The sequence below is a fragment of the Paucibacter sp. PLA-PC-4 genome (genome assembly GCF_026241155.1).
In the GTDB taxonomy this organism is placed as follows: domain Bacteria; phylum Pseudomonadota; class Gammaproteobacteria; order Burkholderiales; family Burkholderiaceae_C; genus Roseateles_E.
Genome location: NZ_JAPFGP010000011.1, coordinates 56,205 through 170,720, shown reverse-complemented (window position 1 = coordinate 170,720; position 114,516 = coordinate 56,205). Strand labels below are relative to the sequence as shown.

Below are 114,516 nucleotides of genomic sequence, written 5' to 3'. Positions count from 1 at the left end.
CTCGGTGCCGGCTCACTGAAGCATGGCCGTAACCGTCCAGCCACGGGTGTCATAAGCACACCATTGCTCCACAGCGCCAGCTCCGGCCTGAACCTATCAATGAGCCGTGATGACTTGACCCGGTCGTTCCGGATGACTGCTTCTGGCCGGCGGCGGCTAGCGTTCGTCGTGGATCAACGACCGGCCACGCTACACACCGGTCGGTCTCCAATGCGTCTCGCCTCAAGGCTTATGTGCGACGTTCGAATCGGAGACCGCCGGATGGTTGCAATCTCTAAGACTCGGCATTCAGGGTTGTACCCAACCCTAGTCGGCGACCACCCCGACCCGGGCCCTTGACGACGATGCGCCCTGCCTCCAGGCAAAATCCAGACGATCGGGGCGAGCTTGGCGTCGGGCCTGCCGGGAAGTCCACTTTGAAGAATGGAGCAGCATCAATGGCACTGACGAAGAAGGGCGAGTTCTGGTACGGGACGACATCCGGCGACACCCAAGCCGAGCTGCGCAGCTACAGCATTGCGAATCGCCATGAGGCCGTCCGGTTTGCCTCGTCCAAATGCAATTGCGGGTGCCGAACCTTCGCGTTGCAGACCGATGAAGAAGCCGGCGTGGCAATCCGCACCTGCACCGACTGCGGGCAGGAACACCTGATGGGCGACAGCGCGGACTACGTTGAAGAAGCCGCGCCCGAGGCGCACGAGTGCGTGTGCGAGAACGAAGTGTTCGAGCTGATGTCCGGCGTCTCCGTGCACGAAGGCACACATGACGTGCGCTGGTACTACATTGCTTGCCACTGCGTGGAATGCAATCTGGTCGGGGTCTTCGCAGACTGGAAGTGTGAAGCTGGTGATGCTGCGGCCTTCCTCGCCAAGGTATGAGCGGTCGAACCCCGGCGGACTTCAGCATCATGCTGATCTGAGAGATTCCCGACCGGCAGGCTCAATGACCGCTGCTGCACAGACCGCTCGCTGGCGCGCGTCGTAGTCGACCGCCCCATCACGGCAGACAGCGGTCACCCGAACTTAGCTAACGGACGCCGGGTGTCGAACGACTCGTTGCGCTGAATCGGGCCAGCTGTACCGGACCAAAAGCGGGTGTTCGCGCCCCAAGACTGCAGGCGCCCGGCCTTCAGCGCGCGGACGTGCCGCGAAATCTGGCGCTCGGGATCACCTGCGATCGTTCGGATAAGGTCACGTCGACGTCATCACCCGTGAACCTCAGCCTGAGCCGATAGGTATTGATGCCTCCGACTTCGTTGTACTCGATGAAGAAGATGTTCTCGCGTTCCCAGGTCCCCATCACAGCAACAGGTAGACCCGAAGGGCCGCCGGAAGACAAACGTGGAACTCCATTCAGCCCAATGGGCCGTGGCCCGTCACGCAGATCTCCGACCTCGAGCTCAAGCTGCGGGCCTGGTGCGTCCGACAAGGTGAGTACGAAGGATTTCAGATTCAGCGGATTTGCGGCGAGGATATATCGCCTGCCCGAAACGCTCTTTGCAAGCGGCGGCACATACGACGCCGCAAGCCGAGGCATTGCGGCCTCCCTGACTGCTGCGGCTAGACGAGCCGTCCCCGATGGGTTCTCTGGCAAGGGCTGGTCCGCCTTGAGGGCGCGGCCGATGAATGCGCCGATCTCGCCAGGCTCGAACTGGCCGCCCGTGAACACGACGACGATATTCTTCTCCGGAACAACGGTGATCCGCTGGCCGCCACGACCCACCGCCTCGAACTCCGAGGGGCGCCGGCTCGTATGTAGCCAGAAGCCGTATCCATACTTCTGATCCATGTACGGCGGGCGGGCCTGAGCTTGGATGGCCGCCTGCATCCAGCCTTTCGGAATGATCTGTCGGTCTTCCCAGCGGCCATTGTTCAGCCATAGGTAACCCAACTTGGCCATGTCGCGGGGCTCAAGGCGTAGGTCGCCCCATCCATAGGAGACGCCCTGGCTATCGGCCGGCCAAGTCACGTTGCTGATGCCGAGTGGGGAGAACAGCTCTCGCCGCGCAAAATCCAAGGCACTGAAGCCAGTCGCCTTCGTGATCGCCGCAGACAGCAGATGCATGCCACCCGAACAGTACTCGAAGCGGCTGCCGGGTTCATCAATCATCGAGCGATCCAGCATGAACTGCGTCCAGTCCTTGCTTTGCCTCATCTGCCCGAGCGTGATCTCTCCGTGTGCGGCCTGACAATCCAGTCCCGAGCTCATCGACATGAGGTGTATCAGGCTCAACCGCTTCTTGCGGTCGTCCAGTTTGGCAATTGCGCGGCCGCTGAATATCGAGGTCAGTGGCTGCGAGAGTCCGGCGAAGGCCCCTTGACCGGCCGCGATCCCGGCAAGCGTCGTGGTCACGCTCTTCGTCACTGAGGCCACGTCGTGCAACTGCCCATTATGAAATGGCCAGAAATAGGCATCGAGGACGATATGGCCGTTGCGGACAATGGTGAGGCTGTGGATTCGCGTGTCGTGGTCGCGAACATAGTCGAATGCATCTGCAAGTGAATCGGAATCGAGCCCTTGAGCTTCCGCAGACGAGTGGAGCCACCCATGGGTCGGCCAGGGCGCATGCCCTGCACTGGCCGCGAACGCGCGCCCACCGAACAGCGCGGCCACCGTAACCAAGAACGTCGCGCTGAATCGCGCTGAATTCCGCATGAAGCCTCCTTGCATCCCTCTTGCTATTTTCTTCAGGGTCGAGAGCACCTGTTCGGCGAATATTCTCAACCGCTTGACGCAGCTACCAGCGTCGAGATGGCTTGAACGCCTGCTTCCCCTCTGCGGCGGTCATTGCTGCTTGTCCTGCGATGGTAGGCGAATGGCGGCTCTGTCGCAGCGACTCGGTAGTCAGCTAGGTGCCGCGATGGACGGCAGCGGCTGCACAGGCTTGAGGCTGGCAAGAGTCACTCGCTGGTGAACGACGAATGTCGGCGCATCCATCAAGCGGTCAGTGGGGCCTGCGAGAGACGAGTTACCGGCGTTGATCCTGAATCGGTCGTTCTGCAGCAGGTCGTGTGGATGCAGCCAATCCCCGCTGCCGCAGCAGCGCGTCGATGGTTGGCTGCCGGCCCCGGAACGCCTCAAAGCTCTCCGCCATGGGGCGGCTACCTCCGCGCGCAAGGATGCAGTCCAGATAGTGCTGGCCGGTCGACGGATTGACCACGCCTGACTCTTCGAATGCCTCCCAGGCGTCGCTGGCCAGCACTTCCGCCCACAGATAGCTGTAATAACCCGCCGAGTAGCCGCCCGCAAAGATATGGGAGAAGCTGTTCTGAAAGCGGTTGAAAGTGGGCGTGTTTACGACGGAGACTTCGGCGCGCACGTCGTCCATCAACGTCTGAACATTGCCTGCGCGCAGCGGTTCCGCGTGTAGCCGCATGTCGAACATCGCGAGTTCGATCTGGCGCAGAAGCGAGATCCCGTTTTGGAAGTTGCGCGCGGCGACCATCTTGTCGAAAAGATCGCGCGGAAGTCCTTGGCCCGTCACTGGGCTCTTGGTGATGCGCTCCAGGATGGGCCATTGCCAGGCGAAGTTCTCCATCAACTGGCTAGGCAGTTCGATGGCATCCCACTCCACACCGGAGATGCCCGACACGCCAAGAACCTCTTCTTCTGACAACAGGAAGTGCAGGCCATGGCCGAATTCATGGAACAGGGTCACGACTTCGCCATGCCTGAGCAGCGGCGCCTGTCCTTCGCCCGGCTCGGCGAAATTTGTGACGAGATGCGCGGTTGCAGAGCGCAGACTGCCGTCGGGGCGACGCCAGCGCGGCTCAGCACCGTTCATCCAGGCCCCGCCACGCTTGCCCGGTCGTGCGAAAGGATCCAGGAAGAAGTGTCCCAACAGACGGTCGCCGCGCTGAACGCGGAAGGCACGAACGGTCGAGTGCCAGGTGTCAACATCCGTGGCAGTGATGCTGACAGCGAACAGCTGCTGCGCAATGTCGAACAGCCCGTCTAGGACGTTATCCAGCCTGAAATGCCGCTTCACCTCTTCTTCGCTGAACGCATAGCGGTCTTCGCGCAGCCTCTCTGACACGAAGGCGATGTCCCAGGCCTGCAACTGCACAAGCCCGAGCCTCTTCGCCGCGAACGCTGCCAACTCCGCCAAGTCCTTTTCACCCTGCTCACGCGCGCTGCGGCCGAGGTCGCGAAGGAAGGCGATGACCTCATCCGGCGACGTCGCCATCTTCGAAACGAGCGAGACCTCAGCATGGCTGACGAAGCCCAGCAACGCTGCGCGCTCCTGACGCAAGTCGAGTATCTCGTTCAAAACGGGGCCATTGTCCAGCTCGACAGCTCCAAATTCGGAAGCTCGAGTGGAACCCGCACGGTACAGAGTCTCCCGCAGGTCGCGCCGCCGTGCGTGCTGCATCACCGGACCGAAGACCGGCTGATGAAGCGTGACCTTGTAGAAACCCTCACGTCCCTCGGCTTCTGCAGCCTGCGCCAGCCGCTGCAGAAGATCCTGAGGAACCCCATCAAGTTCCTCGGCGGTCGCCCAGTAGGCATACGTGTCCGTGGCGTCAAGCACGTGGTTGGAGAACTCGCGGCTCAGAATGGCCAGACGTTGCTGAATCTCGATGAAGCGAGCCCTCTGCGCAGGATTGAGTTCTGAGCCGGAAAGCCGACAGTCGCGCAAGTTATCTTCCACGGACTTGCGTTGTGCAGCGGACAAGCTGGCGCCGCCCTCACCCGCCACCCGCTTATAGAGTTCGTAGAGCTGCTGGTTGGAACCCCGCTTCGAAAAGAACTCACTGACGGCCGGCTGCGTGGCTTCGACCGCCGCGCGCAACTCTGGCGAGTCGAGCACGGCGTGCAGATGCATCACGGTGCCCCACCCTCTACCGAGCGCTTGCGTTGGCACATCCAAATGCTGGGAGATCAGCTGGAAATCCGCTGGCATGCTTGCCTTGGTCACTTCGGCAAGCGCGGCTTCGCAGCGCGTCAGCAACTCGGTGATTGCTTGCACTACCTCGTTGGGCCGGAAGGCTGTGAACCGAGGAAGACTGTCGGTCACCAGCAGCGAACTGTCGATGGCGTGGGTCACGGGTTCTGCTCCAAAAAGCGTTGCGCATCCAGCGCGGCCATGCATCCGGTTGCCGCGCTCGTGATGGCCTGACGGTAGACGTGATCCTGCACATCACCCGCAGCAAAGACGCCGGGGACGGTGGTCATGGTGGCAAGACCTTCGTTGCCCGAACGGGTCAGGATGTAGCCGTCCTTCAGTTCAAGCTGGCCGCGGAAGATCTCTGTATTGGGCCGATGGCCAATGGCGATGAAGCAGCCGCTCAGGGCAATTTCGGTGATCTGGACCGCTTCAAGCACGCTCCGGATGCGGACGGCGCGGACGCCATTCGTGTCACCGAGCACTTCGTCGAGCGTCGCAAACAGGTGCAACTCGATCTTGCCGGCCACCACCTTCTCCATGAGTTTGTCCACAAGGATGGGCTCGGCGCGGAACCTGTCGCGGCGATGGATCAGGTGCACCTTCTGGGCGATGTTGCTGAGGTACAGCGCTTCTTCGACCGCTGTGTTGCCGCCACCGACGACGCAGACGGTCTGGTCGCGATAGAAGAAGCCATCGCAGGTCGCACATGCGCTGACACCTCGGCCCATGAACTGGGTCTCCGATGGCAGACCCAGATACTGGGCCGAGGCACCCGTAGCGACGATCAGTGCTTCGCAGGTGTACGTCGTGCCCTGGCCCTTGAGCCTGAAGGGACGCGAGCTGAAATCGACCTGATCGATATGGTCGAAGACCAGCTTGGCGTCGAAACGCTCGGCATGCTGCTGAAACCGCGTCATCAGTTCGGGTCCGTTGACGCCGTGCACATCGGCCGGCCAGTTGTCGACTTCGGTGGTGGTCATCAGCTGCCCGCCTTGCGCCATCCCCGTGATCAGGACGGGCTTGAGATTTGCTCGGGCTGCATAGATCGCTGCGGTGTATCCGGCCGGGCCGGAGCCCAGGATGATGAGTTGATGGTATTGGTTCATTGCAGCTCCGTCGATCGAATGAAGATCAGGCCGAGTGCGCGGCCTGGCAGAAGAGAGCGGCAGCGATGAAGCCACTCAGCGCAGCGAAGCCACGCTGCACGCGCCTAGGGGCTGGCGGCGAACTGCGTATGGAGTCGTCCGCAGGGCGTCCATCGCTGGTGTTGTGAATGAAAGCGCACCGGCCCTTCGCGCAGGTTGACGCTGTGCCCAGAGCTGCCCCGCACGCCGTGGCCACAAAGGCGACGGGCGCTGTCTGCGTGTGGCTCAATCCCGCCCCGATCATCAGCATCGGCGTGGCCAAGTTGCCTCCGTCCTCGCCAGTGAGGCCAAGCGCGGCGCCAGTGGTAGCGCCACGAGACAAGCTGATCCGAATGTCATTCTGTAACGGCCTCCGACAAGCTGGCATGATGAGGGCAGAGGGCTCAGACCATAGGCGGCGATGTCAGGCACGACGACGCAAAGCAAGTAGTCAAGGTCTGCGCTCATCCGGTAGTACTCGACCACCTCAGGAATGGCCTCGACGGTCCCTGCGAAACGGTCGAACCACGCCTGGGTGTGTGTGCTCGCACGCACCGTAACGAACACCGTGACTCCGACGTTGAGCTGATGTAGGTCCAGCAGCGTCACGTTGCCCTTGATGACGCTGGCTTCCTTCAGGCGCTGCACCCACCGCCAACAACGCGTCTGAGACAGCCCGACCGCTTCTGCAAGATCGGATATCTGCAAGTCAGCGTTGCGCTGCAGCTGCTCCAGGATCTTGCAGTCGATCGAGTCGATCTTTGCCTTGGCCATGATTCGATCGAGCTTGTCCCGTCTGGCGCTCAACTCCGTCCGTAGGGCAGGTCACCTTGGCGGACCTGCATGGTGGTGCCCACAAAGTCTTCGACCTCGAAAGGCTCCATCTCACCACCCAGGTGGCGCGCGAGAAAAGCTTCCATCATGGCGTTGAAGACCAGCCGGTTCGGCTCGCGGGAGAAGCCGTGACCTTCGTCAGGAAACAGTACATAGGTGACCGGAATTCCGCGTGACACAAGCTTGTCAACCATCTGGTCCGATTCGGTCTGGGGCACACGGGGATCATTGGCGCCCTGGGCGATCATCAACGGGTCGGTGATGTTGCCGGCAGCGTGCAGCGGCGAGCGCGCCTTCAGCTCGGCGATGCCTTGCGGCGTAGTTGGGTTGCCAACGGCGCGATACAGCATCTGGCGCTCGTGTTCCCAGTGCGGCGGAATAGCAGCCAGGAGAGACTGGAGGTTGCTAGGGCCGACGATGTCGACGCCGCAGGCATAGCGGCCGGGTTGTTTCGTCAACGCGGACAGCACCGCGAAGCCGCCGTAGCTGCCGCCGACGATGGCAATGCGCTTGGGGTCGGCGATGCCGGCGGCAATGGCCCAGTCGACGGCATCGTCCAGATCGTCGTCCATCTTGCGGCCCCACTGGCCGTCGCCCGCGTTGATAAAGCGCTTGCCAAAGCCAGTCGAAGACCGGAAGTTCACATTCAAGACGGCATAACCCCGGTCTGCAAGCAACTGGTGCATGCTGTTGAAGCCGAACCGATCCCGGTCCCACGGGCCTCCATGGACTAGCAGGGCCATGGGTAGTGGCGACTTGGCCTTGAGCGGCTCGCCCGTGTCCGCATCCCGTGGGAGCGTGAGATAGCAGACAAGCTTCAGTCCGTCACGAGCGTGCACGATGGTGGACTGCATGCGCGCCATCGGCAGGTCTTGCAGCTCTGGCCGATGCACGAAAAGCTGCTCTAGCGTCTTAGCCGAACGCTCGTACAACCAGGTCACGCCTGTCTGCGTGTCTGAAGAGCTTCCAACGAGCCAGATCCTGTCATCCAGCGTGCGGCTCGAAATCCCCCACTGACCAATGTCTTGTGCATTCAAGAAGTCCACGTCGGCACGGACCGATTCGTCCAGCACATGGATGGTCGGGCGCTCGTGATGGGTCCAAAAGGCAACCGGACGGTACGTTTTCATGTCCGTGATCATGCTGTTCACGTCGGCCAAGGGGCTCGCACCAAGCACAGTGGTTTCGCGTGTGGCCAAGTCGATGGCAACCAAGGCCGACGTGTCACGGTCGCGGCTGTCGAAGGCGTACAGCGTGGTGCCGGCGGAGTCGACGTGCGCCCAACCGGTGTTACGGGCATCTTCGGGGCCTGCAACACTGCAGGTTCTCCAATCACCTGTGTCACTAGGCTCCAGCAACTGGCGCCCACCGTCTGCCGTGGGGCCCACGGCGAAGCGCACGTTGTAGCTGTCGTCCACGATGAAGCTCGCGACGCCCGGATTCTCGGCGACCAGCGCCATCTCGCCGCTAGCCAGTTCCAGTGTGAACAGATCGGCAAAGCGCTTGTCGCGGCGGTTCAGGTTGACGAGGATCTTGCCGGGCGTCTTGCGGCTGATGTATGCAATGGAGGCCCGCGTGCCATCAAAGGGCGTCAAGCACCGCTGCTCACCCGTGGCCAGTTCGACGGCGTGGAGCTTGAAATTCTCGTCGCCGTCGGTGTCCTGGCTGAATAGCAGGTAGGCGGAATCCTTGGACCAGAAATGGCCAGTCACGCCGCGGCCTGTGTCGAAGGTGACTTGGCGTGCGGCGCCCATGTCGACGCGCGGCGCTACCCAGAGGTTCATGATCTGGTCCGCGCTGGCCGCCCAGGCCAGCCAGTTCCCATCGGGGCTGATGCTGGGGTTGGCAATCGATGCGTTGCCGAACAGTAACGCACGGGGGATCACTGCACCCCCTGGGCAACGTGCAAGAGCTGCTGAGCAGCCTGCTCTGCAGCGCGGGCGTTCTCGCCCTTCTGGAATTTGGTGTACGCCAGCAGTCGCGCCTCGGCCTCGGGGTGGTCCTCGCGCAGGTGCATGAAAACGTCCTTGCCTGCGAACGGCTTGTCCTTGAGGTACTTCTCGTGCATCTCACCGAGCAGTCTTCGGATGCGCTTGTCATCCTCGTCCGTCCAACCGAACAGCTTGTTCACATGCTCGACGGGCACCTGACCGCGCAGACGAAGCACATCGCCCACGCTGGTCGGCGACTGGATAGGATTCCAAGCCGCGCCTTCAACACAAGCGCCGAGCGACTTTTCAAGAGGATCCGAAAGGTCGTCCGTGGCCTGGACAGCTTTCTTTCTCACCAACCGCCAGGCTGCCGGTGAGGGCGCGCCGCCGGCAAGTATCTCGCCGTGCAGCTTCTGGATATCCTCGCAAGCAGCGATCAGTGGTCGGGTCTGCTCGCCGCACTCCGCAAGTTGTTGCGCGACTGACGCGAGCACCTCGTTCACGACGCGGCAGCCGAGGCGGCCGGTATCGCTGCCGAGCGGGACGGATCCCAGCAACTCGCCAACGAGTGCGATGGTCCTCTCGCCGGAGAAGCGTGCCGTGGCGTAGTCGATGGCGAATGCCATCCACTGAGCCAGGCCTAGCTGAGCCTCCCATACCTGGCCATCACTGCTGTCGATGAGTGCGGCGGCGGGTGTCGCAAGCTTTCCGTTGAAGAACATTGCCCCGGGCGTCAACGTCCCGGCCTTGAAGCGCTCGTTGAGCCGCGCGAGCGCAGCAGTTCGGACTTCGGGCTTGCTGTTGAATGCGGCCAACATCTCAGGCCTCCAGGTACTTGTCAAGCAGTGCTGCGATTCGCGTCTTGGACGTCATGCCCAGCACACGCTCCTGCTCCACGCCGTCCTTGAACAGAATCAAAGTTGGCAGGCCTCTCACATCGAAGCGAGTGGTGATGGCCTTGTTCTCATCGGCGTTGACTTTCACTACCGCGGCTTCGCCTTCGTAGACATCGGCGATCTCGCCGAGCACAGGCAGCAGAGATTTGCATGGAGCGCACCATTCGGCCCAGAAGTCAACGAGCACGACGCCCTTGCGTTGATCGACGTCCGCGGCAAACGCTTGATCGGTGGTGACAACAAAATTGGTGGACATGTGAACCTTTAGTGAACAATAGCTAAAGCGTACGGGCGCGACGGGACGAATCTCAGTACGGTCTGGCCGCTAGCAGCCAGATCCGTACTGAGTCCAGTTTCATGACAGTTGCGCAAGGTCGCCGCTGCTGCGCCCTGCATTCGGTCTGACGTACAGGACGCGATCGTGATAGGCCGCCAGCGACTCCCGGTGCGCGATGCTGATGACACCGGCCTCGGGCAGATGGGTCAAGATGGCGTCGTAGAGCAGCCGCTCCGTCTCGGGGTCAAGCGCGCTCGTAGCTTCGTCGAGGAAGACGAATGCCGGCCGATGCAACAAGACCCGCGCGAACGCCAATCGCTGTTGCTCTCCGCCTGAGAGCTTTTGCTGCCAGTGGTCCGCCCGGCTGAGTGATCCTTGAAGGCGGCCCAGGCCACACGTGTGGAGAACCTCCGTCAACCTGCCCTCAGAGAACTGCGTGGGTTCCCCGGGATAGCTCAATGCTGCCGCCAAGCTGCCGCTGGGGATATAGCTGCGCTGAGGCAGGAACATGATGGAAGCATCGCGTGGCGTGCAGATCTTGCCGGAGCCATGCGGCCAGATGCCCGCGATGGCACGCAGCAGAGTGCTCTTGCCCGCTCCTGAGGCGCCGCGTACCAGCCAGCGCTCACCGCTCCCGAAGGCCACGGGCTCGACGCGCGTCAGAAGCTCGCCCGTGGGGGCGAGCAAGCAGATTTCGGTGGTGGTGATCGCGTTTTGCTCGGCCTGCGTCAGCTCGAACCCACCCATTCCCCGCGCTTCGACTTCGTCAAGCGCCGCATGCAAATCGCGCAGCCGGTTCGTGACGGCCAACCAATTCGTGAAGCCTACATAGGCCTGGGAGAAGAAGCTGAGGGCTTGCTTCAAAGCCCCAAAGGCGCCTGCGGCACGCATCATTCCACCGTACGTGACCTTTCCAGCGAAGTACAGTGGCAGCGCTGCCACCGTACTCAGAGGGTCGAAGAACAGGCCGTAGGTATTGCGAGCGGTGTCCACCTTCCAGGTGCGGGCAACGATCTGCAGGAAGTTTCGCTTCACATAGGCAAAGCGCTCGGTCAGCCGGCGGTGCTCCCGCTCGCCACCCTTGTAGAGCGCGATCTGCTCCGCGTTCTCGCGTAACTGCATTGCCAGGTAGCGGTAGTCGGCCTCTACCCCTTGTTTCTGCATGTTCAGAGCGATGAGCTTCTTGCCGAAGTAGTGCGTCACGGCGAGTCCACCGATGGCCCATGCGAAGGCGATGTAGACCATGTATCCGTACACCACCCAGGTGCTGCCGAACAGCTCGATCTCGATGGTCTGCGAAAGGCCCCAAAGCAGGATGACGAAGGTGATGATGTGCGTAACCGTGCTGACCAGGTTGCCGAAGAGATTGAGAGACGTGTCGGTGAAGATGCGCACGTCTTCGGCGATGCGCTGATCCGCGTTCAAGAGCAGCCCGTCGCGCTCGATGTCGTAGAACTTGCTGGAACTGGTCCAGCGCGCCAGGAATCGCTCGGTCAGCCATGCACGCCAGCGCAGATCCAGTATTTGCCCGATGGCGACATTGGTGATGACCACCAGACCTGACAGCACACCCACGCCGATGCCCGTCGCAAACGTGGGCAGCAGGATGTCCCACCTCTTGTTCACGATGGCGTCCGTCACCTCTCCGACCAACTTGTTTGCCCAAACCATCAAGTAGGTCACAAGGAACGTGATGCCAATGGTGATGGCCAGTAGCGCCAACGCCTTCCATTTGTCTTCGGATTTCCAGTACTGCAGAACGAAGCCGACCAGCGGGGGACGTCTCGAAGAGTCCAGCGCGGCGTGGTCGCCTGGTGCGTCTGGCGGAGTGACGTCGGCGGGCCCTTGGTGCACCGGATCCATCAGAAGGGAAGTGGTAGCGCTCATCAAAATGCCCTTGAAAATGTAGGAGGGCTGAACCGGAATCCGGTCCAACCCCTCAAGCGCGGCTGTGCTGTGGTCAGTTGAAGCTGTGCTTCGCGGTCACCATGAAATTCCGTCCTTGTATGACCGGCACGAAGCTGGCGGACGTCGTGCCGGTGTACAGCTGCCGGTCGGCGATGTTCTTCACGCCGAAGGTGAAAGACCACGCGGGCATTTCATAGAAGACGCTGGCATCGACCTGGACCTGCTTCGGGATGTAGAAAGGGTAGATCGTATTGAAGGTGCCCAGCTGTCCGCTTTCCGCCGAGACACCAAGACCGATACCAAGTCCTTTGACTTGCGGCAGGTTGTAGGTCGTCCAGAAGCTGCCCTTGTGTCGAGGCTTGCCAGGGAACACGGCGGCCGGGTTTACGACGTCCTTGGAAGTCGAATAGGTGTAGTTCATGATCGCCTGCCAGCCGGGAGCCAGTTCGCCCTGAAGATCGAACTCGTAGCCCGTGGCCCGCTGGGCCGCGCGAACGTTGTAGCAGCGATTGACCGAGTCAAAAACCAGCGTGCCTGACTGGTCGATCTGGAACGCATCGGTCGTGATCGAGAGCTTATTGCCGAAGAGCGAGAACTTCGCACCGATCTCCTTGTTCTTGCTGGAGATGGGCGGCACAAGACCACCGCCGCATTGGGCGGATGTCTGCGCGACGAAGCCATTTGCCACGTTCGCATACAACGAGACCCACGGCATGAGGCGGTAGATGACACCCACGCCGGGCGCATTGCGGCCCACGGTCACTGCCGGCGTGTTGGACACTGAGTTGAACTCCGGACTGTCGAACTTGCTCGACAGGGTGACCAGCGTGCGTCTCCAATTCAGTTGAAAAACCCAGTCCTCCCAGGAGATCTGATCCTGCAGGTACACGGCTTTTTGCGACTGCTTCGAAGTGGAGATGAACGAAAGGGTCGGATTGGCGGATTCTGCGCCGGGCAGGTCCACTGCAGCGGCCGTCGGGTACAAGGTCAAGGTCTTGGACGGGGCGCCCGAATACTGCGTCTGCGCGTAGTCGAAATTGTCGTGGTTCACGCCGACGACAAACTTGTGGTCGATATCGCCAGTGCTGAAGTGCATGCGAGCGTAGTGATCGCCGGACGTCTGAGACTGGAGCGTGCGGGAATACCCAGCACGAAGGCCAATCGTGCCGTTCGGATTGTCACGCGCAGCGCCAGCGGCGTAGTTCAGCCCCCCAGAGGAGGAGTACTGCTTCAACGACAACGTATCGTCCGCGCGCTGTAGTCGGCTGATGAACGTGATCGATGGCGTGAGCTTCTGCTCAAGTTGGTAGAAGGACCGCTTCTGTCGAACGTTAAACCCGTCGCTGGGGTTGCTAAGGGGGATGGTCGGGGTCGGCATGATGTACCCGTCTCGTCGAGCGAACGTGTACTGCGGTAGCGGCAAATGCTGCTCCTGATAGGTAACCCCGGCAATCAGATCGGTGGCACTGTCCTTCCAACGGAGTTGCGGCATGAGCGAAGCGTCTTCTCGGCCCTTGTAGCCGGCATCCGTTGTGCCTGCATGGGCTGAGGAGGCGATCAGTCGGTAGGTGAAGCGCTTGTCGTCCACAACGGCGCCAGAAAAGTCCCCGGCAATTGTGCGGTCGCTGTTCGTGCCGTACTGGACCATCACATCCCGGACGACCTCTGCCGATGGCTTCTTGAGCACGACGTTGACGCCACCGCCCAGTGAGCCGTTGCCGGCCAGAATCGCCTGCGGGCCCTTCAGAACTTCGACGCGTTCAATGCCAAAGACGTTGGCCTGGGAAGCGTTGCGGTCGGGAATGCCGTTGGTCGTCGTCGCAGGATTGTTGAAGCCCCGAACGGAGAAAGTAGGAAGGCCTTGAGGCGAATCCGAAAAGCCGATGCCGCTGACGTTGCGTAGCGTGTCCCGCAGATTCGTGGCCTGCTGTGTTTCCAGGACCTTGCTCGTGATGATGGTGACGGCACCCGCCAGATCCATCAGGTCCGTGCCGCTTCGAGTGGCAGTGTCCGAGCGGTCTGCCTTGAACCCCTTTTCGGCTTGATCGCGCTTGGCAAAGACCGTCACCTTCTCGAGTTCGCCGATGACATAAACATGCAGCACGCCCGACGGCTTCTCCGACAGCTGAAGTTTCTTGCCCGCGAGGGCCGCCTCGATGGCTTGTGCAGCGGTGAAGTTGCCTTTGATCGCCGGCGAGTTCTGCTCAGCCAGATAGCTGCGGTCGAAAATGACTGCGCGACCGCTCTGCTTTGCGATGGCGTCGAGGGTCGCAGGCAAAGGCCCCGCAGGAATGTCGAAGTGCGCCTGCTGGGTGGCCGCCAGCACCGCATCCGCAGCGACGGCCTGTGTCGCCAGCCCTCCCTGAAGAGCGAATCCTGTCAGGATGGCTGCACAGAGATCTCTATGGCGTAGAGCACGGGAACGGAGCAATGCGTGCATGGCGGGTACCAAAGTGTGGTGAATGGGTGCCGTCAGAATACTTTTCACACATCCGTCATTTCAGTACAGTTCAGCATGCCCTCAGCAATCTGTATTGAACGTCTTTTGCACACACTTTTCGGCGTTTTCCCTTAGGCGATGCCTGTGAAATCAAGCAATTTTGCGGTGGCGCCTGCTCGTTTCGACAAGTCGATGCTCGCGGAGATTGCGCTAAACAACCCAGCCGCGTCACTCGTAGAACATGTCTTCCTCTTGGTTGCGCGACGAATCCACGCGTCAAGCTTAGGCGTCGGAGCGAGGCTGCCGTCCGTAAGGTCGCTCGCAAGCTCCTGTGAAGTCAGCTCGGACACCGTCGCCCGAGCCTACGACCGCTTGGTTGCGCATGGGTTGGTCGAGGCACGGCGCGGGTCTGGCTACTTCGTTCGCGCAAGTGGTCGCTCTTCGGTACCGCGCCCGAGAGGGACGTCGCCTCTATCGGACGCCCTGGCGTCCGGCATCATGCGCTGGCGGTTGATGCTCCTAAAGACTGACCCCTCATGGAAGAGTCGTACCGGGTCAGGGGCGTTCCCTGCGTCCTGGTACGACGAAGAGATCATGGCTGGCGCGCTGCGCGGCGTTGTTCGGCAGGGGGTGAAGAGCGTCGCCGACTATTCGGATCGGCTGGGCTATCTGCCGCTACGTCAACAACTCCAAGTCAAGCTGAATGAGCTTGGTATCCTCGCTGAAACGGAGAACATACTGGTCACCAACGGGGCCACGGAAGCCATACACCTGGTTTGCCAGGCATTGTTGGCGGGAGCAGGCATCTCCGTAATGGTGGAATCGCCGACACCGCCCCTTCTCACGGATCGGCTGCTCTCGACGGGCATGTACATCCATCGCATAAATCGTCTGGCGGATGGGCCGGACCTCGATGAGATGCGTGCTGTGTGCGAAAAGCACAAGCCGCGTGCCTTCTTCTGCAGTTCAGTGCTGCATAACCCCACCTGCAGCAACATTGCTCCGCACAAGGCATTTCAGATCCTGCGCCTGGCCGAAGAGTTCGACATGTTCGTCGTCGAAGACGATACATACGGCGATCTGGTGCCTCGGGCTACGGCGTCTCCCATCTCCAGGCTGGCCACGCTGGATCAACTCAAGCGGGTCATTTTCGTCAGCGGTTTCTCCAAGACTCTTGGCCCGGGCTTACGCTTGGGGTTCGTGACCGCCAATGCTCAGCGAATGGAGTGGCTTACAACACATCGTGTCGTGCAGAACATCAGCGGCTCTGCGCTGTCAGAACGAATCCTCTACAAGGTGCTGTCCGGCGGCGAGTACCGCAGGCATTGCGAGCAACTGCGCAACCGACTGGGCGAAGCGCGCCCCGTCGTCAGTGAAGAGTTGAAGCGATGGGGCCTGACCGTCGATACCGCCCCAGAAGCCGGCATGTTCTTATGGGCATCGCTGGGCGACGGGTTGGACTCGGTCCAAGTAGCAGAACGCATGCTGGAGTTGGGGCACCTGCTGGCACCAGCGCAAGCGTTCTTGGTCGGCGATGCACCGCCAAGCTCTTACATTCGGGTCAACATCGCCGAAGCCTTGGAAAGCTCGATGCTTTCAACGCTCGGCAAGGTGCTGGGTCGAACGCCGAAAGCGAAATAGTCTTGGAGAGCGCGGCATTGGCATTGCACCTGCACACTCCCGGTGACCGCTAAAGTGACCAACCGCGATAGATCGCGCCAGCTCCGCCGCAGACAAGCAGGAGCAGCAGCGCTTGGCGCATGCGATCAGGCGCAACGCGATGCCGCAGCTTTGACCCAGCGAACAAGCCCAGCAAGCAAAACGGAAGGGCCCCGGCCGCACTCAAAAACAGATCAGGCTGGCCGTACAGCCCTGCCGCGCCGAAGGATAGCGCTCGCGTGATGCCGCTGGCCAAGATGATGACAGAGATGGTTGCGCGAAAGCGGTTTGGGTCGAAGACGCGTCGTGCAAGATAAATCGTGTAAATGGGCCCGCCGGTGCCAAAAAGAGCGCTGAAGATGCCACCGGCAACGCCAAGCGGTGCCGACCACCAAGCGCTGATCGGCTTCACTTGACCTGCTTTGGGAAGCGCGTTGTAGACGGCCACCGCGATAACGAACACGCCGAGAAAGACCAGCGGCCACTTGGGACCGAGGCCCGCCAACGACGTCGCTCCGATAGCCACGCCCAGAAACAGTGCTGGCAGCAGACGCCTGAGCTCGTCAGTGGCGACAGACCGCCAGTTGCGGGCGCCGACGAATGAGGTGCAGACCAGGTCAAGCAATACAACCATCGGCACCACAAACGACAACGGCAAGTTCTGTACGAGCAAAGGCACGGCGATCATGGCTGCGCCGAATCCGGTCATGCCAAACACGCCATACGCGACTGTGAACGTGATGGCCATGAAGGCCAAGACCTCTGCGCTCATGTCACCAGCAACGCGGTCAATACAAAGCCAGCGATGAAAAGCGTCTCTACAAGCAGCATCAACACCGGCTGCCATCCAAGCTGGAGCAGGTCTTCGAACGAGGTCTTCACACCCGCCGCAGCGATCGCGATCACCAGCAGCCAGCGAGAGGCGTCACTGGCCGCAGACACAGCCACGGCGGGGATCACGCCGGTGCTCGAGACGATCACCAGCGCCACGAAGGCGATCAGAAAGGTCGGCACCATAGGTACCTTCGCGGCACGGGCCGAACCAAGAGACGCATCCGTGCCTCTGCTTCTCACGCGCTGCAGCGCGATCGAGATCACGAGCACCACCGGCACGAGTAGCAGCACTCGGAACAGCTTGACGACGGTGGCCGTATCGGCGGCCTGTGGACCGAGCAGCATGCCCGCCGCAACGACCTGCGCGACATCATGGATAGTGCCGCCGAGGAAGATGCCGCTCAACAAAGGGCTCAGCGCCAGCAGGTGTGAAAGTAATGGGTAGAGCACCATGGCGATCGTCGAGAACACGGTGACGCCGACCACGGTGAAAAGAGTAATTCGCTCATTCTCTCGGGACTGTGGCAATACCGCCGAGATTGCCATGGCCGCGGAGGCGCCGCAAATAGCCACGGCCCCACCTGTCAACAAGCCCTCCTCGCGGCGCCGACCGAGCATTCGAGCAAGCAGCAGCCCGCAGGCGATCGTCAGCGCCAATCCCAGCGTAACGATGGTGGCGGTGCGGGCGCCAAGTTCCGCGACTTGGTCGGTCGTGATTCGAGCGCCGAGCAAGGCCACACCGACGCGCAGGACAGTGCGCCCGCAGAAGTCGACGCCGGCCCCGATCTGAGGGTTGCCATGCAGAAAATGAAAGGCCACCCCCATCAACAGTGCATACAGAAGCTGCGGGCCGCCATAGTGCTGAGAGACGAAAGTGGCGGCAAGGGCGATCGTGACGCAGACCACGGTTCCTTGCCACTTCCGAGTCACGGAGTTGAAGACGAGTGTGAGTTGACTCATGGGTTGGAAGTCGAAGAGTGCAGTGGGCGGGGACGATCAGTTCGCCGAGATCTTTCGCTTGGTCACCAGCGCCTTCCAGCGCACTGACTCACGCTGGATATCGCTGTTCAACGCGTCTCCTGCCGTGGTCGTGGCCATCATTCCTTGCTCATCGAGATAGCGCTTCATGCCGGGCTGGGCCACCGCACGTTTGACCCCCTCCACCATCTGCGCAGTGATCGGCTTGGGCGTACCCGCCGGTGCCATCAGCGCGAACCAGCCGACGAACTCAAATCCGGGCAGGCCATCCTCGGAGGTGGTCGGGACACCAGGCAAGAGGGGGGACCGATCTTTTCCGGTGACCGACAGCGCGCGAACGCGTCCACCCTTCAGCAGGGGCGAGATAGCATTGATGTTGGCAACCGCCACCTGCACGACGCCGGCCATCAGGTCCGAGTAGGCCGGACCCTCCCCTTTGTACGGGACATGCAGGATGTCAAGGCCTCCTGCGTCAGCGAATGCTTCGCCGGCGATATGGGTTTGGCTGCCAATACCGGCGGAGGCGAACTGCAGCTTGCCGGGGTTGGCCTTGACGTAGGCGAGCAGCTCCCTCGTGTTTCTCACTGGCAGGTCTGCATTGACGGACACCACCATTGGGCCACTCGCCACTTTGCTGATTAGCTCGAAGTTCTCGAGCCCATAAGGCAGCTTGCTGTAGATGTGCTGGTTGACCGTGAACATGCTGCTCGAGGCCAGCAGCAGGGTATAGCCATCGGCCGGAGATTTGGCCACCGCCTGCGCGCCGACTGCGCCACCCGCACCCGCTCGGTTGTCGACGATGACTGTCTGTTTCCACTCCCTGCCGATCTCCACCGCCAGCGAGCGGCCGAGCAGATCCGTGGCTCCACCTGGCGCGAACGGGATGACGATCTTGACGACCTTGTCAGGCCACTCGGAGGCAAGTGCTGCCGGCCCGAGCGCGAAGGAGCCGCAACATAGCGCTGCGAAGGTCGCCATTGCGCGGCGTGTCTGTGAGAAGGTTGGGTTTGCTGGCCTCATGTTTGTCTCCTGTTGTTTGTGCTTGCGCGGGTAGTGCTTCAAAAGCGTGGTCAAAGCTGTGCCCTCGGACTCTGTTGGCCCGATTCGAAAGTCCGAGAGGTAGTGGGTGGGTCGCCTAGCCGCTGCCGACCCGAATGCGCGGCTCGTCAGTACCGCAGGACACGGCCTGCAGGGCCTGCAGCAGCAACTGAGACAAGTGCGAGCGCGGGTTGTCCTTGGGCACCAGGATGCCCAGCGTGCGCGTCAGTGGTGGGTTGCCGAATGGGATGGTCCGGATTGACGACGGGAATTCGTTGCGAACGCCGCGCGACGGCACAACTGAGGCGCCGAGCCCGCTGGCCACCATGGCGACGACGCCTTCAAGGTTGTCGATTTCCATCGTCGACTTGACAGCAATCTGTCGGCGCACGATCTCCTCTTGGACAAGGTAGCCGACGCGCGCCGCACGGTTGAAGCGCACATAAGGCGTGGACTCCAGCACCTCCTCGTCGGTCGTGCCTGGAGTCGAGCGGTGTGCGATGACGACGAAGGGCTCCTCGACAAAGGGCTGAAACTCGAGCTCCGAGCGAGAAACCTCGGGCTGGGTGATGATGGCCACATCCAGCTGGCGGTGATAGACGGCCTTCTCAAGCTCATGACTCAGACCCGTCGTCACATGCACTTCGATGCCATGGCCCTGGCGCTGCAGCCGCTTGAGGGCCAGCGGCAGCAGGCCTGAAACCGATGTGTGAACGGTACCGAGCTTGAGCAACCCGACCGTTGAACCGCGCTTGAGCGCCGCACTCATGCTCTCCCAATGCGCAATCAAATCACGGGCTCGGTGCGTGAGGGCCAAACCGCTGTCAGTGAGCACCGGCGGGCGGCGGCTGCGATCAAAGATCGTGATGCCCAGATCCTCTTCGAGCGCACGCATCTGCATGCTGACGGCCGACAACGACAGTCCGATCACGTTGCCTGCTTCGTTGAAGCTGCCGCGATCGGCGATCGCGATCAAGGTGTAGAGCGTTCTGATGTCCATCGTGTCCTCGTTGGCCGCTGCGCGCTGGCCTAAAGGCCGAGCAGCCTGCGGGCATTGCCACCCATGATCTTCTCAAGATTGTCAGGCTTGATGGGCAACTGTTCGAACCACTGCTTGTAGCCCTTGACTGGACAGAACGGAAACGAGCTCGCGTACAGCATCCGTTCCGACATGAAGCCGTCCGCAGCCTTCACATACTCCTCCCAACCTGGCATGCGCGAGAAGTACATGTCGGGAGACAGGTACATGTTCGGTCGGCGAAAGCCGATGTGCAGGATCTCCGTGACCCAGGGCCAGCCGCCGTGCGCGACGATGACCTTGAGGTTCGGGAAATCAGCCAGGACCCGGTCGGTGCGGATCGGATCCGAGTAGCTGAGGTCGGGCCCGGCGGTTCCGCCCACCATCATGATCACCGCAACGCCGAGATCCTCGCAGTGGCCATAGATCGGATACAGACGCCGGTCGTCGGCATACAGGGGCACCGGGTAGGAGCCGGGCTCGATATTGATCAGCTTGAAGCCGGCCGCTACCGCCTCGTTGATCGTCCGGCAGGCTCCGACGCGCGAAGTCGGATCGATGGAAGCTGCGCCGACGAAGCGCTGCGGATGGTCGGCCACGATCTGCTTCACCTCGTCGTTGGTCACACTGCCCAGCACCCCCGCCAGCCGACCGACAACGACGCCCCGATCCACACCCGCCTCGTCCATTTCCTCCAGCAGCAGCGCCATGGACTGCTGCTGCGCGGCGGGCGACGGCTCAAAACCGACAGTGCGCGTGAAACCGTCCCGGCGCTCCCCGGCCGAGTACATCAGTGTGTTCAGGAAGCCGCCCAGTGGCGGCCGCAGTCGAAAGTCAATGATCATGGGTGTACCTTGCTGTGAGGGAGGAAGTAGGGCCTCAGCCCTACATCACCTCGTCCTTGCGGTTGTCCGTCTCGCCGTAACGATGCAGGGCCGGAGGCTTCAGGCCTGCATACAGCGCCTCGATGCCGGCGTTGATCTGCTCGCCATGCTGCGCGAACAGCGAATTGCCTTCGAGATCGCTCTCGACGATGAAGGGCCCGAAGTTCTGCACTTCGAACAGCCACATCGCCTGCGCGATGCCCAGCTCGTCAAGCCAGTGCACCTCGCGAACCTTCTTGATGCCGCGCCCCAACAACGCACCGGTGCCGTAGCCCACCGTCGTCAGGTAGATCGCCCCGCCGGGCGCGAGCACCCGCTTGTAGTCATCGGCGGGCATGCCGCCCTTGCCGATGATGATGCTGCAGCCCGTCTTCTCGATCCAGCTGGGGATCCATTTGGAGAAACGGAAACTCGCGGTGGCGGTCACCGCGCCAACCCGGAAGCCGCCCTCACCATCGGGCGCCGCGGCCGGGGAGCAATGAAAGTTGACGTTGCTCAGCGAACGCAGGTCGACCGGCAGAGGAACACCTTCGTCCAGCACCTTCTTGTACACGCCCTCGCGGGCCGTGTAGACCAGCCCGTTGAGGTAGACGGCCGCACCGAGCTCCAGCTTGGCGACGTCTTCGCGTCGAGCCGGCAAATCAAGATGAAAGATCTTCATCTCGTCCGACTGATCGGTTGTGTTCTCTACCATTCGACCGTCTCCCTGCGCATATAGGGCGTGAACCACTGTGGATCCGTTCGGTATTCGATCGTGCCGTCTGGATGGATGCGCGCGGTAGCGCGCCTTGAGGACAAGCAGAAGGTGTGGATGCTGACCGGCATGCCGCCGGTGTGCGTATGGCCGACCTCGATGTGGCAGTCGACCACCATCGATGATCCGACGAAGCCCATCGCGCCCATGCCGATCGAGTTGCCGAGCTTCATCAGCTCCAGCTCGAGCTTGGCGATACCCGGGTCGGGATTACGGTCTCCCACAGTGCGCAGGCAGGCGGCTTGCTTGCCGAGCTGCATGCAGGTGTCTTTGGAGCCGCCGATGCCGATGCCGACGATGGCGGGCTGGCAGGCCAATCCGCGTTTGCCGAAGGCGATCAGGGTGTCAAGTACGAAGCGCTTGATGCCGTCGACACCATCACCCGGAAACAGCATGCGGTAGTCGGTGCCGAACAACCCGCCCTTGTGCACGGTGGTGATGTCGATCCAGTCTTGCTCAGGCTCGAACGACCACTCGATCTCGGGCGCGTTGATACCGACATTGTTGTTGTTGTCAGTGCGCCAGAGCGGATGCACGCGATTGGGCCGAAGCGGCACAAGCTGGGTAGCGTCTGCCGTCGCCTTGCGCAGTGCACGCTCGACGGCGACGAAGCCCGATTCGATACTGGCCTCGTTGCCGACCTTGACGTAATAGCGGGGCAGCCCGGTGTCGGCGCACATCGGGCGGCGGTCCTCGTCGGCAGCTTCCCAGTTGTCAATCATCGCGTGAATGACGAAGCGGGGCAGCTTGCCGGTCTCGGTCTTTTGCAGCGCATTGATGCCGTTCTTGTAGTCGGCAGGAATTTCGATCGCAGCGCGCTTCATGATCTCGAGAGCCGCCTCCTCGACCTTCTGTATGGGGATCTTCATGGCACCCTTTCTTTAGCTTTGCGGGATGCCGGCCTCGCCGCTGATCAGCGACTGGCCGGGGCGAACAATGTCGAACGAGACGGGGACCATCTCCAGATGAACCTCATCGACCACCGCGGCGACGCGGGTGTAGCAGCTGGTCGCCAGATCGCCGGGTTCAGGGAAGTCCTCGCGGAAATGGGCGCCGCGGCTGTTTTCGCGGGCCAGCGCTGAGACGGCGATGACCTTGGAGATATCGACCAGGCTCTCCAGGTTCAACCAGTCGTGCCAAGTCATGTTGTAGCGGCGATCGCCGTCGGACACGCCCATTGCCGACAGCGCAGCCCGGTGCGAGGCGACCTGCTGCAGGCCATGCTCCATCGCGGCCTTGTTGCGCAATACCCCTACGTCGTCCCACATCGTCTGTGCCAATGCGTCGCGCAAATCGTGGATGGCCCCCGTGGGGCGCGAGAACGGATACTCCGCCCGCGCTACGCCCTGCTCGATCACACGGCGGTCCGGATCGCGCCAGCGGCCCTCGCGCTTGACGAATGCAGCCATCGAGTCGCCGGCAATACCGCCAAACACGGTCGAATTGGCCACGCCGTTGCCGCCAAGCCGGTTCGCGCCATGCACGCCGCCGCAATCCTCGCCCGCAGCGAACAGGCCCGGCGATGCAGTTGAGCAGTCGACCTCGAACTCGACCCCGCCCATGAGGTAGTGGGCTGTTGGCACCACCTCGACCCTGCCACCGGCGAGGTCGAAGCCGCAGTCCCTGCAGCGGTTGACCATGCCGGGGAATGTCTTGGCCACCTTCTCGGGACCAAGATGGCTCATCTGCAGGTAGATCCCTCCCATCGGACCGGTGCGTCCTGCCCGCATCTCGGCGTAGATCCCCCGGCTGACCACGTCGCGCGTGGCCCGCTCGCCGCGCGGGTCGTAGTTGTTCATGAAGCGATCGCCGGCCCGGTTGAGCAAATAGCCGCCCGCGCCTCTGAGGCCCTCCTCGAGCACAGTGCCGGTCATGCGCGTGTCCTCGCCGCCGAGCAGGCCGGTGGGATGGAACTGCACCATCTCCATGTCGCGCAGCTTCAAGCCATAGCGCAGTGCCATGGCCAAGCCGTCGCAGGTCTTGTCACCCGAGGGCGTGTGGTAGCGGTACATGGTTGGTCCGCCCCCGGTCGCCAGCAGCACGGCCTTGGCCTGGACAAGGCGGTATCCGCCGGTGCGCATATCGATGAACAGCACGCCGGCGATTCCCGAGCCGTCGGCAGCCGGAATCAACTCGATGGCGCGGTGCTCCTCGAGCTCGTCGACATCGAGCGCCCGCACCTGCTCCATCAGGCGGTTGATGATCTCGATGCCGGTCAGGTCCGCCTTGTGCACCGTACGATCGAAACTCTGGCCGGCAAACGCCTTGGAATGCAGGCTGCCGTCCGGATTGCGGTCGAAGAAGCAGCCGATCTCGTTCTCAAGTTCGCGCACGCGCTCGATCGCACCCTCGACCAGGCGCCAAGCCAAGTCCTGCCGCGGCAGCCACTTTCCGCCCTCGATCGTGTCCATGAAATGGCGCTCGACGGAGTCGCCGGCCGACAGCGCGACGTTGTAGCCCCCCTGGACCATGCGCGTGCAACCGCATTTGCCAAGCAGGCCCTTGACCGTCACCGTCACCTGCAGATCCGGGTTGGCCTTCTTCGCATGCAACGCGGCGAACAGTCCGGCGCCGCCGGTTCCCAGGACCAGGATGTCGGTCTTGTAAGTTTCAATATTCATTCAGATCACTCCGGCCACGAAAACCAGCCCGACCAACAGCGAGGCGGCAAAACCCCAGCCAATCCACGACAGCCGCGCATTGCGGGTCGAGCTCCACGGCAGCAGCTCCATCGCCAGCAGGCGAAGGCCGAAACTCATGTGTATCGACAGCAGCACGACGAGACTCCACTCGCCGAACTTCATCAGCGGCATCTCCGACAGCTTCAAGAAACTGTCGAAGCGCCCGCTGCGCTCGAGCGCCATGCCGAGCACATAGAAATGAAACGGCAGGAAGATGCCCAGGGCCAAACCCGACAGGCGGTGGCCCACGAAAGCCCAATAGGCGCGGTGATTGCGTGGCGACTTCATGCGGCCAGCCCTCCGACCGCAACCACAGCACGTAGTCCCATCGCCAACAGCAGCAGGCCAAAGCCCAAGCACAGCCATGACGCCGTGCGCCGTCCGAGGCCGGTCCACTCGATCAAGACGTTGCGCAGGCCGATCGGCACGTGGATGCCTACACTCAGCACGAACAGGGTGTAGAACGCGATCCAGCCCCAACTGCCCTGCGTTCGAGCGAGCACCTCTGCGGCGCTGAGGCCGCCACGCACAGCGTACAGGACCAGGCCGACATGGATGAGGACGAAGGGAGCCATGATCATCGCGCTCAGGCGCTGAAGGGCGAACAGGCGAGGTTCCATCTCACCCCCCCTTCAAGAACAACTTGAGCGCATTCTTCTTGAGGCCGGCGATGCTGCCGGTCGGGCTCAGGCTGACCGGACAGTGAGTCATGCAGCTGCCTTGGCTGTGGCAGGAATTGCAGCCACTCCCCGAGGTCGCCTTGCGCAGCACATCCTTGGTGTCGGCATGGCGCTCGTCGTTGAACAGGGTCCAGGCGCGGTTCAATGCCGCGGGTCCCAAGTAGTCCTTGTCCCAGGAGACGACGTCGCAGGCCGCGTAACAGACTGCGCAGTTGATGCATTCAATTGCCGCATCAGCCATCTTGCGCTGGCGACTCTGCGGGGAGATCTTCGCGGGCGGGTCCTCGCGTGTAGCCGTGCCGATAAAGGTGTTGCCGGCCTTCTTCCATTTGGCAAAGAACTCGCTCATGTCGACGACGAGGTCCTTGATCCGAGGCACGTTGCGCAGCGGCTCTATCACGATCTCTCCGCCCTCCTGAACACGGCTCACATGGGTGCGGCAGGTCCAGCGGGGCTTGCCGTTGACCGTCATTGCGCAGGACCCACAGACGCCGACGCGGCAGGCGAACCGGTAGGACAGGGTCGGCTCGTGGTGGCGTTGGATTTCGGTGACCACATCGAGAACGGTCTGGTTCTCGCGCCAGGGGATCTGGTAAGTCGTCATCTCGCCGTCGCCGGAGCCGCGGGAAATGCGGACGGTCAGCAAGCGCGGGTCATTGCTTGTCGTGGTCATCATGAGCTTTCAGCAACAGGGGCTGGCGGTGCCTCCAAACATTGAGAAAAGTCTATTTGTTGACCGAAGCTAAAACAACGTTATTTAAGTTGATATTTATTGAATCAAAAAGAAGGGTTGCTCTCGAGCGATTGGTGCGCCGAAAACGGACGGAAGAGTTAGCCAGGCTTCGCCCGGGTTCCCGCTTGCAGCCGAGCGCTTGCGGCAGATCACACGCACTCGACAGCACCAAGCCTGCGCCGCCAAGTTCAGAAAATATCGATTTAGGGATTGGTCCTTAAGTAGATCTGCAGATCTAGACTTGCTCGCGACACAGCCCATCACTGAAGCGAGCGCCTCGTCGTTGGGACGGGCGGCTACGCATCGAAGGAGACTCAATGCTTGGAGCAGCACTTGTCGCGAAGGCCCTCAAACGCCAGGGCGTTAGCACGATCTTCAGCCTATCGGGCAACCAGATCATGCCAATCTACGATGCCTGCATCGACGCCCGGATCCGCATCGTGCACGTTCGGCACGAGGCTGCGGCAGTGTTCATGGCCGACGCCTGGGCGCAAGTGACCGGAGAGATCGGGGTGGCCCTGCTCACAGCCGGGCCCGGTGTGTCCAATGGCATAGCTCCGCTCTTCTCGGCGCGCCTGTCGGAAAGCCCGGTGCTGCTGCTGTCCGGCGATTCGCCGCTGAACGAAGACGGCATGGGTTCATTCCAGGAGATGGACCAGGTCACCATGTCGCGTCCGCTGACCAAGCTGTCAGAGCGCGTGCGCGTCATCGAAGCGCTGGCGCCGGCGGTCGACCGCGCGATCGCCACCGCGCTGGCGCCGCGCCAGGGTCCAGTTCATCTGGCCCTGCCCTTCGATCTGCTGACCGCCGAATCGGGGCTTGATGAACTCCCAGCCATGATTGAACCCGCCGCGCATTCGCCCCTGCCCAGCGCCGCCCTTGCCGAGATCGCCGCACTGCTGGGCAGCGCCAGCAAGCCGCTGATACTGGTCGGACCGGCGGACTGCCGCGCACACCGACAGACGGCGTTGAAGCAGTGCAGCGATGCGCTGCAGGTCCCTATCATTCCCATGGAAAGCCCCCGCGGCCTGCGCGATCCGTCGCTGGGCGCCGTGGCGGCCTGCATTGCAGAAGCCGACGTGGTCGTGCTGCTCGGCAAGCAGATCGACTTCACCCTGGGTTTCGCACGCAGCGCCTTCGCAGCCGGGGCGCGAGTTGCCGTGATCGACCCGGAAGCCCAGGCGCTCGACCGCGCGACACGGCTGCTTGGCCCCAAGCTGAGCGTGCGCTGCCAAGCGGACACCGCGGAAGCCCTTGCCTCGCTGTGCGCCACTGATCGGGGCCACAAGCCTGATCGCGCCGGCTGGAGCACACAGGTTGCTGCCGCGCGAGCGGAACGAGGCCTGGCGACGCCGGAACCATCCAGCGCGATCAGCTCGCCGGCACTGTGCCAAGCGGTGCAGACGCAGATCGATGCCAGTGAGAACACCATCCTTGTCTGCGACGGCGGCGAGTTCGGCCAATGGGCACAAGCCTTCTGCAGTGCGCCGATACGGCTGATCAATGGCATGTCAGGCGCCATCGGTGGCGGCATCTGCTACGCGATCGCGGCCAAGATCGCACGGCCAGACGCGCAGGTCGTGCTGCTGATGGGCGATGGCACCGCTGGCTTTCACTTCACCGAGTTCGACACCGCGGTTCGCGAGGGCGCGGCGTTCACGGCCATCATCGGCAACGACCTTCGCTGGAATGCCGAGCATGTGATCCAGATGCGCACTTATGGGGCCGACCGTCTGATCGGCTGCAGCCTCAGCGAGACCGCGCGCTATGACCGCGCCGCCGCAGCATTGGGCGGCTACGGTGCGAGCGTTGATCGTGCAGATCAGTTGGTACCCGCGCTCCGCGCGGCCATGGCCAGCGGTCGGCCAGCCTGCCTCAATGTACAGATTGACGGTCAGCCTGCCCCCGTTTTCACAGGTAAAGCCGTGGCTGCCACCCACTAGCCCATCACGATTGTCGGCCCAGGCCGGCAGCAATGCAGGCCGGCACCGAAGGGTACGACGCATGTCGCTGCCCTGCGAGGCCGGGCTGGCCTCCCCGCAAAAATCTGGACGGGCTGGGGGCACCGTCGCCCATAAAAAACAGGAGACAAGATGCAGACCACGCCCACCCTGAAGGTGCTCGGACCCAGTTTGGCCGGCGCGCTGGCACTGACAGCCGCAACGGCCCACGCCCAGACCCAGAACTATCCCGTCAAGCCAGTCTCCATCATCGTGCCGTTCAGTGCAGGCGGCGACGCGGACCAGTCCGCACGCAACCTGATGGTCACGGCCCAGGAACTGCTCAAGCAGCCGATCGTCATCGTTAATCGTCCCGGTGCCAATGGCGCGATCGGCTCGCAGGCGGTGCTCGCGGCACCACCGGACGGCTACACCCTGCTGCTGGCTCGCGTCGGCTCCCAGGCCATACTTCCAGCGTTGAAGCCGCCGGCGACGCTGAAATACGCCTGGAATGACTTCACGTTCATCGGACTGCTCGAGGTCAACCCGGTCGTTTGCGTGGTCCACCCGGACTCGCCCTACAAGACCCTGTCTGACCTGAGCAAGGCACTGAAGGCGCAGCCAGGCAAGCTGAACTATGCGTCTTCAGGGCCGGCCACGGTCCAGAATTTCGCGCCCCAGGTGCTGCTGCAAAGCCTAAAGCTCAAGCCCGATGCGGCTGTTGGCGTGCAGTACAAAGGCGGCTCCGAGGTGGCCATGGCGGTGCTGACGCGGGACGTGGATTTCGCGTGCAACAACCTGAGCTCCATGGCGGGCAACATTTCGGGTGGCAAGCTGCGTGCGCTGGTGACGACGACCACCGAACGGCTCAAGCAGTTTCCAAGCGTCCCCACGGCCAGCGAGGAAGGCCACCCGGACATGGAAGCCGTGGTCGGCTGGAGCGCGCTCTATGGACCCGCCAGAATGGAGCCCGAGGCAGTCAAGCGCTGGGTCGACGTGCTCAACAAAGCCGCTGCCGATCCCCGCTGGATCACCGCCAACGGCACGTACGGCGGCATCCCCCGCGTGATATCACCCGCCGAGACAGAGAAATTTGTGAATGTGAGCTTCAATCTATACCAGAAGCTGGGGCAGAAGCTGGGCATCGACTTGAACTGACGGAACAGGCGCCGAGGGCCTGCGCCCCCGGCGCCACTACCGCATCAAACTTAAGCCGTGTTCACTCAAGACCGCCTTGGCACACATACTTCAGGTGCATGTAGTCATCGAGGCCGTGTACCGAGCCCTCGCGCCCATAGCCTGAAGCCTTGACGCCGCCGAACGGCGCAGCCTCCGAGGTCAACACGCCCTCGTTGATGCCGACCAAGCCCACCTCAAGAGCGCGTGTCACACGCCAGATCCTGCGAACGTCCTGTGAATAGAAGTAGGCCGCCAGTCCATACGGCGTGTCGTTCGCCAGCGCAATCACTTCAGCCTCGTGGGCAAAGCGCTGGATAGCGACCAGCGGACCGAAAGTTTCCTCGACGCAGCAAGCCATGGAAGGGTCCGCGTTGACGAGCACGGTGGGTGCCATATACCGGGGGCCCAATGTATCTAGCCGCCGTCCGCCGGTCAGTACTCGCGCACCGCGCGCCAAGGCGTCGTGCAGATGAGACTCGACTTTTTCGACGGCGCGTTGATTGATCATCGGCCCGATCTGCGAGTCGGCGAGTCGCGCTGGCCCGACGATCAGCGCGCCGACCCGGCGCGCCAACTGCGCGGCGAAGGCATCGTGGACGTCTTCGTGCACATACACTCGGTTCGGGCTGACACAGGTCTGGCCTGCGTTGCGGAACTTGGCAGCCATGAGACCCTCGACCGCAGCGTCGATGTCGGCGTCCTCGAACACGATGAAGGGCGCATTGCCGCCCAGCTCCAGCGACAGCTTCTTCAAGGTGTCGGCCGAGCGCCGCGCAAGATGCTGGCCCACCGGCGTCGAACCCGTGAAGCTGATCTTGCGCACACGAGCGTCGTCGAGCCAGACGTCGACAACGGCAGGGGTGCGCTCGCGCGAGGCTGTCACCACGTTCAACACACCGGCAGGGATGCCGGCCAACAAGGCCAGTCCCGCCAATGCCAGGGCGCTGAGTGGCGCGTCTTCAGCCGGCTTGCAGACGACAGTGCAGCCGGCTGCCAGCGCCGGCGCGATCTTGCGCGCGATCATGGCGGCCGGGAAGTTCCACGGTGTGATCGCCGCAATAATCCCGGCCGGCTCCTTGATCACCAGCATCTGACGGCTTGACACCGGCGACGGGATCACGTCGCCGTTCGCGCGTGTCGCCTCCTCAGCAAACCATTCGATATAGCTGGCTGCATAGGCGATTTCGCCGCGGGCCTCCGTCCAGGGTTTGCCTTGCTCGCGCGACAGTAGTCGGCCGAGATCGTCCTGGTGCTCGATCACCAGGTCGTGCCAGCGCTTGAGCAGCCGAGCGCGCTCTTTTGCGGGCATGTCGCGCCAGGCGGGGAACGCCGTATGCGCGGCCTGGACGGCCGCCTCTGCATCGCAGGCCGCACTGTCGGGCACACGCGCCACAACCGAGCCATCGGCCGGGTCGAGCACTTCAAACTCTTGCGCTGCCTGCGCGGCCTGCCAGCGACCGCCGATCAGGTTCAGCGTCTGCAGAAGGTTTGCCTGGGTCAGGTCAAGCGAAATGGCATTGATCATGGATTGCGTTCAGTGGGATGAGGCAGCAATTTGCCGCGGTTCATCAAGTCCTGGGGGTCGAGGGCTCGTTTGAGCGCCTGCATGACTCTGAGCTCGGTCCTGCTTTTGAGTGCGAACACCTGCTGCGCTTTCAACTGTCCCAGGCCATGCTCGGCAGAGATCGAGCCGCCAAGCTCGGAGACCATCTCGTAGACGCGGCGGCTGACCGCCTTCATCGCAAGCTCGAAGTCCTTGGCAGCCGCGCCGCGTGGCTGCAGCACGTTGTAATGCAGGTTGCCGTCACCAACATGGCCGAAGACGATCACGCGCGCGCCCGCAAGGGTTGCGGCAATGAAGGCACCAGCGTCATCGAGAAAGCGGGCCACTTTGGACAATGGCAGCGCGATGTCGTGCTTGACGATAGCGCCTTCGGCGCGTTGCGCCTCCGTCACACGCTCGCGGAGCGACCAGAACTGGCCCACTTGCGCCAGACTTTCAGCGATTGTCGCGTCGCGCACAAGGCCGGCCTCCAGTGCCTCGCCGAGCACATGCTCCATCTGCGCTCGCAGATCCAGCGAGGCCATCGAATCGCTCCATTCGGTCAGCACGTACCATGGGTGCGGCTCAGTCAGGGGGTCCCGCCCCTGTTGGTGATGGGCCAACACCAACTCAAGCATCGGGCGGCTGATCAATTCGAACGAGCTGATCCTCTCGCCCACCCGCGCGCGCAGATGTCGAAGCAGCTCCACAGCCGCGCTCGGGCTGTCGACGGCAATCCACGCCGTCGAACTCGCAGGCGTCATGGGATAGAGCTGAAGCACAGCGCGCGTGATCACACCGAGCGTTCCTTCTGCACCGATGAACATCTGCTTGAGGTCGTAACCGGTGTTGTCCTTGCGCAGGCCCCGCATCAGATTCAGCACTTCACCGTCAGCAAGAACGACCTCGAGCCCCAAGACAGCGCTGCGTGCGTTGCCGTAGCGCAGTACGTTGACACCCCCGGCATTCGTCGAAAGATTGCCGCCGATCTGGCAACTGCCCTGCGCACCGAGCGCAAGCGGAAAGTACGCACCGGCCGCAGCCGCCGCGTCCTTGACCTGCTGCAGCACGCATCCAGCCTCAACCGTCATCGTCTGATTGAGCAAGTCGACATCGACGACCCGATTCATGCGCGACAGATTCAGCAACAGTTCTCCACCGAGTGACATTGCGCCGCCCGCCATGCCGGTCATCCCTCCTTGGGGGACGACAGGTACACCGTGTTCCGCGCAGAGTCTCACCACCGCTGACACCTCGGCAGTGCTGGCGGGCCGCGCCACCGCCAATGGCAAGCCCGGCGAAACGCCGCTCCAGTCGGCCGCATAGCCACTCATTTGGTCAGGCTGATCGATCAGCCCATAAGAGCCCAGCAGATCGCGCAGCGACCGCATCATCGTCTCGTTGCGGGCGAATAGCGCGGGGTTATGAAATGGCATCGTGTGAGGGGGGAGCATCGCAGGCGCGGAGAAGGGCCACCGCAGTCTAGAGGCCCGAGCGCCGCGGGACACCCGCCATCAAATCGATATTTTCTGAACCAAATGTCCAGTCGAATCTATTGATAGACGGTATCAAAAGCGCTGCTTCAGCGCGCAATTGACGTCCCAGCATCTATCCGGCGTTGCAGGCGCAATCCATGGTCAATTCAGCTCGCTTCATGGCCGAATGTTGAAAGGCCACTGCAGAGATCCCGAGCCTATCCACCAGTTTCGAGCGGGTATGAAAGTGAACGAGCAAATCTTCAGGGATTTCGTCACTTCGGTGCCGACGAACGGCTTTAGGTCAGTGAAACTGCGGCTCCAGGCGTCTGCAACGGGTCAGCGCCGTCGGTGGAGATGCTCGACCGCGAAGGCGCTGGACCTGTCGGGCTGGATGCTGCGAACGGCCGCTTCCAGGTGGAGCGGTCCATCGAAGGGGTCGCGGCACAAGCCAAAGTGGCTCCTGGTTGCGGCTCAGCGAATCAAAAACAATCGTCCCCTGACCGCCATCACCGACGATGCGATCAGCAACGTGGAAGTCAGCAGTAGGTGGCGGAGCTGCCGCCGATTCGATGACGACAGTCAGGAATGTGCCGAGGCCGTGTGAGAACTCAATCTGACAGGAATTGGGCGAATGAGGCTGCCGCGCGCGGTGCCCAGAGGTCCGTTTCGGGCCGTATGGACGGCGATATACCTTTGCCAATCAGAACTGCGTCACCTGGCTTGGCGCATCTGATGTGGCTACTGAGCGCGCAAAAGGACTGCATCAAGCCCTGATCAACCGCATGGCGGTTATCAACTGTTCGATCCCCAGGATGCCCATCACTCGTTTGATGTTGTAGGCCAGCACGTGCAAGCTCATCTCCGTGCCAACGTTGGCCAGCCTCCTCGTTAAGAAGTGCGTCGAGCCCATCCAGTGCTTGGGCGTGCCGAAGACGTGTTCGACTGTGCGCTTGCGTACCTTCATGGCATCGGGGTTGCGATCCAGGCGCTGCTGTACGGCTTCCAGCACCGACTCATGCTCCCAGCGTGAGATGCGCCGATGTTGGCTGGGCGTGCATTGGGCTTTCATCGGGCATTGCCCGCACGCACTGCTCCAGTAGCGGTGCATCAGCAGACCCCCCTCCAGGCGGCTGAACCGGTAGATCGCACGCTGCCCCGCCGGGCAGCGGTACTCGTTATCGCTGGCGATGTAGACGAAGTCCGCCTTGTCGAAGCGGCCTTCAGCCCTGGCGCCTGAGGTCATGGGCTTGGGCAACATGACCGTGATGCCCGCATCGTCGCAGTCTTTGATCTGCTGCCCGCTGTAGTAACCCCGATCAGCAACGGCCTGCAGCGTGACCTGGCCCATGGCCTTCTTGGCCGCCTGCGCGACCGGACTCAGTTGCGCACGCTCGTTGCCGATGTTCGTGACTTCGTGCGTCACGATCAGGTGGTGCTTGGCATCCACTGCCGCCTGCACGTTGTAGCCCACCACCCCGGTGGCCTTGCCTCTCGAGCTCATCGAGCGTGCGTCCGGGTCCGTCAATGACAGTTGCCCATCGGGCTTGTGCCGAGTTGCTGTTTGATCTCGTCGAGTTGGCGCATCTGCTGGCGCAGCCACTCGATCTTGCCCTTCAGCCGCGGTGTCCTGGCTTCCACCTCTGGGGGCTGCGTGCGATCCGCTGTCTCCAAGGCATCCAGATAGCGTTGAACGTTCTGCTCGACCTGCTCTTGGCGCTTGTCGATCTTGCCCATCGAGAAGTTGCGATCACGGCTGTTGACCGCCTTGAACTTGCTCCCATCGATCGCCACCAGCGCTTGCGAGAACAGCTTGAGCTCGCGACACAGTTCAACGAAGCGCCGGCACACACCTTGCGAATGCCCTGGCCCTTGTCACGCCTGAAGTCTGCAATCGTCTTAAGGTCCGCCGCCAAGCGACCCGTCAACCACATCAGCTCCACGTTGCGCTGGCATTCGCGCTCTAGGCGCCGGCTCGACTGCACGCGGTTGAGATAGCCATAGATGTAGATCTTCAGCAGCACCGCCGGGTCATACGATGGCCGTCCCGTCAACGCTGGCGTCGCTCCCGCGAATTCCAGCTTCACCAGGTCAAGCTCAGCGACAAACGCTTCAACAACCCGCACCGGATTGTCCTGCGCAATGAAGTCGTCCAAGCACTCCGGCACCAGCGTCACCTGCGTTCGTTCCTGCCCTTCGATGAACCTCGACATATCGACTCCCGAACTCGATATGTCTAAGAACTCTACAGATTCAGCACCGCAGGTGTGAGGGGGGTTTCACACAGCCTCTGCCCATTGCAGTCACCCGACACTTCGCCCCGACGCGGCGGACCTTGTCATCTGGCGACCCACCGAATTGGCGCGGGCCTCAGGCGCCGAATGTGGTCTTCTTGTCGTCGGAGAACTCGTCGTAGCTGGGGATGTAGTGCTGAATGAAGACCAGTCGTTGGGTGCCGGCGAGTTTCCGTGGAGACTGGATGTCTTGCCCTCATGGCATCAACGTTCGCCGCCTAGCCTCCAGAATTGCATCCTCTCGCGTGCGCACGTTCAACTTGGAGAAGATCGCCTTCAAGTGATGCTTAACGGTTTCTGGGGACAGCAGCAGGTTCTTGGCAATCAGCTTAGTTGTGTGGTCCTTGGCGAGTTCGCACAGCACGTCAACCTCGCGTGGCGTCAGCGGGCTGGCGGCATCACCCAGAGCACGGCTGCGAAAGCGCTGCTCCCAGGTGTGCACCAGTGCCTGGGCCCATGGCAGCTCGAGCATTTGGGCGGTCACGGGGGCCCCTGAAAGCCAGACGCGGACCTGCGCGATCAGCTCGGCACCGAAGTCCAGAAAGGGCTGAATGGCGCCGCTGTGCGCGCCCAGGGCCAAGGCCTGCAGCAAAGCGCGCTGGGCGCCTGCGGCATCGCCCAGCGCCTCGCGCGCGCGGGCCGCCATCAGCTGCGCGCACAGCTCGCCGAGGCGATGGCCGGAGCGCCTGGCCAGGCCCAGCAGGGCCGTGGCCGTCGTCTCAGCCGCCGCCGCATCGCCCTGCCCCATCCTCACAAAGAAGCTGGCCCGCGCCAGCGCCTCGACCGAGATCCAGGGGAGCGCAAAGGGCTCCTGGGCCAGGGCCCACAGCTCGTCGAGCTTGACGCGCTCGGCCAGCGCCTGCGCACCGGCCAAGTCGCCCAGGCGTGCCAGCAATTGCACTTGCGCCGCCCCGGCCAGCATCTCCAGATGCGGCAGGTTTTCCTCGAAAGCCAGGTGGCGGGCGCCCTCCAGCAGTTCCATTGCGCGATCCGCATGGCCCAGCGCGAACTCGCACAGCGCGGTCTCGACATGGCCGGCGTGCAGCACCTCCAGAAGCCGCGTCGGTGCCCACGGTGCCATGGCCGAGAAATGTTCCAGTGCGGCCTCGGTCTCGCCGCGCAGCCGGGCGATATGACCCAGCAGGCTGCTGACCAGGCGGCTCAGCGAGCCCTGGCGGAAGTTGAGGAAATTGGCGTCTTGCTGCAGCGACTGGCGTATGTCGCGCTCGGCCTGCGCCAAGTCGCCGCGGGCCAGGGCGCTGCGTGCGTGGTAGGTCCAGATCCAAGGGCTGTTGTAGGTGTAGGCACCGCTGGCGAACACCGCCTCGACCTCGCGGATACGGCGCTCGCAGCGATCGACCGGGCCGTAGCGGTGCAGAAAAAAGATCTCGATCGGCACGGTGCAGCCCAGTGGCCGCTGGTCCTGCGCGGCATGGGCGCGTGCCAGCTGCCGCGCCTGGTCCAGCACCGACCAGGGCGAGAAGCGCAGGTGGTGCTCGGCCGGGTTCATCTGCATCATGCAGCGCGACACCTCCAGATCAAACCGTGCGGGGTCGTCGGCCGCCGTGTCGGCGTCGCGGATCTGCTGCTCCAGCCGCTCGAACTCCAGCGCCGCGCTGGCCGGGTCGGCCTCCAGCACCTGCTGCACCAGTTGCAGCAGGCGCAGCCGCGGCCGCTTGCGTATCGTTGCCTCGGGCAGTTGCTGCAGGAGCAGCCGTGAGCGCACCGCACCCTCGTTCGCAACGAGCAGAAAACCGCCTGCTTCCTCGATCAGGTCGGCCCCCATGTCCAGCCGGCCACCGGCCACCGCATGGGCTACCGCCTCGTGGAGATGGCCGCGCTCGGCCAGGTGGCGGGCCGCACGCAGGTGCAGGCCGGCCATGCGCCCCGGTGAATCCAGCTCGGCGGCATCGATCAGATAGTCGCGCAGCAACGGGTGTAGCCGCGCCGACCAGGGCGCTTCCTCGACCACGGCAATCGGCTTGATGCGCGCCAGTTGCTGGATCAGGGCCAGGCTGTCGTCGCGGCCACGCAAGGCATTGGCGCTGGCCACATCGACGGTGTCGAGCACCGCCACATCGCCCAGAAACTCGAGCATCGCCACCGGCAAGGTGGCCAGCACCTCTTCGGCCAGGTAATCGAAGATCTGGCGGCGCGGAATCTTCGCCCGCGCATCGACCGTCCAGTCGGTCGTCGCCGCGCCGCCGCTGGCGCGCAGCCGGGCCAGTTGCAGCGCGAACGGCCAGCCATCGGCATAGGCGGCGACCTGCTGCGCGGCGGTCTCGGGCAGGGCGTCGCACAGCAACAGCACAGACTCGTCGCGGGTGAAGCGCAGCAGCTCGGCATCGACCAGGCGCACCTTGCCGGCCAGCTGCAGCCGGGTCAGATGTTGGTGAGGAGCTTCACGGCTGGCCAGCACGATACTGATATGGGGCGGCGCGGCCAGCACCAAGTCCTCTACGATGCCGTCCACGGCGACGCTGGACGCGCATTCGTAGTCGTCGATGCAGATCAGCAGCGGCTCGCGCAGCTCGGCCAGGCGCAATGCACAGGACTGGCTGGCAGCCTGGTCCAGCTTGCAGCGGCCCAGCGCGGCCTGCAGGTTCTCGGCGAACAGCACCGGGTCCTTGTCGCGCTCGTCGCAGTTCAGCCAGGCGACCTGGCTGCCCTCGCCGCGCCTGTAGTCGGCCAGTTGTGCCAGCACCGTGGTCTTGCCGAAGCCGGCCGGGGCGCTGAGCAGAGTCAGCCGGGCGGAGCTGGGGGCGGCGTTGAGCAGCCGATCGATCACGCGCTGACGCCACAAGGCCTCATCGACATGCACGATCGGTTCAAAGCGCAGGGCGGGGTCGGCGGGCGATGTCATGCCGATTGATTGTGCATGGCACCCTCGGTAGTAGCCCGGCCTCATGCGGCCGGGTTTGCCCCATCCCCCGTTTTTGCCAGGCGTGCCCCCCGCCGGATCCGTTGCCCAAGCGGTCTGCCTCGCCCAGACTTCATTCACCCCAATGCCAACTTCGAAGGACTCTTGCATGAAGTGCTCACCGCAAGCCCGCCACCGGCTAAAGCCTGTCAGCTTAGCTGCGCTGGCCCTGCTCACCACCACCTCGGCCTGGAGCCAAGGCAGCGAGCCGCCTGCCGCCGCCGATGCAGCGCCCAAGCTGGAGACGGTGGTGGTCACGGCGCAGCGTCGGCTTGAGCGCCTGCAAGACGTTCCGGCTTCGGTGAAAGCCTTCTCGTCCAAGCAGATCGAGAGCATGGGCATCGGTAGCACACAGGACTTCGTAAACCTGACGCCGAACATGTCATTTGACAACTCTTTCACCTACGGCAATTCCTTCATCGTGCTGCGCGGCGTGACCCAGATCAACAACGCCGACTCGCCGGTGGCGGTGGTGGTCGATGGCGTGCCACAGAACAACCAGAAGCAGCTGAAGATGAACCTGTTCGACATCGAACGGATTGAGGTGCTGAAGGGCCCGCAGGGCGCGCTGTACGGCCGCAACGCCATCGGCGGGGCGATCAATATCGAGACCAAGGCACCGGGCAACAAGCTGGAAGGCTTTGTCGGCGCGGAGCTGGGCAATGGAGGCGCGCGCGAATTGTCGGGCGGTGTCAGCGGCGCGCTGGTGCCGGACACGGCGCTGTTTCGCGTCGTAGCGCAAACCAAAAGCAGCGACGGTCTGATCACCAACACCTACAGCGGGGCCAAGGTCGATGCCGTCGGCCACGACAACTCGCTGCGGGCCAAGCTGCTGCTCAAACCCAATGCCGACCTGCAGATCGACCTGCGCGCCAATCTGATCGACTATGCCGCCGGGGCGACCTGGGATAGCATCGTCGCCGACCGCAATCCAGCCACTATCGTGGCACCGCGCGCCAACATCCTGGGCAGCACCGAGGGCCATACCGATGAGCTCAGCGCCAAGGTCCAGTACGAGCTGAGTGTCGGCACCCTGACGTCCATCACCAGCTACACCAAGCTGACCGAGCGCTACCGCGGCGACGTCGATTTCTCCAACCCGACCGACTCGCCCGGGGGCTTTCTGGGCCTGGGCTTCCAGGCCGGTCAGGGCCAGAACCTGGGCGTTCGCATGGCCAGCCAGGAGCTGCGCCTGACCTCGCCGGACGACCAGGCCGTGCGCTGGATTGGCGGCCTTTATTATCTGGACACCAAGCGCGATCTGGAAACACGCGCCTTCATCGATGTCGATAGCTCGACCGGCCAGTGGGATGACGCCGGCAAGACCATCGTCCATCAGCAGGAGTCCAACCACAACCGCGCCTCGGCCCTGTTCGGCCAGGTCGATGTGGACTTCAGCAAGCAGCTGACCCTGTCCAGCGCGTTGCGCTATGACCGTGACCAGCGCGAGCAGACCAATGTGCTCAACGGCGCGGTGCGCTCGGCCACTTATTCCAAATGGCAGCCCAAGTTCACGCTGACGCAAAAGTTCAGCCGCGACACGCTGGCCTACGCCACCCTGAGCACAGGCTTTCGCTCCGGCGGTTTCAACGCGCCGGGCATCCCCGACTTCAAGGCCGAGACCTTGAGCAATGCCGAGGTTGGCGCGAAAACGATCCTGCTGGACGGCCGATTCCTGTTCAACGCCGCGCTGTTTGTCTCGCGCTCGAAGGACTTCCAGTTCTTCAAGGTGGACATCGCCACCAGCTCCCAAGTCATCACCAATATCGACTCGGTTGCGCTGAAGGGACTGGATCTGGACTTCCGCTTCCTGCCGATGAAGGGGCTGGAGTTCGACGGCGGTCTGGGCGTCACCCACAGCAGCATCCGCCGCAGCACGGCCGAGCCGGCCACGGTGGGCAATCACACGCCGAAGACCGTGCCCTTCAAGATCAACTTCGGCGCGCAGTACACCCAGCCGCTGGGCAATGGCCTGGAAGGCCTGCTACGCGCCGACTACGAGCATCGCGACAAGAAGTACTGGCACCCGGACAACATGGCCGTGTCACCGGCGCTCGATCTGTTGGGCCTGCGCATCGGCGTGCGCGACGCCAAGGACCGCTGGTCGGTCACCCTGGTCGGCCGCAATCTGGGCAACAAGCGCTACTACGCCGACTACAACGCCAGCCGCTACAGCGGCCTGCCCTACGACATCGGCTCGCTGGCCACCGGCCGCACGGTCGGCCTTGAAGCCAAGTTCCGCTTGTGAGGGGCGCGCCATGATTCGAGTGGGAATTGACGTCGGTGGCACCAACACCGACGCCGTGGTGATGCGCGGCAGCGAGGTGCTCTTCGGGCTGAAGACGGCCACCACCGCCGATGTGATGAGCGGCGTGGTCAATGCGCTGAACGAGGTGGTGGCCGGTGCCGCCATCGAACGCGCCAGCATCGGCGCAGTGATGATAGGCACGACGCATTTCACCAATGCGCTGGTCGAGCGCCGGCGCCTAGCGCCAGTGGGCATGATCCGCCTGGGCCTGCCGGCCACCAGCGGCCTGCCGCCCACCTCGGCCTGGCCCGAAGACATGTTGGCCGCCGTACCTATGCATTGGCGCCTGGCCCAGGGCGGCTATGAATTCGACGGCCGCGAGCTGGGCACTTTGCAGCCCGAGCAGATCCGTGGCTTCGCGCAAGAGTTCGCGGCCCTCGGCCTGCGCGACGTGGCCATCTCCGGCGCGTTCTCCTTTATCAACGATGCGCAGGAACATGTGGCCGCGGCGCTGGTGCGCGAGGTGATGCCCGACGCGCGCATCACCCTGTCCTCGCAAATCGGCCGCATCGGCCTGCTCGAGCGCGAGAACGCGGCGATCCTGAATGCCTGCCTCGGCCCGCTGGGCCTGGACGTGGTGGCCGCCTTCGAGCAGGCGCTGCAAGACAGCGGCATCAGCGCGCCGTTCTACCTGACGCAGAACGACGGCACCTTGATGAGTGCCGAGCAGGCTGCGCGCTTCCCCATCTTGACCGTAGCCTCCGGGCCGACCAACTCGATGCGCGGCGCGGCCTTTCTGTCGGGGCTGAGCGACGCCATCGTGGTGGACATCGGCGGAACGACCTCGGATGTCGGCGTGCTGCAGGCGGGCTTTCCGCGCCAGGCCGGCATTGCGGTCGAGGTTGGCGGCGTGCGCACCAACTTCCGCATGCCTGATGCCTACAGCATCGGCCTGGGTGGCGGCTCGCTGGTCAATGCCGACATGACGACCTTGGGTCCGCGCAGCGTCGGCTACAACATTCACACCGAGGCCCTGGTGTTCGGCGGCCGCACCTTGACGGCCACCGACATCGCCGTCGCGGCGGGCGTCGCCACCGTGGGCGATGCGGCCAAGGTGGCGCATCTGGCTGCTGATGCTGTGCAGCGTTGCCATATCCGGCTGCAGCAGATGGTCTTCAATGCGGTCGAACGCATGCGCACCTCGGCGGCGGTGCTGCCGGTGGTCGTCGTTGGCGGCGGCAGCATCTTGCTGCGCGAGCGCGTCGGCGACGCGGTCGTGACGATTCCGCCCCACTTCGGCGTGGCCAATGCGGTCGGCGCGGCGATGGCCCAGGTCAGCGGTGAGATCGACCGTGTGGTGCGCCTGGAAGACGGCCTGACGCGTGAACAGGCGATTGCCCAGGTGCGCGCTGATGCCGAACAGAAGGCGGTGCAGGCCGGTGCCAACCCGCAAACCCTGACCCTACTCGACGTCGAGGAAGTGCCGCTGGCCTACATCGGCGGCAACGCCACCCGCATCCGCGTGCGCGTGATCGGCGACCTGAACGAAACTGCGACTGGAACTGCGGCATGACCCTGATCGAAGCAACAGACATGGAGGCCATCGCCATCGGTGGCGCGGTCTACGGCACCGGTGGCGGCGGTGACCCCTATCTCGGCAAGTTGCTGGCGCAGCGCGCGATCCGCGAGCACGGGCCCGTGCGGCTGATCGACATCGACGAGCTTGACGACGACGACCTGATCGTGCCGGTGGCCATGGCCGGCGCACCGGCCGTGATGCTGGAAAAACTGCCCGAGATCGGCCCGATGATCGCCGCGCTGCGCAGTCTCGAAGCGCTGCTGGGCAAGAAGGCCAAGGCCGTGATGTCGATCGAGGTCGGCGGGCTGAACTCGACGATCCCGTTCAGCATCGCAAGCGCCACCGGCCTGCCCCTGGTCGATGGCGACACGATGGGCCGCGCCTTCCCCGAGATCCAGATGACGCTGTGCACGCTTCAGGGCATTGCGGCCAGTCCGCTGGCCCTGGCCGACGAGAAGGGCAATGCGTTGACGATGAACACGATCAGCAACGCCTTCACCGAACGCTTTGTGCGCAGCATCACGATGGACATGGGCGGCTCCTGCTGCATGGCCATCTACCCGATGACGGCGGCGCAGGCGCGCAAGGCCCTGGTGCACGGCTCGATCACGATGACGCAGCGGGCCGGCCAGGCATTGTTCGATGCGCGCGCCCGGCACCTCGACCCGGTGGCTGAGCTGGTGCGCGTGACCGAGGGCTTCTGCCTGTTCAAAGGCAAGCTCTCCGATGTGCAGCGCACGACGGACGGCCGCTTCGGCCGCGGCGTGGCCCAGCTGCAGGGTCTCGACGACTACGCCGGCCAGCGCCTGCAGCTGCTGTTCCAGAACGAGTTTTTGATGGCGCGCACTGACGACGCCGTGCTGTGCACCACACCGGACCTGATCGTGCTGGTCGACCTAGAAACCGGGGAGCCAATCACTGCGGAGCAGGCCCGCTTCGGCCTGCGCGCTGCAGTGTTGGGCCTGCCCTGCGTACCGGCCTGGCGCACACCGCAGGCCATCGCCCTGGTCGGCCCCCGCTACTTCGGCTACGACCACGACTACAAGCCGGTCGAGCAAACGGTGATGGACCGCTGACCCATGCAGCAAACCTTGATAAACGCCCCCCGCGTCAGCGCCTGGCGCATCGTGCTGATCCTGCTGGCGGTGATGATCGCCCTGCCGGCCTTCGTGATGGGCGCCGAGCTGAGCCACGCGCTCGGTGCCGTCCGCGCGATCCAGTCCAGCCTGGTTGGCGGTGCCATCCTGGCGCTGATCGCGGCCCTGGCCGGTGCCGCTGGCGCGCACACGCGCAAGACCACCTACGAGCTGATCACCGATGCCTTTGGCGGCCATGGGGCACGGCTAGCCAATGGTGTGCTGGGCCTGAGCATCCTCGGCTGGTACGGCGTGGTGGCGATGATGTTCGGTCATGCGCTGGCCTCTGTCAGCCCGGCCCTGGCGAGCGCGCCGATCTGGGCCTTGGCCCTGGGAGGTTGCGTGCTGACCACGTTGACGGCGATGGTCGGCTTTCGGGCGCTCGATCTGCTGTCGGCCGTGACCACACCGCTGAAATTGCTGCTGCTGGTCTGGACCTTCATCGCCGCGCTGCGCGGTGGCCTCTCCCCGGTCTGGTCTTTCGTGCCGGCCACCGTCATGCCTATGGGCCTGGGCGTATCGATGGTGGCCGGTGGGCTGATGGTCGGGGCAGTGCTGTCACCCGACATCTGCCGCTTCGCCAAGTCGCCCCGCCGTGCGGCCTTGGCCTGTGCGCTGGCCTATGGCCTGGGCTTTCCTCTGGTGCTGACCTTGGCCGGCCTGCCCAGCCTGGCCAGTGGGGACAAGGACCTGGTGCGCATCATGTTGACCCTCGGCCTGGGCGTGCCGGCGCTATTGATCGTCGCGTTGACCGCTTGGTCCACCAACAGTTTCAACCTCTACGCGGCCTCCCTGATCGGCAGCACCCTAAGACCAGGCCAGCCACCCTGGCAGTTGACCCTGGTTGCCGGTCTCGTCGGCACGGTGTTGGGCCTGGCCGGCATCGGCGAGCTGCTGGTGCCCTATCTGCTGTGGCTGGGAGTATGCATTCCGCCGGTTGCCGGCATCTACCTCGTCCATGCGGTGCTGGCCCCAAGTGGGGCGGCCACCGCAGCGCGCTGGCGGGCCGACGCACTGATCGCCTGGGCGGTCGGCAGCACCTGGGCAGCGCTGGCACCGCGCTGGGGACTGGCATTGACAGCGGTGCCGGCACTGGACTCGATTGCGGTCAGCGCGCTGGTCTACGGGGTTATTCATCGATTGCTGCAACACCCTGGCGCAGGCATTCCAGTGGTAGTGAAGCTAGGGCGACGAACGACGGCTTCCACAGTGGACCGTTCGGCCGAGAAGTTCTAGCTTATTCTGCGGTGCAGGCTGGTTACAAAACCTCGGAGGAGGACTACCGCCAATGAAACCGGACACCAGGCCAGCCGACCGACGCGACGAGGAGACGCCTCGAGTCGGCCAGGCTACTCAACTTTCCAGAGTGACCAGGCAGCTTCGGGCACTTCGCTACCGTCCAGTTTGCACTGCTGAGCGACTGCCTGGCGTCGTGACCTCCAGTTCGCGGACTGCGCCGAGAGCTGCCGTTCGGCCTGGCCGGGCTCGAACTACCGGGTCCTAAGGCTGCGAGCTCACCTTACCCATCCGGAGCAGAACTTGGCGGCGCTCGAGCAGACCGCCAGAGAGCAGGCGCTAAAGGTTTGACATAAAAGGCGACGCTCGCCCTGCCGGGTGAGTGCCACACGGGATGCGCCACGTGAGCTATCTGTCCGAACGCGCACCGAAGCCAGGTGGTTCTCACGCCGCACTATGTCGGTGAACCGGCCGCAGCGTTCGCACCAGCTTGCCCGGTCAGCAGCGCCTGGACCCATCGTGCGCTCAGCTCGCCGGTTGCTGGCCACTTTTGAGCCTCTTGCCTTTGCTTGATCAAGTCTCGCAGCGCCTGGTCGATGATCGGAGTCAGCGCGTTTGGGCCCGTGACCCCCAGCGTCTTCTTGACCTGCAGTAGTTCACCATCGCTAATGCCCGTGGCTTCAAAGGTATTCAGGGCCCCGCGGAACGGCACGGCGGAACCAGGCGGGGACGTAGGCGATGCCGGGTTGGGCATGGCGCTGGCGCCCTGTGGGCTGGCGGAGGCCTTGCTGGCGGCGAGGTCAGCAGCCGCGTCGGGCTGCTGCGGCGCCGCGGCCTTCGCGCCGGAGGCGCGCAGCGGAGATAGCCGGCCGATCAGGTCGAACCAGAACGGCGCGCCGAACGATGCCGCAAGCGCGGTGAGCATCCAGCCCACAACCATCGAAAAGCCATCGAAAACGCCCGTGACCGGACGGCCACCAGACCAGCCGATGGGCAGGTTCAGGTCCTGCAGGTCCTTGGTGGCGGCTTGGAGATCCGCACGCCGGCGCTGCAGCTCGGCCTCCGGTGCCATGGCGGCTGAAGCCGAGAACGAAGTGGCGGCCGCCTTCTCCGCTCTAGCGACTTCCTCAGCTTTGGCGGCTTCGACCGCACGATCGGCCAAGGAGGAACGAAGTGCGGGTTGCGTCGCCAGGCTGGTGGCGATGTGGATGGCATCGATGTTCATGCCCCCTGCGACGAGCAAGCCGAGTGCGATCAACAGGACCTGGACACGGCGCTTGTACCAGCCACTGACGCGCTTCATGGTGTTGTCGTACCACGCCTCGATGGCGGCACGCACCTTGGCTGGATCACCCTGCGCCTCCAGCACCATCTTCTGAAGCAGCACCTTCAGTTCGCCGTCCGGCATCATCGCGACGGCCGTGCCCAAGTCATCGAAACGCCGGGAGCCTCCCTTCCATTGCTGGCCAATCGAATCGGCCAGCGCGTTCGCGAAGGTGCCGGCTTCCATGTAGCTGGGCTTTTGGTTGCCCGCGTCCGCAGTCGGTTGGCGAAACCCAGCAAGCCAGCGGAACAGCTCGATCGGGCCGAACTTGTCGGCAACCGTGCCTTGAATGAGCGGGTGCAAGCGGATGGCCAGGCCCAGTTGACAACCCGCATCGTCCGCTTTCGCGTTGGCCAGCAGCATGCTCTGCACGCCTTCCCATAGAGTCTTGCCCCGCAGGTTCAGGGCCGACGCCAACCATTCCTGCAGGCCGGTGCAGATCAACGCAACCAGCGCAAAGACCAATGACAGTCCGATCGTGATGTCGATGACCGTGCTCATGGAGATCTCGCTATTCGATATTGTTGTAGAACAGGTGGTTGCCGATGTCGGCACACGGCACCTTGCCGGTCGCCCATCGGGGCAGGATGGACTTGGTGTGATAGTGCGTCGCACCCAGCTTGCAATCCGTTGCCAGCAGCCCGTCTAGCGCTTCTTCAGCGACATCGCCGCAGATCTTGAAGCGCGTGTCGCTGGAGGTCACCGCCAGCAGTTTGGGCAGGTTGGGGTCATTGCCGTTCCAACACGAGAACTGCATTGGTGCCCGGCAGACGCCAACGATGGAGTTCCCCCACCAGTGCACCCGGCGATGCGTCGCCCGGTTGAGGATGACCGCCGCCACGGCCCGCAGTCCCGCGAGCTTCTCCCCGCGAGCCTCTCCCCAGAGCGTGCGTGCAAGCACATCGGCGGCCCGGGTTCGGTCGCCCACGATCTCGGCAGGAACGCCTACCGTTGCGATCGGCGGCGCCACGGTCGAGGGTGCGCCCAGGCCGTTCACCCAGTCAAGCTTGAAGGTGCGCATCAGCGGCTCGAGAGCCAGCAAGCGGCTGAAAACGCCTTCAGCGCCAATAAGCATACCGACGGCGGACGTGCCGTTGGTGAGCATGGCGCCACTGTCGCCCGGTTGTGCGTGCAGGGAAGCGCGCAGGCTGTCCTTGAAGGTGACTGCGGAAAACGTGCCGCCAAGCACGCCATACAGCAGAGGATCGCTGGCGCGCAGGCCGTCAAATCGACCGTTTACCCGGCCGCTGCTGATGCCGTCGAAGGAGAGGTCAGTGCTGTCGGGCAGAGACGCACAGTTGGCAGGTTGTTTCAGCGCCCCGGCGATCGCCCGCGCATCAGCGCTAGACAGCTCAATGAGTGCCGCGTCGTACTCGTTGCTGAATCCGTCGGCCTGCCGTTGCAGGTCGCACCAGAACCAAAGCTTTCCGGCATACCGGGTCGCGCCGTCCTCCAGCACAATGACGTCACCCGAACTCGGCGAGGCAGCGCCGGGCGCCACGAGCGGCGCGACGACGTGGGCCGCCGTGATAGCGATCCAGCGCTGCGCGCTGCCCATGTGCGTCACGCAGGTCAACGTGCCCGCCAGGGACTGAGCGGGGTCGATGCTTTGGTTCCAGACGCGGATCGCCATGAAATCACTTCAGAATCTCTTTTCCGATCGCCTCGGACAGCGTGCCGTCGGCAGGCAGGTCCCTTGCCTTCTTCCATTTGCTGATCTCTTCTCGGGTAGCGGCATCAAACACGCCGGTTGTCGGGACCTTCAACTTGAGCTGGTAGGTTTTCAGGCGCTCCCCTTGCAGCAGCGACTTCTCGAAGGAATTGCGCGGCGCTAAGATGCCGGGCGCTGTGACGGTGGCTGCTGGCGTCGAGGCGGCCGGGTTAGGCTGCACGGCGACGACTGCGGGTATGGTGGGGGGATCCTTGAGCGCTAGCGTCACCGTTGGCGCCGTGGTCTGGGGGGCGCCAGCCTGCGCCTTCTTCTTCACCTCGGCCTTCACAGCAGCTGCGCTATCCGCCTGGGCCGCCGCAGCATCGCCTGCGGTGGATGCAGCAGAGGCTGGTGCTGACGGTGCAGTGAGTTCGATCGGGATCTGCTTCTTGCTGGTTCGCGTCGCCGCTTCGATGGTCATCTCGGTAATGCCTGTCACGGCCTTCTTGTAGTTCACCTGCGCCAGCATGGTCTCGCCGGCCACGGTCTTGGTCAGGACAATGTCTGGATGGACCGCACCGGCCCACTCAACACTGGGAATGCCTGCTGAACTTCTGATGACGATCTGCTGGGTCTCACCCGGCGCGATGCGCACCGTGCCGCTCGGTGACACGCTGAGTTCGTCCTGCCTGGCCGCGACCTGGCAGGAGGGCAACGGTGGCACCGACTTGATCCCCTGTGCGACCTGGTCGAGCGCGAACCGCAATGAGGCTGTGCGGACATCGATCTCTTGGATGCGTCGACTGAGCGTCTGGATGGCCACCGAATTTTCGTCCCCCGCGACGCCGATTGCTGGTGCCTTCACCTCGCCCGGCGCTGCAGTCCGCGAGAACTTGCCACCAGGCACCAGCCGTTGAGCGTTGGTTGGCAAACTGTCAACGAGCGTCAGGATTGCGGAGAGGTCCGGCTCGAGCGTGCTGAGTTGCAAGTTCACCTCTGCAATGACGCTCTCGGTCGCTGCCCGTAAGTTGGCCGCAGCACTAGTGAGACTGCTCTGCGTCGAGGCCGCCTGCTGGTAGGCCAGTCGGGCGGCGGCAAGCGACGCGTCGCTGCGTGTCAGGAATGTTTGGAGCTGCGCATGGACGGTCGATTCCTGGGCGGGCGTCTTGTCCTTGATCGCGCGGACATCAGCTGTAGCCGCCTCGAGTGCGCCGGCCGCCTCGAAGTCCCGCTGAAGCGCGGTAATGCTCAGCCGATCCTCGACCTCGCCCGGCAGGCTGTATGGCGTCATTGCATAGATACTGCAAGACAGGGATTTCGCACCGGCCAGATAGATCTGTTCGCGCGCCGTGGATGTGTAGTAGCCGCCCAGGCCATACGCCGTGCCACCGATGAGTCCTTCCTTGAGCAATAGCCTTCTCGTGGATTCGCCCCCATCGCTGGCCACACCCTTGTAGAGCGCCATCGCACCAAGAGGCACGAGCAGCAGTGGCAGACCATTGCGCAGCTTCGCGCGGTCGCTGACAGCGTCGTAGTAGGCCTTGCGTTGAGCCGCTGTTGCCGTGATCGCCTTGGCCAGCGCAGAGTTCCTGGCGAGCCTCTCCTCAGGCAGGCCGGACGCGGCGGCACCATCAAGCGCATCGACCTCCTTGGCCCGCACGTAGGGATCGAGCAGGGAGCAGCCGCTCGTCGAGAGCATGACACAGGCCCATATTGCGCAGAGGGCTCGCTGCCTTGAGATGGACGTCACGGGAAGCCTGAAGTGAGCGACGAGGACTCATTCTTGGCATCGCCTCGCGTCACTGCATCCGCAGCTTTGAGGACGGCAAAGGTCAGGCCCTGCGGGGGAGTGAGGAGGCGAGCCGTGGCTGAAGGTACCAAGCCGTCAGCATCGAGCATCGCGCCGATCGGCAACCGGCGTATTTGCGCAAGGCAGCACGACCCGACCGGCCGCTTTGGGGCGGCCTATCTTGGGCCGCGGACGTCGCTTCAGCGTCGAGTCGAGCCCTTCGCGCCGGCAGGGACCGGTCGTAGATCAGGCGGTACCGTCCAGCGGGTGTGCGAACGGCTGCTGTCCGTCGCTTTCCTGCCGATCAACGCGGCACCGACCGCCGTTCCGAAGGTCGGCTTGGTGACGATCTCCGTGCGTACGTGCGCCGACGGCGACTGGCTCCTTACGCTGGAGGCCGTGTGATAACGCACCGGAAGACTGTGACGCTGTGACGCCGGCCCGAGCTTTCGGACTTCGACACGTAATTCGGATCGATTGGCGCGGACAGGGCGATTTGGCGATTCCGAGGGCCGCTGTGAAGCGCGCCTTGGCACCTCATTGACCGTAAACGGTGCCTAAGCACCCAGCAGTCGCATCGCCTTTTTGGTCCGCTCGAAGCAAAGGATGCTGAGGACACGTTTGAAGTTGTAGGCCAACACGCTCAGGCTCATCTCCGCCGCCACGTTCCGGATCCCGCGCATCAGGAAGTGCGTCCAGCCCATCCAATGTTTGAGAGTGCCGAAAACATGCTCAATGGTGCTCTTGCGTACCGTCATTGCCCTTGGCATTCGATCCAACCGTTGCTGCACCCTGTCCCTGACGGCCTCGTGTTCCCATCTCCTGATGCGCCGGTTCTCTCCCATGGTGCATTGCGCCTTCATCGGGCAAGCAGGGCAAGCACTCGCCCAGTAGGTGCGTATCTGTAGCCCCCTGTCGTCGCTGATATAGCGGTCGATGGCTCGCTGACCCGCTGGGCACTGATATTCGTCGGCGCGTGCGATATAGAGGAAGTCCGTCTTGTCGAATCTTCTGTCGGCCCTGGCATTGGATGTCATGGGCTTGGAAACAAGCGCGGCGTTCCCGGCATATCGCCCTCGAAACCAACGCGATCGCCAATGCGGTGCTCTACGCGATCGACCAGCCGAAGGACGTGGACGTCAACGAGATGATCATCCGCACGGTGCGAAGCGCCGGCCATGCGTTCTGAATCACACCAGCGCCGCCCCCGGAAGGGGCCGCGCTTGGCGCCATCGCTGGGCCGAATCTGATTGGCACGGCTGCTCAAACCACCGAGCTTGCACATGGTGCGCGATTTGAAGAGGCTGGCCTCGGGTAGCACTCTGCCGACCTGATTGCAGCGACGCTAGCGGACCTTGGCCAATGACCGGAAGTGACCGGATCCGTGAGTTGGCAGAAGTTTCTGGAACCTGACTTTGGGACCCAGCTCAAGCCCATCACAAGCCTGCTGACATGTGGATGTAGTGCCTCGAGAGCGCATCCTGTCGACCCTCAACTAGATGGGAGACCATGACCGAAATCGCCAATAGCCCAGTGAGCAGGTTGCCGTCCCGCACTATGAATGGTGCCCAGTTAGGCCGTTGCTCAAAAAGTGCGCCCGGTTTCCATCCAGCAGATTGTTTGCGCTTCTCCGGCCTACGTTACCGCAAACGGGTTCCGTCGGCGCCTCTTCAGGTGCTGAAGCACCGATAGCACAAGCTGTCGACAGCGAGCGCCCAGCCGCCCGGTACTGTGGGAGTTCGACATGAACGGAGAAGTCGTCTTCCAAGCCATGACTGCGGAGCTGTGCCACGGAGGCCCGGACGCAGAGATGCAGGCAGCTGCCTCCGGGTTGGAAATTGGCGAGGGTCGACGGCATCAACGCTGCGAAGCCCTTGCGCGCAGGAGTACTGGCGCTGTCCATCTCCATCAATGAAGGTTGAAGGTTGGCGTCAGATCGCCTTGCCTAGAGCGCAGGCAGACGCAAGCCCGATGCCAGAGTCCGAAAGCCGTCGACCGCTTTCTGGGAGGCTACGTGCGGATCCTCTGCGTTGGCAATCCACAGCGACGCCCCGAGCAACGCGCCCATGATCAGGCGAGCAGTGGCCGGGGCATCTACGGGCCGGATTGTCTTCTCCTCAATGAGTTTCTCGATGCTGCGCTGCGTGCTCATGATGCAAGAGTTCTGGCTGGGCCAGCGAGAAGGGTCCCCGAGCACCGCTGGCCCGTCAAGGAACACGATGCGCTGGATCTCTGGCTCGAGCGCCATCTGGATGTAGCCAATGCTTTCGTCGATGAAGCCATCCCAGTTCGTCTCTGCTTTTTCGACGATAGCGGTTAGCCGGGCTGTCATCTCTGCATCGATCTGCGCGATCACCGCCTGAAGCAAGCCCTTCTTGTCGCCAAAGTGGTGGTACAGGGCGCCGCGCGTGAGCCCCGCCTGGGCGGTCAACACGTCCATTGAACTGTCTGCGAATCCCTGTGTGGCGAAGGCTTCCCTTGCTGCTTTGATCAGCTTCGCGCGGGTCTCCAAGATCTTGTCCGAACGTTTCTGTGCCATGAAGTCCTCTAATTTACCTACGCCACGTATGTTAATTGACATGCGCAGCGTATGTGAACTAACATTCTCACATACGTTGCGTATGTCAAATGTCGACGGCACCCTGTAAAGGTGCTGCTCCCCCTTGGCCAATTTGGTCTTGTTTGCAACCGAGGATTCGCGATGAACATCTATGAGCAGGGACTCGACCGGAATGGCGCCAACTTCGCGCCACTGTCGCCGACGAGTTTCGTCGAGCGAAGCGCCGAGGTCTTCGGCGAAATGCCTGCCGTGATTCATGGCGATCGTCGTTTTACTTGGTCCCAATGCAGGGACCGTTCCGCCCGGCTCGCTGCTGCGCTGTGCGAGTTCGGCGTCCGAAGGGGCGATACGGTCAGCGTCATGCTCGCCAACACACCCGAGATGATCGAGGCGCACTACGCGGTGCCAGGCATCAATGCGGTACTCAACACGCTGAACACCCGGCTCGACGCAGAGCTGCTTGCTTGGCAGATGAATCACTGCGAGACGAAGGTGCTGATCACCGACAGCGAGTTTGCCCCGGTGATTCGGCAAGCGCTGGCCACACTCAGGCAGGTTCATGCGCGCACGCCGATCGTGATCGACGTAAGCGATCCCGAGTATGCAGGCCCGCATGAGTGCGTCGGCCAGTATGCATACGAGCCGCTTCTGGCAGCTCACGCGCCGATTACCAGGCTGCAAGGACCTGTCGACGAGTGGGACGCGATCGCCGTCAGCTATACCTCGGGCACGACCGGCGATCCGAAGGGCGTTGTGACACATCATCGCGGGGCGTACCTGAACGCGGTGTGCAACGTCACGGTCTGGACGATGCCCCACTTCGCGCGCTACCTCTGGACGTTGCCGATGTTTCACTGCAACGGTTGGTGCTTCCCCTGGACGATGGCGCTTCTGGGTGGGGTGCAGGTGTGTCTACGCAAAGCGGAGGCCAAGGCGATCTTCGCGGCCATACAAGATCACAGCGTCGGTCACTACAGCGCGGCGCCGATCGTGCACAACCTCTTGATCGCAACGCCGGCTGAAGACCGGCCCAAGATCGAGCACAAGGTCCGAGCGATGGTGGCGGGCTCCGCGCCGCCTGCCGCCATGTTCGAGGGAATGGGTCGACTTGGTATCGAGTTAATCCACGTCTACGGACTTACGGAGGTTTACGGACCCGCAGCCGTATCTTCCAAGAAGCCCTCCTGGGAGCGGGCCAGCCTGAGCGAGCAGGTTCGCTTGAATGGACGGCAGGGCGTTCGCTCCCCCCTGCAAGAAAGCATGACAGTGCGCGACCCGCTCACGCTACAGGAGGTGCCTGCCGACGGCGAAACCATTGGCGAGATCATGTTTCGAGGAAACATCGTCATGAAGGGCTACCTGAAAAATGAGGCTGGCACCCGAAGCGCCTTTGACGGCGGCTGGTTTCATACAGGTGACCTTGCGGTGCTCGAACCCGATGGCTACGTCAAGATTCGTGATCGCAGCAAGGACGTGATCATTTCAGGTGGGGAGAACATCAGCTCCATCGAAGTCGAGGACGTTCTTTATCGCCATCCGGCAGTCCTGTCGTGTGCTGTCGTCGCAAAACCCGACGCCCGATGGGGCGAGACGCCATTGGCATTCGTCGAATTGCGGCCCGGTGCCGCGGCCACGGCCGAAGAACTGATAGCTCACTGCAAAACGATGCTCGCGAAATACAAGATTCCGCGCGAGGTTCGATTCGAAGCGCTACCCAAAACGGCGACAGGAAAGATCCAGAAGTTCCAGCTCCGCCGCAAGGCCAGTTCAGTGGATGCGCTCGAATGAACGCGCCCAGAGCTCCCTAGCTTTTCCTGTCTTCCACATTACAGCGGCACCGATTCTGCCGCTCACTCTCCCCTACCGGTGGCGAGCGCATGCACACGTCCATTCGAGCGTCCACCCAGCCGAACAAGCGGCACAACTAGTCCCACCTTGCACAGGATTACTCATGATCGAAAGCCTCACCAGCTACGAGTCGCCGTCGATGATTTCTGACGCGGCGACGCAGGCGCCCCTCAATGCCTTCCTCGCCCGGACACTGCACGCGCTGTCCACACCTGAATCAGGCACCGCCACGCACTTCGCAGATCCGAACGTCGTGACCACCGGCTCCGATCTTGACGAGTGCTTGATCGGCCCTGAGATGGCACGGGCAGACACGCATTGGATGACCAGGCTGGGGCTTCGGTGGGCGCTGGCGGACGCCACGCAGGACCCATCCGATGAATGACCGCAATTTGCAAACTGCCGCGAGCTGTGAAATGCCGCCACCTCACGCGGCGTCTCGCAAGAGGCTCGGCCTGATCGTCAATCCGATCGCCGGCATGGGCGGGCGGGTCGGCCTCAAGGGGACCGATGGCACTGCCGTGCTGGATGAGGCAAGACGCCTTGGTGCGCAGCCTGTGTCAAGCGCAAGAGCGCTGCAGGCGTTGCACAAGCTGGCTGCCTCGGGTGCCGGTTTCTCGTTGGTCACCGGGCAAGGGGACCTTGGCGAGGACGTCGCGCAGCTGGCCGGCTTGCACCCCAACGTGGTTTACGGCGAGCTGCACGCCAGCAGCACACCAGCGGACACTCAAGGAGCCGTGGCCGCAATGATGGCAGCAGGCGTCGATCTGCTGCTATTCGCAGGGGGCGACGGCACTGCGCGCGATGTGTTGGGCGTGGTGGGGGATCGCCTACCGGTGCTCGGCATTCCCACGGGCGTAAAGATGTATTCCGCCGTATTCGGCACAAACGCGCAGAACACGGGCGACCTGGCAGCACGCTTCATAAAAGGCGATCCGTCGGTACGGCTTCGCGAGGCCGAGGTTATGGACATTGACGAGGTGGCCATGCGAGAGGACCGGATGGCAGCCCGACTCTACGGCTATGCGCAAAGCCCGCATCACCATCAGCTCACGCAAAACGCAAAGGCCGGATCGGGATTTTCTGAGAACGTGGCGCTTGAAGCTGTTTCCCGGCAACTGGCCAGGGAAATGCGCCCAGGGTGCCTCTACATCTTAGGGCCAGGCACGACGACCCGCAGGGTGATGTCGGCGCTCGGCCTGCATAAGACGCTGCTTGGTGTGGACGCCGTGCTCGACGGTGCCCTGGTTGGTGCCGACCTCAACGAACACGCGCTGCTGCAACTCATGCAGGGGCGCGAAACATACATCGTCGTGAGCGTGCTCGGCGGCCACGGCAGCTTGTTTGGAAGAGGCAATCAGCAGATCAGCGCAGAGGTGATTCGACGGGTTGGGCGTGACCACATCCAGATCATCACGACCCTGGAGAAGCTGATTGCACTGGACGCCGGAGCGCTGCACGTCGATACAGGCGACGAAAAAACGGACGCCATGTTGAGCGGCTACATGCCGCTTCACACGGCGCCTGGTCGCAAGGTGTATTTCAAAGTCAGATCGTGACCCTATCAATGCCAAATCCATACAAAGGAACTCAAGATGAATAACGGTACAGCCCATCCCTATATGGCGAACTCGGTACCCTCGATCAAGCGGGAGATGCTCGACGCTATCGGCGTTGAGCGCATCGAAGAACTATTCGAGCAGATTCCAACCGGGCATCGCCTCCAGCGTCCGATCGACCTGCCTCCTGCGCTCACTGAGAGCGAGCTGCGTCGGCACATGGTGACGACGCTCGCCAAGAACAAGACCGCCGAGCAGAACCTCAACTTTCTCGGAGCCGGTTGCTGGCAGCATCACGTGCCTGCGGCCTGCGATGAGGTCGTGCGCCGCAACGAATGGCTGACCTCGGTCTTTGGCGAGCCCAGCTCCGACCATGGCCGCAACCAGGCATGGTTCGAGTTCTGCAGCCAGCTTGGGGAGCTGCTCGACATGGACCTGGTCGGGCTGCCAGTGCGAAGCTGGGGTGTTGCTGCTGGGCATGCCATTCGTATGGCGTCGAGAATCACCAGCCGTAGCGAGGTGGTCGTCGTTCGTGCGATCGATCCCGAGCGACTCGCGGTCATTCAGAACCTATGTGAACCGGTCGACATGGCCAGTCATATCGCGATACGCATGGTCGACTACGACTCCGCGACCGGCTTGATGGATCTCGACCATCTGCGGGCGACGATCAGCTCCAATACCGCTGCCGTCTACTTCGAAACGCCGTCGTACTTTGGCGTGATCGAGAAGCATGGCGCTGCGATTGCCGAGATTGCGCACGCCGCGGGGGCCGAGGTAATCGTGGGCGTGGACGCCATCTCCCTCGGTGTCCTGTCGGCGCCTGCCAACTATGGCGCGGATATCGTCGTCGGCACGACCCAACCGCTGGGTGTCCACATGAATGGCGGTGGAGGCTCTGCCGGATTCATCGCTTCGCGCGACCACGAGCGCTATGCCCACCAGTACCCGACGCTGTTCATCAGCATCTCCGAGACGACCAAGGAGGGCGAGTACGGGTTCGGGCTAAGTCTCTTCGAGCAATCTTCGTACGGCCTGCGCGACAAGGGCAATGACTGGACTGGGCATTCCGTCTATATGTGGGCGATCGCGAATGCGGTGTATATGGCCATGATGGGTCCACAGGGCTTCGCAGAAGTCGGCGAGCTCATCCTTCAGCGGGCGAACTATGCCGCACGCGTTCTGGGCCAAGTTCCCGGGGTGCGTATCACCTTCCCCAGAGGATTTTTCAAGGAGTTCGTCATCAACTTCGACGACACCGGTGTCCCTGTGGCGCAAATCAACAAGAGGCTTCTTGCGCATGGAATCTTCGGTGGAAAAGACTTGAGCAAGGACTTCCCGGAGCTCGGCGCGAGCGCCCTTTACTGCGTGACCGAGATCCACACGCTGGCCGACATCGAGCGCCTGGCCGACGCCCTCAAGAAAGTGACCCAAGCATGAAAACCAAGCTGCGCGAATATCACGCTCCTGTATGGAATGAGCCCGTCATTCTGGAGATGGGCTATCCAGGACGCCGAGGCGTCCTCTTCTCTCCGGTCGAGGACAAGGTACGGGCCACAGTCGGAGACGCTGCGGACCTGGTTCCGTCGTCGATGCGCCGAGTGCAAAAGCCGGCCCTACCCGAGTTGTCGGAGCCAGAAGTTCTATACCACTATCTGCGGCTATCCCAGCAAACCCTGGGCATGATGAATATCAGCCTGTTCGGAACCTGCACGATGAAATACAACGCGCAGATCAACGAAGCGATGGCTTGGCGCCCAGAGGTGACACACCTTCATCCGTACCAGGACGAGGACACGTTGCAGGGTGCACTTGAGATCGTCTATGGAATGGACAAGATCCTTCGCGAGCTCTCGGGCATGGACCAGTTTGTGTTCCAGGCGGGCGGTGGCGCGGACGCCGCATACACAAGCTGCGCGGTGACACGGGCCTACCATGCGGCGCGAGGCGAGCTCGCCCAGCGCGATGAGATCATCACCACCATTCAAACGCATCCCAGCAGTGCCGCCACGGCCGCCGCAGCCGGCTTCAAGGTGATCACGCTGATGATCGAGGAGAACGGTTACCCGTCGCTAGAGTCGCTCAAGGCTGCAGTCTCGAACCGAACGGCCGCGCTAATGCTCAACAACCCCGATGACATGGGTGTCTACAACCCGGAGATCCGCGAGTGGACCCGCATCGTGCGCGAAGCGGGAGGCATCAGCTTCTACGACCACGCGAACTTCAATGGCGCGATGACCAAGATCCGTGCCCGTGAGTTGGGGTTCGATGCCTGCATGTTCATGCTGCACAAGACATTCGGTGCGCCCAAGAGCGGGGTCGGCGGCCCCGCTGTCGGTGCATATGGATGCTCCGCAGAGCTGGCTCCCTTCATGCCCAAACCCTTGGTGGCGTTCGATGGCGAGCGCTACCGACTTGACTATGACCGCCCGCAAAGCTGCGGGAAGATTCGTGAGTTCTGGGGCAATCTTCCGGTCATCGTCAAGGCGTATGCCTGGTCGCGCTCGATGGGGGCAGACGGCATGGCGGAGGCCTCGGACCTATCGGTGCTCGCGAACAACTACATGGAGCGTGGCCTTCTCGCGATTCGTGGTGTCACGCGATCCCATCCCGATGCCAAGAGCCCACGGCTCGAAATGACGCGCTACAGCCTTCAACAGCTCAAGGAAGACACTGGAGTCGATGTGCATGATGTGCAGAATCGCATGGCCGATTTCGGCATCGACCCGATGTGGACGAGCCACCATCCGTGGCTGATTCCCGAGCCCTTCACACCTGAGGCGGGCGAGATGTATGGCAAGGAATCACTGGACACCTGGATCGCAGTCCTTGCCCGGATCTCCGAAGAAGCCTATTCGAACCCCGAAATCGTGAAGACGGCGCCGCACAATCAAGCAGTGCATCGCCTGAAGAACGCGCTGATCGACAGCCCCGAGCACTGGGCCATGACCTGGCGCGCCTATCAGCGCAAGAGGAAGCAGGAAAAGTCGACCCTTCCCGCCACACCACGGCACGGACACTGAGATCGGCGAAAGCATGACGAAATTCGAAAGCCACCGCGGCTACTCGTCCATGTTCAAGGAGGGGCACCTGACGCTGGGCCTGTTCTTCGCGATCGAGTCCTATCAAGGTGCCGTCCCGGAGATGGACGTCGTCAGCCAAGTCCGACTCGCGAAGATGGCGGAGTCGGCTGGGTTTGCCGCCCTTTTTTTCAGGGACGTTCCCCTGCATGTACCGTCCTTCGGTGATGTGGGCCACATCTACGATCCCTGGGTGTTGCTGGGGCATGTGGGGGCGCACACCTCACGCATCGCGCTGGCGACCGGAAGCATCATCACTACGCTGAGGCATCCCTTGCACGTCGCCAAGGCCGCTGCGTCCGTGGATCGGCTTTCGAATCAGCGCCTGGTGCTGGGTTTGGCCACCGGCGATAGACCCACGGAATTCGCTGCCGTTCGTCAACCGATCGAAAACCGAGGCGAGTTGTTTCGTGAAGCACTTGCCGTCATGCGCACCGCCTGGCGGGAAGATTTCCCTCGTGTATCAACACCTAGGGTCGACTTGTCGGGCGGCGATACGCTGCCGAAGCCGGCGCTGCGCGACATTCCAGTGCTTGTCACCGGAAACTCGCGCCAGTCCGTCCCGTGGATCGCCGAACACTCCGATGGATGGCTCTACTACCCACAGAACGTGGATAGCCAAGCCGAGACGATTCGTCACTGGCGTTCGATGCCGCAGGGCTTCAAGCCGTTTTCCCAGTCCCTGTACATCGATCTGGCCGAGGATCCGGATGCGCCGCCTACGCCCATCTTTCTGGGCTTCAAGTCCGGCCATCGTTTCCTAGTCGAGTACCTTCGTTCCCTGAGGGACAGCGGCGTGAACCATGTCGGCTTCAATCTCAAGTACGGATCGCGACCCGCTGCGGACGTCGTGCGGGAACTCGGAGAGTACGTCGTGCCGCATTTTCCTGCGCACGACCTGCAGAGGTTGCCGAATCCGTTTTGTGCGCCAGTCGAGGCTTGAGCACTGCTAAGAAGCCAATTGGCGCAAACATTCCACTGCTAGTGCTCATACCGGCGATTTGATTGCGACTTGAACGCGGCCTTGGCGGGGTTACCGTGGCCTAGCGCTGCTGTGCCTGATCCGCGATCAGCTTCTTCAAAGCATCCTGCGCATCCCGCGTCTCAAAGTGCGGAAGATCAGGAAATCGTGAATCGCCGCCCCAGACCAACCCTAGGTCCTTGCCCAAAGCGGCAGCGATCCTGAAGGCCTTCTCATCCTCCCAGCTTACCGTGTCGCCCTTTCTGAACGCTACATCAAAGGCCAAGCCAGTGTTGTGCACGGAGACCCGGGCGTTTGTTACCAAGTTTCCTGGTTCACTACGTCCCTTGGCATATAGGGCGAGTTGCTGCTCAGGGCTGCGATAACCCGCAACGAGGGTCAGCGGTAGGTCGCGAGCCTTTGCAGCGTCGAGAAAGCGGCTGGCCAGTTCACGCGCGCTCGGCTGAAGACCATCAAGCACCCCCTTCTCCAGAGTCGATCGAGCCTGCGTTGCCTCCGTGCTGGCCGCTGCCAACTTGAACTTGGTCTGTCCCAGCTCTGCCTGCAGCGCGGTGATGTCGTTTGCTAGGCGCTTGCGCTCAGCCTTCGCCGCAACCACCGCAGCCTGAGCAGTCAGGACATCCCGCCTCGATTCGGCAGCTCTGATGCTCGCCGCCGCAGCCAGTTTTTCGACCACATCACGTTGCTCCGCCGCCGATGCGGCAAGGGCTGCCGCCTTGATCGCACTTTCCTCCGCATCCCGCCTTCGCTCCATCGCGGCCTTAGAAACGGAAAGGGCCTCGTCTCGCACCTTCTCGGCCTGGCTGGTCTCCAGCTTTGCGGCCTTGGCCTTCAACTCGGCCACCTCGTACTGGGTATAAGCCGCAACGGCGCCGCCGACGCCGAGGATTGCAACGCCAAATAGCTTCAAAGGTTCAGTCAAGCGCTCACCCCGCTTGTTCGCGCTGAGCGCTCGCGCTTCACATCTCAGCTTGACCGCTTCGGCCCGACTCTTCTCCGCCATGCGGTTCACGGCGGCCGTTTCTCCGCGCAACTTTTCGATCTCAGCCAGCACCTTGTCCAAGGAGCACTGCTTGAGTCTGTCGTCAATGGATTGCGGCTCAGTCATGGATACCGTGGGCGGACGTTTCCAGATGGATGGTCGCAGATCGCCCACATCGGTTCTTCAGTAAGTGAACGGATGGAGATGGCAACTGCATCGCTGTAGGAAGGGGCGCGAGTCGCATGCTGGCTCAGCTCGTTGCAAAAAAAGACGACTTATGTGTTGCCTATAAGTTCATTGGCCGCCTGTAGCCAGTCACTCACAACTGAATGGAGACTTTGCACACCTGCGGGTCTGCAATGCGTCTCGGCTACAGGCTGATGTGAGCCGTTCGAATCGGAGACCACCGGATGGTTGCAATCTCCAAGACTCGGCATTCAGGGTTGTACCCAACCCTAGTCGGCGACCACCCCAACCCGGCCCCTTGAAGACGAATCGCCGGGCCGCCAAGCAAAATCCAGACGATCCGGGCGAGCTTGGCGTCGGGCCCGCCGCGAAGTCCACCTTGAAGAATGGAGCGGCATCAATGGCACTGACGAACAAGGGCGAGTTCTGGTACAGGACGACATCCGGCGACACCCGAGCCGAGCTGCGCAGCTACAGCATTGCGAATCGCCATGAGGCCGTACGGTTTGCCGCGTCCAAATGCAATTGCGGATGCCGGACCTTCGCGCTGCAGACCGATGAGGAAGCCGGCGTGGCAATCCGCACCTGCACAGACTGCGGGCAGGAACACCTGATGGGCGACAGCGCGGACCACGTTGAAAAATCCTCGCCCGAGGCGCACGAGTGCGTGTGCGAGAACGAAGTGTTCGAGCTGATGTCCGGCGTCTACGTGTACGAAGGCACACATGACTTGCGCTGGTACTACATCGCTTGCCACTGCGTGGAATGCAATCTGGGCGGGGTCTTCGCAGACTGGAAGTGTGAAGCTGGTGATGCGGCGGGCTTCCTCGCCAAGGTATGAGCGGCCGAACCCCGGCGGACTTCGATGCGGATCTCGAGGACCGGTTCGGACTTGGCCGACCTGGCGCTGTCGACCCATCAGCGACGTTCGAATCCTTATTACGAGGCCGGAGGGCAGCCATCCACGAGATCATGGATTCGGCGTGTCGGTAGCGATCCTGACAAATCCTTGGCGGCAGAGCGACCCTTCGTCGACGGCCTGGTGCCGATAGTCAAAAGCGGCGCTGCCGAGGTGCCACAAGCATCGAAGTCGGTTGACGCTGGTCGGCATGGAAGGCGGCCCGCGGGCCCTGGCCCACTTCCACGTGTTCGACGACGGGGCGCTGGTCGAAGACGCTGGTCCCGTCTGCGCGCCGAGGTGACGATCCATGGAAATGGGGTGGCGCCGTCGGGCACGGCGTGACTTGCGCCGCAGTCCTCTCGACTTTGTCTTGCAGCCCACGTGTGTCAAGGCGGGCCGCCCCACTACCATGTCCCTCACGCAAGTACTGCCATGTCGACCTCCTCCATCAGTCTCTCAAGCATGAATGCCGCCCGGACCAGTCTCGGCGCGGCGGCTCACGACATCGCGATCCTCAACACGCCCGGTTCTCGGCGCCAGAAGGCGCAGCAAGCGCCGCAGCCGGGCGCAGCCGGCGTGACCACCACGGCATCGCGGGCGGCCGAGTCAGGCGATGCAACTGAGACGGATCTCGCGGGAGAGTTGCAAGCGAAGAGTTCGTTTCTTGCTAACTTGATGCTCCTCAGGAAGCAAGACAAGATGATGGGCGCGCTGCTGAACATCTCCGGTTGACGCGCCATGCTGCTACGGTCGGCGCTGCTCGTATTGATTGGCTTTTGCGGACTTGCGCACGCTGCGGATCCGAAGGTATCGCCGTCGGATCCGCCGCTTCGGCCTTGCGATGTCCCGGTGCGCTTCTCGGCGGAGTACTTTGCGGACCCGGAAGTCGACACCTCGAGATCGACGGCCGAGATCACAAAGCTAGGCAATGCCCTGGAGGCCTCAGAAAGAAGCGTCCAGCTGGGTCACGTGATGGTTCAGACGGAGATTTCCGTCGTACCCCAGGCGACTTGCTCAGGCTTTCAGGTGATCTTGAAGTTTGTCAAGCCGGTCCTGCGTATTGCGAGCAACTTGCCTCCCGGCTCGTGTGCCGAAGCGCTGGTCCGCAGACACGAATGGACCCACGTCAAGATCTACCGCGAGATTGCGCACGAGTTCCGACATCTTCAATATCACGGTTTTGGGCCGCTGAGATCGGCGAATGTGATGCGGTTCGCGAAGCAGGAATGGAAGCGGCTCGAGTACCGCCAGGTGCTCTTCGACAGCCCGGAGGAATACGCCAAGAGCCAAACGATGTGTGGCGGCGAGATTCCAAAGCTGCTGCATGCCGCAGCACCGGCGGTGTCCAAGGACTAGGCTATTGGGGACCTAAGTTGCCAATGCAGCGCAATGGCCGACCCGCGACTGTCGCAGCGACCCAATGCTGAACTTCGAGTTGCACATCTCACCGCTGACAAGCAGTCGCTGGTAGGTGATTTTTCTCTGAAGGCGAAGCTCCAGCCAACTATCGCCTGACAGCGCTATCGTCAGTGCCGTATGCCCCCGGCTACGCCCTCGTTAATGCCAGCCGTGAGACGGCAAGGTTCGTGCGCACCTGAATTTCGGTGGACGCAAGGGCAAGCGAAAACAAGGATACGCGCCGCAGTGCATCGTGGCAGGTCGTCCCGTCGAGGGCTGGTATGGTGCCCTGTTCGATCCAATGGGTACCGAAACCCTTATCCTGCCTTCCGCTTTGATGCGTCAACCATGGAACTCCGCCAACTTCGTTATTTCGTGAAGGTCTGTGAGCTGCGCAGCATGGGGCGCGCGGCCATCGAGCTCGGCGTGGTGACCTCGGCACTGAGCCAGCAGATCAGTCGACTGGAAAGCGAACTCAGTACGCGGCTGCTGCTGCGCGGCAGCACCGGCGTCAGCCCCACCGACGCCGGCGTGGCCTTCTTGCAGCAGGCACAGCTCACACTGCGCCATGCGGACGAGGCGGTACGCGCGGCGCAGCAGGCGCGCTTGTCGGGCCATGTCAGCGTGGGTCTGGCACCGACCACGGCATCGGTGCTCGGCTTGCCGCTGATGCAGGCCATGCGGGCACGTTACCCGGACGTACGGCTGCACCTGGTGGAGTCGCTGTCGGGCAATCTGGCTGGCATGCTGCAAGCGCGCCTGCTTGATCTGGCCGTGCTGTTCGAGACCACCACGCCGCGCCGCTGGAGCATCGAGCCGCTGCTCGACGAGAAGCTGTTCCTCCTCGCGTCGACCAGTTTGGCGCAGCGCCCCTCGGGCCCGAAGGTGCGGCTAGCCCAACTCGCCGGTGTGCCACTGATCATGCCTAGCGCCGGCCACGGCCTGCGCGCCACCCTCACGGCCGCCTTTGCCAGGGCACGTATCGTGCCCGATGTTGTCGCTGAGATCGATGGGCTGGCGATACTGATGGATGCAGTCCGCGCCGGCCTGGGCGCTACCATCCAGCCTGGGGCTGCTATCGCGCGGCAGCCGGCAGACGATGTACTCAGCAGCCAGATCACTGATACCCATGTAGGCAGACGTAGCCTGCTGGTCAGTCTGTCGGACGATGAGCTGTCGCCGGCCGCGCTGGCCACCCGCGTGGTGATGTCCGATACCGCGCGCATGCTGGTGCGCGAGGGCCGCTGGGTCGGCGCCAGTCTTCTCGATAACTGAACACCTATTGCCCGATCCGGCCTGTCGCCCGAGGGCATGCCTGCCTACAGTCTCCTGACCCAAAGGAGACAAGTAGTGAGCGATAAACAGGTCGATGTCCTGGTCGTAGGGGGCGGCAACGCCGCACTCTGCGCCGCGCTGATGGCGCGCGAGGCCGGCGCCAGCGTGCTGATGCTCGAGTCCGCGCCCAAGGCTTGGCGGGGTGGCAATTCGCAGCACACGCGCAACCTGCGCTGCATGCATGACGCGCCGCAGGACGTGCTGGTTGATGCCTACCCTGAGGAGGAATACTGGCAGGACCTGCTCAAGGTCACCGGCGGCCAGACCAACGAGCACCTGGCACGTCTGGTGATCCGTGCATCGTCGAATTGCCGCGACTGGATGCGCAGTCATGGCGTTCACTTTCAGCCGCCCCTGTCCGGCGCCCTGCATGTAGCGCGCACCAACGCCTTTTTTATGGGGGGCGGCAAGGCTCTGGTGAACGCCTACTACCGCAGTGCCGAGCGCCTCGGCGTGCGGATTCGCTACGACACGCCCGTGGCTTCAGTGGAACTCGAAGGCCAGCGCTTCACAGCGGTCCGAACCGAGGGCGGTGAACGCATCAGCGCGAGAAGCTGTGTGCTCGCGGCCGGCGGCTTCGAGTCGAACCGCGACTGGCTGCGCGAGGCGTGGGGCCAGAACGAACGTGGGGAATGGCCGGCCGACAACTTCCTGATTCGTGGCACCCGTTTCAACCAGGGCGTGCTGCTCAAGCAATTGATACAGGCTGGAGCCGACACTGTTGGCGATCCCTCCCAGGGCCACATGGTGGCGATCGATGCCCGTGCCCCGCTCTATGACGGCGGCATCTGCACGCGCATCGACTGCGTGTCCCTGGGCGTGGTGGTCAACCGCGAGGCTCGCCGCTTCTACGACGAAGGCGAGGACTTCTGGCCTAAGCGATATGCCATCTGGGGGCGGCTGGTGGCGCAGCAGCCTGGGCAGGTGGGCTACTCCATCATCGACCAGAAGGCTGTCGGCCGCTTCATGCCACCTGTGTTTCCCGGCACGGTCGCCAACACGCTGCCCGAGCTGGCACGCCAGCTCGGGCTGGACGAGGCGACCTTTCTGCGCACCATCGCCGACTACAACGCCGCCTGCCGTGTAGGCCGTTTCGACCACACGGCCCTTGACGACTGCCATACCGTAGGGCTGGTGCCCGCCAAGACTCACTGGGCGCGACCCATCGATACCGCGCCCTTTTACGCCTACCCGCTGCGCCCCGGCATCACCTTCACCTACCTGGGCCTGAAGGTGGACGACACCACCGCCGTGCGCTTCGGCAACCGCCCCAGCCCCAATCTCTTCGTTGCCGGCGAAATGATGGCCGGCAACGTGCTCGGCAAAGGCTACACCGCCGGCGTGGGTATGAGCATCGGCACCGCCTTCGGCCGCATTGCCGGCACGCAGGCCGCAGCCGCGGTCCTTAAGCAAAAAGAGGTCTCCCATGCAAACGCTTGATACCCTGGCACGCGAGGCGGTCTCGCTCGCGCAGGGTCCGCGCCGCGTCATCCCCATCCTCTCAAGCGCCGAGACCGAGGTGGGGCGGCAGATGCAGATCTGCAATGCCTGCCGCTATTGCGAGGGCTTCTGTGCCGTCTTCCCAGCGATGACCCGCCGGCTTGAATTCGGCAAGGCCGACATCCACTTCCTGGCCAACCTCTGCCACAACTGCGGCGCCTGTTTGCATGCCTGCCAGTACGCGCCGCCGCACGAATTTGCCGTCAATGTGCCACAAGCCATGGCCGAGGTTCGCGGTCAGACCTATGTGGACTACGCGTGGCCGCAAGCTCTCGGCGTTCTTTACCAGCGCAACGGGTTGACGCTGTCGCTGGCTCTGGCCTGTGCGTTGGCGCTGTTTCTGACATTGGCCGTGGCGATGAAGGGCAGCCTGTGGGGTGCAGCGCCCGGCGACACGTTCTACACCATCTTCCCGCATAACCTGCTGGTCAGCATGTTCGCCCCCGTGTTCCTTTTCGCCATGCTGGCGCTGGCCATGGGCGTGCGGCGCTTCTGGCGCGACCTGACACCCGCCACCAGCGGGGCGTCGGTGAATGGGCCCGCTGCGGCTGAAGCCGCCGACGCGGTGCTGCGCCTCAAGTATCTCGACGGAGGTCATGGCGAAGGTTGTCACAACGAAGACGACGCTTACACACTGGCACGCCGACGCTTTCACCATCTCACCTTCTACGGCTTCATGCTGTGCTTTGCCGCCACTAGCGTGGCGACGCTGTACCACTACGCCTTAGGCTGGGTCGCGCCCTACGCCCTGCCCAGCCTACCCAAGCTGCTCGGTGTGATCGGTGGCATCAGCCTGATGGTCGGAACCGCAGGCCTGTGGCGGCTGAACCGCAAACGCCATCCATTGCACGGCGATGTGAAGCAAAAGCCGATGGACCTGGGCTTCATAGCCCTGCTGTTCCTGACCAGCGCCAGTGGCCTGGCGCTTTGGCTCGGCCGCGGCACGCCGGCCCTCGCGCTGCTGCTGTGCCTGCACCTCGGTGCAGTCATGGCGCTGTTCGCCACTTTGCCCTACGGCAAGTTCGGCCACGGCATCTTCCGCAGCGCCGCGCTGCTGCGCCATGCCGTCGAGAAACGCCTGCCAAATCCGATCGGCCTTGGCGCCGACTGAGCCCCGAATCGACGAAAGCCCAACGGAGACATCTGATGAACAAACGACAACTTCTGCGCGCCACGATCCTGTCTGCCGCAGCCCTGTGCCTCGCCAGCCGCGCGCCGGCCCAAGACTTCCCGCCAAGGAAGACCGTCACCTTGGTGGTTGGCTTCGCCGCCGGGGGCGCGGCCGACGCGGCAGCTCGCCTGATCGCCAAGAAACTCGGTGAGAACATCGGGCAGACCGTCGTGGTCGACAACAAAGCAGGCGCCGGCGGCAACATCGCCCACCAGCAGGTGGCCAACGGCCCGGCCGACGGCTCGATGCTACTGTTCGGCTCCATCGGCCCACTGACCATCGCCCCCCATGTGATGAAGGTGCCGTACGACCCCTTCAAGGACCTGGCCGCTGTCTCCGGTGGGGTGAATTTCCCCAATGTGCTGGTCGTGCGCAAGGGGTTGGGCGTGAAGACGCTGGCCGAGTTCGTGTCTTTGGCGAAGAAGAAGCCTGGCAGTGTCGACTACGCCTCAACCGGAGCCGGCTCGGCCTCGCACCTGGCCGGGGAACTGTTTGAGCAGCGCGCGGGCATCCAGATGGTGCACGTGCCCTACAAAGGAGGTGCCCCGGCGCTGCAGGATCTGTTGGGTGATCGAATCGCCTCGTACTTCTCGGCGCCGCCGACGGCGCTGCCGCACATCGACGCCGGCACGCTGATCCCGCTGGTCACCACAGGACTCACCCGCCCGGCCTACATGCCGAACATCCCGACAGTTGCCGAGTCCGGATTCCCGGGATTCGAGGCCCTGAACTGGTATGCCTTTGTCGCTCCCGGCAAGACGCCGGTAGCCATGCTGGAGCGCTGGAACCAAGCCATCGTCAAGGTGCTGTCCGACCCCGGTGTGAAGGACGTGCTGAACAAGCACGGCCTGACGCCACAGCCCACCAGCCGCGCCGAGCTCACTGACTTTATGAAAAAGGAGGACGCCAAGTGGGGCGCGATTGTGCGCGAGCGCAAGATCACCGCGAACTGATTCGCGAGGTCAGTGGGCTCGCAAAAGACCACGCGCGGTGCGCGCGCTGGAAGCGACCGGCCGCCGTGCGAGCGGATTGGGCAGCCTGGAAGCCGCCTTTGGCGAACGCACCCAAATGGCCGGGACTTGCAGCCCACATCTGCTCACGGCAACTGACCTTGGCCGCCCAAGCGCCGGTGTTTTGAAAGCGGGCTTCCTGGCTCGGCCTCGAGTTCACACTGTCGGCCATCCTAAAGGAGTCGGGGCGCTTAGATTCTGGTCAATTCGGCGCGAACTTGCTTGCGACTCAATGAACCCGCAGCACCTCAAACTGCTGTCGGATGGGAGCGACCTGTATCGACACCTCGTCACCGACGCATTTACCCAGCATGGCCTTGCCCAACGGGGCTTCACTGCTGATGACCTGAACGAGTTGAGCACCGCTGACCAACTTCATACTGCCGCCATCCGGGCCGAGAAACAGCTGCTGCTGCTTGTCGTCGGCATCGACCAGGCAGATCAGCGCGCCGAGCTGTATACCTTTGCTGGGGTCGTAGGGGCGCGGGCGGAATTGGCGCCAATTGGCCAGCGCCTGGCGGATGGCTTGCGCGCGACGAGCTTGGCCGGTGGCCAAGTAGGCAGCTTCTAGTCCCAAAGTGTCGTACTTGTTTTCGGCGATGTTCTCTTCGTGGGTCGCCGTTTCATGGGCCGCCCGCGCTGCCTGTTCGGCTTGCAGCAGATCTTCGGCAAGACGTTCCAGCACCTGCTGCTGCAGCAAGAATTTATCCATGATGAAAGGTAAGCATCGCGAACAAGCGAGAGGCAAATCTTGATTATGAAAGGCTCCAGCCGCTTTCGACTGGTCGGCGTCAACTATCTTGGCCGCCGCATTGACTCATCAGAACTGTTACCCGTGCTGACCCGTTGCCTCATGCAGCTGGTTAGGGGATATGGCTGTGGCTGCCTTGACGCCGTCGCGCGTCGTGTCGTGCTGGCACATCCTCTTGGGACACCCGTCCGAGGTCCTTGTTCGAGCGTTTCCACGTCGTGCCTGCGATGAGAGTGCCCACGATCGTCGGGTGATGAAGCATGTTTGCCAAGGCCAGCATCTCCGGGCGAGCGATTCTGATGCCCACTTTCGTCATCTGCGGATTCCACTCGGCCAGCGCCAGGAAGTCGAAGCTGCAAAGGGCAAATGTGCCATGGGCGGTATCGATCGCCTGGAGCTTCTTGGCATCGGATCCTGGCTGATAGGGCGGCGGTGCAGCCATGAGCTCCAGGAACCAGTTGCTGCCCTCTGGCCGCTGGCGGATGGAGGCGCACCATGGGCAGTCCGTCCGGTGCATCGCCGGGCTTGCCGGGCGGGAAACGGGGGTCGTCGCGCGGCTTCCAATTGGCGTGCAGCAACTGGTCGGTGATGGCCGTGGCTGCAGCGACGGCCTTGGCATGAGGGCTACACAGGCCGTCAACATCCTTCGTGCGGATGGCCCGGGTTGCGTCGCCGGCGAAGAACCAGTGCGCGGCGGCCAGTGAGCCGCAGACGATCAAGTTCTTGCGTGCGTCGCCCGGCAACGCGGCTGCGACTTGTTCGAGAACCTGGCTTGGGGAGACCTCCTCGGGTTCGATCATTGAAACGTTCCCCCTTGAGTAGTGGCTCGGCTCAGATGCTCTGCGAACTCACGGGCCTCGGCCGTGAGACCGATGTCCAGCAAGTCAGCCAGGCATTCCAACGGCGAGGCCTGACCCACCCCTGGTGTCCGCGGGGCCGATGGAGTCCGAAGTCGCCTTCCAAGGTGTAGCACCAGCGGTGCGTGCGCCTTCAAGTTCTTGACTTCGACAAGGCCTGCATCGAGCTTGCGAACGAATTCAGTATTGCCGTCGTAGACGCTCAAATCCAGGCGTGGAGCCGCCGTGATGTTCAGATGCTCGTAGAAGTGATAAGCCGCCATGACCCCGCCTACAGCGACGTCAGGCGGTTTGCTGGCTCGGTCCATGACCTTGATGAGCCGGCTGAGAAGTGCTGACGGGCCCCGCGCCAAGCCGCTCGGGTCCGCAAAGTAGACGGCCTTGCGTTCCAACTTCAGATCCAGCGCGAGGCTTTGCCATGCGTCCCAGCTGGGTGGCTGGAGCACGAAGTCCCCGAACTGGCCTGCTATGACGTCGAGCTTCCTCAGATGCTCAAGCGCGGAGATGACCGTGGGCTTGCTGGCCTTGGATTCACTCAGGACTTCCAAGGAGGATGTCATGGACCGGCCCTGCAGCCATCGATCTACAACCAGAGACTGGACGAATACGCGACTGACCCGTCCTCCGTGGGTGGCCGTGTCATGGAGCACGAGATCGCGGATGAACAGGGCGAGCTCTTCGTCGAATTGCTGCAGGACTCCCTTCGTTCGGTCGATGTCTTCACCAAAAGCTACCAGCTGGATCTTCTGTCCCACGCCGTCTCTCACGATGTTGCGGAACTGGGTCAACTCATCGCGCAACCTGGAACTGCTTAGCTTGGACTCTTTGAGCACCAGCATGGCCTGTGCGCTGGACGGTTCTTTCTCCAACGCATAGGCCAGCGCAAGTAGCGCGCCGCGCAGGTCGCGGGCGTTGTTGGTGCGCTTGACCTCGATGAGAAAGTCTCCGGCGGGACCGACCCAGCGGCCGTCGTATTCCCTGTTGGCGTCCGCGAAGTAGCTTTGGTGCATAGCTTGCTACCTTACACCAGGTAGCAACCTTCTGAAAGGTTGCTACCTTGAGGCATGTTGCTACCTTAAAGGCTCCCGTCTCATACTGGGTGCGAGCATCAATCATGATCGGCCGACGGCTGCCACTGATCAAGTTGCGTGATGGACCGGTGGCGCCGGGCCCGCCGATCTTGAACAGCCATTGAGTAGCGGCTCCGGCAGTCCCCCTCGCCGAAGGCGCCCCCGGTTGACTTATCTCGCCGCCGGGCGGGCCGGTCGGCGTCGTTGACCGAGCGCCCTCCGAGCGGCAGACATTGGCCGCATCTTGACGCGGTGATCTGCGGCCAGCAACGGCAATTGCCCTGGATGCAGCAGGTCGGCCGCCCGGTCGCCAACCCAAAGGAATCGTCACCGGCTTGAACAGCCCCTGCGCCGGCACGTCCTCTGTCGTGTGAAAATGGACTCCTTCCCGCAGGGCCTGCACCGGCGAGCGTCGCGGGACTCCAGATCACGAAACCCATGCCCTGGCCTCCAGAGTACCAACGCACATCCATCGACTTCGAGAAGTTCATGGTGACTGCGCGCGATCATGCTGGCCTTGCCACGACGAACATGGCCTGGAATATGGTCGTGGGCGTGCTCCATGCTTTGCGTCGCAGGCTTACTCCCCACCAAGCGCTTCGCTTTGCAGATCAGTTGCCGCCGGCGATTCGTGGTCTCTTCATCGAAGGCTGGGATCCTGGCGCGGAAGTGGCGAGCATGGGGAGTCGGTGCGACATTCTGGAAGAAGTCCGTTCGATCCGCCGAGAACACAATTTTTCGCCGGACAACGCGATTGAGGCCGTCGGATTCGCCTTGCGCGCCGTAGTCCCATCGGACGCTTTCGCTCGCGCATCAGCAGCGCTCCCCCCCGAAATTCGCAAGCTGTGGCTCGGCGTTGGCGCGCCCACCTGAACCCTGCCAGTCGCCTCGAGCCGGACACGGTGGCTCGATCGAAACCGCGCCACCAGCCGGCTGCGAACCACCGAGAAAATCTCAGTAGCGCTGATCGCGGTCAACGACCGTTCTGCCGAGGCAGCCTGGTGGCTGCAATGGGCACGACGCTGCCAGGTGACACACAGCATAGGAAATCCAGCCTGGCCGACGGGCTCTGCTCATCGCACCGCAAGCCAGATCGCTGAATGCACGAATTCAGTGGCGGTAGTCTTCTTCGCGCTGGTGTCGAACAGCCCCCACGACCACCTGGTTGCCGACAATCTCGAACAGCACAACACAGCCAGCGCTGCCAAACGGCACGACCAATTCACGCGAACGGCCATTCCCCAGTTCTGCCTTCCGGCAAGAAAAAGGTGACCAAGACAGTAGACGCATCCCCTCGCTGATCGCGTCCAGCGCGCGTTGAGGCGTCGTCCAATCCGGTGTCTCGCTTGCGAGCTCACGCTCAATGGCGAAGTCCTCCAGGCACTGCAGGTCGGCAACTGCCTCTTCGAGCAGCGTGGCGCTGTAGACGGAAGTCACCGAGCGCGGCGCTGAGCAGCTCGACGTTTGGCTTCGTCAAGGCGCCCCTGCAGACCCGCCATGACCTCGTCGACCGTACTGCCGCCGCCTTCACGCTTCCAACGCCCGATCGCCGCCTCGCCGCGGTTGACGAACTCGGCCTGAACTCGGCGCCAGGCTGCAGTCGCGACAACCGCCTCTTCGATGAACTGAGTCAGCGACTCGCCTTCGCGCAAGACGGCTTCGACTTCGGCCCGAACTTCGGGCTCGACGCGGATGGGAGGAAAGGTGGCAGACCGCATCACTCGACTGTATAGCAAACGTGATACATCACCCATCCGGCATTGACGTATGCCGCGCGAACAACAGCATGGAGGATCGCGGCAAGTGCGGGTGCCGACGCGCAACCCCTATCGATACGTCCGGCACGGGCACATGCCGGATGGCCCTCAGCTCCTGGAAGGCTGGGTGGCGGATCTCGACCTTGACTCTGCCGACGACGTAACGCATTCGATGAGAAGGGCCAAGGCGACACTGGACTACCGGTGAATGAAGAGCCTGCGCGCCGCTGAACTGCTGCTTGGGCACACAACGCCGAAGTCGACGCAGGCTTCGGGCACCTTGCCGTCTTCCAGGACGATTGGGGCTACGGCTGCAATGGATCAAGTGACCACAACAAAGAGCATCAGTTCGGCCCTCCGAGCAGCAGACATTGGCCGCATCTTGAAGCGGTGATCTGCGGCCAGCAACGGCAATTGCCCTGGATGCAGGAGGTCGGCAGCCCGGTCGCTAACCTAAAGGAATCGTCACCAGCTTGAACAGCCCCTGCGCCGGCACGTCCTCTGTCGTGTGAAAGTGGGTGCCGTCCCGCAGGGTCTGCACCAGCGAGCGTCGAGGGACCTCAGTTCGCTTCTCTTCCGAGCCGTGCTTGTGCGGCATGGTCGACAGCACCGATGTCATGCGAGCCTTCTTGCTCGGCCCACCCTTCTTCTTGAAAGCCTTCCAAAGCGACTTCGGTGTGGCATTCAGACTTCCGTGGTGGCCGACCTTGTAGAGATCCACATCAGCCAGCATCGCCTGAACATTCGGCTGGCTTAGCGCATAAGACCAGTTCTCAATCTGCGCATCGCCGGGGAACAACAGACGCTTGCCACCCACCTCAAGCAGCAAGATGAGGCTGGTGTTGTTCATCGCCTTGTCCAACATCGTCACGATGCTCAGAACCTGATCACCACGGGCAGCCATCACGCGCTTGGCCGCCCACCGAGATTCAAGGGGGAGCTTGCCTTTCTTGGCACGTACGAAGTCTGCGGCGAATGGCCCGTCCGTCCCCGTCGCCAAGGTGTTTGCTGTGGCCACCCCACGCGCATGAAAGTGCCAGAACTCCTCGTCGTCCGTCGAGCGCTGCTTCTGGATGGACGGCGCCTGCTCAACCGTCGGAGGCCCCAGCACGTGGGTCTTTACACCAGGCAGCACTGACCTCAGAGGATCCGCCATGCCGAAATGGGCGTAGACAGCCTTGCCGCTGCGACCCATGTGCGCGAGGTTCTCCACCGCAGACAAGTTCTTGGTGTTGTCGCGTCCGAGGAACTCCAGGCGTTTGGCCATCCCATCGGGCAGGTTTTTCGGCTGATTGATGGCCAGCTGCGTAACCTGCTCAGACAGGTCGTTCATGGCGCTGAGCGCAGCGACGGCACGCCGACTGCCCGTCCCGAGCGCCACCTTTGCCTTCGGTGCACGGGCCTTGGGGTCAAGACTCAAATCCTCGGTCCAGGGCTGCAGAACAACCGTCGGCTTGAGCGAGCGAATGATGTCGCCCGTTCCCTTGCCACCCGCCTTGGTTGCGAATCCGCTGATGTGGTCGGCGTGGCGATGGGTGGCCACCACGGCATCCAGGCGCCCGCCACACCGTTGCTTGATGTCTTGCGCGACCTGCATCATCACGTCCTCGCCGTCTTCCTCTCGCAGACCCATCGAGCCGAAGTCGATCAGCACATGGCGATTGCGGTCGGGATAGACGAACTGCAAGAGAAAACAGTCACCAAACCCGACCTGGTAGGCGTAAAGGTTGAGCTGCGTGGGTGTCTTGGTACTCATGAGCGGCCTCCGTTGGCAGCGGTTGCAGCGGTTGCATCGGCCGCAGCGGTCCTCGCCGCAGGAGTCTTCTTGGTGGGCCCTGCCCGCCCTTGGGCCTTGGGCTTGTGAGTGCCCAGCACAGGTGGGCAGGACCCGCAGGCGGCACGCAGCCGGTGCAGGTGAGCGAACGCGTTGCCTGACTCGGGTTCGTCAAGCGGCGATCCGTACAGCTGACTCAGCCGCCGGTGCTGCCAGGCGCCGTCATCAAGCGGGCGGGCGATGTGAAACTTGAGCTGCCCGTACTGGTCGAACACCAAGGTTGCGGCTCCGTACACCGTCAGCGAGGTGTTGGAGTCGATGCCCTGCGGTCGCTCCTTCACACCGCACACCGTCTGCAGCTCGGCCCCGTAGATGTTGGCGCGGCTCACGTACTCGCAGATCGTCTCGCGCAGCAGGAAGCCCTCCGGTCCGATGCGGATGCTGGGACGAACCGAGGTCACGCGGGTGTAGGCCCGGTCGCTGACCTTCAAGGCCTTGCGGTTCTCCCAGACAAAGCGGAACACCTCCTCGGGGTCTCGAAGCATCGATTCGAAGTTGGTGCGACGGTACTGGATCGGTGCCTCGGGCGAGAAGGGCAACCAGCATCCTTGTGCGTCGGTTTTCTGCGCAGGCGGATCTATCCCATAGGAGCGGAAAACCTCAAGAACGGTTTCTCGGTATCGGTACCGCTTGTCGTCCGGCGCGATTTCCGCGTCGATCGTCAGCAGCGCAGCCAGGAAGTCGCTGAACTCCAGGTCCAGGGGCGGACAGTAGTCCAGCGCCCGGATCACCATGGTGAGCAGGTGATCTGCCACCTTGGCGCCTTCTGCGGCGACCTCGTTGAGGTTGTAGTAATCGTCACCAAAGGTCCCCAGCTCCTTGATGCGGCCAACCCAGATCGCAACCAGGGTGCGCATGACCGCCGCCACCAAGATCTCTCCCCGAGTGTGCGCCTGCTGGTAGTACTCGTGCTTGAGGAGCTCACGCGACGGTTCAATCTCAACCGAGCGACGCAGCGCATTGGCGCGCATCCCTCCAATGGCCTGGCCAAATTCCTCGGCCAAACCCAGCAGCGCACTTCGGGAGAGCTCCGTGGCGGTCAGTGCCTTGCGGTGAATGAGCTTGCGCTGCCCACGGGTGACCACCGCCCTGGCGCCCTTGGACTTCGTCAACGCCAGCTCGACCACCTTGCGCAGCGAGAAGACCGAGAGCAGTGCGACGACATCAGAGAACCCCTCGTGAAACGCCGCCTGGTCTGGCCCGGACAGGCTCATGAACCCCTCACGCAGGCCGTCCAGGACAGCATGGGTCGTCTCGTGCACCACGATGTCGTGGGACAGGCAGGTGAACACGTAGCCAGGCTGTTTCTCGGTCTTGGCCGCGCGCGAACCGACCTTGGCGGCCTTGGCGGTCTTGGACTCGGACTTGAAGTACCCAAACATCAGCCCCCGATCGTCCCGAGAGTAAAAGGCGTTGGCGTCGATGAACGCATGCGGAGCAATATGCAACTGGTGCCCTTCAAAGCCCCAGCGAACACGCCGGCCCAGCGCGTGCTCGAAGCGCGCCAGCGTCCGCATCACCAGGGCGTACACGTTTTGGCTGTGGAAGGCCGGATTGGCCAGCAGCGCCTCTTCCACCTCAGCTCGCTGCGGGCTCTCAGGGGGCGGCAAAGACGCTTGGAATGGATCCACCAGATGACCGGCTGCGTCTTCGCTGTAGCTGTGCGCCTTGTAAAGCACACCCGCCTCACCGTCGTAGTCCACCACCTTGACGCGGTAGCCCGTCGGCCCCAGTGACAAACGCTCGGCAGGCACCTCCACCGAGTCAAACACCCGCTCACCGTGATCCCCTCGGACACCGGGATCCTGGGCCAACACCAAGAAAGACTGCTTACCCACTGGGATCATCAACATGCTCCGCGGCCCGTCATGCCATTCCCGCCACTGCGGGAGCCCAACGAGCCAATTGGATTGAAAGAACCACCTATTGCCTTGGCAGTGACCGGCGCTGCGCCCTAGGCGATCCGCAGGAGTTCCGGTGCGTACTGGGTGAGCCTGGACTCGACGAGGGCGCCGCCATGGCGCTGCAGCAGCTCCATTTCGTCCTTGCTGAGCCGCTTCAGATTGGTACCGATGGCGGACGCAAACGTGGCATCACTGGCTGAAGCTGCACCGACCCTGCTGTCGATGGAAAACCAAAGCGGCTTGGGCCCCCTGCCTGCCATGTGTCGGTGCTGCATCCGGTCGAACTGCAGGCCGCGGATCTGCTCCATCATGATGTCCAGCGCCGCTTTGAGCACGACGGCGCCTGACTCTGTGGGCTCGGCCGTGTTGGCAAAGGGCTTGCCACCATCGCTCGTGATCAAGTAGCTCAGATTGTTGTGATCGACGCGGAGTCCGGGATTGACGCCCAGGTTGTCGTAAACGCCACCATCGGTCAGCGTCACATAGCCTACCGCCTGTGCCGGCGGGTAGACGTCAGGGTCCAGGCGAAGCGGCCCAAAGACCGGCGGAAATGCCGACGAGGCCGCCACGGCGCGGCTGATGGGGAAATTGGACGCCTGCACGACGCCCAGTTCGTGCTCGCCCATTTCAGCCTTGGCATGTGCGCCGCCGCCGGCGACGAAGAAGAACATATTCCCCGTCGCCAAGTTGGTGGCGTTCAGATAGATCCGCGGGCCGGACTCCAGGGCTTCGAGCTTCTGACCACCAAAAAGGTCGCGGTCATAAGTCTCAGCGAGCTTGTCCAGACGGCTCTCAAAGGGGTCTAGGATGCCGCCCAGCACCGAACCCACAGCGATCGACTTGGTGCTGAGGTAGGTCTCCAACATGGAGAGCGCCCTGTCGAGACCTTGGCTCCAGTTGATGGCCAAGGTGGCGCCGGCGATGCTGCCGCCACTCACGCAGCTCAGCAGGTCGACAGCTTGAAGCAACTTGAGCTGGTGCAGCTTGCGAAACATGCCCAGGTGAAAGGCAGCTGCTCTGAAGCCCCCACCTGACAAGGCCAGTCCGATCCGACGCGACTGCCCCTCAATGATCACTGCCATGAGCCCTCCCCGGTGCCGTCTTCAATAACCAGCGTCTTGTGCGCTCTTGGGCATTACAGCAATGGCGGCTGGAGTTGGCAAGTTGATCGAAGCTTGAAGACCACTCCTTGAGGAGAGGACCTCGGTGCAACGACGGCACCCGAAGCTGAGCACGCTGCGCCCGTTGCCCTGGCTCTGCGAGCACTCCCGTAGAAGTGCGGATGCCAATTTACTGCCGGGGCAGGAAGATGCAGCGCAAGAAGTCAATCAAAAGGGGAGTGTCATGAAGCATTGGATTTCCTTGCTCGCAGCGCTGCTGCTGTGCGGCTGCGCAAACTTCGAAGTCGTTTCTGAGTTCGGCACCGGAACCGTCAAGCTCACCAAGACCGTTCGCACCGAGCTCCAGCAGGTGAGCAAGATGTGCTTGGAGCAGGCTGAGATCCGTATCGTGGTCACCAGCTCGCCGACGGACCAACCGATCGAGGACTGCAAGCGCAAAGAAGCTGCGCTGGTCGAGTTCCAGAAAGTCACGCTGGATACCTTGGAGCTTTATGGCACGACATTGGGCGCCATGGCCGAAGACAAGGCCTTTGACCTGAGCGACTCGATCAGCGCCACCGGAGACAAGCTCGCCAAGCTCAAGGACAAGGATGGCGAGAAGCTCTTGAACGAGGCCAAGGTCGGGGCAGTTGCCAAGGTGATTTCCGTGCTTGCCGACGTCGTCGCCCAGCGCAAACGTGAGGAAGGCATTCGACGCCTGGTGGCCGTTGGGCCGGATCTGCAGGCCTCTGGAGAGGTGCTGCGCGAGTTCTTCGACGGCAAGTCGCTGGGTTACGACGCACTCCTCAAAGAGATCAGCACCATGTCCGCACAGAGCCTGAACCGCGTGACAAGCCCCTTGGCGCGCAGCACGGAGCCTTTCCGAGCCAAGGAGCTGGAGCGCCAGATCACGCGCAGCCAGGAGGCGATCAAGAAGCGGCAAGGCCTTGCGGCGTCATCGGTAGCTGGCCAGCTCCTCGCGTCCTTGAACGCCTGGATCGAAGCCATTCCGGAGTTCCAGCGCGATGCGCTCAAACCAAAGCCCCAAGACCTCTGGAAGCGGCTCAAGAACCTGCGCAAACGCATCGGCGAAGCCAGTGATGCGGTCGAGAACGCCTTTTGAGCAGGAGCAGCGTCATGGCGACAGCACAAACCAACACACTCCCGACCGCCAAGGCCGGAGATTTGATCGATAAGCAAGGCCTGGCAGCGACGCACGCCTGGCTCTTGGAGTTGTCCAACTCGCTCAACGAACCCATTGCCAAAGCGACAGATCTCGCGACAGCCAATGAGTTGGGGCAACTGCAAAACAGCCTGAACTCCCTGGCGTCCGATCTGACGGTTCAATCCATCACGCTGTTGACGGGCGAGGCCAAGATCTCGGCGGAGCACATCAATGCGGCGTCCAAAGCTGCCAAGTCCGTCATCGATGAGATCGTGGATATCAAGGCCAGGATCGCCAAGATTGGCGCGGTGATCAGCTTTGTTGGAATTGTCCTGACCGGCAGCGGCACAGCCATCCTCAAGGCGGCACACACGCTCAAAGACGCTCTCGAGAAGCCCGCCAACACCTGAGAATCGGCTGGTTCAGGCCTCAGCGCCCCCGCTGCGGGCCTACCGCGTCGGCTGGGGCTAGGACTGGATCGACATCGAACGAAATTCTGCCGATCAGGTCTCGGAGTCTGCCCTTGAAGCGCTACCCGAATGTCTGCTGGATTGGTGGCGATGCGCCCTGCGTGCAGAAAGACCCAAGGCGCTGACCAAGCGCGGTCGGTACGACTTGCTCATCCTTGACGACATATCACTCGGCCTCGAGGAGCAAGCCGAAACCAGCGTGCTGTTCAAACTGATCGCCAAACGGAACGGCATGCGGCAATGCATTCATCAATTTGGGCATGCCTTGATAGGCAGTGTTTCGGACTTTAAGTTATGGGACCAAAAAAATGTAGACAATGCACGATATTTCGGAATTTAATTAATTAGGCCGTGTGAATTTGCAGTTGTGGCATGATTTCGGAGTTCAAGAAATCTTGCCTTCAGAATCCACTGGAGGTTGTCGTCCAGGGAATTCCGAAATGACTTCCAGCCTCAACGTCTCGCCTGGGCTTGTGCGCATCAACGACGCCAGCACCCTAGGCCCGGCTATCCGCGCCCGTCGCCGGGCGCAGTTGCTGCGCATCGACGATGCAGCCTCATTGAGCGGCGTCTCCGTCGACCTGCTCTCTCGCCTGGAGAACGGCAAAGGCTCCGTGCGACTGGACAAGCTGCTGACGGTGTTGGACAGCCTTGGGCTCGCACTCGTGCTCGGACCCAAGGATCATCCGACGATGCAGTCTGTCTCGCGTGCCGGCACCGGACGTCCGGAGCAGACATGAACTCGGCCAAAGAGCCTGCGCCGCATGCACTCAACCTCTGGGCGGATGACCAGAAGGTGGCGACGCTCGGCTACGAGCCCTTGAACGACCGCTGGTCCCTGGTCTACGACACGGACTGGGTCGCAACCCCCGGGGCGTTTCCACTATCTCCCGCCCTGCCCTTGCAGCCACCGGCCACCGGCTATGCCGTCGGCGCGGTGAAGCGCTTCGTGGAAAACTTGCTGCCCGAAGGCCGCGCGCTCGACATCGCGGCAACGACCTACCGCGTATCGAAGTCCAATATCTACGCGCTCATCAGCGCACTGGGGACCGAGACCACGGGGGCGTTCCGGTTCTGGCGTTCGGATGAAGTGCCGCCCGCCGTCGCCGCGAAGCCGCCGCGCGAGGTGGCCCGCGAGGAACTGGACCACCGAATCGCCGAGCGCGACGAGATGCCCCTGGCCGTCTGGGATGGCAAGGTCCGCATGTCCATCGCGGGCGTGCAGGACAAGTTGATGGTCTACCTGGACCGCCCTTTGGGCGACGGTGGGCGGCTGTTCCTGGTCGAGCCGCCGTTGGCATCGACGCACATCCTCAAGCCCGACCCTGCGCGTCATCTGACGCCACATTTGGTCGTCAACGAACACTTTTGCATGTCCTTGGCTCGGCGCATGAAGCTGCCCGTCGCGCAGGTCAGCATCTATCGCACACCGAGGCCGGTCCTCGTCGTCCGCCGCTTCGACCGAGTCGTCGTGCAGGGGGGCGGCCAAGGCGCCAACGCGCCCACCGTGCAGCGCCTGCACATCATCGACGCGGCCCAAGCATCGGACCTGCCCGAGAGCTACAAGTACGAGCGCAATCTTGGGAGCGGCGAGCATGTCCGCAATATCCGGGACGGCGTGAGTTTCGAGATGCTGTTTGCGCGCGTCGAGCAGACCGTCAACAAGGCCGTGGCGCGCATGACCCTGTTGCGATGGGCCTTGTTCCAGTTTCTGATCGGCAACAGCGACGCTCACGGAAAGAACTTCTCATTCTTCGTGCGGCGCGAGGGGCTCGATCCGGCGCCTTGGTACGACCTCGTCAGTGTGGTGCAGTACCCAGGCATAAACCATGAGTTGGCCATGGCCTGGGGCGATGCGTTTTCGCTCAACGATGTGCGGGCATTTCAGCTGGCCGACTTTGCACAGCGATGCGGAGTCGACAAAAACCTGCTCAAACGCGAGGCTACGCGGCTGGCCAAGCTGGCGGTGGAACACGCACCGGCGCAGGCCCTGGCAGACGACTACATCGAAGACGCAGAGCGCGCCTTCGCAGGCCAACTCCGTGACTTCGTCGTCGCACAGGCGTCCCGACTGACCCAACTCACTGGCGAAGCAGCAAGGATAAAGCCCTAGTTTCTGTGACGTTTGGCAACTCGCCGCCAACTGTTGCTCCAGGAGCGATCAGTCCACCAATTCAAATGCGACGCCTCACCAACCAATAAGTGCGGTTGCAGATCAGCGTTCACAGGCATCACGGGAAGCCGGAGAACTCGTGCGACCAGGTCAGCGGCTATGGTCATGACGCGCCCCGCTGACGGCCAGAATCTCCCCTTTTGAACAGGTCGGCCACGACGCCAATAGCCTTTGGCGCATCCAAGGCCCCCAACGCGCGCGAAATAGCTGGCAGATAAAGGGGAACAACTGCAGCAGCGGCCAGGGTGTCAAGAACTTTGGCTGATGACTTTTTGGGAAGCGTGAGCATGGAGGCATGTGACTACTACAGCCGCGCCGAACCCGGACGGGGACCTCTGATGCGTCACAGTCTCATCAGCACTCTCTTGCCGTTGAGCGCCATGGGACGTCGCCCGAGATGGGTTTGAAATCCTGCCCGGCCTGCATTGAAATGATGCCAGGCACCCGCTCAAACGCTGCCCGGAATCGCCTGAGAGCCACCTCATCGGGCGCCCTGCAAGCTGTCCAGGAGCCACCCCGCCTGCGGCCCGTTAGTTCGTGCCAGACGCCCGCCCTGAGGGGCTGCCTGCCCAGGCTCGGCGTCGCCCCCCAACCGCTCAAGCCTTCACTTCAACCACCTGCTCGAAGCCGCCGAAGATCATGCGCTTGCCGTCGAAGGGCATGGGCGAATTGCCGGGTGTTGACGGATCCATGCGCGGGTCGTCCATCATCTTCTTCATGCCTGCGTCGCGCGTGGCCTTATCCGGCCATTCGACCCACGAAAAGGCAACCGTCTCCTCGGCCGTGGCCTGGACTGCGCGGCGGAAATCGGTAACTTTGCCGTCCGGGACGTCATCGCCCCAACCTTCGATCACACGGATCGCGCCCAGTTCGAGGAACAACGGGTCGAGCTGGCGCGCATGCTCGATGAACTTCTGCTTGTTGGCGGTGGGGACCGCGATCACGAAACCGTCGATGTAGGACATGTCTTCACTCCTGTTGAGTTGGCCGCTCGACGCGCCCGCCAGTGGGCACCCCGTATCCCTCGACGAACGACGACAAGCCAAATCGACAAGTCATGCCCGGCGGGATGGCTGCGACGCGAGCGTAAACGCTTTGGCCTGGCAAGTCACACAGGAGCAAGACGAGGACCGCCTGTCAACAATGCCCTGCCCGCCAGCTGAGCGCTGGTGCACCCGTTGGCGAATATCACTGACAGAAACGTCTGGGCAAGCCGGCTGTGCCGGCACGACGACCTCGCAGGCGCCTTTGCAAACTCAGGCTTTGGCAGTGGCTTGCAAGTCGACTTGGCCGGCGACCGCGGCCGCTGCGCTCATTGCCCCAGCGCGCCGTCATAGGCAATGCCTGGCCGTCACTTCAGCAGCTGCGCTGCGCCACCGGCAAGGCATTCAGCAATTGAGGGTTGCGAAGGCTTCGATGCCGAAATCAAAGGCGCGGCTGCGGTGAGGTGCCGCTGCACCGCCTCTGAAAGCTCGGCGATGGTGGCTTCGCAGGCGAGCGGGTCGGGCAAAGAGGCCTGGTGCATGGCCCGCATGAGCGCTTGCAAGTCCCTAGACATCACCGCAAGCATGGCGGTGGACTGCACAAGTGCGACCCAATTCTCCCGCTGGTCACGGGGTAACGGGACAGGAAGCTCCCCATCCATCAGCCGCGCAAGATAGAGCCCGCGAGACAGCCCGGCCGCCCGAGCTGCGCATGTCAACCCTTCGGCATGGCGGGCAGACATTCGAAAATTCAAACTCCTGAAGCTGCCCTGCGCCCGAGCCGCCCCCCCGGCGACAGCCTGCACTTGGCCGCCAATAGAGCGCCCCAGCAACCGTTCGGCGAGGACCGATCTCACCAGGGTGGATACCGGCACATGCATGGAGTGCGCGATAGCACTCAGCGCCCGGCCATGCCCGGGTACTGAAATGGCTACGGGCTCGACCCAATCCGTCGGGCACGGCGCATCGCCAGTTGCGTGGGAGATCGTCTCCATGATCGTCACTATGCACCGGCCTCGGTGCTGGGCGCGCGATGACTTTTTGCCAAAAAACCATCGCCGTAAATCAATGACGACGCCATGGGTAAGGCGAGCGCAACAGGCCCGCGAACGCGTCGCGATGTCGCACAACAGGGTTCTGGCCGCAGCGCCCCGGTGGCCATGCCGGGATATGCAGGGCGCAATTCAAGATTCTAGGAATCGAGTCAACATCCTCGAGATGCGCAAACAGCCACGCCACTGCATGCGAAGTCGTGCCGTTACCGGTTCAAAGGTCACAGAACCGGGCCGCAAAGTGTGCAGTTGAAGGCGCTGCACACTTCGCTCACCTCAAGCTGGCCCGGGGACCACAGTGCGCCCCAAGCGCTGTGCGAGCCAGCATCGCGCCAATCCGCAGCATCCGGGCAATCCAAGCCATCGGCCCGAGCACCCTCACATGAACATGCAGCAGTGCGCTGTCGATCAGCGCTCGATCGCTGGGCCAGGCCGGTCTCTGGAGATGACCGGCTCAAGAGGGCGCACGGGCGCTGGCGCCTCACGCTGGGGTCGACGGCCATGTTCCTTAGCGAAAGTGGACTCCACAATAAAGCTGCTGATGCGCTGCGCCAGCTCGCGGTCGCAGGCCTGGTCCGAGTCTCTGAGTGCGGCCACGATATGAGCCCAGGCCTGTAGCGCCCCGACTCGGTTTCGCTGGTACGCGTCGCCAGATTTCATCGGCTCGGGGGCATTGCGCAGCAGTCCGGCGTCGCTTGCCCTACGTTGCCATAGTTGCTCAGATCGGCGCGCCTCCCCTCTCGTGGACTGGCGAGTGGCCTCGGCCTCAACCCCATGGCTACGCAGCAGCTGCGCGAAGGTCTCGCGCCAGCGGTGTATGTCCGTCCTCCCAGGATGCAGGCGCAAGCCACTCTTGGACTCGGCCCGCACGGTCAGGTGCACATGCGGGTTCGCCTGATGCTCGTGCAGCACCATCACATAGAAGTGGTCCTTCAGCTCGATCCGGCCAAACTCCCGTGCGGCCTTCAGGACAAGCTGTGGGTCTGTTCCGCGTGGCATCGACAGTGTCAGATTAAAGGCTTCCCTGCGAGGGCTGATCTCATCGATCAGCGAGCCACCAAAGCGCCATTGCTGGGCGAGGTCGTGGAGCGCTTGCTCGTCCTGCTGGACCACGCCGCGGTCGTCTTCGAAGGCAAGCCGCCCGTTCTTGCTGATGTAGCGCAGGTGGGCTGTGATGGCGCCCATGCCGCGCCCGCCACCGGCGACCTTGACAATGACCTGCGGTGCTCGCCGCATCACTGTGGCCTCGATGCGCCGACGGATCACCGCGGCCTGGCGGCGGACCAGGGTATTCAAGCGCGGTTGCGGGAGCGCCTTGACCATGCGGTTGCCTGGGTAGAACAAGCGCTCGCCCCATTGAACCAGCACGCCGTCAACTGTTGCGCCGGAGCTCACGTCAGCCCTCCTTGGCGCCGCGAAACAAGATCGGCTGCAACTTGCCGCTGCGACGGTGTCAGCGATGCCATCAACTGCGCCGCAACTGCGAGATGCCGATTCAAGGAATTGGACAGCTCAGCAACTGCGGCGTCGCACGCAGCCTTCTCTGGCGAAGAGCTCTGGCGCATGGCTCGCATCAAGGCATGCAAGTCGCCGGACCTGGCAGCGAGCTCGGCTGTGGACCGTACAAGCGCAAGCCGGTTCTCGCGTTGATCAGGTGTCACAGAGGCAGCAGGCACTCCCTCAATGAGCCGGGCCACGTAGTTCCCCCTGGTCAACGCAGCCGAACGCGCTTCGCAGGCCAGCTCCGCGGCATGGCGAGTCGGCATGCGCACACTCACCCTGGTGATTGCGTCGTCCGACGGGGCCGCATCATCACCCGCAGCCTGCTCCAGGCCGGCAACACAACGTGCCTCCAGCCACTCAGTGAGGACTGCACTTGCCAGGGTGGTCAATGGCACTTGCAGGGACTGCGCGACCACACTCAACGCTGGACCGTGGCCGCGAAGCCTGACCCACACGCACTCGTGCCGAGTCGTCGAACGAGCGGCATCATCAGCAGCGTGGCGGGTCCTGCTCACTTTGGCCATGATCGCCAATATGCAACCGAATCAGCGCAGAGTGAGCGATGATTTTTGGGCCAAAAACCATCGCCATTCACTATCCGAAATGCAAGCCACCAGCGCTGCGCGAGCAGCGCCCCCGGGGGCAAGCCCCCGCGCTCCAGAAGCGATTGATCCCATGGGTTGCAGCAGCGCGAGCACCTGAGCGTGCGGCCCCCGGTGCTGAGCCACGAGCTTCGTGTGCCCGCAAACGACGAAGCTCAAGCGCCGGGACTGGCCCCGCAGGACTGGGTGGTGACGCTGCGCCGCCTACGCAATCAAGGCAACGAATTGCGCCTGCTGGTGCAGACCGCCATCTCGGCCGATCCGGTCCGCGGCCCGCGCCGCATGCGACGTCAAAACCCCTCGCTCGACGATGCGTTGTGCCGCCTGTACGGACTGCGCATCACCTGCGCCGGATCGATACGGTGCCGCCCAACGCACCGACGCATAAGCTCTTGCAGATCGACAGCAGCGAGCCCATCGCCTGCGGCGCCAACGGCCGTCTGCGCAGCCACTCTGCCGAGCCCTGCACGGCTGCCGCGGCAGTCGATCGCATGCGACGACAACGATCTGCGCCAGGCGGCGTTGCCAGGCCTGGTCGGTCGGTCGGGACTGCAAATCGGGCCTTGGATTTTGCCCAGAGCGTCGGTCACCACGCCGCCTTGCCGACAAGCTTTGCGGCCCGCACCCAGGACCTCGGGTCACGCAAAAACAGCCCCTCAGTCCCCGGTAGCAACGCAGTGGAAGAGCGTGTGCCATCAAACAAGGCACAGCAGCGGCTCAATCCCTGCAGCCGCCTGTTCGACTACTACTGGCGCCCGCCTGTCACGCGAGCCCCCTCACTGCTCCTGTTTCAACTCGCGACCGAACTCGATCGCAGCGCTGTCTGACGCCGGCGCCGCAGCGCAGGCACAAATGCACCCGCCAGTGCCACGGCCACCAAGGCATAGGACTGCGGCTCGGACACCGTGGCGCAACTGCCCTGCCCCACGGCGATACAGGCCCGGCCGTAGCTGACATCGGCCAGGCTGAGCCCTTCACGCCCCACCAGATTGATCTCGAAGTCCGGACTGTTGCCAAAGCTCAGAAACGAGACACCGTCGTTCAGACCGTTGAAGCTCAGCGTCATCAAGGTGAAGGCGTCGTCCGTCTGGTCGCCAGCCAGAACATCGTCGTCGCCCTCCAGCGAGAACGCCGTCACGCCGAAGTCCATCGGCGGCACCGAAGCTTCAGCACTGAACCACGGGCCACCGAGCCCTGCGCCCAGCGTGTAGCCGGTGAAGCCGACGATCGCCGGGTTGTATTTGATGTTCAGATCAAACGCCGAGACGATCTGCCCGCCCAGGCCGCTGATGTTGACATCCACCAGATACGGGCCGCCCACGGCCACACTCATGCTCGACGGCGAAAAGCTGACAACGGGTGCTGCCTGCGCCGCCGAGCCCGCGAACAAGGCGGCAGCGGCAAGCCCTAGGCTGAGTAGTTTGTTTTTCATGACTGACCTCTTGGTTTGGAACGGGAGACTGCCCATCAGGGCGCGCACTGCGGCTTGCTGCACTTCATCACGCACAGCCGCACGTCGTTGATGGTGATCTTGTTGTCGCCATTGGCGTCGCGCGCATCGCCCGCCGCCGGGGTCTGCCCGATGCTGCTGCGAATCGCGTTGACATCACTGATGTCGATGGCGCCGTTTTGGTCGATATCGCAGCTCAAATTGTTGCTGTTGACGGTCAGGTCATAAAGCACCGGAGAGTCACCGTCGGTGTTGGCATTGAGTCGCGCCTGAATCTGGATGTAGCGCCCACTGGCGGCGAACTGGACGTTCTTGCCGACCGGCTGATATGCCAGCAAAGACAAGCCAGCCACGGAGTCCGCGCTGCGGATCTGCACGCCGATGGACGCACCGGTAGGCACCAGATCGGCCCAGTTGACCTTGCCCCAAGCTGTCCCGGCCGCACCGCCATCGAATACCGCAGTCCAAGTGCCGGTGTTGTTGGTGATGTTGCGGGCTGCAAAGCCGGCCGCGTCGCTGTAGGTGTAGGGCTCATTGCCGATCGGGAAGACGCCCAAAGGCGTGCCGTCGCTGCCACGGTACTTGGAGATATTGGCCGTGGTGCGGTGGATCAACCAGACATCGTTATTCGCATCGACCGCCACGCCGCGAACTTCGCCGGTCCCACCCTGCGCGGGCCGCTGCCACAGCACGGCGCCGTCGGGGGCGAACTTGGTCACGCCGCCCGAGGAGTAGTTGCCGGCGATGACGTTGCCGCTGCCGTCGACGGCCACGCCCAGTGCCCCGTGGCTGGCACCAGCGGGCGTATCGAAGCTGTTGGTGGCAGGGTTGAACCGGGCAAATGGCCGGCCGTTGGCGCCGCTGTAAGTCGCCAGGTAGACGCGGTCATTGCCCAGCGCAATGCCGTAATTCGACATGCTGAATGAGAAGGTCGCCACGCTGGATGGGTTGCTTGTATCCAGCCTGCCCAGTCTGGAGCCCAGATCTGCGCTCCACAGAATGCCGTTGCGATCGACCAGGCAGCCATAAGGCGTCAGCCCGATGCTGTGCGGACCGCTGACGGTGCTGCCGTCGGACGAGGCCACCTTGTAGTAGGTGCCGTCATTGAACAAGCCCACCCATAGATTGCCGTCCGGCGCGATGCAAAGCGAGCGCCCGAGCGCACCGTTGCGCAAGGGGGCTGCAATGCCATCGGGTACGCGACGTGCCCAAGCAATGCGCTCGTCTTGCAGTTCGGCGGCGTCGATGTAGCCGTTGCCATTGGTGTCGGCCATCGGCAGGATTTCGGCGCCGGCGATGATGCCGTTGTTGTTCAGATCGTTCGAGGTGTCGATGGAGCCATTGCCATTGCGATCAATCCCACCCTCGGCCAGTATCTTGATCAGCACGGCCGACTTGCCGTCGAAATGCCGATTCAGCACATAGGCATTGCCCTGGATGTCGACCGCCGTGCGCGACGGAGCAGGCCCGGCATAGGCATTGCCCAGATGCGAGACGAAGCCGGCCTGGCCCGACGGACCGAAGCCGGTCCGGTAGCGCGCGACCTCCTTGTTGTTGTTGGTGTCGATCTTCGACACCGTGTCCTCGCCGGCGTTGGCAATCCACAGCACCGGGAAGGTGGTGCCCACGCGGTTGAGCTGAAGCTGATTGTTGTTGGGCGCATCGTGGTTCACGCCGTCCAAGGCACCAAGATCAAAGTCGGTGTCGGTGGTGTAGGTTTTGGTCGCAGCCGATAGCGCCAAGGGAAGCAGCAGCATGGCGGCCGCAAGCAGGCTTTGCATGGCCTGCGGGAAACGGACTTGTTGTGTCATCACGGTCTCCTGATGGTTGTTCTGGCGCAATGAATGAGTGGACTTTCGCCGGCATCAACTCAGCGAGCCTGGGCTACGCGGGACGCTGCAGCCCGCGGGCGCACCTGGGGCAGCATGTCCTGCCCGATGCCGTGCGTCAGGCGATCGACGCTACCCCCTTGCAACGAGACGCTGTAGATGGAGGTACGCACCTCGCGGGTGCTGGCAAAGTAGATGCGTTGCCCATCGACGGACCATTCCGGCGACATATCGTCCAGCTTCGAGTCGCTCAGCAGGCGCGGCTTCGTGCCATCGGCGTTCATGACCCACAGCCGGGTCACCCCCTCGCCGCCGGCATTGCTGAGAAACGCCAAGTGACGGCCATCGGGGGAGAAACGCGGGGCCGAGTTGAAGGACTTGTTGTCGGTCAGCGCACGCCTGTCGCTGCCATCCAGCGCGATCGAGAAGATCTCGGCGACGCTGTTTTGCCGGGTGGTGAACAGCACACGCAGTCCATCGGGTGTGAACTGAGGCTGGCTGTCATCGCGGCCTGGCGAGCGCGTCAAGTTGCGTGCCTCACTGCCGTCAGCGTTCATGACCCACAGATCGCGCCGGTTCTCATTGCGCATGAAGGCGATGCGCTTGCCGTCCGGCGACCAGACCGGTTCCACGTCGTCTTCGGCATACTCGGTCAGGCGCTGCTGGTTCTTTCCGTCAGCATCCATGCGGTAGATGTTCTGGTTGCCGTCCCGGTGACTGACGAACACCAGTTGACGACCATCCGGCGACCAGCGCGGACTGTCGTTCAAATGATTGCCTTGGGTCAGTTGTCGATGGCTGCCACTGAGCATGTCGTGAACAAACACGTGCGCATAAGGCCCGGCCGCTGCGACATAAGCGACCTGTCGGCCATCGGGAGACCAGCGCGCATCAAACACCGCTGACGGCTGCGCGCCTCGCATCTTCTCGACATCCTGCCCTTGCTCGCGCAGGTGATAGAGCTCGGCAGCCCCGTTGCGGCTGCTGATCACCAGCAATTCGTCCGACACCGTAGCGGCCGAGGCCGCACCCGCCCCCGCACCCAACACCGCGAGTAGCGACATGAACCGTTGCAGCTTCATGGCTGGACCTCACTGGGCAAAGTTGACCGTGGCCTGAGCCAGGGCGCGACCACCGGTGTCGGCGACCGTGACCCGGTAGCTGCCGGGCTGAGAAGCGACCAGGCGGTAGCTCAACTGCCCATTGCCGTCGACCACAGCGCTGTAGCCGGCCGTCTGTCCGCCAGGCGCGGCAACGAAGACCGTCACCGCCGCGCCAGCCGGCAAGCCGTGGCCTTTGAGCACCGCAGGCTCCGCGGTCTTCAGCACTGAGGGGCCGGAGAGACTGGCCGTGGTCGAGGCCGTGGAGGGGGCCTGGGCATAGGCGCCCAGGCTCAAACACAGGAGGCCCGAGGCCAGGCCGAGAATCCATTGGGACATGTTTGGCTCCTTCGCTTGTCTGGGCGATATGCGCCCGCCGCGTGGAGCCAATACTTTCACCAGAAGCCTTCGCCGGCAACTGCCGAAATGGCAAAACCCGACATCGAATCCCCCGCGTTCGGGGGGATATTCACGCCGCTCCCCCTAGGAGCGCAGCATGAATGCAATGCGTTATCAATTCCCCCGGCACTGGGGTCGGAAACGACGGGGCAACGCGTCCTAAAGACGGTGAGATCTGAGCCTGTTGCAGCGCCGGATGACGTGAGACTTCTAGACCAACCGGATTGATACGTGCATCCGAGGTCTGGCTACAGCCGAGTCACTGCACGGTCCAACAAACGCAAGCCACCGCCTGCCGTTTCCCGGCGGGCGGTGGGCACTATGGGTCTGTGTCAGTCCTACGCCATTTCAAATGGAGGCGGCGCCTGTCTGGCGCCGGCGCCGCAGCGCAGGCACAAAAGCACCCGCCAGGGCCACGGCCACCAAGGCATAGGACTGCGGCTCGGACACCGTGGCGCAACTGCCCTGCCCCACGGCGATACAGGCCCGGCCATAGCTGACATCGGCCAGGCTGAGCCCTTCACGCCCCACCAGATTGATCTCGAAGTCCGGACTGTTGCCAAAGCTCAGAAACGAGACACCGTCGTTCAGACCGTTGAAGCTCAGCGTCATCAAGGTGAAGGCGTCGTCCGTCTGGTCGCCGGCCAGAATGTCATCGTCGCCCTCCAGCGAGAACGCCGTCACGCCGAAGTCCATCGGCGGCACCGAAGCTTCAGCACTGAACCACGGGCCACCGAGCCCTGCACCCAGCGTGTAGCCGGTGAAGCCGATGATCCCCGGGTTGTATTTGATGTTCAGATCAAACGCCGAGACGATCTGCCCGCCCAGGCCGCTGATGTTGACATCCACCAGATACGGGCCGCCCACGGCCACACTCAGGCTCGACGGCGAGAAGCTGACAACCGGTGCTGCCTGCGCCGCCGAGCCCGCGAACAAGGCGGCAGCGGCAAGCCCCAGGCTGAGTAGTTTGTTTTTCATGACTGACCTCTTGGTTTGGAACGGGAGAATCCCCATCAGGGCGCGCACTGCGGCTTGCTGCACTTCATCACGCACATACGCACGTCGTTGATGGTGATCTTGTTGTCGCCATTGGCGTCTCGCGCATCGCCCGCCGCCGGGGTCTGCCCGATGCTGCTGCGAATCGCGTTGACATCGCTGATGTCGATGGCGCCGTTTTGGTCGATATCGCAGCTCTGGTTGGCACTGTTGATCGTCAAGTCATAGAGGATCGGCGACTGATTGCTGTCGTTGGCAATCAGCCGAGTGCGAACCTGAAGATACCGACCACTGCCTGTAAAGCTCGCGTTCTTGCTGATCGGCACATAGGGCTGCAGATCAAGAGACGCGGCCACATCGGCGCTGCGCGTGGAAACTTCGACCGCAGCGCCGCTGGGCACCGTGTCCGTCCAGTTCACCTTGCCCCAGGGCGTCGCACTGGCGCCACTGTCATAGACGACGGTCCATGTGCCTTGCTTGTTGTTGGTGGTGTTCTTAGTGGTCAGGCCCGAGCCGTCGGTGTAGACGTAGGGAAACGCACCGGTGGGAAACACACCCAGTGAAGCCCCGTCCGTGCCGCGGTACTTGGAGACGTTGTTGCTGCTGATATTCATGACCCAGACGTCGTTATTGCCGTCGACCATGACCCCGTACGAATAGGACGCGCCGGGCTGAGGCCCTTTCTGCCAGAGCAGCGTGCCATCGGGTGAAAATTTGGCCACGCCACTGGTGTCGGTTGACAGGATGTTGCCCGCGCCATCCACCGCGATGCCGGAACCGGAATACGACACTGTCGGCGGCCTGCTGAAGGTATTGGTCGCCGGGTCGAAGGCAGTCCATGCATTGCCACTCAGATTGGCCTGGTAGATCTTGCCGTTGCCTTGCGCAATGCCGTAGTCATAGCCGAAGGGGTTGGGGAAATTGCTGGCCGCACCGGTGTTGGTATCCACCCGCCCCAAGCCGCCCGATCCCAGCGTGGCACTCCACAGCACACCGTTCTTGTCCACGGTGCAGCCATAGGGGTTCCAGCCACTGAGCTGCACATACTGGCCACCCACACCGCCGACGACAGCGGCTTGGCTGCCATCCGTCGGGTTGACCCGGAAGTAGCGCGCCTGATCCCACATGCCGACCCAGAGCTTGCCGTCGGGAGCAATGCACAAGGCCCGGCCAAAGGTATTGCCCGCCGATCCGATGCGCTGGGCCCAGGCCACGCGCTCATCGCCAAGACCCGCGTTCGTGTTGGCCGACATCGGCTTCATCTCGGCCGCCGTGATGACCCCGTTGTTGTTCAGGTCCGATGAGCTGTCGATCACGCCATTGCTGTTGCGGTCCACCGCCGTGTCGACAAGGACCTTGACCAGCAGCGGCGGCTGGCCCGAGCCGGGTTCGCGATTGAGCACATAGGCATTGCCATCGACATCGATCGCGATGCGCGATGGATTGCCGCCTACCCCGCTGCCCAGGGGCCCCGCATAGGTCTTGTAGCGCGCAACTTCCTTGTTGAGTTCGGTGTCGTACTTGGACACCGAATCCTCATCATGGTTGGCAATGAAGATGTACTTGGATCCAACCCCCACCAAGTTGAGCTGAAGCTGGTTGCTATTGGGCGCGGTGAAATTGACATTCTCAAGAATCCCGAGTGAGAAGTCGGCGTCCAGCGTGTAGGTCTTGCTCGCAGCGTTCGCGCCCAGGGCGAGCATGGCAAGGCTGAGGAGACTAAGCTTGCCGATGCAAGCGGAGCCGGTGAGGATGCGATTGTGGGTTGTCATAAGACCTCCATCTGGCATGTCTTGCCGGTAGGGCTGGTTGTCGCCGGGTTGATGTTCTTACTTCGTGCTTGCCAGTTGCACGCGTGGTCGGCTGCAGCACATGGCAATGCCGGTGTCGTAGCTCTGATCGGTCGACAACTGCCGGACCTGCCGGCCCTCGCTGTCTGAAGAAAAAATCTTGCCGCCGCCGGCCAAGAATTTCACAAAGAAGATGCGCTGGCCGTCCGCAGACCAACGCGCCAGCAGATGCTCGGCACCGTCGTCGGTGAGCCGCTGAGGCTCATTCGCGCCACTGACCTTGATCGTGTAGATGTCCTGCCGAGAGGCCCCGTCACGCAGGGCCAAAGTCAGCAGCCGCGAGCCATCGGGCGACCACTGCGGATCGTTGTAGCGGCCCTTGCCGCTGGTCAACGCTTGCTTGTCGGTGCCGTCCGGCGACATCAGATGGATGTGGTTGCTGCGATTTTTGCTGACGGTATAGGCAAGGCGTTTGCCATCAGGCGACCAGACCGGGCCCTGCTCGGCCGCAGTGGGAGGCTCTGCACTGAGCAGCCGAGACGCCCCGGAGCTCAGATCCAGCACCTTGATCTGTGGCATGCGGGGATGCTTCAACACGACATAGGCCAGGTGTTTTCCGTCCGGAGAAAACGCCGGCCCGGCCTCCTCCTCGTCGGACGCGGTCAAGCGCTTGAGATCGCTGCCATCCGCCTTCATGAGGTAGAGCTTGGCGCTCTTGTCCATGAAAGAGCGAAAGGCGATGAAGCGACCGTCGGGGCTCCACACCGGTGAGCTGTTCAACACCTCACCCTGGGTCAGCCGGCGAACATCCCCGCTGACCAGGTCCGCGACGTGGATCTCGACACCGCGGCCGCGGCTCGCCGTGAACAGCACCTTGCTGCCGTCCGGCGACCAGCTCACCTCGCCCGCTTCCATAGGCTCCTGCGTCAGCCGCTGCGTCTGGGAGCCGTCCGGCCGCATGCGGTACAGCTGAAACAAACCTCCTGCGCGATTGGAGGTAAAAACGATGTCGTCCGGCCCCGCCTGGGCAGCCGCCGCCGCCAGGGGCAGGCAAGCCAACAAGACAAGGCTGCATGCAGCGGCCAGTCGAGGCAAAGTCCTCAGCTTCATCACTGTCTCCTTGCAAATCTTGAGGTACGGCCCGCCCACAGGGTCGGGCCGGCGCGGGACGCGTCAGGGGCGCGCGGTCACCACCGCCGTGGCCAGCGAGCGGCCGGCGCTGTCCGTCACAGTCAGCGCGTGCACGCCGGTTGCGGCCGGCACGAAGCTGTAGCTGAGCGCGCCCTCAGGCGTGGCCACTGCGCTGAAGCCAGCCTCTGCGCCGCCGGGGCGTTTGACCAGGACGGTCAAAGCGGCGTTGGGGACAAAACCTTTGCCCATAAAGACGGTGGCCTGTGAGACCTTGCCGACGGACGGTCCGCTGAAACTCGGAGCCGCCAGCGCTGCGCTCGAAACTGACAGCGCCGCACACACAAGCAAAGCGTTCAGGGGTCTGCAAAATCGGCTCAATCCGGAAGAAACAGAATCCGACAGTTGGGGCATGGCGCGTCTCCGTGATGCTTGTCTCGGACCGGGTTGTATCCCCCGGGGTTGCCACCATTCTTGGTAACAAAGCGATTCATCGCAATGCAAGCCGCCCCGCCACGGGCGCCCAAATACCCCTCAATCAGGGGACAAAAAACGCATGACCCCTAGGTTGAATAGCAATTCTCGGAGGTAAAGCTAATGCAAGTCAGTCTCACCCTGATTCCCCAGGACAAGCGGCACAGAAAAGCGGCAGAGAAAGCTCGCCGGATCAGGACCTGCGCATCGCCCGTGACAGCATGATCACGGGGATCAGCCCGACCAACACGATAGCCAGCGAGGGCAGCGCAGCCTCGCCCAAGCGTTCATCGCGCGCCAGCTGGTAGGCAACAACGGCCAAGGTGTCGCTGTTGAAGGGCCGCAGCACCAGGGTGGCCGGCAACTCTTTCATCACATCGACAAACACCAGCAGCGCGGCAGCCCAGGCCGAGCGCGCCAGCAAGGGTGCATGCAGTTCGAGGAACATCCGGGTGCGCGAGGCGCCCAGCATGCGAGCCGTCTCGTCCACGGTCGGCGAGATGCGGGCATAGCCGGCCTCCAGCGACTGCAGGGCCACGCCGGAGAAGCGCACCAAATAGGCATACATCAAGCCGGCAATGGTGCCGGTCATCAGGCTGGTCAAACCCAGCTGCGGCCAGCGCTCCTGCAACCAGCCCAGCGGCAGCAAGATGCCGATCGCGATCACCGCGCCCGGCACCGCATAGCCCAGCGACACGATGCGCGTGCTGACGCCCAGCAGGGCCGAGCCCGAACCGCGCACCCGTGCGAGATAGGCCAGCACCAGCGCCAGCAAGACCGCCAGCAAGGCGGCCAGACCGGACAGCTTCAGACTGCTCAGGCTCCATTGCACAAAGCGCGCCAGCGGCAAGCCCAGTTCGGCGTGCAAGGCCTCCTGCCACAGCAGTTGCAAGAGCACCAGCACCGGTACGACAAAGCCCAGCAGGATGGGCAACGCGCACAGCAGCACGGCCGCCAGCGCTGCACCCCCATGCAGCGGCAAAGGACGGGCCTCGGCCGCATGCAGCGCGCCGCTGCGGCTGCTGGCAAAACGCAGCTTGGCCTGCGCACGCCGCTCCAGCCACAGCAAGGCGCCAACCGCCAGCAGCAACACCGAGGCCAGCTGCGCCGCGGCTGTCTTGTCATTCATCACCAGCCAGGCCTTGTAGACACCGGTGGTCAAGGTGGTGAGTCCGAAGTAGGCACCGACACCGTAGTCGGCCAGCGTCTCCATCAGCGCCAGCGCGATGCCGGCGGCCAGCGCGGGACGGGCCAGCGGCAGCGCGACCTCGCGCACCCGGCGCGCGGTGCCAGCGCCCAACATGCGTGCCGCCTCCATCAAGGCCACGCCCCGCTCGCTCAGCGCCGTGCGGGTCAGCAGGTAGACGTAAGGGTACAGACACAGCACGAACAGGCCCACCGCACCGGGCAGGCTGCGCACATCGGGCCAGAGCGCGCCCTGCGCGCCGGTCAGCGCGCGCAGCCAGGTCTGCAAAGCCCCGCTGTACTGCAAGGCATCGGTATAAGCATAGGCGGCCACATAGGCCGGCATCGCCATGGGCAGCAGCAAACCCCACTCAAAGAAGCGCCGGCCCGGAAAGTCGAACAGGCTGACTGCGGCCGCCGTCGCACCGCCGATCAGCGCCACACCGATGGCCACGCAGACCGACAGCACCAAGGAGGCCCAGGCGTACTCGGGCAGTACGGTCTGTAACTGATGCTGCAAGATGGCCAGCGCCTGCGCATCCAGCGCCAGCCAAGAACCCAGAATGCCCAGCACGGGCACGGCCAACAAAAGGCAGACAACAGTGATCAGGCGCAGCATGCGGGTGGTTGGCGCGGACGCCAACGCGTGGCAGGCCAGCTCTTGATATCGATCAAACGAGAACGATGCGCATTCGAATGCGCATTCCAGCCCGGTATCATAGGTCCATGTTTCTCGCACTTGATCAGGTCGGCCTGCGCTATCCCGGCGCCGCCGGCGGGCCCGCCGGCAAGGCGGCGGTGGACGGCGTCTCGTTCGGTCTGGCACGCGGCCAGATCGGCGTGCTGATCGGCCCCTCAGGCTGCGGCAAGACCTCGCTGCTGCGCAGCATTGCCGGGCTGGAGCGGCTGCACAGCGGCCGCATCCTGATCGATGGTGAAGCACTGGCCGATGCGTCCACGGGACTGCACCTCGCCCCCGAAGCGCGCCGCATCGGCATGGTGTTCCAGGACTACGCCCTGTTCCCGCACCTCTCGGTGGCCGACAACATCGGCTTCGGCCTGCGCCACCTGGCCCGTGAGCCGCGCCAGCAGCGCATCGCCGAGGTGCTGGATCTGGTTGGCCTGGCCCACGCAGCCAAGCGCGCCCCGCACCAGCTCTCCGGCGGCCAGCAGCAGCGTGTCGCGCTGGCACGGGCGCTGGCCCCGTCGCCGCGCCTGCTGCTGCTCGACGAGCCTTTCTCCAGCCTCGACGTGGATCTGCGCGAGCATTTGTCCCAGGAGCTGCGAGGCATCCTGCGCGCCAGCGGCACCACGGCGCTGTTCGTCACCCACGACCAGGGCGAGGCCTTCGCCATCGGCGATGTCGTCGGCGTGATGCAGCATGGCCGGCTGGAGCAATGGGACGAGTCCTACAGCGTCTACCACCGCCCGGCCACCCGCTTCGTTGCCGATTTCATCGGCCACGGCGTGTTTGTTTCCGGTCGCATCGTCCAGGGCAGCACCGACCCGGTGGTGCAGACCGCGCTGGGCGAGCTCAGCGATGCCGGCGAGTGCGCACTGCCCTCGGCCTACCCGGGCGGCGAGTGCGAGGTGCTGTTGCGCGCCGATGACATCGTGCATGACGACGACGCGCCGGTGAAGGCCCGGATCGAGCGCAAGATCTTTCGGGGCGCCGAGTTCCTCTACACGCTGCGCTTGTCCAGCGGCGAGCAGTTGGTGGCCCATGTGCCCTCGCATCACAACCACCAGGTCGGCGAGTGGATAGGCATACGCGCCCATGTCGACCATGTCGTGACTTTCGGCAGACCCAGCCCAGTTGCCGCAGAGTAGCCCTGAGCAAACTTGTGTAAAGCGGCGGTATTTAGACGCAAAGAACCCTTGAATGCGCCGAAATAGCCCAGCAAATGGGGGCCTCTACCAAGGCTTGCTGTCGAGCAGCACCCTATACTCGCTGCAAGGTCTTCGCTTCTGGCTTAGTCTGTGGCGCAAGCTCTGAATGGCTGTACTTCACCGATAGGACACACCGCATCATGGGTGCCAAACTTAAAGTAGCAGGCTGGGTCGCGTTGGGCGCCCTGGCTGGCGGAATGACCACGATGCAGTTGCAGGCCAACGCCCGCAGCAGCCTGTCACCACTCCCGCTGGAAGAGCTGCAGCAGCTCGCAGCGGTGTTCGGCATGGTCAAAAGCGACTATGTCGAGCCGGTCGATGAGAAGAAGCTCATCAACGACGCGATTGCCGGCATGGTCTCCGGACTCGACCCGCACTCGCAGTTCTTCGACAAGAAGAGCTTCAAGGAATTCCGCGAAGGCACCAGCGGCCGCTTCGTCGGTGTCGGCATCGAGATCGGCATGGAAGATGGCCTGGTCAAGATCGTCTCGCCGATCGAAGGCTCCCCCGCCTTCCGCGCAGGTCTGAAGAGCGGCGACCTGATCAGCCGCATCGACGACACGCCGGTCAAGGGCCTCGGGCTCGACCAAGCCGTCAAGCGCATGCGCGGCGAACCCAACACCAAGGTGCAGCTGATGATCTTCCGCAAGGCGGAGAGTCGCAGCTTCCCCGTCACCATCACCCGCGAGGAAATCCGCGTGCAAAGCGTGCGCGGCAAGGTCGTCGAGCCCGGCTATGCCTGGCTGCGCGTCAGCCAGTTCCAGGATCGAACGGTCGACGACTTCGTCAAGAAGCTCGACGAGATCCTCAAGCAAGAACCCAATCTCAAGGGCCTGGTGCTTGATCTGCGCAACGATCCCGGCGGCCTGCTCGAAGCCTCGGTGGCGATCTCGGCTGCCTTCCTGCCCAGGGGTGTGGATGTCGTGTCCACCAACGGTCAGATCGCTGACTCCAAGGCGAACTTCAAGGCTGATCCCGACTACTACCAGCGTCGTGGCGGCACTGACCCGCTGAAGAAGCTGCCGGCGTCGCTGAAGACCGTACCCTTGGTGGTGCTGGTCAACGAAGGTTCGGCCTCCGCCAGCGAGATCGTCGCCGGCGCGCTGCAGGACCACAAGCGTGCCGTCGTGATGGGTGCGCAGACCTTCGGCAAGGGCTCGGTGCAGACCGTGCGCCAGCTGAGCCCCGAGACCGCGCTGAAGATCACCACCGCGCGCTACTACACGCCCAGCGGCCGCTCGATCCAGGCCAAGGGCATCGTGCCTGACGTCCTGCTCGACGAAACCGCCGAAGGCAATGTATTCGCCGCACTGCGCATGCGCGAGGCCGATCTTGAGAAGCACCTGAACAACGGCCCGGAAGAGAAGGACGAGGCGCGCGAGAAGGCCCGCGAGGAAGCCCGCCAAAAGCTCGAGGCTGAATACGCCAAGAAGAACGAGCCGCCCAAGCCGCTGCCCGAGTTCGGCTCGGCCGAGGACTTCCCGCTGGCCCAGGCGCTGAACCAGCTCAAGGGCAAGCCGGTGGCCGTCTCGAAGACCGCGACCGAACGCAAGGCCGAAGCCAAGATCGACTGAGCACGACCTGCACCTGATGAAACGGCCCGCTTCGAGCGGGCCGTTTGCATGGTCGGCGCTATGCTTGGCGCATGAACGATGAACAGCTGTTGCGCTACTCGCGCCATATCCTGCTGGAAGAGATCGGCATCGAAGGCCAGCAAGCCCTGCTGCAAAGCCATGCGCTGATCATCGGTGCCGGCGGCCTGGGCTCGCCGGCGGCGCTGTACCTGGGCACGGCCGGCATCGGCCGGATCACCCTGGTCGACCACGACACGGTGGATTTGACCAATCTGCAACGCCAAATCGCGCACAGCTTGGCGCGAGTCGGTAAACCCAAGGCCGAGTCGGCCGCCGCCGCGATCGCGGCACTGAATCCCGAGGTACAGGTTCGCACCGTGGCCCAGCGCGCCGATGGCGCCCTGCTGGATGAACTGGTGGCCGGCGCCGACGTGGTGCTGGACTGCAGCGACAACTTCGCCACCCGCCAGGCCGTCAACCGCGCCTGCGTCGCGCACCGCCGGCCGCTGGTCTCGGGCGCGGCGCTGGGCTTCGATGCCCAGATCAGCGTCTACGACAGCCGCAGCGCCGACGCCCCCTGCTACGCCTGCCTATTTCCGCCCGACGCCAGCTTCGAGGAGCAGCGCTGCGCCACGATGGGCGTGTTCGCGCCGCTGGTGGGCATCATCGGCAGCCTGCAGGCCGCCGAAGCCTTGAAGCTGCTGCTGAAACTGCCCGGCTTGACCGGGCGCCTGCAGATGCTGGAGGCGCGGAGCATGGACTGGAGCGAAATACTTGTGCACAAAGACCCGGCATGCCCGGTATGCAGCACAAAAACTCGATACATCTCCGAATAAACATCAGTCATTTCAGAAAAGTACGCAAGAAAATTCTCCGCAGCCTGACCTATGCTGCGCCCCGGGCGGCCAGACCGCCCTTCTCCAGACTGCCCGAGGGGCAGCTTTCCAGATGAACAAGCGCAATCAGCTCACCGCCCGCAATTTCCCCAGCGCCAAGGAAGAGGCCAAAGCCCTGGCCCAGTCGCCCCCGTCGGGCGACTATGACAGCCCGCAAAGCGCCTACCGCCTGGCCTTCACCGACACCGACTTCCTGCTGCGCGAGGACATGCGGCCGATCCGCATGCAGCTTGAGCTGCTCAAGCCCGAGCTGGTGCAAAACGAGCTGGGCATCAAGGCCACCATCGTGATGTTTGGCAGCGCCCGAATCCCCTCGGACGAGACTGCCCGTGCGGCACTGGCCCAGGCCAAGCTCGGTGGTGACGAGGCCCTGATCAAGCGTGCCGAAGTGCAGCTCAGCATGAGCCGCTACTACGAGGAGGCGCGCCGGTTTGCCCACATCGTCACCAAGGCCTCGATGGAGCGCACCAACCCGATCTATGTGGTCACCGGCGGCGGCCCGGGCATCATGGAGGCAGGCAACCGCGGCGCCTACGAGGCCGGCGGCAAGAGCATCGGGCTGAACATTGTGCTGCCGCACGAGCAACGCCCCAACCCTTACATCACGCCTGAACTGTGCTTCCAGTTCCACTACTTTGCGCTGCGCAAGATGCACTTCTTGATGCGCTCGGTGGCTCTGGTCTGCTTTCCCGGCGGCTTCGGCACGCTCGATGAGCTGTTTGAGACCATGACGTTGATCCAGACCGGCAAATGCCGGCGCCGTCCCATCCTGATGTTCGGCCGCGAGTTCTGGACCCGGCTGATCAACTTCGAGCTGCTGATCGAGACCGGCATGATCAGCCCCGGCGATGAGGAGCTGTTCCATTTTGTCGAGAGCGCCGAAGAAGCCTGGGAATTGCTGGCGCGCGAGTACGAACTGAGCCAAGCCGGCAGCACCTGACACAGCGAATCACTGAAAGAAAGACACCATGACCACACTCAGAGCCGTCTCCCTGATTGGCGCTCCCACCGATATCGGCGCTGGCGCGCGCGGCGCCAGCATGGGGCCCGAGGCCTTGCGCGTGGCCGGCCTGGGCGCGACCTTGGAGAGTCATGGCGTTGAGGTCCTGGACCGCGGCAATCTGCTAGGCCCGGCCAATCCCTGGCTGCCGCCGGTGGACGGCTACCGCCATCTGAGCGAGGTCGTGGCCTGGAACCAATCGGTCCACGAGGCAGTGCATGCCGAGCTCAAGCTGGGCCGCATGCCCATCTTGCTGGGCGGTGATCATTGCCTGGGCCTGGGCTCGATCAGCGCGGTGGCCCGCCATTGCCGCGAGACCGGCAAAAAGTTGCGCGTGCTGTGGTTGGATGCCCATGCTGACTTCAACACCAGCGCGCTGACGCCCAGTGGCAATATCCACGGCATGCCGGTGGCCTGCCTGTGCGGCTTCGGCCCGCAGGCCCTGATCGAGATCGGAGGTCAGGTCCCGGCCATCAACCCGAAATGGGTGCGCCAGATCGGCATCCGCAGCGTCGACGCCGGCGAGAAGCGCTTTGTCCACGAGCAAGAACTCGAGGTATTCGATATGCGCTACATCGACGAGATGGGCATGCGCCACACGATGGAGCTGGCCCTGGCGACGCTGGATGCCAACACCCATCTGCATGTGAGCTTCGATGTGGACTTTCTGGACCCCGAGATCGCACCGGGCGTCGGCACCACGGTGCCTGGCGGCCCGACCTATCGGGAAGCCCAGCTGTGCATGGAGATGATTGCCGACACCGGCCGCATGGGCTCGCTCGATGTGATGGAGCTGAACCCGGCCCTGGATGTCCGCAACAAGACCGCCGAGCTGGCGGTGGACTTGATCGAGTCGCTTTTTGGCAAGAGTACCTTGATGAGGAAATAAGCTTGCCCTGCCCCTGCGGGACAGATGGCAAGAGTACCTTGATGAGGAAATAAGCTTGCCCTGCCCCTGCGGGACAGATGGCAAGAGTACCTTGATGAGGAAATAAGCTTGCCCTGCCCCTGCGGGACAGATGGCAAGAGCACCTTGATGAGGAAATGAGCTTGCCCTGCACCTGCGGGACAGATGGCAAGAGCACCTTGATGAGGAAATGAGCTTGCCCTGCACCCCCCAGCGGGGTAGACGGCAAGAACACCTCCAGCCGGAAATGAAACCGCGCTAGGGCTCCAGCACAGCCAGCAGCGCCACCAGCCCGGCATCCAGTGCGCGCAGCTCGGCGGTCTTCAGTGGTGCCAAGATGGCATGCTCGTTGTCCACATGGGCAGCCACCGCGCGGTCGATCAGTGCCAGGCCTTCGGGCGTCAGCTGTACCAGCAGGCTGCGCGCGTCGGCCGGATTGGGCAGGCGCTGCACCAGGCCCGCGGCCTCGAGCCGCTGCATGCGATGGGTCATCGTGCCGGAGCTGACCATCAGCTGCTGGAACAGCGCCGTTGGTGCCAGACAAAATGGCGCGCCGGCCCGCCTGAGGGTAGCCAGCACATCAAACTCCCACGCGCTCATGCCGAAGCTGGCGAACACCTGATCCAGACGCTGTTGCAGCAAGGCAGAGCAGCGCTTGACCCGTCCAATCGTGCCCATCGGCGCCACGTCCAGATCGGGCCGCTCACGCCGCCACTGCTGCAGGATGCGATCCACCGCATCCGCTGGTTTCGCGAGGGTCACTGCCGGCTCCAACTGTCTTTATCTCGAGATTATCCCCGAGGACCTGCAGCGCTCAGGGCACGCGCAGCATGTCGCGCTCATTGACTTTGACCTGTCGCACATCGCCGCCCTGCTGCGCGTAGGTGAGCGTCAACGTCTTGCGTCGACCGGGCGCAGGATCGCTGCCGGCCAGGCTGTTGTCCACCCGGAGTTCCAGGCGATTGCGGCGCACCAGCTCGCGCAGGCGGTCGCTGACATCCACGGTATTGCTGCCGTAGCCATAGCGGGCACTGATGATGCGCAGCCGCATGCCGCCGGCCTGTGGCTCATCACCATCATCACGGCCTCCGCCCCAGCCACCGCCCCAACCGCCCTGGCCCCAGTCCCCACGGCCCCAGCCGGTGAACTGCGCGCCGTCGACGAGTGAGCCTTCCTTGTACTCGAAGGTGCGGTTGCGGCCATCCTTGCCCCGGGTGTAGATGCGCAGCATCTTGGTACGGCCGGGGTCGGGGTCGGCACCGAAGGTGTCGTTGCCCATGCGGAAGCTGCGGTCGCGGCGCGCCAGTTCCTTCAAGCGCTGCGTCACATCGATGTGCTTGCGCGAAGTGCCGTAGTTGGCCTGCAAGATCTGATAGTCGCCGTCGTCGTCGCGCCCATGCGGACGCCCGCCGCCGGACGGGCTATCACCCCAGCCGCCCGACCAACCGCCGTGGCCCCAGTCCCCGCGCCCCCAGCCGGTGAACTGCGAGCCGTCCACCTGGCTGTACTCCTCGTACTCGAAGGTGCGCTGCTGGCCGTCACGCCCGCGCGCAAAGATGCGCAAGGTCTTGCGGCGCCCCGGGTCGGGATCGACGCCAAACACATCGTTGACCAGCTTGAAGCGCCGGTCCTGGCGGGCCAGTTGCTTGAGCTGCTGGGTGACGTCGACATGGTGCTGCGCCGTGCCGTAGCGGGCCTGCAGGATCTGGTACTGACCATCGTCGTCGCGATCCCGCTGCGCGCTCGCAGTGGCGGCCAGCACCAGCATCAGCACCAGTGCGGTCCAGCCCTGGCGCAAAAATGTTGCAAGACTCAAGTTCTGCTCCCTTTATGAGTTGACTCATCAACGCCGCAACCGCAGGCGCGGTTGTCCGCCACAACGCGTCGGCCTTGTTTGAATTTGTTTCAGGCGCTGGTGATCCAGCCTTCGAGCGGATCGATCGCCGGCGGCAGGCCGTAGCCCTCGCGGTCCTGCGCCCAGGCCGCCTGCATCAGGCACAGCACCGCATCGAGCCGGTCGCCGCTTGCGTCGGCCACCAGCGCATCGCGCTGCGCATGGCTGAGCTTCAGGCGCAGACCCAGCCGGCTGCGTCCCTGCTCCAGCGCTTCGAGCAGGTCCTTTCGGGCGATCAGGCGCTCGTCGCTTTGCTTGGCCTTGTCGTCGCTCTTGTACGAGCGCCGCGCGATCAGCTCGCGCGCCAGCAGGCCCGGATAGGCCTCCAGCGCGACACGCTTGGCATCACCCGGATGAAGGCCAGGCAGATGCACACCGGCGCCCAGCAATAGCGGCACACCGGCATGCAGCATATAAGCCACCGGCGGGTTGACCCATTTCATCGATGGCGAAGCGCCGGCCGGTCCGTCGGTGGCGCGGTGGGCAAACTTAGCGCCGACCGGGCGCGCATCGCAGAAGGCCGCAAACTGAGCCCGGATCTCGGCGCGCGTCAGCGCCGCGTAGTGCGCGATCAGCGCCGGCCATTGCTGCGGCCAGTTCAAGGCATGCACCAGCTCACGCGGCAGACCGAAAGGAAAGTCAAAGCCGCCCAGCCAGGGGCCGGGGCGCTGCAGGAATTCACCGAAAGCCGGCAAGCTGTCCAGCGCCTGCAGCCGCTCCAGCAGCAAGACCTGGCCCCGGCGCCGGCCCAGCGCAACGGTGATGGGTTTGCGCCGGGTCGGCGCGCTGCTGAAATCGACGCCCAGCAACAAGGGATCGGCAAGAGGGGCGCTAGAGTGCATGGTCAGCACTGTAACCAGCCGCGGAGAGCGACACCATGACGAACGAGGACAAGGCCGGTATCAAAGCCGATACCAAGGTCGAAGACAAAGGCGCACCCCTGGTCGAGCGCCTGGTGACGACCGAGCACAAGCTCAGCATCGGCAAGAAGACGCTGGAATACAGCGCCACCTGCGGCACCCTGTTGCTGCGAGAGGTCGAGGTCACGGAGGGCGAACACAAGGGCGAGAAGACGCGCGCCAGCGTCTTCTTTATCGCCTACACCCTGAAGAACCCCAAGAAGCCCGATAAGCCCGAGCATCGTCCGCTGAGCTTCAGCTTCAATGGCGGGCCGGGCTCCAGCAGCGTATGGCTGCATCTGGGCATCCTCGGCCCGCAGCGCGTACCAGCCGATGAGATGGGCCACTGCGGCGCGCCGCCCTACGGCCTGGTCGACAACGAGTTCAGCCTCTTGCTGGAGTCCGATCTGGTCTTCATCGACCCGGTCGGCACCGGTCTCTCGCGCATGGCCGAGGGCCAGAAGGCCGCCGAGTTCCACGACTACCAGCGCGACCTCGATGCGGTCGGCGAATTCATCCGCCTGTACCTGACGCGCTGGGGCCGCTGGGCCAGCCCCAAGTACCTGATCGGCGAGAGCTACGGCACAACCCGCGCCGCCGGACTCGCGCGCCATCTGCAGGAAAAGCATGACGTCCATCTGAACGGACTGATGCTGGTCTCGCTGGCGCTGGATTTCCAGACCCTGAGTTTCGACGCCGGCAACGAGCTGCCTTATCCGCTGTATCTGCCCACCTACGCTGCCACCGCCTGGTATCACAAGGCGCTGCGGCCGGCGCAGCAAAAAAAGCCGCTCAAGCAGATCGTGGCCGAGGCCGAGACCTTTGCCAACGGCGACTACTGGCTGGCGCTGATGCAGGGCAGCCGTTTGACGCCGGCTGAGCGCTCGCATGTGGCCGATCAGGTGGCGCTGCACACCGGCCTGAGCGCCGACTATGTGCTGCGCTGCGATCTGCGCCCCACCGAGTTCCGTTTCTTCAAGGAACTGCTGCGCGCGCGCGGGCAGACCGTGGGTCGGCTCGACAGCCGCTTCTTAGGCCTGGACCGCGACGACGCCGGCGAGCACCCCGAGGACGATGCCGGCATGAACAATCTGGTCGGCGCCTATGCCACGGGCATCAACCGCTTGCTGCGCGAGCGTCTGGGCTGGACCGGCGACCAGCCGTATTTGCTGCATGCGCCGCTGTGGAAGACCTGGGCCTGGAAGGGCTACGAGAACAAGTACCTCAGCGTGGGCGACAGTCTGCGCCGCGCCTTGCATGCCAACCCGGCGATGCGGGTCTATGTGGCCAGCGGCTACTACGACCTGGCCACGCCGCATGCAGCGGGCGACTACACCTTGTCCCATCTGGGCCTGCGCGAGCCGCTGCAGGGACAGATCCGGGTCAGCTATTTCGAGGCCGGCCACATGATGTATATCCACCAGCCTTCGCTTGCGCGCATGGCCGCCGAGTTGCGCGACTTTGTGCGCGGCGGCTGATCCCTGGCTTGGTCTATGCTCAGGGCATGGGTGTCAAGTCATTTGAGGCGTCTGTGGCCGCCGCGCTGGCCGAATCGGCCCGCGGCGACTACCTGGCTGCTACCGAGCGACTCGCCGCAGCACTGCTGCAGTGCCCGATCAGTCATCAGCGCGGCAGGGCACGCGCGCTGGCCCTGCTGGCCCATGACTACCCGCGCCTGGGCAATCTACAGGCCAGCGTGCGCTGTGCTAGCGAGGCGGTAGCGCTGGCCGAGCACCTGGGCGACGCGGCCGTGCAGGCCGATGCCCTGACCTCGCTGTGCTTCGTCTATGCCCAGCTGCTGATGGGGCGCGACGCGCTGGAGTGCGGGCTGCGTGCGCTCAGCTGCGCGCGCAGCAGTGCCGACGCCGTGCGAGAGGCCTGGGCCCTGAACCGCATCGGTGTGGCCTACTCCAGCCTGGACAACCCGATTCAGGCCTGCGACACGACGGCACAGGCGCTGGAGATCGCGTTGACGCAGGGCAATAGCGAGCTGAGCTTCTCCTGCCTCAACAACCTGGCCTACTACTGGCTTTCGCGACGCACTGAGGCGCACCGGCGCCAAGACACCGAGGCCCTCGCGCTCGCCCGCGCTCAAGCTCGCAGCCTCTCCGAACAGGCCACCGTGCAAGCGCGTGCCTCCGGCAGCCACTTCCAGGTGGCGGTCGCGGTGTCCAACCTCGTCGAAGCCCTGCTGGGCTGCGACGAGTACACGGCGGCGCGGGTGCTGCTGGACGAATTCGAAGCCCTGTCGCGCCAGCACGGGTATTTGGCGCTGCAGCTGCAGGCCGCCGTGCAAAGGGCCTTGATACTGAAGGCCGACGGACAGTTCGACGCCGCGTTGCGGCAGTTGCAAGCCCTGATGGAGAGTCAGCACGACGGTCTGCCGCCCAAGCTGCTGCGGCTACTGATCTACTCGCTGTACGAAACCTACAAGGCCAGCGGCGACTACCGTGCAGCACTCGACCATCTGGAACGCCATACCGAGCTGGAGCGGCAGACCGCCCGCGACACCATGGCCTTGCAGACCGAGGTGATGCTGATACGCCAGGAGGTCGAGCAGGCCCATGCCCGCGCCGAGCACGCCATGCAAGATGTGCAGCGCGAGCGCAAACGCGCCCGCCAGCTCGAGCGTGACCAGTTGCGCCTGCGTGACCAGGCCGCGGCACTGGACCGTGCGGCGCACGAAGACGTGCTGACCGGCCTGCACAACCGGCGCCATGCCGAGTTCGCCCTGCCGCTGCTCATCGAAGGAGCCCGTCAGGCCGGCAAAACCATCAGTCTGGCGATGCTGGATGTCGATCACTTCAAACAGGTCAATGACGACTTCGGCCACGGCGTGGGTGATCGCGTGCTGCAGCAACTGGCCCAGTTGCTGCGGCAGAAGGTGCGCAGCGCCGACCTGCTCGCCCGCGTCGGGGGCGAGGAATTCGTGATCGCCCTGGTCGGCACGCAGCCCGACCGTGCGCTGGAGATCTGCGAGCGGCTGCGCCAGGCCGTTGCCGACTACCCTTGGGAGCAGATCGCCCCGGGGCTGCGGGTGCGCGTGAGTATCGGCCTGGCTGCCGGCGAACCGCCGGCCGAGGCCCGGCTGCTGCAAGAGCGTTCCGACCGCGCCCTTTATGCCGCCAAGCGCGGCGGCCGCGACCGGGTCTGCAGCGGCTGAGCGAGAGGGGCTCGCTCAGGCCAGCTTGAACACCGACACCGAGCGCGCCAGCTCATCGGCTTGCATCTGCAGGCTTTGCGCGGCGGCTGCCGACTCCTCGACCAGGGCGGCGTTTTGCTGCGTCATCTGGTCGAGATTGGCGATTGCCTGACCGATCTGGTTGATGCCGGTGCTTTGCTCGCTGGTGGCATTGCTGATCTCGGAGACGATGCCGCTGACCCGCTCGATCGCCCCCATGATCTCCTGCATCGTGTGCCCCGCCCGCTCGACCAGTTGGGCGCCGTTCTCCACATTTTGGCCGCTGGCGGTGATCAGGGCCTTGATCTCCTTGGCGGCCTCGGCGCTGCGCTGGGCCAGCGTGCGCACCTCGCCGGCCACCACTGCAAAGCCGCGCCCCTGCTCACCCGCCCGCGCAGCTTCGACAGCGGCGTTCAATGCCAGGATATTGGTCTGGAAGGCAATGCCGTCGATCACCGAGATGATGTCGCTGATCTTGCTCGAAGATGCCGAGATGCGGCCCATGGTGCTGACCACCTCGCCGACCACCGCGCCGCCGCGCTTGGCTACTTCGGCCGCGCTCAGCGCCAGCTGATTGGCCTGGCGGGCCGAATCAGCGTTGTGCGTGACGCTGGCGGTCAGCTCTTCCATCGCCGACGCGGTCTCCTCCAGATTCGAGGCCGCCTGCTCGGTACGCATGCTCAGGTCCTGGCTGCCCACCGCCACCTCGCGCGAGGCCGTCGCGATGCTGTCAGTGGCGTTGCGCACACCGCTGACCACCGAGCTCAACGAGCCCTGCATCGCCGCCACACCGCGCATCACGGCGGAGGTCTCGTCGGCGCCGGCCACATTGATGCGCTCGCTCAGGTCATGGCGTGCGATCTGCTCGGCGCTGGACACGGCCGCCTTCAGCGGCTGCAGGATGGAGCGGATATTGAAAAGGGTGTACGCACCGATGATGGCAATGGCCAAGCCCATGATCAGCATCAAGGCCAGCCGGATACGCGCCTCTTGAGTGGCCAGGCGCTTGACCTCCTCGGCCGAGTGCTGCTCGATCAGGTGCGTCATCTCACCGAGCTGCTGGTCCAGCGCCCGCACCGGGCCCTTGATCGGCTCGGTGGCCTTGTTCGCTGCGGCGGTGTCCGCAAAAGCACTGGCCATGATGTCGCGGTGGATACCCTGAAAGCCGCTTCTATAGCCCTCCAGCGAGCTCAACATCTGCGGCGGCAGCGCCTTGATCTTCGTCGCGATGTCGAGCTTGGCGATGGATTTCAGGCCTTCAGTCACGCGTTCATAGGCACCGTCCCAGTCCTTCTTGTAGCGCTCCACCGCCTTCGGATCCGAGAGATTGATCAAGAGATCCTTCTCGTAGCGGCGCAGATTTCCGACCCCGGCGCGGATCTCGGCCAGCACGACCAGCGAGGCGACATCGTTGTCCTGGTAGTGCGAGAACTGCTCGCGGGCCTGGGACAGGCTCCACAGCCCGCTGCCCCCAATCCCCAACATCGCCAACATGGACAAGGCGGCCAAGGCATACAGCCGGGCGCGAATAGTGAACCGGTGCAGAGCCAGCATGAAACCCTCCGAGCACACCCAACGACAGGCGTGCGAATAGCGTACTGCGGAGCCTTTCGGAAAGGAAGGCCCGCCGCGCAACACGTCCCGGGTTCTAGGGAGTCAAAATGGGGTCAGGCCTTGCCCCAAAGCTCGGCCATGCAGGTCGCGAACTCACCCCGGATCCGGTCTTCGGCCGGATGGCGACCCTGCTGGAGTTGCGGCCGGCCCGCCACATAGACGTCTTGCCAGGCCCGCTCCTGGCTGGCAAACACCAGGCCGTCGAGCAGGCTCGCCGCCGGCAAGCCCAGCAGGCCCGAGGCCTGCGCATCCAAGACCAGAAAATCGGCCCGGGCGCCCGGCACCAGCCCCCAGCTGTCCAGCCCGGCGGGTGCTGCGCTGCCGCGCCGGCAGGCTTCGAACAGCCGCGCGGCCGTCGAGGGCTCGCGCCGCGGCTGCGCGGCCACATTGCGCTGACGCAGGCTCAGTCGCTGACCGTACTCGAGCCAGCGCAGCTCCTCGACCCAGCCGCGCGTCACATGGCTGTCCGAGCCCAGGCTGATCGGTGCTCCGCTGGACAGCCAGCCCGGCAGATCGCACAGCCCGTCGCCCAAATTGCCTTCCGTACCGGGGCAGATCACGACGGCAGCGCCGCTGGCCGCCACCGCATCGATCTCCTCGGGCAGACTGTGGGTCGCATGCACCAGTTGCCAGCGCGCATCGGGCGCGAACTCGCTGCACAGCCAGGCCATCGGACGCTGCCCGGTCGCAGCCAGGCAGTCGGCCACCTCCTGCTGCTGCTCGCTGATGTGGATGTGGATGGGCAGGGCCTCGTCACCGACGAGTTGCTGCAGGCGGCGGATGTCCTGGGCATGGGCGGCGCGCAGCGAATGCAGGGCCACGCCGGCATTGAGCAGCGGCCGGCAGGCCGCGTTCAGGCGCTGGCTCGCGGCCCAGACCCAGTCGGCGTCGCTGGCGAAGCGGCGCTGATCGGGCCGCAGCTTGTCTTCAGCAAATCCGGCATGGGCATACAGCACCGGCAGCATCGTCAGGCCCAGTCCGACCTGGGCGGCCGCATCGGCCAGCGCCCAGCTCATCGCCAGCTCGTCCGGATAGGCACTGCCGTCCTCGCGGTGCTGCAGATAGTGGAACTCGCAGACCTGGGTGTAGCCGCCCTTGAGCAGCTCCAGATAGAGCTGCGCCGCGATCGCCTGCAACTGGGTGGGCGTGATGCGCAGCGCCAGCCCATACATGCGGTCGCGCCAGCTCCAGAAATCATCGTCACCGGCCTCGCGCCGCTCGGCCAGGCCGGCGAAGGCGCGCTGGAACGCATGGCTGTGGGCATCGACCAGGCTGGGGATCACCGCTCCGTCCAGCCGCAGCGCATCGTCCGGCGCCGCATGGCCGGCTTCGAAGCCGCTCCAGTGCCCCGAGGAATTGACATGCATCAAGACCTGATACTGCCAGCGCCCGTCAAGCCAGGCCTGCGGTGCCCAGAACCGCTTGGCACCGGCCTTCATGCCTTCTTCCAGCTCAGCAGTTGCAGCAGCAAGCGGCGCAGCAGCGGCTGCACCCCGGCGGCTGCGGCCTCGTCATAGGCGTAGGGCGGCTGTTCCTGCATATAGCAGCGCCAGCACATCTCCAGCTGCACCGCGTGCTGGGACAGGTCGGGCCGGCCATAGTGGCGGGTGATGTAGCCGCCCTTGAAGCGGCCATTGACCACCTGGCTGTAGTCGCTCTGCCCGGCCAGCACCTGGCCCAAGGACGCGGTGATGGCCGGGTCGCAGGAGCGACCCTCGGCCGTGCCCAGGTTCAGATCGGGCAGCCGGCCCTCGAAAAGCCAGGGCAGCTCGGACTTGATGCTGTGGGCATCGAACAGCAGGGCGTAGCCATGGGCCGCCTTGAGTCGGTCCAGTTCGGCCTGCAAGGCCTCGTGATAAGGCTGCCAGTAGGTCTCGCGGCGGCGCTGCTTCTCGGCCGCGTCGGGGGCCTGGCCGTCCAGGTACAGCGGCTCGCCAGTAAAAAAGCGTGTCGGGCACAGCTCGGTATTCGATGCCCCCGGATACATCGGCGTGTCCTCGGGCGGGCGGTTCAGATCGATCAGAAAGCGCGAGTAGCGCGGCACGATCAGGCTGGCACCGAGCTCCTGAGCGATCCCTGCGTACAGACGCTCTAGGTGCCAGTCGGTGTCCTCGGTCTGCAGCGCACGCGGCTGGTAGCGGCCGCGCTGGTCCTCGGGGATGGCGGTGCCCACATGGGGCATGCTGATCAGCAGCGGTGTGCTGCCCGGCTGAAGTTTGAAGGAAGCATCGCTGCTCGTCGTCATCATCGGATCTTTCCGGCCCGCACCGCGCGGCGCAGCGGGTTGCGGCCAAAGTAGTAAGCCAGTTCGTTGGGATGGGAGATGTCCCAGGCACAGAAGTCGGCACGCTGGCCGGCAAGCAGTTGGCCGCGCTCGGCCAGGCCCAGCGCGCGCGCAGCATTCACGGTCACACCGCGCAGCGCCTCCTCAGGCGTGAGCCGGAACAGCGTGCAGGCCATGTTCAGCATCAGCAGCAGGGACAGGGTCGGCGAGGTGCCGGGGTTGTGATCGGTCGAGATCGCCATGGGCACGCCGGCCTCGCGCAGCGCCGCCACCGGCGGCAGCTTGGTTTCGCGCAAAAAATAGTAGGCGCCGGGCAGCAAGGTGGCCACCGTGCCGCTGGCCGCCAGCGCGGCAACACCTTCGGCGCTTAAGTACTCCAGATGGTCGCAGCTCAAGGCCCGGTACTCGCAGGCCAGCTGGGTGCCACCCTGGTCGCTGAGCTGCTCGGCATGCAGCTTGACCGGCAGGCCCAAGCGCTGGGCCGTCTCGAAGACCCGCCGCGTTTGTGCCGGCGTGAAGCCGATACCCTCGCAGAAGGCATCGACCGCATCGATCAAACCCTGCGCCTGCAGCGCTCCCATCCAGTCGCAGACGGCCTGGACATAATCGTCCTGCCGGCCCTGGAACTCCGGCGGCAGTGCGTGGGCACCCAGATAGGTGCAGCGCACATCGGCGCCGCGCAGACGGCGTGCGACGCTCAGGCTGCGGGCTTCGGACTCCAGGCTCAGGCCGTAGCCGGACTTGATCTCGATCGTCGTGACTCCCTCGGCCAGCAAGGCATCGAGGCGGCGCTGGGCCAGCGCCAGCAGCTCGTCCGCGCCGGCCTCGCGGGTGGCGGCCACCGTCGAGCGGATCCCGCCGCCGGAGCGCGCGATCTCCTCGTAGCCGGCCCCCTGCAAGCGCATTTCGAACTCGCGGGCCCGCTGACCGCCGTATACCAGATGGGTGTGGCAGTCAATCAATCCCGGCGTCACCACCGTGCCGCCGAGGTCGTGCTCGGCGTCGAAGTCCATCGTCGGGATCTGCTCGGCCTCGCCGACCCATAGCAGCCGCTCGCCCTCGGTGACCAGGGCGCCGTCTTCTATCCAGCCCCATGGCTGATCGCCGGCCAGCGTGGCAAGCCGGCCATTGCGCCACAAGATGCGCTGGCTCATAGGTCCTCGCTCCAGTTCATCCACCAGGCAGCGCCCTGCCCCGCAAAACTCAGCGGCTGCGCGGCCGGCTCCTCGCACCAGGCCAGGCTTTGCGGCGCCAACACCATCGCCCGGCCGCCATGGTTGAGCGTGCCGCCCTCGGCCGTAAACAGGCCCACCCACCGACCCTGTGCATCACCCGGCTGATCGGCCGCCAGCACCCGCAACTGGCCACGGCTGCGGCGATGCATCAGGTTGAAGTCACGCGTCGGGCCATCGACCAGCTCGCAATCCGGTGCCAGCGCGCCGTCAAAACTCAGCAGCTCGCTTCCCGCATGCAGTTCGAAGTCATACAGCCGCACGCCCTTGCCCGACAGCACGGCGAACCAGCGCTGCACACCTTCGAAGACCGAGAACGGCCCATCGGCCTCGATGTCGGCGACGCTCACGCGCAGCACCCAGTCGGCCAGATGCGGCCAGGCCAGCAGCTCGCGGGTCCAGCCGCCGTTATTCCTCCAGCGCTGGGGTGCCACATCGCTCGCAGAAATGACACTCCAGCTCATTGGAACCCCCTGGCGCTTGGCGCTGTCTCTCGGACACAAAGTTCGCCCACTCTCAGACGGCCATGCAGTGCTCTCATGCCTGAAAACTCCCCTCGAGAAGGTAGCGAGATCCCGGATGGGTCAGTCGCACCGTCGTCACGGTCAGCCCGCGGCTGAAGGTGCGACGCTTGACGACCAGGCAGGGCTCGCGCTTGCCAATGCCCAGCAGCCGGGCTTCCAGCTCGCTGGGCAGTGTCGATTCAATCGTATACCGAGCCTCGGACAGCGGGGCCACTTCCAGCAGATAGTGCGTCGGCGTCACGGTCGCGAAATCCAGCTCCAGATAGTCGGGCGCGCTGGCCGGATTCACAAGGCGGTCCTCGCACTGGATTGCGACGCCGTTCTCCAGATGAACGATGACGCTATGAAACAGCGTGGCACCGGCCTTCAGACCGAAGTCGGCCGCCTGTTCGGTCGTGGCCTTGAGTCGCTCCAGCAGGTGCACGCGCGACTCGTGCCGGTGGCCGCGCGCGGCGATCTCGTCATGCACATCGCGCACGGTCAGCGTCGACGAGATGCGGTGCAGCTGGGCGACGAAAGTGCCAACCCCCTGGACCCGCTCGATCATGCCCTCCTGGCTCAGCTCGCGCAGCGCCCGGTTGACCGTCATGCGGCTCACGCCGAACTGTGCCACCAGCTCTGCTTCTGAGGGCAGCAGATCGCCGGCCACCCAGTGGCCCGAGGCGATGTGCTCGCGCAAATGATTCTTGACCTTCAGGTACTGCGGCGCCGGTGCGCTTGTGCTGCTTGCCATGCCCGCCATCGTACTTGACTGTACTTGTATAGACAACTAGAGTTCGACACATTCAACTCGCCACATTCCATCCGGCCCGTTCCACCCCGTCCCCTGGAGAGACCCGCATGAGCTCGCAAGCCCGCACCGTCCGCGCCCCCACCGGCACCACCCTCGCCTGCAAGAGCTGGCTCACCGAAGCCGCCTATCGCATGCTGCAGAACAATCTGGACCCGGCGGTGGCCGAGAACCCAGACGCTCTGGTGGTCTACGGCGGCATCGGCAAGGCCGCCCGCAACTGGGACTGCTTCGACGCCATCCTGACATCGCTCAAGGCGCTCAACGAAGACGAGACGCTGCTGGTGCAGTCGGGCAAGCCGGTGGGCGTGTTCAAGACCCATCCGGATGCGCCGCGCGTGCTGATCGCCAACAGCAATCTGGTGCCGGCCTGGGCCAATTGGGAGCATTTCAACGAACTGGACCGCAAGGGCTTGATGATGTACGGCCAGATGACGGCCGGCAGCTGGATCTATATCGGCAGCCAGGGCATCGTGCAGGGCACCTATGAGACTTTCGCCGAAGCCGGCCGCCAACACTTCGGCGGCACCATGGTCGGGCGCTGGATACTGACCGCCGGTCTGGGCGGCATGGGCGGCGCGCAGCCCTTGGCGGCGACCTTCGCCGGCGCCTGTTCGCTGACCATCGAATGCCAACAGTCGCGCATCGACTTCCGCCTGAAGACCCGCTATGTGGACGAGCAGGCCGCGGATCTGGACGACGCGCTGGGGCGCATCGCCAAGTACACCGCCCAGGGCAAGGCTGTCTCCATTGCGCTGCTGGGCAACGCCGCCCGCATCCTGCCGGCCTTGGCCGAGCGCTGCAAGGCCGGCACCGCCATCAAGCCCGATCTGGTGACCGACCAGACCTCGGCCCACGACCTGATCAACGGCTACTTGCCGGCCGGCTGGAGCGTCGAGCAGTGGAAGGCCGCCGCTGCCGACCCGGCCCAGCATGCGCAGCTCAAGGCCGCTGCAGCCAAGAGTGCCGCAGAGCATGTCAAGGCCATGCTGCTCTTCCAAGCCATGGGCATCCCCACCGTGGACTACGGCAACAACATCCGCCAGGTCGCGTTTGATGAGGGCGTCAAAAACGCCTTCGACTTCCCCGGCTTCGTGCCTGCCTATGTGCGCCCGCAGTTCTGCGAGGGACGCGGCCCCTTCCGATGGGTGGCGCTCTCGGGCGACCCCGAGGACATCTACAAGACCGACGCCAAGATCAAGGAGCTGTTCCCGCATCACGCCGGCGTGCACCGCTGGCTGGACATGGCCAAGGAACGCATCGCCTTCCAGGGCCTGCCTGCGCGTATCTGCTGGCTGGGCCTTGGCGAGCGCCATATCGCCGGCCTGGCTTTTAACGAGATGGTCAGAAACGGCGAGCTGAAGGCGCCCATTGTGATCGGCCGCGACCACCTGGACAGCGGCTCGGTCGCCAGCCCCAACCGCGAGACCGAGAGCATGAAGGACGGCTCGGACGCCGTCTCGGACTGGCCGCTGCTCAATGCACTGCTGAACACCGCCGGCGGCGCCACCTGGGTCAGCCTGCACCATGGCGGCGGCGTCGGCATGGGCTACAGCCAGCACAGCGGCGTGGTGATCGTTTGCGACGGCAGCGAGGCGGCCGACAAGCGCATCGCGCGCGTGCTGTTCAACGACCCGGGCACCGGCGTGATGCGCCATGCCGATGCCGGCTATGAGCAGGCCCAGGCTTGCGCCAAGGAGCGCGGCCTGAACCTGCCGATGCTGAACAAGTAAACAGGAAAAGAAGATGAACTTGGAAATTATCCCGGGCGAACTGAGCCTCGAACAGCTGCGCAGCATCCGCAACGGCGACGTGACCTTGAGCCTGCACGCCAGCGCGGCCGAGATCATCCGCCGCAGCGCCGCCGTCGTGCAGG

At 63.5% G+C, this 114,516-nt stretch carries 97 protein-coding genes and 2 pseudogenes (1 of these 99 cut by a window edge); 39 read left to right on the top strand and 60 right to left on the bottom strand.

The window, feature by feature from the left end:
- Nucleotides 1-437 precede the first annotated feature (437 nt).
- Nucleotides 438-878, top strand: coding sequence for a hypothetical protein (locus OOZ63_RS17985; protein WP_266006970.1), 441 nt, complete (start codon nucleotides 438-440; stop codon nucleotides 876-878).
- A gap of 250 nt (nucleotides 879-1,128) precedes the next feature.
- Here the strand turns inward: OOZ63_RS17985 and OOZ63_RS17980 are convergent, their stop codons facing one another.
- The 9 genes from OOZ63_RS17980 to OOZ63_RS17940 all read right to left on the bottom strand — a co-directional run bounded on the left by OOZ63_RS17980 (nucleotide 1,129) and on the right by OOZ63_RS17940 (nucleotide 14,298).
- Nucleotides 1,129-2,655, bottom strand: coding sequence for a serine hydrolase domain-containing protein (locus OOZ63_RS17980; RefSeq protein ID WP_266006969.1), 1,527 nt, complete (start codon nucleotides 2,653-2,655; stop codon nucleotides 1,129-1,131).
- Between the two features lie 313 nt (nucleotides 2,656-2,968).
- The gene (locus tag OOZ63_RS17975) at nucleotides 2,969-5,047 is read right to left on the bottom strand and encodes a M3 family metallopeptidase (RefSeq protein WP_266006967.1); all 2,079 of its coding nucleotides are present in this window, start codon (nucleotides 5,045-5,047) and stop codon (nucleotides 2,969-2,971) included.
- On the bottom strand, nucleotides 5,044-5,994 hold the full coding sequence (trxB, locus tag OOZ63_RS17970) for a thioredoxin-disulfide reductase (protein WP_266006965.1): 951 nt from the start codon (nucleotides 5,992-5,994) through the stop codon (nucleotides 5,044-5,046). Before trxB ends, OOZ63_RS17975 begins: the two co-directional genes overlap by 4 nt.
- 282 nt (nucleotides 5,995-6,276) lie before the next feature.
- Nucleotides 6,277-6,786 carry an Lrp/AsnC family transcriptional regulator gene (locus tag OOZ63_RS17965; protein WP_266006964.1) on the bottom strand — a complete coding sequence of 170 codons (510 nt, stop codon included), beginning with the start codon at nucleotides 6,784-6,786 and terminating at the stop codon, nucleotides 6,277-6,279.
- A gap of 29 nt (nucleotides 6,787-6,815) precedes the next feature.
- The gene (locus OOZ63_RS17960) at nucleotides 6,816-8,732 is read right to left on the bottom strand and encodes a S9 family peptidase (protein WP_266006963.1); all 1,917 of its coding nucleotides are present in this window, start codon (nucleotides 8,730-8,732) and stop codon (nucleotides 6,816-6,818) included.
- The gene (locus OOZ63_RS17955) at nucleotides 8,729-9,595 is read right to left on the bottom strand and encodes a hypothetical protein (RefSeq protein ID WP_266006962.1); all 867 of its coding nucleotides are present in this window, start codon (nucleotides 9,593-9,595) and stop codon (nucleotides 8,729-8,731) included. The genes OOZ63_RS17960 and OOZ63_RS17955 overlap by 4 nt, the downstream gene beginning before the upstream one ends.
- 1 nt (nucleotide 9,596) lies before the next feature.
- Complete coding sequence (gene trxA, locus OOZ63_RS17950) at nucleotides 9,597-9,929, bottom strand: thioredoxin (protein ID WP_266006961.1); 333 nt, start codon at nucleotides 9,927-9,929, stop codon at nucleotides 9,597-9,599.
- 99 nt (nucleotides 9,930-10,028) lie between these two features.
- Nucleotides 10,029-11,837, bottom strand: a complete 1,809-nt coding sequence (locus tag OOZ63_RS17945) for an ABC transporter ATP-binding protein/permease (RefSeq protein ID WP_266006960.1) — start codon at nucleotides 11,835-11,837, stop codon at nucleotides 10,029-10,031.
- Nucleotides 11,838-11,910: 73 nt separating this feature from the next.
- Entirely contained in the window at nucleotides 11,911-14,298 is a 2,388-nt protein-coding gene (locus OOZ63_RS17940; protein WP_266006959.1) for a TonB-dependent siderophore receptor, read from the bottom strand.
- A 138-nt stretch (nucleotides 14,299-14,436) separates the two neighbouring features.
- Here OOZ63_RS17940 and OOZ63_RS29245 point away from each other — a divergent pair.
- Together OOZ63_RS29245 and OOZ63_RS17935 are read left to right on the top strand one after the other, a co-directional pair.
- Nucleotides 14,437-14,709 (top strand): annotated as a pseudogene (locus OOZ63_RS29245) (GntR family transcriptional regulator); the annotation flags it as partial.
- Between the two features lie 183 nt (nucleotides 14,710-14,892).
- Nucleotides 14,893-15,939 (top strand): PLP-dependent aminotransferase family protein, encoded by a 1,047-nt coding sequence (locus OOZ63_RS17935; RefSeq protein WP_266006958.1) that lies wholly within the window; start codon nucleotides 14,893-14,895, stop codon nucleotides 15,937-15,939.
- Between the two features lie 49 nt (nucleotides 15,940-15,988).
- On the opposite strand, the gene OOZ63_RS17930 is transcribed toward OOZ63_RS17935, so the two are convergent.
- The 11 genes from OOZ63_RS17930 to OOZ63_RS17880 all read right to left on the bottom strand — a co-directional run bounded on the left by OOZ63_RS17930 (nucleotide 15,989) and on the right by OOZ63_RS17880 (nucleotide 25,500).
- Nucleotides 15,989-16,729, bottom strand: coding sequence for a sulfite exporter TauE/SafE family protein (locus tag OOZ63_RS17930; RefSeq protein ID WP_266006957.1), 741 nt, complete (start codon nucleotides 16,727-16,729; stop codon nucleotides 15,989-15,991).
- The gene (locus tag OOZ63_RS17925; RefSeq protein WP_266006956.1) at nucleotides 16,726-17,751 is read right to left on the bottom strand and encodes a YeiH family protein; all 1,026 of its coding nucleotides are present in this window, start codon (nucleotides 17,749-17,751) and stop codon (nucleotides 16,726-16,728) included. Before OOZ63_RS17925 ends, OOZ63_RS17930 begins: the two co-directional genes overlap by 4 nt.
- Before the next feature lie 36 nt (nucleotides 17,752-17,787).
- Nucleotides 17,788-18,789 (bottom strand): tripartite tricarboxylate transporter substrate binding protein, encoded by a 1,002-nt coding sequence (locus OOZ63_RS17920; protein WP_323055764.1) that lies wholly within the window; start codon nucleotides 18,787-18,789, stop codon nucleotides 17,788-17,790.
- A gap of 115 nt (nucleotides 18,790-18,904) precedes the next feature.
- Nucleotides 18,905-19,807: a LysR family transcriptional regulator gene (locus OOZ63_RS17915; protein ID WP_266006955.1), complete on the bottom strand. Its 903-nt coding sequence runs from the start codon at nucleotides 19,805-19,807 to the stop codon at nucleotides 18,905-18,907.
- Nucleotides 19,808-19,836: 29 nt separating this feature from the next.
- Nucleotides 19,837-20,670 carry an amidohydrolase family protein gene (locus OOZ63_RS17910; protein WP_266006954.1) on the bottom strand — a complete coding sequence of 278 codons (834 nt, stop codon included), beginning with the start codon at nucleotides 20,668-20,670 and terminating at the stop codon, nucleotides 19,837-19,839.
- A 40-nt stretch (nucleotides 20,671-20,710) separates the two neighbouring features.
- Nucleotides 20,711-21,403 (bottom strand): fumarate hydratase C-terminal domain-containing protein, encoded by a 693-nt coding sequence (locus OOZ63_RS17905; protein ID WP_266006953.1) that lies wholly within the window; start codon nucleotides 21,401-21,403, stop codon nucleotides 20,711-20,713.
- Complete coding sequence (locus tag OOZ63_RS17900; protein ID WP_266006952.1) at nucleotides 21,397-22,332, bottom strand: fumarate hydratase; 936 nt, start codon at nucleotides 22,330-22,332, stop codon at nucleotides 21,397-21,399. The genes OOZ63_RS17905 and OOZ63_RS17900 overlap by 7 nt, the downstream gene beginning before the upstream one ends.
- A gap of 12 nt (nucleotides 22,333-22,344) precedes the next feature.
- Complete coding sequence (locus OOZ63_RS17895; protein WP_266006951.1) at nucleotides 22,345-24,084, bottom strand: L-aspartate oxidase; 1,740 nt, start codon at nucleotides 24,082-24,084, stop codon at nucleotides 22,345-22,347.
- A complete protein-coding gene (locus tag OOZ63_RS17890) occupies nucleotides 24,085-24,432 on the bottom strand; it encodes a succinate dehydrogenase (protein ID WP_266006950.1) in 348 nt (115 codons plus the stop codon).
- Nucleotides 24,429-24,764, bottom strand: a complete 336-nt coding sequence (locus OOZ63_RS17885) for a succinate dehydrogenase (RefSeq protein ID WP_266006949.1) — start codon at nucleotides 24,762-24,764, stop codon at nucleotides 24,429-24,431. The genes OOZ63_RS17890 and OOZ63_RS17885 overlap by 4 nt, the downstream gene beginning before the upstream one ends.
- Nucleotide 24,765: 1 nt before the next feature.
- On the bottom strand, nucleotides 24,766-25,500 hold the full coding sequence (locus OOZ63_RS17880; RefSeq protein ID WP_416234750.1) for a succinate dehydrogenase/fumarate reductase iron-sulfur subunit: 735 nt from the start codon (nucleotides 25,498-25,500) through the stop codon (nucleotides 24,766-24,768).
- 374 nt (nucleotides 25,501-25,874) lie between these two features.
- On the opposite strand from OOZ63_RS17880, the gene OOZ63_RS17875 reads away from it, so the two are divergent.
- Entirely contained in the window at nucleotides 25,875-27,500 is a 1,626-nt protein-coding gene (locus tag OOZ63_RS17875; RefSeq protein ID WP_266006948.1) for a thiamine pyrophosphate-binding protein, read from the top strand.
- 150 nt (nucleotides 27,501-27,650) lie between these two features.
- Nucleotides 27,651-28,655, top strand: a complete 1,005-nt coding sequence (locus tag OOZ63_RS17870; RefSeq protein WP_266006946.1) for a tripartite tricarboxylate transporter substrate binding protein — start codon at nucleotides 27,651-27,653, stop codon at nucleotides 28,653-28,655.
- 61 nt (nucleotides 28,656-28,716) lie between these two features.
- Here the strand turns inward: OOZ63_RS17870 and OOZ63_RS17865 are convergent, their stop codons facing one another.
- Both OOZ63_RS17865 and OOZ63_RS17860 read right to left on the bottom strand, forming a co-directional pair.
- A complete protein-coding gene (locus tag OOZ63_RS17865; protein WP_416234749.1) occupies nucleotides 28,717-30,201 on the bottom strand; it encodes an NAD-dependent succinate-semialdehyde dehydrogenase in 1,485 nt (494 codons plus the stop codon).
- Nucleotides 30,198-31,655 (bottom strand): FAD-binding oxidoreductase, encoded by a 1,458-nt coding sequence (locus OOZ63_RS17860; protein ID WP_266006945.1) that lies wholly within the window; start codon nucleotides 31,653-31,655, stop codon nucleotides 30,198-30,200. The genes OOZ63_RS17865 and OOZ63_RS17860 overlap by 4 nt, the downstream gene beginning before the upstream one ends.
- A gap of 280 nt (nucleotides 31,656-31,935) precedes the next feature.
- Here OOZ63_RS17860 and OOZ63_RS17855 point away from each other — a divergent pair, with 280 nt between their 5' ends.
- On the top strand, nucleotides 31,936-32,301 hold the full coding sequence (locus OOZ63_RS17855) for a hypothetical protein (protein WP_266006944.1): 366 nt from the start codon (nucleotides 31,936-31,938) through the stop codon (nucleotides 32,299-32,301).
- Between the two features lie 159 nt (nucleotides 32,302-32,460).
- Here the strand turns inward: OOZ63_RS17855 and OOZ63_RS17850 are convergent.
- Together OOZ63_RS17850 and OOZ63_RS17845 are read right to left on the bottom strand one after the other, a co-directional pair.
- Nucleotides 32,461-33,907: pseudogene (locus tag OOZ63_RS17850) on the bottom strand (IS1182 family transposase).
- Between the two features lie 277 nt (nucleotides 33,908-34,184).
- The gene (locus tag OOZ63_RS17845; protein ID WP_266006943.1) at nucleotides 34,185-36,851 is read right to left on the bottom strand and encodes a helix-turn-helix transcriptional regulator; all 2,667 of its coding nucleotides are present in this window, start codon (nucleotides 36,849-36,851) and stop codon (nucleotides 34,185-34,187) included.
- A 166-nt stretch (nucleotides 36,852-37,017) separates the two neighbouring features.
- Between OOZ63_RS17845 and OOZ63_RS17840 the strand changes: the two genes are divergently transcribed.
- From OOZ63_RS17840 to OOZ63_RS17825, 4 genes are read left to right on the top strand one after another with little or no spacing between them, the layout of a single operon-like run.
- On the top strand, nucleotides 37,018-39,156 hold the full coding sequence (locus OOZ63_RS17840) for a TonB-dependent receptor (RefSeq protein ID WP_266006942.1): 2,139 nt from the start codon (nucleotides 37,018-37,020) through the stop codon (nucleotides 39,154-39,156).
- Nucleotides 39,157-39,166: 10 nt separating this feature from the next.
- The gene (locus tag OOZ63_RS17835; RefSeq protein WP_266006941.1) at nucleotides 39,167-40,729 is read left to right on the top strand and encodes a hydantoinase/oxoprolinase family protein; all 1,563 of its coding nucleotides are present in this window, start codon (nucleotides 39,167-39,169) and stop codon (nucleotides 40,727-40,729) included.
- Nucleotides 40,726-41,811 (top strand): DUF917 domain-containing protein, encoded by a 1,086-nt coding sequence (locus OOZ63_RS17830; protein WP_266006940.1) that lies wholly within the window; start codon nucleotides 40,726-40,728, stop codon nucleotides 41,809-41,811. The genes OOZ63_RS17835 and OOZ63_RS17830 overlap by 4 nt, the downstream gene beginning before the upstream one ends.
- Nucleotides 41,812-41,826: 15 nt before the next feature.
- Nucleotides 41,827-43,107, top strand: a complete 1,281-nt coding sequence (locus tag OOZ63_RS17825) for a cytosine permease (RefSeq protein ID WP_266006939.1) — start codon at nucleotides 41,827-41,829, stop codon at nucleotides 43,105-43,107.
- A gap of 454 nt (nucleotides 43,108-43,561) precedes the next feature.
- On the opposite strand, the gene OOZ63_RS17820 is transcribed toward OOZ63_RS17825, so the two are convergent.
- Genes OOZ63_RS17820 through OOZ63_RS17810 form a run of 3 tightly spaced genes read right to left on the bottom strand, consistent with a single transcriptional unit; the run spans nucleotide 43,562 to nucleotide 47,781 of the window.
- Entirely contained in the window at nucleotides 43,562-44,932 is a 1,371-nt protein-coding gene (locus OOZ63_RS17820) for a hypothetical protein (protein WP_266006938.1), read from the bottom strand.
- Between the two features lie 10 nt (nucleotides 44,933-44,942).
- Entirely contained in the window at nucleotides 44,943-46,064 is a 1,122-nt protein-coding gene (locus tag OOZ63_RS17815) for a cell wall hydrolase (RefSeq protein WP_266006937.1), read from the bottom strand.
- A gap of 4 nt (nucleotides 46,065-46,068) precedes the next feature.
- The gene (locus tag OOZ63_RS17810; protein WP_266006936.1) at nucleotides 46,069-47,781 is read right to left on the bottom strand and encodes a hypothetical protein; all 1,713 of its coding nucleotides are present in this window, start codon (nucleotides 47,779-47,781) and stop codon (nucleotides 46,069-46,071) included.
- 165 nt (nucleotides 47,782-47,946) lie between these two features.
- On the opposite strand from OOZ63_RS17810, the gene OOZ63_RS17805 reads away from it, so the two are divergent.
- Nucleotides 47,947-48,276, top strand: coding sequence for a hypothetical protein (locus OOZ63_RS17805; RefSeq protein ID WP_266006935.1), 330 nt, complete (start codon nucleotides 47,947-47,949; stop codon nucleotides 48,274-48,276).
- Between the two features lie 152 nt (nucleotides 48,277-48,428).
- Here the strand turns inward: OOZ63_RS17805 and OOZ63_RS17800 are convergent, their stop codons facing one another.
- Nucleotides 48,429-48,908, bottom strand: coding sequence for a transposase (locus OOZ63_RS17800; RefSeq protein WP_416234748.1), 480 nt, complete (start codon nucleotides 48,906-48,908; stop codon nucleotides 48,429-48,431).
- On the opposite strand from OOZ63_RS17800, the gene OOZ63_RS17795 reads away from it, so the two are divergent.
- On the top strand, nucleotides 48,902-49,060 hold the full coding sequence (locus OOZ63_RS17795) for a hypothetical protein (protein ID WP_266006934.1): 159 nt from the start codon (nucleotides 48,902-48,904) through the stop codon (nucleotides 49,058-49,060). The genes OOZ63_RS17800 and OOZ63_RS17795 overlap by 7 nt on opposite strands.
- Nucleotides 49,061-49,816: 756 nt before the next feature.
- On the opposite strand, the gene OOZ63_RS17790 is transcribed toward OOZ63_RS17795, so the two are convergent.
- Nucleotides 49,817-50,410 carry a TetR/AcrR family transcriptional regulator gene (locus tag OOZ63_RS17790; protein ID WP_266006933.1) on the bottom strand — a complete coding sequence of 198 codons (594 nt, stop codon included), beginning with the start codon at nucleotides 50,408-50,410 and terminating at the stop codon, nucleotides 49,817-49,819.
- 162 nt (nucleotides 50,411-50,572) lie between these two features.
- Here OOZ63_RS17790 and OOZ63_RS17785 point away from each other — a divergent pair, with 162 nt between their 5' ends.
- The 6 genes from OOZ63_RS17785 (at nucleotide 50,573) to OOZ63_RS17760 (ending at nucleotide 57,861) form a co-directional block, all read left to right on the top strand.
- Nucleotides 50,573-52,219, top strand: a complete 1,647-nt coding sequence (locus OOZ63_RS17785; RefSeq protein ID WP_266006932.1) for an acyl-CoA synthetase — start codon at nucleotides 50,573-50,575, stop codon at nucleotides 52,217-52,219.
- A gap of 163 nt (nucleotides 52,220-52,382) precedes the next feature.
- A complete protein-coding gene (locus OOZ63_RS17780) occupies nucleotides 52,383-52,664 on the top strand; it encodes a hypothetical protein (RefSeq protein WP_266006931.1) in 282 nt (93 codons plus the stop codon).
- Nucleotides 52,657-53,838, top strand: coding sequence for an ATP-NAD kinase family protein (locus tag OOZ63_RS17775; protein ID WP_266006930.1), 1,182 nt, complete (start codon nucleotides 52,657-52,659; stop codon nucleotides 53,836-53,838). Before OOZ63_RS17780 ends, OOZ63_RS17775 begins: the two co-directional genes overlap by 8 nt.
- Nucleotides 53,839-53,874: 36 nt before the next feature.
- A complete protein-coding gene (gene gcvPA / locus OOZ63_RS17770) occupies nucleotides 53,875-55,278 on the top strand; it encodes an aminomethyl-transferring glycine dehydrogenase subunit GcvPA (protein ID WP_266006929.1) in 1,404 nt (467 codons plus the stop codon).
- On the top strand, nucleotides 55,275-56,861 hold the full coding sequence (gene gcvPB / locus OOZ63_RS17765; protein WP_266006928.1) for an aminomethyl-transferring glycine dehydrogenase subunit GcvPB: 1,587 nt from the start codon (nucleotides 55,275-55,277) through the stop codon (nucleotides 56,859-56,861). Before gcvPA ends, gcvPB begins: the two co-directional genes overlap by 4 nt.
- 13 nt (nucleotides 56,862-56,874) lie before the next feature.
- Nucleotides 56,875-57,861: an LLM class oxidoreductase gene (locus OOZ63_RS17760; protein ID WP_266006926.1), complete on the top strand. Its 987-nt coding sequence runs from the start codon at nucleotides 56,875-56,877 to the stop codon at nucleotides 57,859-57,861.
- Between the two features lie 100 nt (nucleotides 57,862-57,961).
- Here OOZ63_RS17760 and OOZ63_RS17755 read toward each other — a convergent pair whose 3' ends face one another.
- Nucleotides 57,962-58,954: a M15 family metallopeptidase gene (locus OOZ63_RS17755; RefSeq protein WP_266006994.1), complete on the bottom strand. Its 993-nt coding sequence runs from the start codon at nucleotides 58,952-58,954 to the stop codon at nucleotides 57,962-57,964.
- Nucleotides 58,955-59,468: 514 nt separating this feature from the next.
- Between OOZ63_RS17755 and OOZ63_RS17750 the strand changes: the two genes are divergently transcribed.
- The 7 genes from OOZ63_RS17750 (at nucleotide 59,469) to OOZ63_RS17720 (ending at nucleotide 66,326) form a co-directional block, all read left to right on the top strand.
- Nucleotides 59,469-59,909, top strand: a complete 441-nt coding sequence (locus tag OOZ63_RS17750) for a hypothetical protein (protein WP_323055765.1) — start codon at nucleotides 59,469-59,471, stop codon at nucleotides 59,907-59,909.
- 492 nt (nucleotides 59,910-60,401) lie between these two features.
- Nucleotides 60,402-60,701 carry a flagellar basal body rod protein gene (locus OOZ63_RS17745; protein ID WP_266006924.1) on the top strand — a complete coding sequence of 100 codons (300 nt, stop codon included), beginning with the start codon at nucleotides 60,402-60,404 and terminating at the stop codon, nucleotides 60,699-60,701.
- A gap of 6 nt (nucleotides 60,702-60,707) precedes the next feature.
- Complete coding sequence (locus OOZ63_RS17740; protein WP_266006923.1) at nucleotides 60,708-61,325, top strand: hypothetical protein; 618 nt, start codon at nucleotides 60,708-60,710, stop codon at nucleotides 61,323-61,325.
- 390 nt (nucleotides 61,326-61,715) lie between these two features.
- A complete protein-coding gene (locus OOZ63_RS17735) occupies nucleotides 61,716-62,642 on the top strand; it encodes a LysR substrate-binding domain-containing protein (RefSeq protein ID WP_266006922.1) in 927 nt (308 codons plus the stop codon).
- Nucleotides 62,643-62,717: 75 nt separating this feature from the next.
- Nucleotides 62,718-64,142, top strand: a complete 1,425-nt coding sequence (tcuA, locus tag OOZ63_RS17730; RefSeq protein WP_266006921.1) for an FAD-dependent tricarballylate dehydrogenase TcuA — start codon at nucleotides 62,718-62,720, stop codon at nucleotides 64,140-64,142.
- Entirely contained in the window at nucleotides 64,129-65,313 is a 1,185-nt protein-coding gene (gene tcuB / locus OOZ63_RS17725) for a tricarballylate utilization 4Fe-4S protein TcuB (protein ID WP_266006920.1), read from the top strand. Before tcuA ends, tcuB begins: the two co-directional genes overlap by 14 nt.
- A gap of 35 nt (nucleotides 65,314-65,348) precedes the next feature.
- Nucleotides 65,349-66,326 carry a Bug family tripartite tricarboxylate transporter substrate binding protein gene (locus OOZ63_RS17720; protein ID WP_266006919.1) on the top strand — a complete coding sequence of 326 codons (978 nt, stop codon included), beginning with the start codon at nucleotides 65,349-65,351 and terminating at the stop codon, nucleotides 66,324-66,326.
- Nucleotides 66,327-66,612: 286 nt separating this feature from the next.
- Here the strand turns inward: OOZ63_RS17720 and OOZ63_RS17715 are convergent, their stop codons facing one another.
- The 3 genes from OOZ63_RS17715 to OOZ63_RS17705 all read right to left on the bottom strand — a co-directional run bounded on the left by OOZ63_RS17715 (nucleotide 66,613) and on the right by OOZ63_RS17705 (nucleotide 69,001).
- Nucleotides 66,613-67,095 carry a GreA/GreB family elongation factor gene (locus OOZ63_RS17715; protein WP_266006918.1) on the bottom strand — a complete coding sequence of 161 codons (483 nt, stop codon included), beginning with the start codon at nucleotides 67,093-67,095 and terminating at the stop codon, nucleotides 66,613-66,615.
- Nucleotides 67,096-67,246: 151 nt separating this feature from the next.
- Nucleotides 67,247-67,576 (bottom strand): hypothetical protein, encoded by a 330-nt coding sequence (locus OOZ63_RS17710; RefSeq protein WP_266006916.1) that lies wholly within the window; start codon nucleotides 67,574-67,576, stop codon nucleotides 67,247-67,249.
- Between the two features lie 354 nt (nucleotides 67,577-67,930).
- On the bottom strand, nucleotides 67,931-69,001 hold the full coding sequence (locus OOZ63_RS17705; protein ID WP_266006915.1) for a hypothetical protein: 1,071 nt from the start codon (nucleotides 68,999-69,001) through the stop codon (nucleotides 67,931-67,933).
- Nucleotides 69,002-69,499: 498 nt separating this feature from the next.
- Between OOZ63_RS17705 and OOZ63_RS17700 the strand changes: the two genes are divergently transcribed.
- Nucleotides 69,500-69,934 carry a DUF2267 domain-containing protein gene (locus OOZ63_RS17700; RefSeq protein WP_266006914.1) on the top strand — a complete coding sequence of 145 codons (435 nt, stop codon included), beginning with the start codon at nucleotides 69,500-69,502 and terminating at the stop codon, nucleotides 69,932-69,934.
- Nucleotides 69,935-70,171: 237 nt separating this feature from the next.
- On the opposite strand, the gene OOZ63_RS17695 is transcribed toward OOZ63_RS17700, so the two are convergent.
- The 5 genes from OOZ63_RS17695 to OOZ63_RS17675 form a co-directional block, all read right to left on the bottom strand.
- Nucleotides 70,172-70,498 (bottom strand): type II toxin-antitoxin system RelE/ParE family toxin, encoded by a 327-nt coding sequence (locus OOZ63_RS17695; RefSeq protein ID WP_266006913.1) that lies wholly within the window; start codon nucleotides 70,496-70,498, stop codon nucleotides 70,172-70,174.
- Nucleotides 70,495-70,779, bottom strand: a complete 285-nt coding sequence (locus OOZ63_RS17690; protein ID WP_266006912.1) for a YlcI/YnfO family protein — start codon at nucleotides 70,777-70,779, stop codon at nucleotides 70,495-70,497. Before OOZ63_RS17690 ends, OOZ63_RS17695 begins: the two co-directional genes overlap by 4 nt.
- A 487-nt stretch (nucleotides 70,780-71,266) precedes the next feature.
- Nucleotides 71,267-72,574 (bottom strand): MBL fold metallo-hydrolase, encoded by a 1,308-nt coding sequence (locus OOZ63_RS17685; RefSeq protein WP_266006911.1) that lies wholly within the window; start codon nucleotides 72,572-72,574, stop codon nucleotides 71,267-71,269.
- On the bottom strand, nucleotides 72,571-74,505 hold the full coding sequence (locus OOZ63_RS17680; protein ID WP_266006910.1) for a hypothetical protein: 1,935 nt from the start codon (nucleotides 74,503-74,505) through the stop codon (nucleotides 72,571-72,573). The genes OOZ63_RS17685 and OOZ63_RS17680 overlap by 4 nt, the downstream gene beginning before the upstream one ends.
- Nucleotides 74,506-74,606: 101 nt before the next feature.
- Complete coding sequence (locus tag OOZ63_RS17675) at nucleotides 74,607-75,638, bottom strand: patatin-like phospholipase family protein (RefSeq protein WP_266006909.1); 1,032 nt, start codon at nucleotides 75,636-75,638, stop codon at nucleotides 74,607-74,609.
- Between the two features lie 163 nt (nucleotides 75,639-75,801).
- Here OOZ63_RS17675 and OOZ63_RS17670 point away from each other — a divergent pair, with 163 nt between their 5' ends.
- The 4 genes from OOZ63_RS17670 to OOZ63_RS17650 all read left to right on the top strand — a co-directional run bounded on the left by OOZ63_RS17670 (nucleotide 75,802) and on the right by OOZ63_RS17650 (nucleotide 79,404).
- Nucleotides 75,802-76,779: a hypothetical protein gene (locus OOZ63_RS17670; RefSeq protein WP_266006908.1), complete on the top strand. Its 978-nt coding sequence runs from the start codon at nucleotides 75,802-75,804 to the stop codon at nucleotides 76,777-76,779.
- Between the two features lie 14 nt (nucleotides 76,780-76,793).
- A complete protein-coding gene (locus OOZ63_RS17665; RefSeq protein WP_266006907.1) occupies nucleotides 76,794-77,231 on the top strand; it encodes a hypothetical protein in 438 nt (145 codons plus the stop codon).
- Between the two features lie 500 nt (nucleotides 77,232-77,731).
- On the top strand, nucleotides 77,732-78,031 hold the full coding sequence (locus tag OOZ63_RS17655) for a helix-turn-helix domain-containing protein (RefSeq protein WP_266006906.1): 300 nt from the start codon (nucleotides 77,732-77,734) through the stop codon (nucleotides 78,029-78,031).
- Nucleotides 78,028-79,404, top strand: coding sequence for a HipA domain-containing protein (locus tag OOZ63_RS17650; RefSeq protein ID WP_266006905.1), 1,377 nt, complete (start codon nucleotides 78,028-78,030; stop codon nucleotides 79,402-79,404). Before OOZ63_RS17655 ends, OOZ63_RS17650 begins: the two co-directional genes overlap by 4 nt.
- A 163-nt stretch (nucleotides 79,405-79,567) precedes the next feature.
- On the opposite strand, the gene OOZ63_RS17645 is transcribed toward OOZ63_RS17650, so the two are convergent.
- From OOZ63_RS17645 to OOZ63_RS17585, 13 genes are all read right to left on the bottom strand, one after another.
- On the bottom strand, nucleotides 79,568-79,753 hold the full coding sequence (locus OOZ63_RS17645; RefSeq protein WP_266006904.1) for a hypothetical protein: 186 nt from the start codon (nucleotides 79,751-79,753) through the stop codon (nucleotides 79,568-79,570).
- Between the two features lie 307 nt (nucleotides 79,754-80,060).
- Nucleotides 80,061-80,429: a DUF1428 domain-containing protein gene (locus OOZ63_RS17640; protein ID WP_266006903.1), complete on the bottom strand. Its 369-nt coding sequence runs from the start codon at nucleotides 80,427-80,429 to the stop codon at nucleotides 80,061-80,063.
- A gap of 386 nt (nucleotides 80,430-80,815) precedes the next feature.
- Nucleotides 80,816-81,451 (bottom strand): hypothetical protein, encoded by a 636-nt coding sequence (locus OOZ63_RS17635; protein WP_266006902.1) that lies wholly within the window; start codon nucleotides 81,449-81,451, stop codon nucleotides 80,816-80,818.
- A 456-nt stretch (nucleotides 81,452-81,907) separates the two neighbouring features.
- Entirely contained in the window at nucleotides 81,908-82,894 is a 987-nt protein-coding gene (locus tag OOZ63_RS17630; protein WP_266006901.1) for a relaxase/mobilization nuclease domain-containing protein, read from the bottom strand.
- Between the two features lie 1,500 nt (nucleotides 82,895-84,394).
- Complete coding sequence (locus OOZ63_RS17625; protein ID WP_266006900.1) at nucleotides 84,395-85,036, bottom strand: hypothetical protein; 642 nt, start codon at nucleotides 85,034-85,036, stop codon at nucleotides 84,395-84,397.
- A 35-nt stretch (nucleotides 85,037-85,071) separates the two neighbouring features.
- On the bottom strand, nucleotides 85,072-86,865 hold the full coding sequence (locus OOZ63_RS17620) for a hypothetical protein (protein ID WP_266006899.1): 1,794 nt from the start codon (nucleotides 86,863-86,865) through the stop codon (nucleotides 85,072-85,074).
- Between the two features lie 59 nt (nucleotides 86,866-86,924).
- Nucleotides 86,925-87,965 carry a TolB family protein gene (locus OOZ63_RS17615; protein ID WP_266006898.1) on the bottom strand — a complete coding sequence of 347 codons (1,041 nt, stop codon included), beginning with the start codon at nucleotides 87,963-87,965 and terminating at the stop codon, nucleotides 86,925-86,927.
- A gap of 9 nt (nucleotides 87,966-87,974) precedes the next feature.
- A complete protein-coding gene (locus OOZ63_RS17610) occupies nucleotides 87,975-88,322 on the bottom strand; it encodes a hypothetical protein (RefSeq protein ID WP_266006897.1) in 348 nt (115 codons plus the stop codon).
- 408 nt (nucleotides 88,323-88,730) lie between these two features.
- On the bottom strand, nucleotides 88,731-89,360 hold the full coding sequence (locus tag OOZ63_RS17605) for a hypothetical protein (protein ID WP_266006896.1): 630 nt from the start codon (nucleotides 89,358-89,360) through the stop codon (nucleotides 88,731-88,733).
- 35 nt (nucleotides 89,361-89,395) lie between these two features.
- Nucleotides 89,396-91,150 carry a hypothetical protein gene (locus OOZ63_RS17600; RefSeq protein WP_266006895.1) on the bottom strand — a complete coding sequence of 585 codons (1,755 nt, stop codon included), beginning with the start codon at nucleotides 91,148-91,150 and terminating at the stop codon, nucleotides 89,396-89,398.
- A gap of 57 nt (nucleotides 91,151-91,207) precedes the next feature.
- On the bottom strand, nucleotides 91,208-92,230 hold the full coding sequence (locus OOZ63_RS17595) for a TolB family protein (protein WP_266006894.1): 1,023 nt from the start codon (nucleotides 92,228-92,230) through the stop codon (nucleotides 91,208-91,210).
- 111 nt (nucleotides 92,231-92,341) lie between these two features.
- A complete protein-coding gene (locus tag OOZ63_RS17590) occupies nucleotides 92,342-92,518 on the bottom strand; it encodes a hypothetical protein (protein ID WP_266006893.1) in 177 nt (58 codons plus the stop codon).
- A 445-nt stretch (nucleotides 92,519-92,963) separates the two neighbouring features.
- The gene (locus OOZ63_RS17585; RefSeq protein WP_266006892.1) at nucleotides 92,964-94,574 is read right to left on the bottom strand and encodes an ABC transporter permease; all 1,611 of its coding nucleotides are present in this window, start codon (nucleotides 94,572-94,574) and stop codon (nucleotides 92,964-92,966) included.
- 107 nt (nucleotides 94,575-94,681) lie between these two features.
- On the opposite strand from OOZ63_RS17585, the gene OOZ63_RS17580 reads away from it, so the two are divergent.
- From OOZ63_RS17580 to rocF, 5 genes are all read left to right on the top strand, one after another.
- Nucleotides 94,682-95,785 carry an ABC transporter ATP-binding protein gene (locus OOZ63_RS17580; protein ID WP_266006891.1) on the top strand — a complete coding sequence of 368 codons (1,104 nt, stop codon included), beginning with the start codon at nucleotides 94,682-94,684 and terminating at the stop codon, nucleotides 95,783-95,785.
- A 200-nt stretch (nucleotides 95,786-95,985) separates the two neighbouring features.
- Nucleotides 95,986-97,419 carry a S41 family peptidase gene (locus OOZ63_RS17575; protein ID WP_266006890.1) on the top strand — a complete coding sequence of 478 codons (1,434 nt, stop codon included), beginning with the start codon at nucleotides 95,986-95,988 and terminating at the stop codon, nucleotides 97,417-97,419.
- A 71-nt stretch (nucleotides 97,420-97,490) separates the two neighbouring features.
- Complete coding sequence (locus OOZ63_RS17570; protein WP_266006889.1) at nucleotides 97,491-98,255, top strand: HesA/MoeB/ThiF family protein; 765 nt, start codon at nucleotides 97,491-97,493, stop codon at nucleotides 98,253-98,255.
- A 112-nt stretch (nucleotides 98,256-98,367) separates the two neighbouring features.
- On the top strand, nucleotides 98,368-99,255 hold the full coding sequence (locus OOZ63_RS17565) for a TIGR00730 family Rossman fold protein (protein WP_266006888.1): 888 nt from the start codon (nucleotides 98,368-98,370) through the stop codon (nucleotides 99,253-99,255).
- Between the two features lie 28 nt (nucleotides 99,256-99,283).
- A complete protein-coding gene (rocF, locus tag OOZ63_RS17560; RefSeq protein WP_266006887.1) occupies nucleotides 99,284-100,204 on the top strand; it encodes an arginase in 921 nt (306 codons plus the stop codon).
- Between the two features lie 276 nt (nucleotides 100,205-100,480).
- On the opposite strand, the gene OOZ63_RS17555 is transcribed toward rocF, so the two are convergent.
- The 3 genes from OOZ63_RS17555 to OOZ63_RS17545 form a co-directional block, all read right to left on the bottom strand.
- Complete coding sequence (locus OOZ63_RS17555; RefSeq protein ID WP_266006886.1) at nucleotides 100,481-100,984, bottom strand: MarR family winged helix-turn-helix transcriptional regulator; 504 nt, start codon at nucleotides 100,982-100,984, stop codon at nucleotides 100,481-100,483.
- 52 nt (nucleotides 100,985-101,036) lie between these two features.
- Nucleotides 101,037-102,038, bottom strand: a complete 1,002-nt coding sequence (locus OOZ63_RS17550; protein WP_266006885.1) for a hypothetical protein — start codon at nucleotides 102,036-102,038, stop codon at nucleotides 101,037-101,039.
- Nucleotides 102,039-102,127: 89 nt separating this feature from the next.
- Nucleotides 102,128-102,958 carry a DUF429 domain-containing protein gene (locus OOZ63_RS17545; RefSeq protein ID WP_266006884.1) on the bottom strand — a complete coding sequence of 277 codons (831 nt, stop codon included), beginning with the start codon at nucleotides 102,956-102,958 and terminating at the stop codon, nucleotides 102,128-102,130.
- Between the two features lie 35 nt (nucleotides 102,959-102,993).
- Between OOZ63_RS17545 and OOZ63_RS17540 the strand changes: the two genes are divergently transcribed.
- Together OOZ63_RS17540 and OOZ63_RS17535 are read left to right on the top strand one after the other, a co-directional pair.
- Nucleotides 102,994-104,493 (top strand): S10 family peptidase, encoded by a 1,500-nt coding sequence (locus OOZ63_RS17540; RefSeq protein ID WP_266006883.1) that lies wholly within the window; start codon nucleotides 102,994-102,996, stop codon nucleotides 104,491-104,493.
- Nucleotides 104,494-104,519: 26 nt separating this feature from the next.
- Nucleotides 104,520-106,178: a sensor domain-containing diguanylate cyclase gene (locus tag OOZ63_RS17535; RefSeq protein WP_266006882.1), complete on the top strand. Its 1,659-nt coding sequence runs from the start codon at nucleotides 104,520-104,522 to the stop codon at nucleotides 106,176-106,178.
- Between the two features lie 15 nt (nucleotides 106,179-106,193).
- On the opposite strand, the gene OOZ63_RS29110 is transcribed toward OOZ63_RS17535, so the two are convergent.
- From OOZ63_RS29110 to hutC, 6 genes are all read right to left on the bottom strand, one after another.
- Nucleotides 106,194-107,750 (bottom strand): methyl-accepting chemotaxis protein, encoded by a 1,557-nt coding sequence (locus OOZ63_RS29110; RefSeq protein ID WP_323055763.1) that lies wholly within the window; start codon nucleotides 107,748-107,750, stop codon nucleotides 106,194-106,196.
- Nucleotides 107,751-107,863: 113 nt separating this feature from the next.
- A complete protein-coding gene (locus OOZ63_RS17520) occupies nucleotides 107,864-109,249 on the bottom strand; it encodes a formimidoylglutamate deiminase (protein WP_266006881.1) in 1,386 nt (461 codons plus the stop codon).
- Entirely contained in the window at nucleotides 109,246-110,058 is an 813-nt protein-coding gene (gene hutG, locus OOZ63_RS17515) for an N-formylglutamate deformylase (protein ID WP_416234747.1), read from the bottom strand. Before hutG ends, OOZ63_RS17520 begins: the two co-directional genes overlap by 4 nt.
- Nucleotides 110,055-111,248, bottom strand: coding sequence for an imidazolonepropionase (gene hutI, locus OOZ63_RS17510; RefSeq protein ID WP_266006879.1), 1,194 nt, complete (start codon nucleotides 111,246-111,248; stop codon nucleotides 110,055-110,057). The genes hutG and hutI overlap by 4 nt, the downstream gene beginning before the upstream one ends.
- Entirely contained in the window at nucleotides 111,245-111,790 is a 546-nt protein-coding gene (locus tag OOZ63_RS17505) for a HutD family protein (protein ID WP_266006878.1), read from the bottom strand. The genes hutI and OOZ63_RS17505 overlap by 4 nt, the downstream gene beginning before the upstream one ends.
- 73 nt (nucleotides 111,791-111,863) lie before the next feature.
- Nucleotides 111,864-112,583 (bottom strand): histidine utilization repressor, encoded by a 720-nt coding sequence (hutC, locus tag OOZ63_RS17500; RefSeq protein ID WP_266006877.1) that lies wholly within the window; start codon nucleotides 112,581-112,583, stop codon nucleotides 111,864-111,866.
- A gap of 107 nt (nucleotides 112,584-112,690) precedes the next feature.
- On the opposite strand from hutC, the gene hutU reads away from it, so the two are divergent.
- Complete coding sequence (gene hutU, locus OOZ63_RS17495; protein WP_266006876.1) at nucleotides 112,691-114,373, top strand: urocanate hydratase; 1,683 nt, start codon at nucleotides 112,691-112,693, stop codon at nucleotides 114,371-114,373.
- A 13-nt stretch (nucleotides 114,374-114,386) separates the two neighbouring features.
- Nucleotides 114,387-114,516, top strand: partial view of a histidine ammonia-lyase gene (gene hutH, locus OOZ63_RS17490; protein WP_266006875.1) — the beginning only. It continues 1,415 nt past the right edge of the window; 130 of the gene's 1,545 nt are visible here — the first part of the coding sequence; it begins with the start codon at nucleotides 114,387-114,389; the stop codon falls past the right edge of the window.

Excerpts from the sequence above, each read along its gene's own strand:
- OOZ63_RS17890 (WP_266006950.1), bottom strand. The coding sequence starts at position 24,432 with ATGAAGTCGCCACGCAATCACCGCGCCTATTGGGCTTTCGTGGGCCAC.
- gcvPA (WP_266006929.1), top strand. The coding sequence starts at position 53,875 with ATGAATAACGGTACAGCCCATCCCTATATGGCGAACTCGGTACCCTCG.
- OOZ63_RS17690 (WP_266006912.1), bottom strand. The coding sequence starts at position 70,779 with ATGCGGTCTGCCACCTTTCCTCCCATCCGCGTCGAGCCCGAAGTTCGG.
- tcuB (WP_266006920.1), top strand. The coding sequence starts at position 64,129 with ATGCAAACGCTTGATACCCTGGCACGCGAGGCGGTCTCGCTCGCGCAG.
- OOZ63_RS17860 (WP_266006945.1), bottom strand. The coding sequence starts at position 31,655 with ATGCCATTTCATAACCCCGCGCTATTCGCCCGCAACGAGACGATGATG.
- hutI (WP_266006879.1), bottom strand. The coding sequence starts at position 111,248 with ATGAGCCAGCGCATCTTGTGGCGCAATGGCCGGCTTGCCACGCTGGCC.
- OOZ63_RS17845 (WP_266006943.1), bottom strand. The coding sequence starts at position 36,851 with ATGACATCGCCCGCCGACCCCGCCCTGCGCTTTGAACCGATCGTGCAT.
- OOZ63_RS17780 (WP_266006931.1), top strand. The coding sequence starts at position 52,383 with ATGATCGAAAGCCTCACCAGCTACGAGTCGCCGTCGATGATTTCTGAC.
- trxA (WP_266006961.1), bottom strand. The coding sequence starts at position 9,929 with ATGTCCACCAATTTTGTTGTCACCACCGATCAAGCGTTTGCCGCGGAC.
- OOZ63_RS17985 (WP_266006970.1), top strand. The coding sequence starts at position 438 with ATGGCACTGACGAAGAAGGGCGAGTTCTGGTACGGGACGACATCCGGC.
- OOZ63_RS17680 (WP_266006910.1), bottom strand. The coding sequence starts at position 74,505 with ATGTTGATGATCCCAGTGGGTAAGCAGTCTTTCTTGGTGTTGGCCCAG.
- hutG (WP_416234747.1), bottom strand. The coding sequence starts at position 110,058 with ATGATGACGACGAGCAGCGATGCTTCCTTCAAACTTCAGCCGGGCAGC.
- OOZ63_RS17865 (WP_416234749.1), bottom strand. The coding sequence starts at position 30,201 with ATGATCAATGCCATTTCGCTTGACCTGACCCAGGCAAACCTTCTGCAG.
- gcvPB (WP_266006928.1), top strand. The coding sequence starts at position 55,275 with ATGAAAACCAAGCTGCGCGAATATCACGCTCCTGTATGGAATGAGCCC.
- OOZ63_RS17720 (WP_266006919.1), top strand. The coding sequence starts at position 65,349 with ATGAACAAACGACAACTTCTGCGCGCCACGATCCTGTCTGCCGCAGCC.
- OOZ63_RS17535 (WP_266006882.1), top strand. The coding sequence starts at position 104,520 with ATGGGTGTCAAGTCATTTGAGGCGTCTGTGGCCGCCGCGCTGGCCGAA.
- OOZ63_RS17810 (WP_266006936.1), bottom strand. The coding sequence starts at position 47,781 with ATGCTCTCGACGAGCGGCTGCTCCCTGCTCGATCCCTACGTGCGGGCC.
- OOZ63_RS17735 (WP_266006922.1), top strand. The coding sequence starts at position 61,716 with ATGGAACTCCGCCAACTTCGTTATTTCGTGAAGGTCTGTGAGCTGCGC.
- OOZ63_RS17905 (WP_266006953.1), bottom strand. The coding sequence starts at position 21,403 with ATGGTAGAGAACACAACCGATCAGTCGGACGAGATGAAGATCTTTCAT.
- OOZ63_RS17650 (WP_266006905.1), top strand. The coding sequence starts at position 78,028 with ATGAACTCGGCCAAAGAGCCTGCGCCGCATGCACTCAACCTCTGGGCG.
- OOZ63_RS17965 (WP_266006964.1), bottom strand. The coding sequence starts at position 6,786 with ATGGCCAAGGCAAAGATCGACTCGATCGACTGCAAGATCCTGGAGCAG.
- OOZ63_RS17815 (WP_266006937.1), bottom strand. The coding sequence starts at position 46,064 with ATGGCGATCCGCGTCTGGAACCAAAGCATCGACCCCGCTCAGTCCCTG.
- OOZ63_RS17895 (WP_266006951.1), bottom strand. The coding sequence starts at position 24,084 with ATGAATATTGAAACTTACAAGACCGACATCCTGGTCCTGGGAACCGGC.
- OOZ63_RS17775 (WP_266006930.1), top strand. The coding sequence starts at position 52,657 with ATGAATGACCGCAATTTGCAAACTGCCGCGAGCTGTGAAATGCCGCCA.
- OOZ63_RS17565 (WP_266006888.1), top strand. The coding sequence starts at position 98,368 with ATGAACAAGCGCAATCAGCTCACCGCCCGCAATTTCCCCAGCGCCAAG.
- OOZ63_RS17545 (WP_266006884.1), bottom strand. The coding sequence starts at position 102,958 with ATGCACTCTAGCGCCCCTCTTGCCGATCCCTTGTTGCTGGGCGTCGAT.
- OOZ63_RS17520 (WP_266006881.1), bottom strand. The coding sequence starts at position 109,249 with ATGAAGGCCGGTGCCAAGCGGTTCTGGGCACCGCAGGCCTGGCTTGAC.
- OOZ63_RS17840 (WP_266006942.1), top strand. The coding sequence starts at position 37,018 with ATGAAGTGCTCACCGCAAGCCCGCCACCGGCTAAAGCCTGTCAGCTTA.
- OOZ63_RS17605 (WP_266006896.1), bottom strand. The coding sequence starts at position 89,360 with ATGAAAAACAAACTACTCAGCCTGGGGCTTGCCGCTGCCGCCTTGTTC.
- OOZ63_RS17835 (WP_266006941.1), top strand. The coding sequence starts at position 39,167 with ATGATTCGAGTGGGAATTGACGTCGGTGGCACCAACACCGACGCCGTG.
- OOZ63_RS17645 (WP_266006904.1), bottom strand. The coding sequence starts at position 79,753 with ATGCTCACGCTTCCCAAAAAGTCATCAGCCAAAGTTCTTGACACCCTG.
- OOZ63_RS17760 (WP_266006926.1), top strand. The coding sequence starts at position 56,875 with ATGACGAAATTCGAAAGCCACCGCGGCTACTCGTCCATGTTCAAGGAG.
- OOZ63_RS17795 (WP_266006934.1), top strand. The coding sequence starts at position 48,902 with ATGTCATGGGCTTGGAAACAAGCGCGGCGTTCCCGGCATATCGCCCTC.
- OOZ63_RS17790 (WP_266006933.1), bottom strand. The coding sequence starts at position 50,410 with ATGGCACAGAAACGTTCGGACAAGATCTTGGAGACCCGCGCGAAGCTG.
- OOZ63_RS17540 (WP_266006883.1), top strand. The coding sequence starts at position 102,994 with ATGACGAACGAGGACAAGGCCGGTATCAAAGCCGATACCAAGGTCGAA.
- OOZ63_RS17615 (WP_266006898.1), bottom strand. The coding sequence starts at position 87,965 with ATGAAGCTGCAACGGTTCATGTCGCTACTCGCGGTGTTGGGTGCGGGG.
- OOZ63_RS17875 (WP_266006948.1), top strand. The coding sequence starts at position 25,875 with ATGCTTGGAGCAGCACTTGTCGCGAAGGCCCTCAAACGCCAGGGCGTT.
- OOZ63_RS17740 (WP_266006923.1), top strand. The coding sequence starts at position 60,708 with ATGCTGCTACGGTCGGCGCTGCTCGTATTGATTGGCTTTTGCGGACTT.
- OOZ63_RS17920 (WP_323055764.1), bottom strand. The coding sequence starts at position 18,789 with ATGAGGCCAGCAAACCCAACCTTCTCACAGACACGCCGCGCAATGGCG.
- OOZ63_RS17955 (WP_266006962.1), bottom strand. The coding sequence starts at position 9,595 with ATGTTGGCCGCATTCAACAGCAAGCCCGAAGTCCGAACTGCTGCGCTC.
- OOZ63_RS17610 (WP_266006897.1), bottom strand. The coding sequence starts at position 88,322 with ATGTCCCAATGGATTCTCGGCCTGGCCTCGGGCCTCCTGTGTTTGAGC.
- OOZ63_RS17570 (WP_266006889.1), top strand. The coding sequence starts at position 97,491 with ATGAACGATGAACAGCTGTTGCGCTACTCGCGCCATATCCTGCTGGAA.
- OOZ63_RS17700 (WP_266006914.1), top strand. The coding sequence starts at position 69,500 with ATGCCCTGGCCTCCAGAGTACCAACGCACATCCATCGACTTCGAGAAG.
- OOZ63_RS17505 (WP_266006878.1), bottom strand. The coding sequence starts at position 111,790 with ATGAGCTGGAGTGTCATTTCTGCGAGCGATGTGGCACCCCAGCGCTGG.
- hutU (WP_266006876.1), top strand. The coding sequence starts at position 112,691 with ATGAGCTCGCAAGCCCGCACCGTCCGCGCCCCCACCGGCACCACCCTC.
- OOZ63_RS17820 (WP_266006938.1), bottom strand. The coding sequence starts at position 44,932 with ATGAGCACGGTCATCGACATCACGATCGGACTGTCATTGGTCTTTGCG.
- OOZ63_RS17745 (WP_266006924.1), top strand. The coding sequence starts at position 60,402 with ATGTCGACCTCCTCCATCAGTCTCTCAAGCATGAATGCCGCCCGGACC.
- OOZ63_RS17925 (WP_266006956.1), bottom strand. The coding sequence starts at position 17,751 with ATGAGTCAACTCACACTCGTCTTCAACTCCGTGACTCGGAAGTGGCAA.
- OOZ63_RS17870 (WP_266006946.1), top strand. The coding sequence starts at position 27,651 with ATGCAGACCACGCCCACCCTGAAGGTGCTCGGACCCAGTTTGGCCGGC.
- OOZ63_RS17705 (WP_266006915.1), bottom strand. The coding sequence starts at position 69,001 with ATGCACCAAAGCTACTTCGCGGACGCCAACAGGGAATACGACGGCCGC.
- OOZ63_RS17900 (WP_266006952.1), bottom strand. The coding sequence starts at position 22,332 with ATGAAGATCCCCATACAGAAGGTCGAGGAGGCGGCTCTCGAGATCATG.
- OOZ63_RS17945 (WP_266006960.1), bottom strand. The coding sequence starts at position 11,837 with ATGAGCGCTACCACTTCCCTTCTGATGGATCCGGTGCACCAAGGGCCC.
- OOZ63_RS17665 (WP_266006907.1), top strand. The coding sequence starts at position 76,794 with ATGGCGACAGCACAAACCAACACACTCCCGACCGCCAAGGCCGGAGAT.
- OOZ63_RS17655 (WP_266006906.1), top strand. The coding sequence starts at position 77,732 with ATGACTTCCAGCCTCAACGTCTCGCCTGGGCTTGTGCGCATCAACGAC.
- rocF (WP_266006887.1), top strand. The coding sequence starts at position 99,284 with ATGACCACACTCAGAGCCGTCTCCCTGATTGGCGCTCCCACCGATATC.
- OOZ63_RS17675 (WP_266006909.1), bottom strand. The coding sequence starts at position 75,638 with ATGGCAGTGATCATTGAGGGGCAGTCGCGTCGGATCGGACTGGCCTTG.
- OOZ63_RS17625 (WP_266006900.1), bottom strand. The coding sequence starts at position 85,036 with ATGAAAAACAAACTACTCAGCCTAGGGCTTGCCGCTGCCGCCTTGTTC.
- OOZ63_RS17620 (WP_266006899.1), bottom strand. The coding sequence starts at position 86,865 with ATGACACAACAAGTCCGTTTCCCGCAGGCCATGCAAAGCCTGCTTGCG.
- OOZ63_RS17880 (WP_416234750.1), bottom strand. The coding sequence starts at position 25,500 with ATGATGACCACGACAAGCAATGACCCGCGCTTGCTGACCGTCCGCATT.
- OOZ63_RS17600 (WP_266006895.1), bottom strand. The coding sequence starts at position 91,150 with ATGACAACCCACAATCGCATCCTCACCGGCTCCGCTTGCATCGGCAAG.
- OOZ63_RS17800 (WP_416234748.1), bottom strand. The coding sequence starts at position 48,908 with ATGACATCCAATGCCAGGGCCGACAGAAGATTCGACAAGACGGACTTC.
- OOZ63_RS17750 (WP_323055765.1), top strand. The coding sequence starts at position 59,469 with ATGGCACTGACGAACAAGGGCGAGTTCTGGTACAGGACGACATCCGGC.
- OOZ63_RS17685 (WP_266006911.1), bottom strand. The coding sequence starts at position 72,574 with ATGAGTACCAAGACACCCACGCAGCTCAACCTTTACGCCTACCAGGTC.
- OOZ63_RS17640 (WP_266006903.1), bottom strand. The coding sequence starts at position 80,429 with ATGTCCTACATCGACGGTTTCGTGATCGCGGTCCCCACCGCCAACAAG.
- hutC (WP_266006877.1), bottom strand. The coding sequence starts at position 112,583 with ATGGCAAGCAGCACAAGCGCACCGGCGCCGCAGTACCTGAAGGTCAAG.
- OOZ63_RS17855 (WP_266006944.1), top strand. The coding sequence starts at position 31,936 with ATGAAAGTGAACGAGCAAATCTTCAGGGATTTCGTCACTTCGGTGCCG.
- OOZ63_RS17980 (WP_266006969.1), bottom strand. The coding sequence starts at position 2,655 with ATGCGGAATTCAGCGCGATTCAGCGCGACGTTCTTGGTTACGGTGGCC.
- OOZ63_RS29110 (WP_323055763.1), bottom strand. The coding sequence starts at position 107,750 with ATGCTGGCTCTGCACCGGTTCACTATTCGCGCCCGGCTGTATGCCTTG.
- OOZ63_RS17935 (WP_266006958.1), top strand. The coding sequence starts at position 14,893 with ATGGCTGGCGCGCTGCGCGGCGTTGTTCGGCAGGGGGTGAAGAGCGTC.
- OOZ63_RS17580 (WP_266006891.1), top strand. The coding sequence starts at position 94,682 with ATGTTTCTCGCACTTGATCAGGTCGGCCTGCGCTATCCCGGCGCCGCC.
- OOZ63_RS17785 (WP_266006932.1), top strand. The coding sequence starts at position 50,573 with ATGAACATCTATGAGCAGGGACTCGACCGGAATGGCGCCAACTTCGCG.
- OOZ63_RS17710 (WP_266006916.1), bottom strand. The coding sequence starts at position 67,576 with ATGGCTGCACCGCCGCCCTATCAGCCAGGATCCGATGCCAAGAAGCTC.
- OOZ63_RS17915 (WP_266006955.1), bottom strand. The coding sequence starts at position 19,807 with ATGGACATCAGAACGCTCTACACCTTGATCGCGATCGCCGATCGCGGC.
- OOZ63_RS17910 (WP_266006954.1), bottom strand. The coding sequence starts at position 20,670 with ATGATCATTGACTTTCGACTGCGGCCGCCACTGGGCGGCTTCCTGAAC.
- OOZ63_RS17715 (WP_266006918.1), bottom strand. The coding sequence starts at position 67,095 with ATGGATAAATTCTTGCTGCAGCAGCAGGTGCTGGAACGTCTTGCCGAA.
- OOZ63_RS17830 (WP_266006940.1), top strand. The coding sequence starts at position 40,726 with ATGACCCTGATCGAAGCAACAGACATGGAGGCCATCGCCATCGGTGGC.
- OOZ63_RS17585 (WP_266006892.1), bottom strand. The coding sequence starts at position 94,574 with ATGCTGCGCCTGATCACTGTTGTCTGCCTTTTGTTGGCCGTGCCCGTG.
- OOZ63_RS17885 (WP_266006949.1), bottom strand. The coding sequence starts at position 24,764 with ATGGAACCTCGCCTGTTCGCCCTTCAGCGCCTGAGCGCGATGATCATG.
- OOZ63_RS17930 (WP_266006957.1), bottom strand. The coding sequence starts at position 16,729 with ATGAGCGCAGAGGTCTTGGCCTTCATGGCCATCACGTTCACAGTCGCG.
- OOZ63_RS17575 (WP_266006890.1), top strand. The coding sequence starts at position 95,986 with ATGGGTGCCAAACTTAAAGTAGCAGGCTGGGTCGCGTTGGGCGCCCTG.
- OOZ63_RS17940 (WP_266006959.1), bottom strand. The coding sequence starts at position 14,298 with ATGCACGCATTGCTCCGTTCCCGTGCTCTACGCCATAGAGATCTCTGT.
- trxB (WP_266006965.1), bottom strand. The coding sequence starts at position 5,994 with ATGAACCAATACCATCAACTCATCATCCTGGGCTCCGGCCCGGCCGGA.